General features: G+C 74.0%; 98 protein-coding genes and 1 tRNA gene (2 of these 99 cut by a window edge). 52 read left to right on the forward strand and 47 right to left on the reverse strand.

The genetic code is table 11. The features are described from left to right. The 4 genes from BLQ97_RS05745 to BLQ97_RS05760 all read left to right on the forward strand — a co-directional run. Positions 1-750, forward strand: partial view of a TetR/AcrR family transcriptional regulator C-terminal domain-containing protein gene (locus BLQ97_RS05745; RefSeq protein ID WP_091364198.1) — the 3' portion only. The gene continues 15 nt to the left of window position 1, outside the view; 750 of the gene's 765 nt are visible here — the last part of the coding sequence; its start codon lies beyond the left edge, outside the window; its stop codon occupies positions 748-750. Between the two features lie 123 nt (positions 751-873). After that, positions 874-958 (forward strand) — tRNA-Ser (locus BLQ97_RS05750). A 204-nt stretch (positions 959-1,162) separates the two neighbouring features. After that, on the forward strand, positions 1,163-2,182 hold the full coding sequence (locus tag BLQ97_RS05755) for a hypothetical protein (RefSeq protein ID WP_091364201.1): 1,020 nt from the start codon (positions 1,163-1,165) through the stop codon (positions 2,180-2,182). A gap of 167 nt (positions 2,183-2,349) precedes the next feature. Beyond that, on the forward strand, positions 2,350-4,863 hold the full coding sequence (locus BLQ97_RS05760) for an EAL domain-containing protein (protein ID WP_139173464.1): 2,514 nt from the start codon (positions 2,350-2,352) through the stop codon (positions 4,861-4,863). Positions 4,864-4,876: 13 nt separating this feature from the next. Here BLQ97_RS05760 and BLQ97_RS05765 read toward each other — a convergent pair whose 3' ends face one another. Genes BLQ97_RS05765 through BLQ97_RS05775 form a run of 3 tightly spaced genes read right to left on the reverse strand, consistent with a single transcriptional unit; the run spans position 4,877 to position 7,077 of the window. Next, on the reverse strand, positions 4,877-5,986 hold the full coding sequence (locus BLQ97_RS05765) for an NAD(P)/FAD-dependent oxidoreductase (RefSeq protein WP_091364203.1): 1,110 nt from the start codon (positions 5,984-5,986) through the stop codon (positions 4,877-4,879). A 43-nt stretch (positions 5,987-6,029) separates the two neighbouring features. Further along, positions 6,030-6,611, reverse strand: a complete 582-nt coding sequence (locus BLQ97_RS05770) for an LOG family protein (protein WP_091364204.1) — start codon at positions 6,609-6,611, stop codon at positions 6,030-6,032. Between the two features lie 7 nt (positions 6,612-6,618). Continuing rightward, the gene (locus BLQ97_RS05775; RefSeq protein WP_281181373.1) at positions 6,619-7,077 is read right to left on the reverse strand and encodes a MaoC family dehydratase; all 459 of its coding nucleotides are present in this window, start codon (positions 7,075-7,077) and stop codon (positions 6,619-6,621) included. A gap of 60 nt (positions 7,078-7,137) precedes the next feature. Here BLQ97_RS05775 and BLQ97_RS05780 point away from each other — a divergent pair, with 60 nt between their 5' ends. After that, entirely contained in the window at positions 7,138-7,629 is a 492-nt protein-coding gene (locus BLQ97_RS05780; RefSeq protein WP_245691894.1) for an NUDIX domain-containing protein, read from the forward strand. On the opposite strand, the gene BLQ97_RS05785 is transcribed toward BLQ97_RS05780, so the two are convergent. Next, positions 7,607-8,425, reverse strand: coding sequence for an endonuclease/exonuclease/phosphatase family protein (locus BLQ97_RS05785; RefSeq protein ID WP_245691895.1), 819 nt, complete (start codon positions 8,423-8,425; stop codon positions 7,607-7,609). The genes BLQ97_RS05780 and BLQ97_RS05785 overlap by 23 nt on opposite strands. A gap of 176 nt (positions 8,426-8,601) precedes the next feature. On the opposite strand from BLQ97_RS05785, the gene BLQ97_RS05790 reads away from it, so the two are divergent. From BLQ97_RS05790 to BLQ97_RS05800, 3 genes are all read left to right on the forward strand, one after another. Further along, positions 8,602-9,492: a 1,4-dihydroxy-2-naphthoyl-CoA synthase gene (locus tag BLQ97_RS05790; RefSeq protein ID WP_091364205.1), complete on the forward strand. Its 891-nt coding sequence runs from the start codon at positions 8,602-8,604 to the stop codon at positions 9,490-9,492. An 11-nt stretch (positions 9,493-9,503) separates the two neighbouring features. Then, a complete protein-coding gene (locus BLQ97_RS05795) occupies positions 9,504-9,833 on the forward strand; it encodes a hypothetical protein (protein ID WP_091364206.1) in 330 nt (109 codons plus the stop codon). A gap of 129 nt (positions 9,834-9,962) precedes the next feature. Then, positions 9,963-10,559, forward strand: coding sequence for a TetR-like C-terminal domain-containing protein (locus BLQ97_RS05800; RefSeq protein ID WP_091364208.1), 597 nt, complete (start codon positions 9,963-9,965; stop codon positions 10,557-10,559). 27 nt (positions 10,560-10,586) lie between these two features. On the opposite strand, the gene BLQ97_RS05805 is transcribed toward BLQ97_RS05800, so the two are convergent. Further along, a complete protein-coding gene (locus BLQ97_RS05805; protein WP_175471606.1) occupies positions 10,587-11,273 on the reverse strand; it encodes a TetR/AcrR family transcriptional regulator in 687 nt (228 codons plus the stop codon). 39 nt (positions 11,274-11,312) lie between these two features. Between BLQ97_RS05805 and BLQ97_RS23235 the strand changes: the two genes are divergently transcribed. Further along, a complete protein-coding gene (locus BLQ97_RS23235) occupies positions 11,313-11,480 on the forward strand; it encodes a hypothetical protein (RefSeq protein WP_175471607.1) in 168 nt (55 codons plus the stop codon). Positions 11,481-11,520: 40 nt separating this feature from the next. Continuing rightward, a complete protein-coding gene (locus BLQ97_RS05810; protein ID WP_091364212.1) occupies positions 11,521-12,477 on the forward strand; it encodes a Gfo/Idh/MocA family protein in 957 nt (318 codons plus the stop codon). 9 nt (positions 12,478-12,486) lie between these two features. Here BLQ97_RS05810 and BLQ97_RS05815 read toward each other — a convergent pair whose 3' ends face one another. From BLQ97_RS05815 to BLQ97_RS05835, 5 genes are all read right to left on the reverse strand, one after another. Further along, a complete protein-coding gene (locus BLQ97_RS05815) occupies positions 12,487-13,674 on the reverse strand; it encodes a glycosyltransferase (RefSeq protein WP_091364214.1) in 1,188 nt (395 codons plus the stop codon). Then, entirely contained in the window at positions 13,671-14,627 is a 957-nt protein-coding gene (locus tag BLQ97_RS05820; protein ID WP_091364216.1) for a glucosyl-3-phosphoglycerate synthase, read from the reverse strand. Before BLQ97_RS05820 ends, BLQ97_RS05815 begins: the two co-directional genes overlap by 4 nt. Before the next feature lie 191 nt (positions 14,628-14,818). Continuing rightward, positions 14,819-16,972, reverse strand: a complete 2,154-nt coding sequence (locus BLQ97_RS05825) for a phage holin family protein (protein WP_091365703.1) — start codon at positions 16,970-16,972, stop codon at positions 14,819-14,821. Next, on the reverse strand, positions 16,969-17,610 hold the full coding sequence (locus tag BLQ97_RS05830; protein WP_091364218.1) for a DedA family protein: 642 nt from the start codon (positions 17,608-17,610) through the stop codon (positions 16,969-16,971). The genes BLQ97_RS05825 and BLQ97_RS05830 overlap by 4 nt, the downstream gene beginning before the upstream one ends. Then, positions 17,607-18,419 carry an MBL fold metallo-hydrolase gene (locus tag BLQ97_RS05835; protein WP_245691896.1) on the reverse strand — a complete coding sequence of 271 codons (813 nt, stop codon included), beginning with the start codon at positions 18,417-18,419 and terminating at the stop codon, positions 17,607-17,609. The genes BLQ97_RS05830 and BLQ97_RS05835 overlap by 4 nt, the downstream gene beginning before the upstream one ends. A gap of 112 nt (positions 18,420-18,531) precedes the next feature. Between BLQ97_RS05835 and BLQ97_RS05840 the strand changes: the two genes are divergently transcribed. The 7 genes from BLQ97_RS05840 (at position 18,532) to BLQ97_RS23240 (ending at position 25,044) form a co-directional block, all read left to right on the forward strand. Next, positions 18,532-18,786, forward strand: coding sequence for a hypothetical protein (locus BLQ97_RS05840; protein WP_139173466.1), 255 nt, complete (start codon positions 18,532-18,534; stop codon positions 18,784-18,786). 14 nt (positions 18,787-18,800) lie between these two features. After that, the gene (locus BLQ97_RS05845) at positions 18,801-19,193 is read left to right on the forward strand and encodes an MmcQ/YjbR family DNA-binding protein (RefSeq protein WP_091364223.1); all 393 of its coding nucleotides are present in this window, start codon (positions 18,801-18,803) and stop codon (positions 19,191-19,193) included. Positions 19,194-19,307: 114 nt separating this feature from the next. After that, a complete protein-coding gene (locus BLQ97_RS24480; RefSeq protein WP_091364224.1) occupies positions 19,308-19,868 on the forward strand; it encodes a dehydrogenase in 561 nt (186 codons plus the stop codon). A 12-nt stretch (positions 19,869-19,880) separates the two neighbouring features. Beyond that, entirely contained in the window at positions 19,881-22,598 is a 2,718-nt protein-coding gene (fdh, locus tag BLQ97_RS05855; protein ID WP_091364226.1) for a formate dehydrogenase, read from the forward strand. Between the two features lie 22 nt (positions 22,599-22,620). Then, positions 22,621-23,685 carry a 4Fe-4S dicluster domain-containing protein gene (locus tag BLQ97_RS05860; protein ID WP_091364227.1) on the forward strand — a complete coding sequence of 355 codons (1,065 nt, stop codon included), beginning with the start codon at positions 22,621-22,623 and terminating at the stop codon, positions 23,683-23,685. Beyond that, positions 23,682-24,734, forward strand: a complete 1,053-nt coding sequence (gene nrfD, locus BLQ97_RS05865) for an NrfD/PsrC family molybdoenzyme membrane anchor subunit (RefSeq protein WP_091364229.1) — start codon at positions 23,682-23,684, stop codon at positions 24,732-24,734. Before BLQ97_RS05860 ends, nrfD begins: the two co-directional genes overlap by 4 nt. A 133-nt stretch (positions 24,735-24,867) precedes the next feature. Then, positions 24,868-25,044, forward strand: a complete 177-nt coding sequence (locus tag BLQ97_RS23240) for a hypothetical protein (protein WP_175471608.1) — start codon at positions 24,868-24,870, stop codon at positions 25,042-25,044. Here BLQ97_RS23240 and BLQ97_RS05870 read toward each other — a convergent pair. Next, on the reverse strand, positions 25,026-25,520 hold the full coding sequence (locus BLQ97_RS05870) for a diguanylate cyclase (RefSeq protein WP_091364230.1): 495 nt from the start codon (positions 25,518-25,520) through the stop codon (positions 25,026-25,028). The two genes, BLQ97_RS23240 and BLQ97_RS05870, sit on opposite strands and share 19 nt — an antisense overlap. Positions 25,521-25,687: 167 nt before the next feature. On the opposite strand from BLQ97_RS05870, the gene BLQ97_RS05875 reads away from it, so the two are divergent. Further along, positions 25,688-25,930, forward strand: coding sequence for a hypothetical protein (locus BLQ97_RS05875; RefSeq protein ID WP_139173468.1), 243 nt, complete (start codon positions 25,688-25,690; stop codon positions 25,928-25,930). Here BLQ97_RS05875 and BLQ97_RS05880 read toward each other — a convergent pair. Beyond that, positions 25,896-27,089, reverse strand: a complete 1,194-nt coding sequence (locus BLQ97_RS05880) for a glycoside hydrolase family 3 N-terminal domain-containing protein (protein ID WP_091364235.1) — start codon at positions 27,087-27,089, stop codon at positions 25,896-25,898. The genes BLQ97_RS05875 and BLQ97_RS05880 overlap by 35 nt on opposite strands. Positions 27,090-27,178: 89 nt before the next feature. Between BLQ97_RS05880 and BLQ97_RS05885 the strand changes: the two genes are divergently transcribed. The 3 genes from BLQ97_RS05885 to BLQ97_RS05895 all read left to right on the forward strand — a co-directional run bounded on the left by BLQ97_RS05885 (position 27,179) and on the right by BLQ97_RS05895 (position 29,651). Next, positions 27,179-27,838 (forward strand): TVP38/TMEM64 family protein, encoded by a 660-nt coding sequence (locus BLQ97_RS05885; RefSeq protein ID WP_245691897.1) that lies wholly within the window; start codon positions 27,179-27,181, stop codon positions 27,836-27,838. A gap of 98 nt (positions 27,839-27,936) precedes the next feature. Continuing rightward, on the forward strand, positions 27,937-28,809 hold the full coding sequence (locus BLQ97_RS05890; protein ID WP_091364239.1) for a hypothetical protein: 873 nt from the start codon (positions 27,937-27,939) through the stop codon (positions 28,807-28,809). A 566-nt stretch (positions 28,810-29,375) separates the two neighbouring features. After that, entirely contained in the window at positions 29,376-29,651 is a 276-nt protein-coding gene (locus BLQ97_RS05895; RefSeq protein WP_091364241.1) for a hypothetical protein, read from the forward strand. 22 nt (positions 29,652-29,673) lie between these two features. Here BLQ97_RS05895 and cysN read toward each other — a convergent pair whose 3' ends face one another. The 4 genes from cysN to BLQ97_RS05915 all read right to left on the reverse strand — a co-directional run bounded on the left by cysN (position 29,674) and on the right by BLQ97_RS05915 (position 34,418). Further along, entirely contained in the window at positions 29,674-31,572 is a 1,899-nt protein-coding gene (cysN, locus tag BLQ97_RS05900) for a sulfate adenylyltransferase subunit CysN (protein ID WP_091364243.1), read from the reverse strand. Continuing rightward, positions 31,572-32,498 carry a sulfate adenylyltransferase subunit CysD gene (cysD, locus tag BLQ97_RS05905; RefSeq protein WP_175471609.1) on the reverse strand — a complete coding sequence of 309 codons (927 nt, stop codon included), beginning with the start codon at positions 32,496-32,498 and terminating at the stop codon, positions 31,572-31,574. The genes cysN and cysD overlap by 1 nt, the downstream gene beginning before the upstream one ends. Continuing rightward, positions 32,495-33,283, reverse strand: a complete 789-nt coding sequence (locus BLQ97_RS05910) for a 3'(2'),5'-bisphosphate nucleotidase CysQ (protein WP_091364245.1) — start codon at positions 33,281-33,283, stop codon at positions 32,495-32,497. The genes cysD and BLQ97_RS05910 overlap by 4 nt, the downstream gene beginning before the upstream one ends. A 148-nt stretch (positions 33,284-33,431) precedes the next feature. After that, positions 33,432-34,418 (reverse strand): sulfite exporter TauE/SafE family protein, encoded by a 987-nt coding sequence (locus tag BLQ97_RS05915; protein ID WP_091365705.1) that lies wholly within the window; start codon positions 34,416-34,418, stop codon positions 33,432-33,434. 214 nt (positions 34,419-34,632) lie between these two features. On the opposite strand from BLQ97_RS05915, the gene BLQ97_RS05920 reads away from it, so the two are divergent. The 3 genes from BLQ97_RS05920 to BLQ97_RS05930 all read left to right on the forward strand — a co-directional run bounded on the left by BLQ97_RS05920 (position 34,633) and on the right by BLQ97_RS05930 (position 37,843). Then, entirely contained in the window at positions 34,633-35,292 is a 660-nt protein-coding gene (locus BLQ97_RS05920) for a response regulator transcription factor (RefSeq protein ID WP_175471610.1), read from the forward strand. Positions 35,293-35,458: 166 nt separating this feature from the next. Then, positions 35,459-36,025: a LuxR C-terminal-related transcriptional regulator gene (locus BLQ97_RS05925; protein WP_091364247.1), complete on the forward strand. Its 567-nt coding sequence runs from the start codon at positions 35,459-35,461 to the stop codon at positions 36,023-36,025. A 366-nt stretch (positions 36,026-36,391) separates the two neighbouring features. Further along, complete coding sequence (locus tag BLQ97_RS05930; RefSeq protein WP_175471611.1) at positions 36,392-37,843, forward strand: sugar transferase; 1,452 nt, start codon at positions 36,392-36,394, stop codon at positions 37,841-37,843. 63 nt (positions 37,844-37,906) lie between these two features. Here BLQ97_RS05930 and BLQ97_RS05935 read toward each other — a convergent pair whose 3' ends face one another. Together BLQ97_RS05935 and BLQ97_RS05940 are read right to left on the reverse strand one after the other, a co-directional pair. After that, positions 37,907-39,544, reverse strand: coding sequence for a fibronectin type III domain-containing protein (locus BLQ97_RS05935; RefSeq protein WP_139173472.1), 1,638 nt, complete (start codon positions 39,542-39,544; stop codon positions 37,907-37,909). Further along, on the reverse strand, positions 39,541-40,893 hold the full coding sequence (locus tag BLQ97_RS05940; protein WP_139173474.1) for a YveK family protein: 1,353 nt from the start codon (positions 40,891-40,893) through the stop codon (positions 39,541-39,543). The genes BLQ97_RS05935 and BLQ97_RS05940 overlap by 4 nt, the downstream gene beginning before the upstream one ends. On the opposite strand from BLQ97_RS05940, the gene BLQ97_RS05945 reads away from it, so the two are divergent. Further along, a complete protein-coding gene (locus BLQ97_RS05945; protein ID WP_139173476.1) occupies positions 40,877-41,950 on the forward strand; it encodes a glycosyltransferase family 4 protein in 1,074 nt (357 codons plus the stop codon). The genes BLQ97_RS05940 and BLQ97_RS05945 overlap by 17 nt on opposite strands. After that, on the forward strand, positions 41,947-42,720 hold the full coding sequence (locus BLQ97_RS05950; RefSeq protein WP_091364255.1) for a polysaccharide deacetylase family protein: 774 nt from the start codon (positions 41,947-41,949) through the stop codon (positions 42,718-42,720). The genes BLQ97_RS05945 and BLQ97_RS05950 overlap by 4 nt, the downstream gene beginning before the upstream one ends. Positions 42,721-42,724: 4 nt before the next feature. Here BLQ97_RS05950 and BLQ97_RS05955 read toward each other — a convergent pair whose 3' ends face one another. After that, positions 42,725-43,684, reverse strand: coding sequence for a sulfotransferase (locus BLQ97_RS05955; RefSeq protein WP_091364257.1), 960 nt, complete (start codon positions 43,682-43,684; stop codon positions 42,725-42,727). A 71-nt stretch (positions 43,685-43,755) separates the two neighbouring features. Here BLQ97_RS05955 and BLQ97_RS05960 point away from each other — a divergent pair, with 71 nt between their 5' ends. From BLQ97_RS05960 to BLQ97_RS05970, 3 genes are all read left to right on the forward strand, one after another. Further along, the gene (locus BLQ97_RS05960; RefSeq protein WP_091364258.1) at positions 43,756-45,150 is read left to right on the forward strand and encodes an O-antigen ligase family protein; all 1,395 of its coding nucleotides are present in this window, start codon (positions 43,756-43,758) and stop codon (positions 45,148-45,150) included. Positions 45,151-45,155: 5 nt separating this feature from the next. Then, on the forward strand, positions 45,156-46,310 hold the full coding sequence (locus BLQ97_RS23585) for a methyltransferase domain-containing protein (protein WP_217637075.1): 1,155 nt from the start codon (positions 45,156-45,158) through the stop codon (positions 46,308-46,310). 67 nt (positions 46,311-46,377) lie between these two features. After that, entirely contained in the window at positions 46,378-47,388 is a 1,011-nt protein-coding gene (locus BLQ97_RS05970; protein WP_091364260.1) for a hypothetical protein, read from the forward strand. Positions 47,389-47,404: 16 nt separating this feature from the next. Here BLQ97_RS05970 and BLQ97_RS05975 read toward each other — a convergent pair whose 3' ends face one another. The 3 genes from BLQ97_RS05975 to BLQ97_RS05985 form a co-directional block, all read right to left on the reverse strand. Beyond that, positions 47,405-48,604, reverse strand: coding sequence for a GumC domain-containing protein (locus BLQ97_RS05975; RefSeq protein WP_139173478.1), 1,200 nt, complete (start codon positions 48,602-48,604; stop codon positions 47,405-47,407). Between the two features lie 103 nt (positions 48,605-48,707). Then, positions 48,708-49,808: a hypothetical protein gene (locus tag BLQ97_RS05980; protein ID WP_091364262.1), complete on the reverse strand. Its 1,101-nt coding sequence runs from the start codon at positions 49,806-49,808 to the stop codon at positions 48,708-48,710. Between the two features lie 218 nt (positions 49,809-50,026). Beyond that, on the reverse strand, positions 50,027-51,643 hold the full coding sequence (locus BLQ97_RS05985; protein WP_091364263.1) for an oligosaccharide flippase family protein: 1,617 nt from the start codon (positions 51,641-51,643) through the stop codon (positions 50,027-50,029). A 492-nt stretch (positions 51,644-52,135) separates the two neighbouring features. Here BLQ97_RS05985 and BLQ97_RS05990 point away from each other — a divergent pair, with 492 nt between their 5' ends. The 4 genes from BLQ97_RS05990 to BLQ97_RS06005 all read left to right on the forward strand — a co-directional run bounded on the left by BLQ97_RS05990 (position 52,136) and on the right by BLQ97_RS06005 (position 56,053). Beyond that, on the forward strand, positions 52,136-52,849 hold the full coding sequence (locus BLQ97_RS05990) for a nucleoside/nucleotide kinase family protein (RefSeq protein ID WP_091364265.1): 714 nt from the start codon (positions 52,136-52,138) through the stop codon (positions 52,847-52,849). Then, positions 52,846-53,820 (forward strand): NAD(P)-dependent oxidoreductase, encoded by a 975-nt coding sequence (locus tag BLQ97_RS05995; RefSeq protein ID WP_091364266.1) that lies wholly within the window; start codon positions 52,846-52,848, stop codon positions 53,818-53,820. The genes BLQ97_RS05990 and BLQ97_RS05995 overlap by 4 nt, the downstream gene beginning before the upstream one ends. 99 nt (positions 53,821-53,919) lie before the next feature. Further along, a complete protein-coding gene (locus tag BLQ97_RS06000) occupies positions 53,920-54,780 on the forward strand; it encodes an isocitrate lyase/phosphoenolpyruvate mutase family protein (protein ID WP_281181374.1) in 861 nt (286 codons plus the stop codon). A gap of 280 nt (positions 54,781-55,060) precedes the next feature. Continuing rightward, entirely contained in the window at positions 55,061-56,053 is a 993-nt protein-coding gene (locus BLQ97_RS06005) for a carboxylate--amine ligase (RefSeq protein WP_175471614.1), read from the forward strand. Between the two features lie 31 nt (positions 56,054-56,084). On the opposite strand, the gene BLQ97_RS06010 is transcribed toward BLQ97_RS06005, so the two are convergent. Then, positions 56,085-56,966, reverse strand: coding sequence for a sulfotransferase family protein (locus tag BLQ97_RS06010; RefSeq protein WP_091364270.1), 882 nt, complete (start codon positions 56,964-56,966; stop codon positions 56,085-56,087). A 282-nt stretch (positions 56,967-57,248) separates the two neighbouring features. Here BLQ97_RS06010 and BLQ97_RS06015 point away from each other — a divergent pair, with 282 nt between their 5' ends. Further along, entirely contained in the window at positions 57,249-58,025 is a 777-nt protein-coding gene (locus tag BLQ97_RS06015) for a hypothetical protein (protein ID WP_091364272.1), read from the forward strand. Positions 58,026-58,035: 10 nt separating this feature from the next. Here BLQ97_RS06015 and BLQ97_RS06020 read toward each other — a convergent pair whose 3' ends face one another. Beyond that, positions 58,036-59,007, reverse strand: coding sequence for a glycosyltransferase (locus BLQ97_RS06020; protein ID WP_175471615.1), 972 nt, complete (start codon positions 59,005-59,007; stop codon positions 58,036-58,038). Between the two features lie 1,716 nt (positions 59,008-60,723). Between BLQ97_RS06020 and BLQ97_RS06030 the strand changes: the two genes are divergently transcribed. The 6 genes from BLQ97_RS06030 to galE all read left to right on the forward strand — a co-directional run bounded on the left by BLQ97_RS06030 (position 60,724) and on the right by galE (position 68,607). Then, a complete protein-coding gene (locus tag BLQ97_RS06030; protein WP_175471616.1) occupies positions 60,724-62,895 on the forward strand; it encodes a glycosyltransferase family 2 protein in 2,172 nt (723 codons plus the stop codon). Between the two features lie 68 nt (positions 62,896-62,963). Then, on the forward strand, positions 62,964-63,704 hold the full coding sequence (locus BLQ97_RS06035) for an ABC transporter permease (protein ID WP_175471617.1): 741 nt from the start codon (positions 62,964-62,966) through the stop codon (positions 63,702-63,704). A gap of 110 nt (positions 63,705-63,814) precedes the next feature. Continuing rightward, on the forward strand, positions 63,815-64,888 hold the full coding sequence (locus tag BLQ97_RS23245; RefSeq protein ID WP_175471618.1) for an ABC transporter ATP-binding protein: 1,074 nt from the start codon (positions 63,815-63,817) through the stop codon (positions 64,886-64,888). 62 nt (positions 64,889-64,950) lie between these two features. Beyond that, positions 64,951-66,156 (forward strand): glycosyltransferase family 2 protein, encoded by a 1,206-nt coding sequence (locus BLQ97_RS06045; protein WP_217637076.1) that lies wholly within the window; start codon positions 64,951-64,953, stop codon positions 66,154-66,156. Positions 66,157-66,172: 16 nt separating this feature from the next. Further along, a complete protein-coding gene (locus tag BLQ97_RS06050) occupies positions 66,173-67,126 on the forward strand; it encodes a glycosyltransferase family 2 protein (protein WP_175471619.1) in 954 nt (317 codons plus the stop codon). 419 nt (positions 67,127-67,545) lie between these two features. Beyond that, entirely contained in the window at positions 67,546-68,607 is a 1,062-nt protein-coding gene (galE, locus tag BLQ97_RS06055) for a UDP-glucose 4-epimerase GalE (RefSeq protein WP_091364284.1), read from the forward strand. 138 nt (positions 68,608-68,745) lie between these two features. Here the strand turns inward: galE and BLQ97_RS06060 are convergent, their stop codons facing one another. The 3 genes from BLQ97_RS06060 to BLQ97_RS06070 form a co-directional block, all read right to left on the reverse strand. Next, a complete protein-coding gene (locus BLQ97_RS06060) occupies positions 68,746-69,819 on the reverse strand; it encodes a glycosyltransferase family protein (RefSeq protein ID WP_139173482.1) in 1,074 nt (357 codons plus the stop codon). Between the two features lie 177 nt (positions 69,820-69,996). Next, positions 69,997-71,589, reverse strand: coding sequence for a glycosyl hydrolase family 28-related protein (locus BLQ97_RS06065; RefSeq protein WP_091364289.1), 1,593 nt, complete (start codon positions 71,587-71,589; stop codon positions 69,997-69,999). 55 nt (positions 71,590-71,644) lie between these two features. Next, positions 71,645-73,234, reverse strand: coding sequence for a tyrosine-protein kinase domain-containing protein (locus BLQ97_RS06070; RefSeq protein ID WP_175471620.1), 1,590 nt, complete (start codon positions 73,232-73,234; stop codon positions 71,645-71,647). A 170-nt stretch (positions 73,235-73,404) separates the two neighbouring features. Here BLQ97_RS06070 and BLQ97_RS06075 point away from each other — a divergent pair, with 170 nt between their 5' ends. After that, the gene (locus BLQ97_RS06075) at positions 73,405-74,679 is read left to right on the forward strand and encodes an O-antigen ligase family protein (RefSeq protein WP_091364293.1); all 1,275 of its coding nucleotides are present in this window, start codon (positions 73,405-73,407) and stop codon (positions 74,677-74,679) included. Here BLQ97_RS06075 and BLQ97_RS06080 read toward each other — a convergent pair. Both BLQ97_RS06080 and BLQ97_RS06085 read right to left on the reverse strand, forming a co-directional pair. Continuing rightward, positions 74,665-75,429: a WecB/TagA/CpsF family glycosyltransferase gene (locus tag BLQ97_RS06080; protein ID WP_091364295.1), complete on the reverse strand. Its 765-nt coding sequence runs from the start codon at positions 75,427-75,429 to the stop codon at positions 74,665-74,667. The genes BLQ97_RS06075 and BLQ97_RS06080 overlap by 15 nt on opposite strands. Then, a complete protein-coding gene (locus BLQ97_RS06085) occupies positions 75,426-77,756 on the reverse strand; it encodes a hypothetical protein (protein WP_139173484.1) in 2,331 nt (776 codons plus the stop codon). Before BLQ97_RS06085 ends, BLQ97_RS06080 begins: the two co-directional genes overlap by 4 nt. A gap of 587 nt (positions 77,757-78,343) precedes the next feature. Between BLQ97_RS06085 and BLQ97_RS06090 the strand changes: the two genes are divergently transcribed. Next, positions 78,344-78,940 carry an arsenate reductase/protein-tyrosine-phosphatase family protein gene (locus BLQ97_RS06090; RefSeq protein ID WP_217637077.1) on the forward strand — a complete coding sequence of 199 codons (597 nt, stop codon included), beginning with the start codon at positions 78,344-78,346 and terminating at the stop codon, positions 78,938-78,940. A gap of 105 nt (positions 78,941-79,045) precedes the next feature. Here the strand turns inward: BLQ97_RS06090 and BLQ97_RS06095 are convergent, their stop codons facing one another. Next, the gene (locus tag BLQ97_RS06095) at positions 79,046-80,428 is read right to left on the reverse strand and encodes a sugar transferase (RefSeq protein ID WP_245691898.1); all 1,383 of its coding nucleotides are present in this window, start codon (positions 80,426-80,428) and stop codon (positions 79,046-79,048) included. A gap of 447 nt (positions 80,429-80,875) precedes the next feature. Here BLQ97_RS06095 and BLQ97_RS06100 point away from each other — a divergent pair, with 447 nt between their 5' ends. Next, on the forward strand, positions 80,876-82,387 hold the full coding sequence (locus tag BLQ97_RS06100) for a sugar transferase (protein ID WP_245691900.1): 1,512 nt from the start codon (positions 80,876-80,878) through the stop codon (positions 82,385-82,387). A 38-nt stretch (positions 82,388-82,425) separates the two neighbouring features. Here BLQ97_RS06100 and BLQ97_RS24160 read toward each other — a convergent pair whose 3' ends face one another. Together BLQ97_RS24160 and BLQ97_RS06105 are read right to left on the reverse strand one after the other, a co-directional pair. Continuing rightward, positions 82,426-82,557 (reverse strand): hypothetical protein, encoded by a 132-nt coding sequence (locus BLQ97_RS24160; protein WP_281181375.1) that lies wholly within the window; start codon positions 82,555-82,557, stop codon positions 82,426-82,428. A 163-nt stretch (positions 82,558-82,720) separates the two neighbouring features. Continuing rightward, positions 82,721-83,797, reverse strand: a complete 1,077-nt coding sequence (locus tag BLQ97_RS06105) for an LCP family protein (RefSeq protein WP_091364305.1) — start codon at positions 83,795-83,797, stop codon at positions 82,721-82,723. 165 nt (positions 83,798-83,962) lie between these two features. Here BLQ97_RS06105 and BLQ97_RS06110 point away from each other — a divergent pair, with 165 nt between their 5' ends. The 7 genes from BLQ97_RS06110 to BLQ97_RS06140 all read left to right on the forward strand — a co-directional run bounded on the left by BLQ97_RS06110 (position 83,963) and on the right by BLQ97_RS06140 (position 92,599). Continuing rightward, positions 83,963-84,853 carry a hypothetical protein gene (locus tag BLQ97_RS06110; protein WP_139173486.1) on the forward strand — a complete coding sequence of 297 codons (891 nt, stop codon included), beginning with the start codon at positions 83,963-83,965 and terminating at the stop codon, positions 84,851-84,853. Positions 84,854-84,942: 89 nt separating this feature from the next. Continuing rightward, on the forward strand, positions 84,943-86,262 hold the full coding sequence (locus BLQ97_RS06115; protein WP_091365710.1) for a UDP-glucose dehydrogenase family protein: 1,320 nt from the start codon (positions 84,943-84,945) through the stop codon (positions 86,260-86,262). 580 nt (positions 86,263-86,842) lie between these two features. Further along, positions 86,843-88,129 (forward strand): hypothetical protein, encoded by a 1,287-nt coding sequence (locus BLQ97_RS06120; protein WP_091364307.1) that lies wholly within the window; start codon positions 86,843-86,845, stop codon positions 88,127-88,129. A gap of 202 nt (positions 88,130-88,331) precedes the next feature. Beyond that, positions 88,332-89,225: a glycosyltransferase family 2 protein gene (locus BLQ97_RS06125; protein ID WP_091364309.1), complete on the forward strand. Its 894-nt coding sequence runs from the start codon at positions 88,332-88,334 to the stop codon at positions 89,223-89,225. 215 nt (positions 89,226-89,440) lie between these two features. Continuing rightward, entirely contained in the window at positions 89,441-89,662 is a 222-nt protein-coding gene (locus tag BLQ97_RS06130; RefSeq protein WP_091364311.1) for a hypothetical protein, read from the forward strand. A 340-nt stretch (positions 89,663-90,002) separates the two neighbouring features. Further along, positions 90,003-91,178, forward strand: a complete 1,176-nt coding sequence (locus tag BLQ97_RS06135; protein ID WP_091364313.1) for a glycoside hydrolase family 16 protein — start codon at positions 90,003-90,005, stop codon at positions 91,176-91,178. Positions 91,179-91,327: 149 nt separating this feature from the next. After that, positions 91,328-92,599, forward strand: coding sequence for a glycosyltransferase (locus tag BLQ97_RS06140; RefSeq protein ID WP_245691902.1), 1,272 nt, complete (start codon positions 91,328-91,330; stop codon positions 92,597-92,599). Here BLQ97_RS06140 and BLQ97_RS06145 read toward each other — a convergent pair. Next, a complete protein-coding gene (locus tag BLQ97_RS06145; protein ID WP_175471621.1) occupies positions 92,551-93,138 on the reverse strand; it encodes a metal-dependent hydrolase in 588 nt (195 codons plus the stop codon). The two genes, BLQ97_RS06140 and BLQ97_RS06145, sit on opposite strands and share 49 nt — an antisense overlap. A gap of 373 nt (positions 93,139-93,511) precedes the next feature. Here BLQ97_RS06145 and BLQ97_RS06150 point away from each other — a divergent pair, with 373 nt between their 5' ends. After that, the gene (locus BLQ97_RS06150) at positions 93,512-94,288 is read left to right on the forward strand and encodes a glycoside hydrolase family 16 protein (protein ID WP_091364320.1); all 777 of its coding nucleotides are present in this window, start codon (positions 93,512-93,514) and stop codon (positions 94,286-94,288) included. Positions 94,289-94,345: 57 nt separating this feature from the next. Here BLQ97_RS06150 and BLQ97_RS06155 read toward each other — a convergent pair whose 3' ends face one another. The 11 genes from BLQ97_RS06155 to BLQ97_RS06205 all read right to left on the reverse strand — a co-directional run bounded on the left by BLQ97_RS06155 (position 94,346) and on the right by BLQ97_RS06205 (position 109,458). Continuing rightward, positions 94,346-96,541, reverse strand: coding sequence for a hypothetical protein (locus BLQ97_RS06155; RefSeq protein ID WP_091364322.1), 2,196 nt, complete (start codon positions 96,539-96,541; stop codon positions 94,346-94,348). Positions 96,542-96,793: 252 nt separating this feature from the next. Further along, positions 96,794-98,440 carry an oligosaccharide flippase family protein gene (locus BLQ97_RS06160; RefSeq protein ID WP_091364324.1) on the reverse strand — a complete coding sequence of 549 codons (1,647 nt, stop codon included), beginning with the start codon at positions 98,438-98,440 and terminating at the stop codon, positions 96,794-96,796. Between the two features lie 45 nt (positions 98,441-98,485). Beyond that, on the reverse strand, positions 98,486-99,634 hold the full coding sequence (locus tag BLQ97_RS06165) for a glycosyltransferase (RefSeq protein WP_091364326.1): 1,149 nt from the start codon (positions 99,632-99,634) through the stop codon (positions 98,486-98,488). A 13-nt stretch (positions 99,635-99,647) separates the two neighbouring features. Beyond that, a complete protein-coding gene (locus tag BLQ97_RS06170) occupies positions 99,648-100,670 on the reverse strand; it encodes an aminoglycoside phosphotransferase family protein (protein ID WP_091364328.1) in 1,023 nt (340 codons plus the stop codon). After that, positions 100,667-101,281 (reverse strand): hypothetical protein, encoded by a 615-nt coding sequence (locus BLQ97_RS06175; protein WP_091364330.1) that lies wholly within the window; start codon positions 101,279-101,281, stop codon positions 100,667-100,669. Before BLQ97_RS06175 ends, BLQ97_RS06170 begins: the two co-directional genes overlap by 4 nt. Further along, complete coding sequence (locus BLQ97_RS06180) at positions 101,278-102,633, reverse strand: nucleoside/nucleotide kinase family protein (protein ID WP_091364332.1); 1,356 nt, start codon at positions 102,631-102,633, stop codon at positions 101,278-101,280. Before BLQ97_RS06180 ends, BLQ97_RS06175 begins: the two co-directional genes overlap by 4 nt. 116 nt (positions 102,634-102,749) lie before the next feature. Next, entirely contained in the window at positions 102,750-103,352 is a 603-nt protein-coding gene (locus BLQ97_RS24165) for an acyltransferase (protein ID WP_281181376.1), read from the reverse strand. Between the two features lie 71 nt (positions 103,353-103,423). Next, entirely contained in the window at positions 103,424-104,347 is a 924-nt protein-coding gene (locus BLQ97_RS06190) for a glycosyltransferase family 2 protein (protein ID WP_245691904.1), read from the reverse strand. A gap of 425 nt (positions 104,348-104,772) precedes the next feature. Then, positions 104,773-105,732 (reverse strand): alpha/beta hydrolase family protein, encoded by a 960-nt coding sequence (locus tag BLQ97_RS06195; protein ID WP_091364335.1) that lies wholly within the window; start codon positions 105,730-105,732, stop codon positions 104,773-104,775. Between the two features lie 44 nt (positions 105,733-105,776). Then, positions 105,777-108,428 (reverse strand): alpha/beta fold hydrolase, encoded by a 2,652-nt coding sequence (locus BLQ97_RS06200; protein WP_091364337.1) that lies wholly within the window; start codon positions 108,426-108,428, stop codon positions 105,777-105,779. A gap of 67 nt (positions 108,429-108,495) precedes the next feature. After that, entirely contained in the window at positions 108,496-109,458 is a 963-nt protein-coding gene (locus BLQ97_RS06205) for a glycosyltransferase family 2 protein (RefSeq protein WP_245691906.1), read from the reverse strand. A 603-nt stretch (positions 109,459-110,061) separates the two neighbouring features. Here BLQ97_RS06205 and BLQ97_RS23590 point away from each other — a divergent pair. Next, positions 110,062-112,248 carry a PKD domain-containing protein gene (locus tag BLQ97_RS23590; RefSeq protein ID WP_217637078.1) on the forward strand — a complete coding sequence of 729 codons (2,187 nt, stop codon included), beginning with the start codon at positions 110,062-110,064 and terminating at the stop codon, positions 112,246-112,248. Positions 112,249-112,389: 141 nt separating this feature from the next. Here BLQ97_RS23590 and BLQ97_RS06215 read toward each other — a convergent pair whose 3' ends face one another. The 3 genes from BLQ97_RS06215 to BLQ97_RS06225 all read right to left on the reverse strand — a co-directional run. Further along, positions 112,390-113,442 (reverse strand): PHP domain-containing protein, encoded by a 1,053-nt coding sequence (locus BLQ97_RS06215; protein WP_091365713.1) that lies wholly within the window; start codon positions 113,440-113,442, stop codon positions 112,390-112,392. After that, a complete protein-coding gene (locus BLQ97_RS06220) occupies positions 113,439-113,984 on the reverse strand; it encodes a DoxX family protein (RefSeq protein WP_175471622.1) in 546 nt (181 codons plus the stop codon). Before BLQ97_RS06220 ends, BLQ97_RS06215 begins: the two co-directional genes overlap by 4 nt. Before the next feature lie 127 nt (positions 113,985-114,111). Continuing rightward, positions 114,112-115,343: the 3' portion of a bifunctional phosphatase PAP2/diacylglycerol kinase family protein gene (locus BLQ97_RS06225; RefSeq protein ID WP_091364340.1), read on the reverse strand. 211 nt of this gene lie beyond the right edge of the window; 1,232 of the gene's 1,443 nt are visible here — the last part of the coding sequence; its start codon lies off the right edge, out of view; the stop codon is at positions 114,112-114,114.

Raw genomic sequence — 115,343 nt, forward strand, 5'->3', positions numbered from 1 at the left:
CAGGACCCGGACACGCCGGAGGCGCGCGGTGGGGCGGCCGCCACCATCCCGACCGCACCGCCGGGCGCGGGGCGCCGTCCGCTCGACCGGCGGCAGGTGCTCGGAGCGGCGATCTCCTTCATCGACGAGCACGGCATCGACGCGCTCACCATGCGCCGGCTCGGCGGCCACCTCGGCGTCGAGGGGATGGCGCTCTACCGCCACGTGCGCAGCCGCGAGGGCCTGCTCGACGGCGTCGTGGAGACCGTGGTCGACGAGCTCTACGGCGACCCGGACGTGTTCCTCGAGCCCCGGCACGGCTGGCAGGACTACCTGCAGCGGCTCGCGCACGGGGTCCGGCGGATCGCGCTGGCCCACCCGGCGGTGTTCCCGCTGGTGGCCACCCGCCCGCCGGCGGCACCCTGGGTGCGGCCGCCGCTGCGCAGCCTGCGCTGGGTCGAGTCGTTCCTCGACGCGCTGACCGGCAGCGGCTTCTCCGACGAGGCCGCCGTCGCCGCCTACCGGGCCTACACCGGCTTCCTCCTCGGGCACCTGCTGCTCGAGGTCTCCGCCCGAGGCGTGCCGATCAGCTCGCACGACGAGGAGTCCGACGCCGCGCCCCCGCCGCCCGGGGCGCTCGACGGCTACCCGCACGTCCGCCGGCTGGAGCCGCTGCTGTCGGAGGACGAGTCGGCGGCGGAGTTCGAGGAGGCCCTCGAGGAGCTGCTCGAACGGCTGGAGCGGATCCTCCGCGAGTCCCGCCGCGGCTGACTCCCGGCGGACGACGCCCGGTGTCGACCTGCTGCGGTCCCCGGCGGGCGGAGACCGCAGCAGGTCGACACCGCGCCCGTGGCCGCGGCCCGGGCGCGGCGCCGGGATAGCCTCGACCGGCCAGGAGGGCTCGCCTAGTGGCCGATGGCGGCGGTCTTGAAAACCGCTACGGGGCAACCCGTCGTGGGTTCGAATCCCACGCCCTCCGCTCGTGCTCAGCAGTCCCGCCCGACTCGTGGGTCGGCGGCAGGCTCGTGCCCGCGACGACGGTGCTGTCGCCGCACGTCGAGATCCGGTATCACTCGGCCGGGTGGGCGCCTCCGAGTAGGGCTGGGTCCGGCGGGGACAGGTGACATCGCCGCCAGATCCGCCGCACCGCCTCGGACACGTGTCGAGCACAAGGACATCGGCGATGAAGGCACTGACCACACGGTTGCGCAGGATGGTCGGCAACTACGCCTTGGTGATCATCATCGTGGGCGTCGGTGCCACGGTCGTTCTCATGACGAGCGGAGCGAATGGTCTGTGGGAGAAGCTCCTCAAGTCGTTCGTCACGATCCTGGTGTTCGTCGTCGCATCCACCTTGGTGGGAGTGGTGAGAGGGCTTGCCAAGTACCGGATCGCCAAGGCGACCAAGCCTCACGAGAAGGTGGTCGAGCCACTCGTCACATCCGATCGCGAGTACTGCCTGGTTCTCCGATCCTTCGGGGAGGACGGGCAGATCGTCCTCCCCCGCGAGTCCAGGAGAGGGCGAGTTGGACTCGCGTACGGACTGACGCCCAACCTGACCATGGAGCAGGTGGTCGCCACTGCCGTCAGTGAGTCCCTGAGAATGCCGACGTACGCGATCGTCGACCAGTCGGTCACCCTCGCACCACCGGGTCTCACCTTCGTCCGCGTGGCCGACGATCAGTGGAAGGCTGTCGTCTCCAGGTTGATACGACGAGCGCACACGGTCGTCCTGCTCCTGGGTCGGGACAAGGAGATCGGCGCCGGTTTCGCCTGGGAGATCGAGCACCTCGTCCAGAGCGGCATCAGTTCCAGGGTGGTGCTGACACTGCCTCCACCCGATCAAGACGAGTACTCCCATCAACGCGCACTCCACCAGGCCGCGGTTCTGCTGGCACTCCTCACGTCGACGGGAGACCTGTCGGGGCTCGAACGATTCCGCGTCCTGGAGTACGAGATGCAACTCCCGCCCACGACCCTGGTCGTCGCGACCACGGAGACGAGTGCGATACGCCTCTGGCACCTCAAGGACAGCGCCACGACGCCGCGGGCGGGACTGTGGAACCGGGTGAAGGCCTATCGAGGGCCGGTCCATGTCACGAACTTGCAGTACAAGGGTGCGATGTCGGAGGCCCTGGCCGAGACCGAGAAGCAGCTGAGAGGCAACAGCTTCTCCGCTCGCTACCCCCTCGGATCGAGGTGATGCCGGCATCCGTCGTGTCGGCGTCCAGTTGCGTGGGGTCCGTCGCCCGCGGCGCGTCCCGGGCGGCTCGCGGGCTGCCGCGCCGGTCGCAGCGGCTGACCGCGACGGCCGGGCCCCGCTGCCCTACCGTGTCGTCCTCCCGAGCAGCGGAGTCGACAGGGGGGCTCATGGACGACGGCGTCCCGGGGGCCGCCGGCCACGCGGACACCGTGGCCGCGCTCGAGCGCAGCCGGCGCTGGCTGGCCGAGGCGCAGCGGCTGGCGGCCATGGGCAGCTGGGAGTGGGACGTCGTCTCCGACGTGGTGACCTTCTCCGACGAGCTGTTCCGCGTCTACCGGCTCGACCCGGCGACGGTGACGCCGACCTTCGAGACCTGCCTGGCGCTGGTCCACCCCGAGGACCGCGACCGTGCCCGGGAGGCGATCGGCGCCGCGCTGGCCATCGGCGGGGTCTTCGACTTCGACCACCGCGTCGTCGCCGGCGACGGCGCGGTCATCCGGGTGCGGGCGCGCGGCTCGGTGACCCGCGACGCCGAGGGCGCGCCGCTGCTGCTGGTCGGCACCGCGCAGGACGTCACCGAGCGGGTGGCCATCGAGGCGCGCCTGCAGGAGAGCGAGCACCGGCTGCTGGAGGCGCAGCGGGTGGCCCGGCTGGGCCGGTGGGACTGGGACGTCCGGACCGACACCCTCACCTGGTCCGACGAGATGTTCCGCATCTTCGGCACCCCGCCCGCCGGCCTGGTGCCCACCGTCGACGGCTACCTCGCGCGCATCCACCCCGACGACCGCGGCCAGGTGCTGCAGATGCTGGCCGACGTCCGCGCCGGCCGGGAGGAGTACGCCCTCGAGCACCGGGTGCTGCGGGCCGACGGGGAGGTGGGCTGGGTGAGCTGCCGGGCCGCCGTCGTCCGGGACGACGACGGCGTCGAGGTGCGCATCCACGGCACCGCCACCGACGTCACCGAGCGCAAGACCGCGGAGCTGTCCGTGGCCCGCGCCGCCGAGGAGCTCGCCGAGCAGGCCGCGCAGCTGCGCCGGCTGGCCTTCACCGACCCGTTGACCGGGCTGGCCAACCGGGCGCTGTTCCACGAGCGGCTCCGCTCGGCGCTGGCCGCCCGTCACGAGGGCGGGGTCAGCGTGCTGCTGCTCGACCTCGACGACTTCAAGGACGTCAACGACGTCCTCGGCCACCACGTCGGCGACCAGCTGCTCGTCGAGGTCGCCGGCCGGCTGTCGCGGTGCACCCGCCCGGGGGACACCGTCGCGCGCCTCGGCGGCGACGAGTTCGCCGTCGTCCTGCGCGACGGCGACCACGGCGAGCGGGTGGCCGAGCGGGTCACCGCGGTGCTCGACGCGCCGGTGCGGCTCGGTGACCGGCAGTTGGTGCCGACGGCGAGCATCGGGCTGGCCCGCGTCGGCCGCGACGAGCAGGTGGCCGCCGACGTGCTGCTGCAGCGGGCCGACATCGCGATGTACGCGGCCAAGCGGGGCGGCAAGGGCCGGCACGAGGTGTTCGACCGCCACATGTCGGTGGCCGTGCTGGCCCGGGCCGACGTCGAGGACGGGCTGCGCGCGGTGATCGAGCGCGACGGGCTCGTCGTCCACGTGCAGCCGATGGTCGACCTGCGCCGACGGGAGACGCTGCGCGTGGAGGCCCTCGTGCGCTGGCCGCGGGCCTCGGGCCTGGCGCACCCCGCCGACTTCCTGCCCGTCGCCGAGCGCAGCGGCCTGGTGCGCGCCCTCGGCCAGCAGGTGCTGCGCACCGCCTGCCGGGAGCTGGGCGGCTGGCTGGCCGCCGACCCGCGCCGGTCGGTGGCGGTCAACGTCTCCCCGGTGCAGCTGCGCGAGCCCGACGTCGCCGCCGCCGTCCTGGCGATCCTCGCCGACACCGGCACCCGCCCCGCCCAGCTGGTCCTCGAGGTCACCGAGTCGGTGTTTCTCGAGGCGGGGCCGCGGGTGGTCGCCCAGCTCGACGAGCTGCGGGCGGCGGGCGTCCGCGTGGCGATCGACGACTTCGGCACCGGCTACTCCTCGCTCGGCCGCCTGCAGGACCTGCCGGTGGACAGCGTCAAGATCGACCGGGCGTTCGTGCAGCAGGTGGTCCGCGGCGACGAGTCGCTGCCGATCCTCACCTCGATGGTCGTCATGGCGCACAACCTGGGCCTCGACGTGACCGCCGAGGGCGTGGAGACGCCGGTGCAGGCGGCCCGGCTGCTCCAGCTGGGCTGCGACCACCTGCAGGGCCACCACCTGGCGCGGCCGGTGCCGCCGGCCGAGCTGTCGGCGGCGGTGGCAGCCGCCGACGACGCCGTCCGGGCCGCGGCGCGCGGGGCCGGCCGGCCGTGCCGGCCCACCGTGCTGCTGGTCCCCGCGGGTGGCCGGGTCGACCCGGCGGTGCCCGGCGCGCTGCTGCGGGCCGGCCTCGAGCCGGTGGAGTCGGGGGCGGCGGAGGGTGTGCTGCTGGTGGCCGACGACGGCGGGGCGGCCCTCGGCCGGGTCGCGGAGCTGCGGGCCTCCCCGTGGCTGCGCGACGCCGTGCTCGTGGTCGTCTGCGCGTCGGCCGACCGCCCCACCCGCGCCCGGCTGCTCACCGCGGGCGCCGACGACTGCCTGGTCGACCCCGGTTGCCCGGTCGAGCTGGCCGCGCGGGTGCGCGCCGCCCTCCGCACCGCCGCCCGCTGACCCCGCGGCTCCGTCAGCGGAGCCGGCGGGCGGTGGCCAGCAGGGTGCGCGCGGTGAGCCGGCCGTCGGCCAGGCCGAGGGCGACGACGTCGTCGAACACCCGCCGGTCGGCCGCGGCGGCGCGGAAGGCGGCGTCCATCGCCACCGGCCAGCGGCTGATCCACGACGCCGCTGACGCCGACCGGTGGTGGGCGCCCAGCCGCCGCCGCAGCGCCCGCCGGTGCACCCTGCCCGCGCCGGCCCCGGCCGCCGCGGCCCGGCCGGCCAGCGCGCCGGAGAGGACGGCGTAGAAGATGCCCTCGCCGGTCATCGGGTTGACCAGCGACGCGGCGTCACCGGCCAGGAGCACCCGGCCGTCGGGCTGCCGCGGGCGGCCGGTCGACAGCGGCAGCCGGTGCGCGCGCAGCCCCTCGGGCCGCACCCCCGGCAGCAGGCGCTGGAGGCCCTCGACCAGCGCGGCCCGGGTGGCGCCGCCGGACACCAGCTCCCCGTAGCCCACGTTGGCCCGCCCGTCCCCGAGCGGGAACGACCACGCGTAGGCCGGCCAGCGCTGCTCGGTGGTGACCAGCACCTGCGTGCCGGCCTGCCCCGGCAGCTCCGGCGCGTAGCCGCGCAGCGCCACGGCCATCCGGTCGTCCCGGTTGCGGGGCAGGCCCACGGCCCGGCGGACGACGGACTCCGCGCCGTCCGCGCCCACGAGCACCCCCGCGGTGAGCACGCCGTCGACGTCCACCCCGTCGGGGCCGGGGGTGACCGTGCGGACGGTGTGCCGGCGCAGCTCCGCCCCGCGGTCGACGGCGACGGCTAGCAGGCGGGCGTCGAACACCGCGCGCGGGACCACCGACGAGGGCCGCCGGGTGTCCCGCTGCACGGCGGCCCCGCCGGGGGAGCGCAGCGACAGCCGCGGCACCGGGGGGTGGCCGGCGGTGAGGGCTGCGACGTCGACACCCAGACCGGTCAGCACGTCGAGCGCCTCCGGCGCGATCCCGTCGCCGCAGACCTTGTCGCGCGGGAAGTCGGCGCGGTCGAGCACGAGGACGGAGGCGCCGGTGCCGAGCGCGGACAGCGCCGCGGCCGCCCCCGCCGGGCCGCCGCCGACGACCACGACGTCCCAGCGCTGCACGCCCGCGACGCTAGGCAGCCGGGGCGCCGGCGGCCAGCCGGGGTCAGGCGCGCGGCGGCGGCCCGCCGTCGGCCCACTTGCGCGGCGGGTGCTCGTAGCCGTCGACGAACGCCAGCAGCTCGCCGGCGTCGCGGACCACGCCGAGCGCGTCCAGCCGGCGCCGCTCGAGGTAGCCGTCGTCGGCCATCCGGCCCAGCTGGGCCAGCAGCGGCTGCCAGAACCCGTCGACGTCGAGCAGCGCCACGGGCTTGGCGTGCAGGCCCAGCATCCCCCAGGTCCAGGCCTCGAAGAGCTCCTCGAGGGTGCCGGCGGCGCCGGGGAGGGCGACGAAGGCGTCGGCGAGCTCGGTCATGCGGGCCTTGCGCTCGTGCATGGAGGGGACGACCTCCAGCCGGGGCAGCCCGGGGTGGGCCAGCTCGTCGTCGACCAGGTGCTGCGGGATCACCCCGACCACCTCGCCGCCGGCGGCCAGCGCGGCGTCGGCGACGGTGCCCATCAGCCCGACGTGCCCGCCGCCGTAGACGACCCCCACGCCGGCCTGCGCCAGCCCGGTGCCCAGGGCGGCGACGGCCTGCCGGTGCGACTCGGGCCCGGGCCGGCTGCCGGTGAAGACGGCGATCCGCACGGGCCGCTCAGCTGCCGTAGTAGCGGTAGACCGGCTCGGCGACGCAGGCGGGCTTGTCGCTGCCCTCCCGCTCGACCACCGCGGCGAAGGTCAGCTGCAGCCCGCCGGCGAACTCGGTGACCTCCGTGAGCGTGGCGGTCAGCCGCACCCGCGAGCCGACCGGCACCGGCGAGGGGAAGCGCACCTTGCCGAGGCCGTAGTTGACGCCCATCGCGGTGTCGGTGACCACGAGGACCTGCGCGAACAGCGGCACGAGCAGGGACAGCGTGAGGTAGCCGTGGGCGACGGGGCCGCCGAAGGGGCTCTCGGCCCTCGCGCGCTCGACGTCGACGTGGATCCACTGCTGGTCACCGGTGGCGTCGGCGAACGTGTCCACCCGCTCCTGGGTGACCTCGAACCAGTCGCTGGTGCCCAGCTCCCGGCCGAGGAGACCGGAGACCTCGGCCATCGTCGTCGTGGTGGTCACGGATCCTCCTGCTCCTCGGCTGCTGCCGCGGGATCCTGCCAGTGCGGTTCACTGGAGGGCGTGGCGACTCCCGGCCTGACCCCCACCGACGGCTGGACCACCTGCGCGCTGGGACACCGGCACTGGGGGCGGGCCGGCGCCGCCGGGCTGCTCGTCCACCGCGACGGCGACGCCGGTCCCGAGCTGCTGCTGCAGCACCGCGCGCTCTGGTCGCACCACGGCGGCACCTGGGGGACGCCGGGCGGCGCGCTGCACCTGGGGGAGTCCCCCGAGCAGGGCGCGCTGCGCGAGGTCGAGGAGGAGCTGGGGCTCGGCGCCGCCGACCTGGTGCTCGGCGCCCGCTCCGTCGACGACCACGGCGGCTGGGCCTACACCACCGTGCTGGCGCGCCCGGCCGGCCCGCTCGACCCCGCCGGCCTGCGGCTGGACGGCGAGAGCACCGGCGTGGCGTGGGTGCCGGTCGCCACGCTGCACCAGGTGACGCTGCACCCCGGCCTGGCCGCGTCGATGGACCGGCTGCGCCCCCTGCTCAGCGAGCCGCCGGCGGCCTGACCGTCACCGTCAGCGCCCGGTGGTCGCCCACCCGCAGGTGGTGCGCGGCCGGGTCCGACCCGGCGAGACCGTCGCCGAGGGCGAGCAGGTGGTCGAGCTGCGTGCGCGGCGCCGCCGCCGGGAAGCTCGTCTCGCTCACCAGCCGGGTGGCGCCGGCCAGCCGCGCGGGCAGGCCGCCGGGCAGGTTGAGGTCACCGGCGAGCACCACCGGGCCGGGCAGGGACGCCGCCCAGCGCCGCAGCCGGCGCAGCTGCCCGATCGACGTCGGTGGGGCGAAGGACAGGTGGGTGCCCACCACGGTGAGCCCGTCCAGGCAGGCGGCGACGGCGACCCGCGGCTCGTCGGGGATCCACCACAGCCGCGCCCGGCCGGTGGCGGGGTCGGGGGCCCGCAGCGGCAGCCGCGCCCGCCCGGCGCCCAGCCCGAGGACCTCCCAGCGGCGCACCGGCCGCCGGCTGACCAGCGCGATGCCGTAGGCGGGCACGGGCACCGCGGTGTCCGGGCCGCGCAGGTCCGGCTCGGCGGCGGCCCAGGTGCGGCGGAACGGGCTCGGGGTGCCGGTCAGCGTCGCGGCGGCCCGCCAGTCCGCGGCGCCGAGGGCGTGCGCGACGACGGCGGCCTGGTCGGTCCCGCCCGAGCGCGGCTGGCCGGCGTCGACCTCCTGGACGGCGAGCACGTCGACGTCGAGGTCGCCGACCGCGGCGGCCAGCGCGGGTGCCGCCAGCACCCGGCCGTCGGGACCCCGGCCGGAGGCGAGGTTCAGGGTGCCCACGCGCAGGGCGGCGCCGTCGGGCACCCGCGGGACGCTACCGGCGGGCCGCGCGCCCCGCCGTCCGTCGTCCTACCGCACCGCAGCGCGTCCCACCCGACGTCCCACGGTCCGGTCGGACGCGCGATGATCAGGTTCCCTGATCATCGCGGGCGCTCCGCCCGGGTCGGGCCGGGATGCCGGAGCGCGGCTAGGTTGCTGGCATGAGCGCCCGCGCCGACGTCTCGGAGATCTTCGACAGCGGGGCGTGGGCGCCGGTCGAGGGGTTCGACTTCGGTGACGTCACCTACCACCGCGCCGTCGACGCCGGCGTCGTCCGGATCGCCTTCGACCGGCCCGAGGTGCGCAACGCCTTCCGGCCGCAGACCGTCGACGAGCTGATCGCCGCGCTCGAGCACGCCCGGCTGAGCACCGACGTCGGCTGCGTGCTGCTCACCGGCAACGGCCCGAGCCCGCGGGACGGCGGCTGGGCCTTCTGCTCCGGCGGCGACCAGCGGGTGCGCGGGCGGCACGGCTACGAGCACGAGGTCGGGCGCACCAGCGGGCGGCTGCACGTGCTCGAGGCGCAGCGGCTGATCCGGTTCATGCCGAAGGTGGTCGTCTGCGTCGTCCCCGGCTGGGCGGCCGGCGGCGGGCACAGCCTGCACGTGGTCGCCGACCTCACCCTGGCCAGCGCCGAGCACGCGCGGTTCAAGCAGACCGACGCCGACGTCGGCAGCTTCGACGGCGGGTTCGGGTCGGCCTACCTCGCCCGGCAGGTCGGGCAGAAGTTCGCCCGCGAGGTCTTCTTCCTCGGCGAGGAGTACTCCGCCGAGGACGCGCACCGCATGGGCATGGTCAACCGCGTCGTCCCGCACGCCGAGCTGGAGAGCACGGCGCTGGACTGGGGACGCCGGATCGTGTCCAAGAGCCCCACCGCGCAGCGGATGCTGAAGTACGCGTTCAACCTCCTCGACGACGGCCTCGTCGGCCAGCAGCTGTTCGCCGGGGAGACCACCCGGCTGGCCTACGCGGCCGAGGAGGCCGTCGAGGGGCGGGACGCGTTCCTGGAGAAGCGGGACCCGGACTTCTCCCGGTTCCCCTGGCACGTCTGAGAGGTGCTGCGGTGATCGTCGAGGTGGTGGGGGGCGCCGACGAGCGTCCCGAGGTGCGGGTCGTCGACACCGACGACCTCACGTCGTTGCACCTGGCCCTGGGCGAGGTGACCGACGAGGAGGCCGACGAGGCGCTGCGCGCGGGCGGGCTGGGCCGGGTCGAGGGGGACACCGGTCACCTCGACACCGCGGCGCTGCGCGCCGCCGCGGAGCCTGCCGACGCCCCGGGCGACTGGGGGCAGCGCTGGGACGCGATGGTCGAGCACGCCCGCGGCAGGGGCTGGGTGTCCGAGGACGGGGCCACCCTGCAGGTGCACGTCGAGAGCGCCGCCGGGGCGTGAACGGGTGGTTGCCCCGGACCGTTCGGGTGAGGCGGCGGTGACTCAGGGGGTTCCGGTCGTTGTGGTCACTCCAATGACGAGTCAGTATGTGGGTGTGCGCAATCAGATGACGCGCGAACGGATCAGTCCGTGAGCGGAACTCCCGGGCGGCCGCTGAGCGCCGAGCTGTCCGAGCAACTGGTCGGCGTCGCCGTCGACATCCTGGCCGACGAGGGCTGGAGCAGGCTCAACAGCGACCGGGTCGCTGCGCGGGCCCGCGCGGGCAAGGCCGGCATCTACCGGCGCTGGCCGTCGATGTCGGCCCTCGCCCGCTCGGCCGTCGGCCGCTTCACGCTGGTGGAGGTCCCCGAGGACGGCGGCTCGGCGCGCGGTGACCTCGTCGAGCTGGTGTCGTCCTGGCGGCGGCCGCTGTCCCGCGAGGAGCGGGCCGTGGCCAGCCTCGTGGGCGCCGCCCGGCACGACGAGGACCTCCGCGCCGGGCTCGACGCGGCGCTGGTCCGCCCGCTCACCCAGGTCGTCGAGGTCCTGGGCGCGCGCTGGGACGAGCGCGGCGAGGAGGTGCCGGCCGAGCGGCTGGCCCTGCTGCGCTCGGTCCTCGAGGCGTTCTGGTGGCAGCGGCTGACCGCTGCCGGCGACGGCGCGATGGTGGCCGAGCACGTCGAGCAGGTGGTCGACGACGTGCTGCTGCCGATCGTGCTGCCCGCCGCGGAGCCCGCGCGCCGCTGACCGGTCGCGCGCCCGTGGGGACGGGCGTCAGGAAGCGCGCAGCGCGCCCGTGCGGGCCGCCTCGGCCACGTGCGCGGTCACGTCGGTCTCGTAGCGGCGCAGCAGCCGCTCGGCCAGCTCCCGCGTCGCGGCCGCGTGCGCCGGCACGTCCTCCGGTGCCGGGAGGGGGTGGCGCGGCTCGGTCACCAGCACCCGGGTGGTCGCCAGCCAGGTGGCCGCGACCAGGCCGGCGGTCGCCCGTGGGTCCGCCGGGGCGGGCTGCTCGGCGTCGGGACCGGTCCAGGCCGCCAGCAGGGCGGCGCGCAGCCGCCCCTCGGCCTCGAAGTGCAGCTCCCGCTCGGCGGCCTGCAGCGCCGGGGAGCCGGCCAGGGTGGTGACCATCCGCCGGCCCTCGACGGTGCCCAGCGACGTCACGTAGTCGGCCACGGCGGTGACCAGGTGCTGGCGGAGCGCGGTCAGCGCGGGCATGCCGGGCCGGCGCTCCCGGACGGCGACCGAGGGCGCGTCCACCCACGGCGTCCGGTCGGACCAGTAGAGCTCGTCCTTGGTGGCGAAGTGGTTGAACACCGTCTGCACGGCGACGTCGGCCGCGGCGGCGACGTCGGCGATGGTCACGGTGTCGAACCCCCGCTCGGCGAAGAGCCGCTGGGCCGTCTCACGGACGTGCGCGCGGGTGAGCGCCTTCTTCTGCGCGCGACGGGACTGCTCACTCACGGTAGAAACGCTAACAACTCTCTGTGCTCGATCGTACGGGTGCGGGACGAGATCGACCGGTCGGGTGGGGTCCCGGTCCTCGGCTCCGGCGCCGTCCCCGGGCCCGGCCGGTACCGGCGGGCCGCCGACGGCGTCGTCGCGGGGCACCCGTCGATGGTGCCGCACGCCGCCCGCGTGCGGGCTGCCCGGCCCGGCTCCGGGGGTTGAACGGCGGTTGCCCGGCGCCCGGGCTGGGCAGCTGTCCGCCATGAGCCTGCGGGTGGGTCTGGTCGGGGCCGGCGGTGTGGGTGCCCGCCACGGGCACACGCTGCGCCGTCTGGACGGCGTCGAGCTGGTGGGCGTCACCGACGCCGTCCCAGCCGCGGCCGCGGCGCTGGCCGGCGAGCTCGGCGTCCCGGCGGTCGACGACGTCGGGCGACTGCTCGGGTCGGGGCTGGACGCCGTCTGGCTGTGCGTGCCGCCGTTCGCCCACGGGGAGCTCGAGCTCGCGGTGGTGCGCGCCGGCCTGCCGCTGTTCGTGGAGAAGCCGCTGGGCGCGGGGCTGGCCGTGGCCGAGGAGGTCGCCGCTGCCGTCACCGCGGCCGGGGTGCCGACGGCGACCGGCTACCACTGGCGCCACCTCGACACCGTCGCCCGGGCCCGGGCGGTGTGCGCGGCCGCCCCGCCGCGGGTGGTGGCGGCGACCTGGCTGGACAGGGTCCCCCCGCCGGCGTGGTGGGCGGATGCCGGGCGCTCGGGCGGGCAGGTGGTCGAGCAGGCCACGCACGTGCTCGACCTCGCCCGCTGGCTCGCCGGGGAGGTGGCCGAGGTGCAGGCGGTCGTCGCGCCGTCGTCGGCGTCCGGGCGGTCCGTCGACGACGCGACCGCGGCGCTGCTGCGCTTCGAGTCCGGTGCGGTCGGCACGCTGACCGCGGCGTGCGTGCAGCCGGTGAAGACGCGGGCCGGCATCGAGCTGTCCTGCGCCGGCGCCGCGGTGGAGCTGACCGAGACCTCGCTGGTGGTGACCACGCCCGACGGCAGCCAGCGCGTGGAGCCCGCGGTGGACGCGCGCACCGCCGTCGACCGGGCCTTCGTCGACCTGCTGGTGACCGGGACGAGGGCCGAGGGGCTGGTCGACCACGCCGAGGCGCTGCGCACCCACCGGCTCGCCGTCGCCGTCGCCGAGTCGGCCCGCACCGGCGCCCCCGTCCGGGTGGGTCGGTAGCGCCCCGGGTCAGCGGGCGGGGATGCGGGACCGCGGCGAGCCCGACCCGCGCAGCGTGCGCACCCGGGCGCGGTGCAGCACCTCGGCGTAGACCCGCTCGTAGGCGTCGGCCATGACCGCCGGGGCGAACCGGCGCCGGGCGTCCTCGGCGCAGGCCCGCGGGTCGATCTCCCCGAGCCGGGTGAGCGCGGCGGCCAGTCCCGGCTCGTCGTCGCGGAGGAAGCCGGTGCGGCCGTCGTCGACCAGCGCGGGCAGGCAGCCGCGCGGGGTGCCGACCACCGGCGTCCCGGCGGCGAGGGCCTCGCAGACCGCCGTCCCGCCCGGCTCCTCCCAGCGGATCGGGGTCAGCAGCGCCCGCGCCCGGCGCAGCAGGTCCGCCTTCGCCGCGCCGCTCACGCTGCCCACCCAGCGGGCGTCCGCACCGTCGAGCAGGGGGTCGACGGCCTCGAGGAACCAGGCGACGTCGGGGTGGGCGAGCGCCGGGTGCCCCGGGGTGGCGAGGGCGGCGTCGAGGGCGGCGCGGTCGGGCAGCGGGCCCACCGGCCCGGCCAGCACGACCGGGACCCCGGCCGCGCGGGCCGCCCGCACCGCGGTGTCGGTGCCCTTGAGCGCGCAGACCCGGGCGAGCACGAGGACGGCGTCGTCCCGCTCCCCGTGCGGCAGCGGCGGCGGGCCGTCGACGGCGACCGCCAGGGGGATCGCCGCCAGGGTCTGCCGGCGCAGCCGCTCCGGGCCGCGGGCGACCTGGCTGTCGGACACCCCGGCGAAGAACACCCGCCCGCGGCCGTCGAAGCGCTCGTAGAAGGCGGCGTTGCGGCGCAGGTCCCAGTGCAGGGTCTGCAGGACCGGGGGCGCGGCCCGGCCCAGCGCGCCGAGGATCGCCGGGCCGACCACCTCGAGGTGGGTGTGCACCAGGTCGAACCCGCCCGCGGTGGCCGCCTCGGCGACCGCCAGCGCGTGCGCGTGCGCGACCCCCACCACCTGGGCGTAGGGCGCGCCGAGGACGTCGAAGCGGCCGGCCGGGAAGGCGCTGACCAGCCCGTCGGTGGGCAGCGGGGAGTCCCCCGACGCGGCCAGGACGACGGTGTGCCCTCGGGCGCGCAGCTCGGCGGTCAGCGTGGCGACGACGTTCTCCAGGCCGCCGTAGCCCTCGGGCGGGACCGGCAGCCACGGGCCGGCGTCCATCAGCACCCTCACGGCCGGCTCCCGCCGGTCTCGGCGCGCACCGCGCTCATCGGTGGCCGTTCGGTGACCCCGACGTTCCAGCTCACCGCCTCCACTCCGTCGGCGGTGCGGAGGAACTGCAGCAGGTCGGCGGCCGGGGCGCCGGCGTGCGGGCGGCGGGACAGCGCGGTCTGCAGGATCTGCCCGGCCATCCGGCCGAGGGCGGCGTCGGACTGGTGGCCGTGCCGGCGGGTGCCGAGGTCGACCTGGGCCAGCGCGTCGACGCCGGCCAGGGCCGCGAGGTCGACCAGCAGGCCGAACTCGACGCCGTACCCGGAGACGAACGGCACCTGCTCCAGCAGCTCGCGCCGCCCGGCGTACTCGCCCGACAGCGGCTGGACGAACCCGGCGAGCTCCGGCCAGAACGCGTTGAGCAACGGCCGGGCGACCAGCTCGGTGACCCGCCCGCCGCCGGAGGGGACGATGCCCTCGGTGGTGCTCAGCGGGCGGTCGTAGAGGGCCTTGACGTAGCCGATGCCCGGGTCGGTGAGCAGCGGGCCGAGCAGCCCGACGACGAACTGGGGGTCGAAGCCGACCAGGTCGGCGTCCACGAAGACGACCAGGTCACCGCTGGTGGCCGCCAGCCCCTTCCACAGGGCCTCGCCCTTGCCCGGGACCCGGCCGTGCGCGGCCAGCACGGTGGTCGTGTCCACGACGCGCGCCCCGGCCGCGGCGGCCACCGCGGCGGTGCGGTCGGCCGACCCGCTGTCGACGACGACCACCTCGTCGACCAGCGCCACGCGCCGCACCAGCTCCTCGCGGACCGCGGTGACGATCGCCCCGACGGTGGGCTCCTCGTCGAGCGCCGGGAGCACGACGCTGACCGTGGCGCCCTGCGCCCGTCTGGCCTCGGCCAGCTCGGCGGCGCCCCAGGTGGCGGCGGAGAAGGTGCGCCGGCGCAGCCAGCGGCGGACGTCAGGGCGCACAGGCTGCTCCCCTGGTCGGGTGCCGGTCCTTCTCCCGGCACGGGACCCCCCGTCGCGCCACTATGCCGTACCCGGCGCCGTCCGCCACGGGGTGAGCGCTGTCCGGGGGGCAGCACGGTCGTGCTCTGCCCACGCGGGCGGGGCAGAGCACGACCGTGCCCGGGAGGGGATCCGCCGCGGGTCCCCCGGGCTCACACCCGGCTGCGCTCCCGCAGGGCGGTCGCGCTGTCGGGGCCGACGGCGGCGTCCGCGCCGTCGGGCTCGGGGTGGCCGAGCTCGGTCAGCCAGCCGCGCAGCACCCGGTGCAGCTGCTCGGCGCCCACGACCTCGCCCGGCGCGGTGAGCACCCGCGGGTGGGCGAGGAACCCGTGCTGCTGCGGGCCGCCGAGCCCGCCGTGCGAGCCCACGTGCGGCTCGAACGGGCTGGCCTCGTCGGTGTCGGGGTCGTAGCGGCTGTTGACCACCACGTCGGGGCAGTGCGGGAAGGCCGACACCCGGGCCACCAGCGCCGGCGCGTGCTCGCCGTAGGGCCCCAGTGGGTCCTCCCCGAGCACCTCGCCGGTGGCCAGCCGGTGCAGCCCGTCGCGGCCGAGCACCACCGGGCCGTGCTGCTCGGAGTGCACGAGCAGGAAACCGACGCCGGGGTGGTCGACCAGCGCCGGCAGCAGCTCGGGCCAGTGGTGCTCGACCTCCTCCAGCGGGACCCGGCCGGGCAGGTCGGGGAAGGAGACGCCGGCCGTGTGCCCGGAGACGACGACCACCACCCCGGGCGCCACCCGCGCCACGCGCCCCGGCGCGCCGGACGGCGTGCGGTGCCGGTGCTCGGCGGCCCCGGCGGTCTCCACCCGCTCGCGCAGCCGGCGGGCGACCACCCCCGGCCCGGACGCCGCCTCGGCGAGGGCGGAGGCGACCTGCCAGCCCTCGGCGGGGCGGCGGCTGTCCCGGGGCTCGGCGCCGCGCAGGTCCGCGGGTGGGGCGCCGCCGCTGTGCCGCCCCACGAAGGCCTCGATGGTCTCGCCGAAGCGCTGGGCGAACGCCTCGCCCTGGGTCTGGCCGTGGTCGGAGAGCAGCACCAGGTGGTAGGGCCGCGGCGCCAGCGCGCCGGCCCGCGCCAGCCGGCCGATCTGCTGGTCGATGCTGCGCAGCACCTCGAGGGTGTCGAAGCGCTCGACGCCGGAGTGGTGGGCGACCTCGTCGTAGCCGAGGAAGTCGGCGTAGACCACCGGCCGCCCGGCGAGCATGTCCTCGAGGATCGCGGCGACGACGACGTCGCGGGCGATGACCGTCGTCCCCGGCCGGGCCAGCGGGTAGAGCCCGCCCCGGCTGACCCGCGGCCGGACGTCGGCGCGCCGCTGCCGGGCCGCGGCGACCAGCTCGCGGTAGACGTCGGCCAGCGAGGTGCCCAGCGTGCGGACGGCGTTGACCGGGTTGGCGAAGTAGGCGTAGTAGCCCGCACCCACCCGGTCCCGGCGCCGACCGGCCCGCCGCGTGGTCACCAGCGGCAGCGAGCTCATCGTCAGGCTCACGTGCGGGGCGTCGCCGCTGAACAGGTTGCCGCGGCTGGCCCCGCCGCCGGCGAGCAGTCCCCGGCCGTCGGAGTGCCGGCGCTCGACCTCGGCGGCGTCGGCCGGGTGCGACACCTGCACGACGTGGTCGCGGTCCTTCTCGTAGTACCGGAACCCCACGACGTCGTGGTTGGAGCCGTGCAGGATGCCGCACACCGCGGCGCCGGTCTGCGAGCTCCAGTCGGTGTGCCAGGAGGTGAGCGCGTGGCTGCCCGAGCGCAGCCAGGCGGCCAGCGTGGGCATCGACCCGTCGCGGACGGCGCGGCGGGCGACGTCGGCACCCAGCCCGTCGATCTGCAGGAACAGCACCCCGGGCGGGCAGGGCGCCAGGGCCGCGGCGCTGCCGGCGCGGCGGCGGGCGCGGCGGAAGAAGAGCTCGTCCTCGTCGACGGCCAGCGCGCTGCTCACCACCGCGCCGACCGCGGCCATGGCGACCACGACCAGCACGCCGGTGCGCAGGTCGGCCACCACCACGCCGGGGACGGCGAAGGAGACGGCGAGGACCACCGCCCCCAGCAGCAGGAAGCTGCCCAGGCCCAGGGTGAACAGCGCCACCGGCAGGGCCACCCGCATCACCAGCGGCCAGACCACGGCGGAGAGCAGGCCGAGCAGCAGCGCGACCAGCGGCGGCTGCCACCAGCCGCCCGCGGCGAAGCCGTCGAGCCAGCGGTCGAGGACGACGAGGGCCAGCGTGCTCAGCAGCCAGGTGAGCAGCACGCGGGCCGTCGTCCGCCCCCGGCCGAGCACCCGGCCGCCGGCGGCTCCGGCGGGGCTGCTCACGCGGGGCCGCACGGGGTCGGGGCGGACTCGTCGTCCGGCTCGGGGGCCGGGTGCCGCCGGCGGCGCGCGCCGACCAGGTTGAGCACCCCGCCGGCGAGCAGCACGAGCACGGTGGCCACCAGCGTGGCCACCAGGGGGTTGTCGAACACACCGCCGCTGACGACGCCGAGCAGGGCGTAGGCCACCGCCCACAGCGTCGCGGCCAGCAGCGACGCCGGCAGCAGCCGCCGCCACGGGTAGGCCAGCGCCCCGGCGGCGAGCAGCACCGGGATGCGCCCGGCGGGCAGCAGCCGGCCGACGACGACGATCAGCCAGCCGTGCGCCCGGAACTGCGCGCGCACCTCCTCGATCCGGTCGGCGTGCTGGCCGCGGGACACCCAGCGCACGGCGGCGGGCCCGCCGAACCGGCAGACGGCGAAGGTGACGACGTCACCGATCCACGCGCCCAGCGTGGACAGCAGCAGGACCAGCGCGAGGTCGAGTCGGCCGGTGCTGGTGGCCAGGGCCGCGGCCGCGCCGACCACCGCCCCGGTGGGCACCACCGGCACGATCGAGCCGAGCAGCACACCGCCGAGCACCACGGGGTAGCCCAGCGAGGAGCCGTCGGTCCAGCCCGAGGCCAGGGTCGCGGTGCTCACGCCGCACCCTCGGAGGCGGTGGGCAGCACGACCGGGTCGCCGGGCGCGGTCAGGGCCACCGCGGTGGGCAGGCCCCGGGCGGCGACCGCGGCGGCGAAGGCCAGCGGCGGCTCGGTCAGCAGCCGCCGGTAGCGCCGGGCCAGGCCGGGCAGCGTCGTCCCGCCGGGGACGGCGAGCGTGCCCCAGTGCACCGGCACGGCCACCCGCGGGCGCACCCGCGCCACCGCCTCCGCCGCGCGCCGCGGGTCGAGGTGCCCGGGTCCCAGCGTCGGGCCCCAGCCCCACACCGGGACCAGCGCGACGTCCACCCCACGGCCGCCGATGCGGGTCATGCCGTCGAAGAGGTCGGTGTCGCCGCAGGCGTAGACGGTGCTTCCGGCGCCCTCCACCAGGTGCCCGACGGCGGCGGTGTCGGGCCCGTGGGTCAGCCGCGGGCCCCAGCGGTGGCCGCTGTGCCGGGCCGGGACGGCGGTGACCCGCAGCCCCCGGTGGGTCAGCGACTCGCCCGCCGCCAGCTCGTCGACCCACGGGAAGCCGCGCGAGCTCAGCCACCGCCCCGCCCCGCGGGGCACCACCACCCGCACGTGGCGGCCCAGCAGCCGCAGCGACGGCAGGTGCAGGTGGTCGGCGTGCAGGTGGCTGACCAGCACCAGGTCGACGCCGGCCCACGCGGCGTCCGGCAGCGGGGCGGCCACCCGGCGCAGCGGGCCGACCCGCGGGGTGAGCACCGGGTCGGTGAGCACCGTGCTGCCGGCCAGCTCGACGCGGACGGTCGAGTGACCGAGCCAGTGCAGCTCCGGGTTCGCCACCCGGCCAGTATCGACCCGGGGACCGACGACCCGGCGTGCCGTCGCGCGACCGGGTGGCCGGCGTCCCCGTCCCGGGGTGCGGGGCGCACCGGCTGGTCCCACCATCGCTGCCATGACCTCAGCGGGAGCAGACCCGGGGTCGTCGGGGACCGACCTGGCGGCGCAGCTGCGGCGCATGGCGCTGCACCTGGAGACCGCCGCCGTGCTGGAGCTCCGGGCCGCACGCGCGGAGCCGCGGCAGGGCGCGGTGCTGCGGCGCCGCGCCGAGCAGCGCCGCCAGGAGGCCGCGCGGCTGCGCGAGCGGCTGGCCGCCTGCGGCGCCGCGCTGCCGCCGCGCGCCCGTCGCCCCACGGCCCCGTCGGCCTGAACCCCTTGCCGGCCGTGGCCACCTGGGCGGACGTGCGGCGCCTGGCCCTCGCCCTGCCCGCCACGACCGAGGGCACCTCCTACGGCTCGCCGGCGTGGAAGGTGCGCGACCGGGCCTTCGTCTGGGAGCGCCCGCTGCGCCGCGCGGACCTCGAGCACCTGGGGGACGCCGCCCCGGCCGGTCCCGTGCTGGCCGCCGCGGTGGCCGACGAGGGCGTCAAGCACGCCCTGGTCGCCGACGACCCCGCCGTCTACCTGACGACGCCGCACTTCGACGGGTACGCCGCCGTCCTCGTCCGGCTCGACGCGGTCGACGTCGACGAGCTCGCCGAGCTGGTCACCGAGGCCTGGCTGGCCCGCGCGCCGCGACGCCTCGCCCAGCAGCACCTCGCCGACCGCGGCTGCTGAAGGACCCTCCTGAGCACTCCCGCGGGAGTGCACGGAGCATCCGGACGACGTCGTCCGGCACCGCCCGGTCCCGTCCGCGCGCCGGATCGCGCGCGGAGTGGCAGAGTCCACAGCGTGAAGACCTGGCTCGACGCCTGGCCGGTGTTCCGGCAGCTGACCGGCCCCGACCCCCTCGGCCGCGGCGCCGCCGCGCGCAGCAAGGACACGGAGAACGTGGTGAGCCGCACGGCCACCGCCGACCGCGTCGTGCAGAGCGTCTGCCCCTACTGCGCGGTGGGGTGCGGGCAGCGGATCTTCGTCGAGGACGAGCGGATCGTCCAGATCGAGGGCGACCCCGACTCGCCGATCAGCCGCGGCCGGCTCTGCCCCAAGGGCAGCGCGAGCAAGTCCCTGGTGACCAGCCCGACGCGGGTGACCAAGGTCCGCTACCGCCGGCCGTACGGCACCGAGTGGGAGGACCTCGACCTCGACACGGCGATGGAGATGATCGCCGACCGCGTCCTGGAGGCCCGGCGCAAGGGCTGGCAGGACGAGAACGACGGCAAGCGCGTGAACCGCACCGTGGGGTTGGCGAGCCTCGGAGGGGCGACCCTCGACAACGAGGAGAACTACCTCATGAAGAAGCTCTACAGCGCCCTGGGCGCGATCCAGATCGAGAACCAGGCGCGCATATAGCACTCCGCCACGGTGCCCGGTCTGGGTGCCTCGTTCGGTCGTGGCGGCGCCACGAACTCCCAGGAAGACCTCGCGAACTCCGACTGCATCGTCATCGAGGGTTCCAACATGGCCGAGTGCCACCCGGTGGGTTTCCAGTGGGTGGCGGAGGCCAAGGCGCGCGGCGCGAAGGTCGTCCACGTCGACCCGCGGTTCACCCGGACCAGCGCGATCGCCGACCTGCACCTGCCGCTGCGCATCGGCACCGACATCGCCTTCCTCGGCGGGCTGATCAACTTCGTCCTCGAGAACGACCTGTACTTCAAGGAGTACGTGGTCGCCTACACCAACGCCGCGGCGCTGGTGAGCGAGGACTTCGTCGACGCCGAGGACCTCGGCGGCCTGTTCTCCGGCTTCGACCCCGAGCACAACACCTACGACGAGTCCAGCTGGCAGTACGAGTTCGAGGAGCCGCCACACTCGGGCTCCGACGACCCGGCCGGCGCCGCCGCGCAGGACGAGCTCGAGGACCACCCGGAGATCCGCAAGACCGACAAGGCGCAGGCGGCCGGCAGCGGCGGCCCGCCGATCGCGGCCAAGCCGAAGCGCGACGAGACGCTGCAGCACCCGCGGACGGTCTTCCAGATCCTGAAGCGGCACTTCGCCCGCTACACCCCGGAGACGGTCGCCGAGGTCTGCGGCGTCGAGCCGGCGGCGTTCCTGCAGGTGGCCCGCTGGGTCACCGAGAACAGCGGCCGGGACCGGACGACGGCGTGGGTGTACTCGGTGGGCTGGACGCAGCACAGCGTCGGCGCGCAGTACATCCGCACCTGCTCGATCCTGCAGACGCTGCTGGGCAACATCGGCCGTCCCGGCGGCGGGATCCTGGCGCTGCGCGGGCACGCCAGCATCCAGGGCTCGACCGACGTCCCCACGCTGTACAACCTGCTGCCCGGCTACCTGCCGATGCCGCACGCGATGCAGCACGGGTCGCTCGACGAGTACTGCGCCGACGCGGCCGGCAAGGCCGGCTTCTGGGGCAACAAGCGGGCCTACGCGGTCAGCCTGCTCAAGGCCTGGTGGGGCGACGCCGCGACGCCGGAGAACGACTTCTGCTTCGACCACCTGCCCAGGATCGACGGGGACCACAGCTCCTACCGCACGATCAAGGACATGATCGAGGGGAAGGTCTCCGGCTACTTCCTGGTCGGTGAGAACCCGACGGTCGGGCACCCCAACGGCCGGATGAACCGCTTCGGGCTGGCCAACCTCGACTGGCTCGTCGTCCGCGACCTGCAGCTGATCGAGTCGGCGACCTTCTGGCAGGAGTCCCCGGAGATCGAGACCGGGGAGCTCGCGCCCGAGACGATCGCCACCGAGGTCTTCTTCCTGCCGGCGGCGTCGCACGCGGAGAAGGAGGGCACCTTCACCCAGACCCAGCGGCTGCTGCAGTGGCGGCACAAGGCCGTCGAGCCGCCGGGCGACGCGAAGAGCGACCTGTGGTTCTACTTCCACCTCGGCCGCATCCTGCGCGAGCGGCTGAAGGACTCGACCGACCCGCGCGACCGGCCGCTGCTCGACCTCACCTGGGACTACCCGACGCACGGCCCCGACGCCGAGCCCAGCGCCGAGGACGTGCTGCGGGAGATCAACGGCGTCGGCCCCGACGGGCGCGCCGTGTCCGGGTACCTGGAGCTCAAGGACGACGGGTCGACGTCGTGCGGCTGCTGGATCTACTCCGGCGTCTACGCCGACGAGGTCAACCAGTCCGCGCGCCGCAAGCCCGGCCGTGAGCAGGGCCAGGTCGCCTCCGAGTGGGGCTGGGCCTGGCCGTACAACCGGCGCGTCCTCTACAACCGCGCCTCGGCCGACCCCGAGGGCAGGCCGTGGAGCGAGCGCAAGAAGTACGTGTGGTGGGACGAGGAGGCCGGCCGCTGGACCGGCGTCGACAACCCGGACTTCGAGGCGACCAAGCGGCCGGACTACGTGCCGCCGGAGGGGGCCCGGGCGCAGGACGCGATCGGCGGCGCCGACCCCTTCATCATGCAGGGGGACGGGAAGGCCTGGCTGTACGCGCCCGCGGGCGTCGTCGACGGGCCGCTGCCGACGCACTACGAGCCGGCGGAGTCCGTCGTCGAGAACGCGCTGTACAAGCAGCAGGCGAACCCGACGATCGAGCACATCGAGGGCCCGTGGAACCGGGAGAACCCCTCGCTGAGCCCGGTCTTCCCGTTCCAGGTGACCACCTACCGGCTCACCGAGCACCACACGGCCGGCGGGATGAGCCGCACGCTGCCCTACCTCTCGGAGCTCCAGCCGGAGTTCTTCGTGGAGGTCAGCCCGGAGCTCGCCGCGCTGCGGGGACTGGTCAACGGGGAGTACGCCACCCTGGTCAGCACGCGGACGGCGATCGAGGCCAAGGTGCTGGTCACCGAGCGGGTGCGGCCGATCCGGCTGCGCACCGGCCAGGTCGTGCACCAGATCGGGATGCCCTACCACTGGTCCTACAGCGGCATCTCCACCGGAGACTCGGCCAACGACCTGCTCGGGATCGTGCTCGACCCGAACACGCACATCCAGGAGGACAAGGTCAGCACCGCCGACATCGTCCCGGGACGGCGCCCGCGCGGTCCCGCGCTGATCGACTTCGTGGAGGGCTACCGGCGCCGCGCCGGGGTGGAGTCCGGCCGGGTGGGCGTCAACGGGCGCGACCCGGTGGCCGCCGAGGCCGGCGAGGGGTCGCAGCTGTGAGCGCAGCAGGGAGGAGGCCGGCATGACCACGATCAGCTCGGCGAGCGCGGCCTTCACCGGCAACGACCCCGAGAACCGGCTGTTCGGGCCGGTGCCGGACGTGACCGGCCAGTCCGGCTACGACGGCGACCACCCGGCGCGGGTGGGCTTCTTCACCGACACCTCGGTGTGCATCGGCTGCAAGGCCTGCGAGGTGGCGTGCAAGGAGTGGAACACCCTGCCGATGGACGACGCGAACGGCGTGCGCGACGTCATCGGGCTGTCCGGGATGTCCTACGACAACACCGGCCAGCTCGGGGCCAACTCGTGGCGGCACGTGGCGTTCATCGAGCAGGCGCGCACCGTCGACCTGCCGATGCCGACGTTCGGGCGCCCGGGGGACGACCGGCACGACGGCGGCCCGTCGGTCCCCGAGGGTGAGAACGACGAGAGCCTGGCGCGGGCGCAGCAGTCGAGCGTGCTCAACGCCGAGGCGCTGAGCGAGTTCGACCCGCAGACCGGCCAGACCGGCACCGACAAGCAGATCCGGTGGCTGATGAGCTCCGACGTCTGCAAGCACTGCACGCACGCCGGCTGCCTGGACGTCTGCCCCACCGGCGCGCTGTTCCGCACCGAGTTCGGCACCGTCGTCGTGCAGGGCGACATCTGCAACGGCTGTGGCTACTGCGTGCCCTCGTGTCCCTACGGCGTCATCGACCAGCGCAAGGACGACGGCCGGGTCTTCAAGTGCACGATGTGCTACGACCGGCTCACCGACGGGCTGCAGCCGGCCTGCGCCACCGCGTGCCCGACCCAGTCGATCCAGTTCGGCAACCTCGACGAGCTGCAGGCCCGCGCCGACGCGCGGCTGGCCACGCTGAAGTCGCAGGGCGTGGAGACGGCGCGGCTCTACGGCCGGGACGAGGACGACGGCGTCGGCGGCGCGGGGGCGTTCTTCCTGCTGCTCGACGAGCCGGAGGTCTACGGCCTGCCGCCGGACCCGGTGGTCACCACCCGCGACCTGCCCTCGATGTGGCGGGCGGCGGCGGCCGGCGCCGCGATGATCGCCGGTGTCGTGATCTCGTCGTTCGTGGGGCGGCGGCCGTGACGGAGGGGCTGACCGCGCCGGGCGCGGGGTGGCGGCGGGCCGACGGCCCGGCGGCGGAGGCCCGCGGCAAGCGGCGGCGCAAGGGCGGGCGGCGCGGCGGTGGCGGCGAGGTCGCCATGGTCGACGACGCCACCTTCACCTCCTACTACGGCCGCCCGATCATCAAGCCGCCGGTGTGGAAGTCGCCCGACGTCCCGCTGTACCTGTTCCTCGGCGGGATGGCGGGGTCGTCGTCGATCCTGGCGGCGGTCGCCGACGTCACCGGCCGGCCCACGCTGACCCGGGTGGGTCGCTACACCGCCGGCGGCGGGGCGCTGGCCTCGGTCGTGTTCCTCATCCACGACCTCGGCCGGCCCGAGCGGTTCCTGCACATGCTGCGGGTGTTCAAGCCGACGTCGCCGCTGTCGGTGGGCTCCTACATCCTCGCGCCGTTCAGCGGGGCGGCCGCGGCGACCGCGGCCGTGGAGCTGCTCGGCTGGTTCCCGCGGCTCAAGCGCCTCGGCGGCGTGGGGTCGGCGCTGTTCGGCGGCCCGCTGGCCACCTACACCGGCGTGCTGCTGGCCAACACCGCGGTGCCCTCGTGGCACGCCGCGCACGACCAACTGCCGTACGTCTTCGGCGGCTCGGCGATGGCGGCCGGCGGCGGCGTCACCATGCTCTTCACCCCGGTGGCCGAGGCGGCGCCGTCGCGGCGGACGGCGGTGGCCGGCGCGGCGATCGAGCTCGCGGTGATGCACCGGGTGGAGCACGACCACGGGATCGTGAGCGAGCCCTACCTCGAGGGCCGTCCCGGGACGCTGCTGCGCGCGGCGAAGGCGTGCACGGCCGCCGGCGCGGCCCTGACCGTCGTCGCCGGCCGGCGTCGTGCCGGTGCCGTGGTGGCCGGGCTGCTCCTGGCGGCCGGGTCGCTGCTGACCCGCTTCGGCGTCTTCGAGGCCGGCCTGGTGTCGGCCCGGGACCCGAAGTACACCGTCGTCCCGCAGCGCGAGCGGCTCGCCGCCCGGGAGGCCGCCGCGCTCGACGGGCACGCCCCCACCATCACCCGCTAGCCCGACCGGCCCGCCTCCCGGGCCGGATCCACGTCCGCATCGTCCCGGTGTGTCTGGTGCACGTTCCGATCACGTTCCGTAGCCTGGTGGTGGCAAGGTGCCGCCACGGGGGCCGGGAACGGCTGGGGGAAGCGTGCCGTGGTGGGGATGGGTGCTGGTCGCCTGGCCGGTGGTCGCACTCGTGGTGGCGGTGGTCCTCGGTCGGCTGATCCGGATGGCCGACCGCCGCGACCTGAAGGGTGACCGGCCCGACGAGGACCCGCCGTCCGAGGAGGGCACCGGCGGGGGAGGTCAGCGGACGCCGCGGTAGCGGACGACGCTCCCGGCGCCGGACGAGCGGGCGGTGGTCAGGCACAGCGTGGCGCGGCGCAGCACCTCGCGCGCGGGCAGTCCCTCCTCGAGGACCGCGATGCCCACGCCGGCGCCGAGTCCCGGGTGGCCGAGCGCACCCACTCCGGCGGCGAGCCGGAGGGCCACCGCATCGGCGTCGGCCGGGTCGCCCCCGACGAGGACGGCGAACTCCGCCGGGCCGGAGCGGCCGATCCAGTCGTCCCCCCGCAGCGAGGCGGCCACCAGGCGGGTGGTCGCGTCGAGCGCCGGGGCCGGCGTCGGCCAGGTGTCGTCGCGGCGCAGGAGGCCGAGCACGAGCAGGGCGGCCGGACGCCGCCGGGCGGCGGGGAGGCGGGCGGCGAGCTCGGCAAGGACGTCGCCAGGGCCGGGCAGCAGTGCGGTGCAGCCGTCGGTGGCAGTCAGGTCGAGGGCGACAGTGTCGTGCGCAATGGTCATGCCGGGCTGATCGGCTCCGCCGCACGGGCCCGCGAGCCGGGACTGGGCCGCCCCACCCCGAGGGGGGAGCCCGGTCCGTCGTCCTCGGACGGTCAGGGGGAGGGCGGCGGGGCCGGGAGACGTCCCCTCCGTGGGCACCGGGCACCCACCCGGCTACTGTGCTGCCGGTGCTCCGCTGGGTGTGCGTCGCCGTGGCGGGCGTGGTGCTGTCCGGGTCCGCGCTCCTCCTGGTGGCCGGGCACCACACCTACGACGGCCCCGTCCTCCTGCAGGTGTCGGCGACGCACGGCCTGCACGTGGGGGACCTGTTCGTCGTCGCCGGGTGGGCCGTGGCGATGACCGTGTTGGGGCTCCTGGCCCGGCCGCGCCGGCCGGTCAGCCGAGCAGGCCGGCGCGGGCCTTGGCGGTGAGCGCGGTGCGCACCGCGTCGTCGACGGTGGCGGAGAACGCCGGGTCGGCCTCGGCGCGGGCGAGGACGGCGTCGAGCATCTCGGCGTAGACGTCGGCGTCCACGGTGAGCACCAGCGTGCCGCCGGCCTCGAGGAAGCGGGTAGCCCGCTCGCCGGGCGGGATGCCCTGGACGGCGACCGCGGCGCCCACGTCGTCGGTCATCACCGGGCCGTCGAAGCCGAGCTGCCCGCGGAGCACGTCGGTGACGACCACCCGGCTGAACGTCGCCGGCGCCGACGGGTCGATCGCCGGGTAGGTGGCCGACGAGAGCATCACGAACGGCTCGGCGGGGGAGTCGGCCAGCTCGCCGAAGGCGGCCACCTGCTCGCTGTCGGCGGTGGTGACCGGGTCGGCGACCCCGGCGGCCTCGTCGGTGTTCTGGTCGACCAGGCCCAGGCCGGGGAAGTGCTTGAGCGTGGAGGTGACGCCGTGGTCGGCCAGCCCGTCGACCACGGTGCGGACGTCGGCCACGACGTCGGCGGCGGTGCTGCCGTACTGGCGGCCGAACGCACCGATCGGGTCGTTGTCGGCCTCGGTGCCCGCCGGGACGACGTCGGCCACCGGCGCGAGGTCGAGGGTGACGCCGGCCGCGGCCAGCGAGGCACCGAGGCCGTCGGCCAGCGCGGCGAGCTGGTCGGGCGGCAGCTGGCCCTGCTCGGCGGCCGACGGCAGGCGCTCGAACCCGGGGCCGCGCAGCGCCTGCACCTGACCGCCCTCCTGGTCGGCGGCCACCCACGGGCCCGGGCCGGTCGCCGTCTCCGCCCAGCGGCCGGTCACCTCGGCGAGGTCCGCGGCGGGGGCCTGCGACCGGCCGGCGAGGAAGACGCCGCCGACGCCGTCCTCGACCAGCGCGTCGCCGGCGTCGAGGCCGGTCAGCGGGACGCCGACGACGAACAGCTGCGCCACCTGCGCGCGGCGGTCGAGGTCGGCGAGCGCCGCGTCGACCTGTGCGTCGAGCGCGTCCTCCGGCGCCGGGCTCGGTGTGGGCGAGGTCGTCGCAGTGCTGGTGGCGGAGGTGCTCGACGCGGTCGACGGCGAGTCGCTGCCCGAGCAGGCGGTGAGGAGGCAGATCAGCGCGCAGAGGGCCGGCAGGGACCGGGCGGGCGCGGGCGGGCGCATGGAGCTCCTCGGACGGCGGACGGGGGACCGGTCCCAGTCTGACCGGTCGCCCCGTCGCGGTCGGGGACCCCTGGGGCACCATCGGGCGGGTGGCGAGGGCGGGGGTGCGGGCAGCGGTCCTCGTCGCCCTCCTCGCCGCGGCGGTCGGAGTGGTCCTCGTCGTCGACCTGCCCGACGCGGACACGGTGCGCGCCTGGCTGGCCGGGACCGGGCCCGTCGGTCTGCTGGTCGTCACCCTCGGTGTCGCGGCAGCGCTGGTCGCCCCCGTGCCGAGGACGGCGGTGTCGCTGCTGCTCGGCGCCGTCCTCGGCTTCTGGACCGGGCTGGTCGTCGCCGTCGTCGGCGGCACGCTGGGCGGGCTGGCCGCCTTCGGCCTGAGCCGGGCGCTGGGCCGGGACGCGGTCACCCGGCTGGCGGGCCGGCGGCTGGCGGCGGTGGACCGGGCGCTCGCCGGCCGGAGCCTCGGCGCGGTCGTCCTGGCGCGGCTGTCACCGCTGTCGTACACGCTGGTCAGCTACGCCGCCGGGGTGACCGGGGTGCGGCTGCGTCCCTACGCGGTGGGCACGGCGCTGGGCATCGTGCCCGGCTCGGCGCTGCACGTCGCGGCGGGCGCGTCGGCGGGCCGGCTGCTGGGGTGGGTGACCTCGCCCGGCGGGCTGCTCGTGGAGGGGGCGGTGCTGCTGCTCGCCGTCGCCGGGGGCGTGGCGTGGTGGCGCCGGGGCCGGTCGCGGTCCGCGCCGGGCCCCTGAGGTCACCCCGATCACGGCGGCGGGCGGTTACCCTCCTCCGGCCGAGACGCACCGCGCGAGCGGGAGCGGTCCCGGCCACCGTGGACGGGGAGGTCAGGGTGTCGCAGGAGGACCTCGCGCGCCGGTTCGCCGGGGACGTGGACGAGACCAGGCGGGTGTGGTCGCCGTCCGGTGAGCCGGTGCTGCCGCCGCCGCCCGGTGGCTGGCCGGTGCCGCCGCCGCGCGCGGCCGCCACCACCATCCGGCCGGTGCCGCCGCAGCAGTCGCCGTCCCCGCTCTGGGACGCGCCGCCGGCCGCCCCGGGACCGGTGTCCGGTCCGGCGCCGCTGTCCCCGGCACCCGCCCGCCGCGGGTCGGGGCGCACCGTGCTGGTCACCGCCCTGGTCGCCGCGCTGGCGGTCGGCGGCGGCGTGGCGACGTGGTTCGCCCTCGGCGACGGCTCGGACGGGACGACGCCGGCGGGCCCGACGACCGCCGCCGCCGACGCCACCACCGGCAAGGACCTGGACGACGCGACGTCCCCGGCGCCGGCGCCGGCCGCGCCCACGGCGTCCCCCGAGGAGCAGGCGCTGGCCGACCTGCAGGCCCTGCGCGACGAGTCGCTGGCCCGGGTCGTCCTCGACGGCCGTTGGGTGGCGCAGGTGGCCAGCAAGGACGTCGGGATCACCGACCCCCTGCAGACGGCCGCCAACGGCACCCACCAGTTCTTCGCCGCCGACATCCTGCAGGAGAGCCGGGCCGCGCTGTCGGTCGTGGAGGACCCCTCGGACCTCTACGTGCTGTGGAGCACCGACTTCGGCCGGGCCTCGACCGCCCCCGACGGCGACCCGTACTGGGTGACCCTCGTCGACGGCGACTTCGCGAGCGAGGGCGCCGTCGACGCGTGGTGCGCCGGCGCCTACCCGCAGCTGTCCGCCGAGCAGCTCGCCAACACCTGCGTCGGTCGGACCCTCACCCCGCCGCACGAGTGAGTGGAGCGCCGACCGAGTCACCGGACTGGTCGGTGCAGCTCGGGCGCATCGGTGAGGTCGTCCGGATGTTGCCGTGCCACGGGGCCCGACCCGGTCGACCATCGGGGCGCAGCCACCCGACAGCCACGACCTCGAACAGGCTGGCCCCCGCCCGTCTTCATCAGTCCGAGGGGGAAGGTGAGCACCTGACGGCAGCACGCCCCGTCCTACGGCGAGCGGCTGCCGTTCCGGACGAGCAGCAGTCGACACATCGTCGTCGACGGTCCTGCGATCGCCGGCGAAGCGAGGACCGCACGGGTTGGTCGACAGGCGAGGTGCCTCCTCGGGGCGAGGTCCTGCGGGAGCCGTGCCAGGCCCCATGATGGCTAGGCTGCCGTCGTGTCCTGGCTGATCACCGGCGGGGCCGGTCACACGGGACCCTCCGTCGCCGTGGCGTGCAGCGTCGGCGGGCGCGGGGTGCTGGGCTCGGGCGCCCTCACCCCGAGGCCGACCGAGGGGGTCTGCGGCGCGCCGCTCGTGGCCGGCGTCCACGCTGGACCAGCGGGATCCCCCGTCTGCGACCGCTAGTGGCCCTGCACCGGTACCGGGAGATCCGGTCGGCTCGCTTTCCGCTGGGGCCGCCGGACCGCTGCGACACGACGATCATCGAGGCATTCGACGACGCGTGGCTGCTCATCGAGCACGCACCCGGCGGCGCAGAACTCGTGGGGATCGCCGAGGACTACGACGCCGCCCGAGCCTGGTTGGTCGAGGAGCTGCAGGAACCCGAGGACCCCCAGGAACTCAAGGACCCCCAGGAACTCGAGGACCCCCAGGAACTCGAGGACCCCCAGGAGCCCTGATCCCGCGTTCCGGCTCAGCGCGTCAGGGGAGCACCCCCATCTGCCGCAACGCGTCGACTACCCGCTGCGCCGACTGCTCCGGCGTCGAGGTCGTGGTGTCGAGTCGGAGTTCCGGGTCCTCAGGTGGCTCGTACGGAGAGTCGACCCCGGTGAAGTTCACCAGTTCGCCGCGCCGGGCCTTGCCATACAGCCCCTTGACGTCCCGCTGCTCGGCGATGGCCAGCGGCGTGTCCACGAACACCTCGCAGAACTCACCCTCGTCCACCAGCGTGCGAGCCATCAGGCGTTCGGCCCGGAAGGGGGAGATGAAGGACACCAGCACGACGAGTCCCGCGTCGACCATCAGCTTGGCGACCTCGGCGACGCGGCGGATGTTCTCCACGCGGTCCGCCTCGGTGAAGCCGAGGTCCCGGTTCAACCCGTGCCGCACGTTGTCGCCGTCGAGCAGCGTGGTGTGCACCCCGAGCGCGTGCAACCTCTTGTCGACCATGTCGGCGATCGCCGACTTCCCGGCGCCGGACAGCCCGGTGAACCAGACGACGCAGGGCCGGTGACCCTTGAGTGCGGCGTGCGCCTCCTTGTCCACCGTCAGTGCCTGCCAGTGGATGTTCTGGGACCGCCGCAGCGCGAAGTGCAACATGCCTGCGCCGACCGTCGCGTTCGTCAGCCGGTCGATGAGCACGAAGCCACCCATGTCCCGGTTGTCGGCGTACGGGTCGAAGGCGACCGGCCGGTCCAGGCTGAGGTTGCACACCCCGATCTCGTTAAGTGCCAGCGTCGTGGCGGATGCGTGTTCGAGCGTGTTGACGTCCACGCGGTACTTGGGCCGGCTCACCGAGGCGGCCACGGTCCCAGTGCCGAGCTTGAGCAGGTAGGGGCGGCCCGGCAGCATCTCGTGCTCGGCCATCCAGACGACGTGTCCCTCGAACTGGTCGGCGGCGCCGGCGGGCGACGCGGCGGCGCACAGCACGTCGCCGCGGCTGACGTCGATCTCGTCGGTCAGGGTGATCGTCACCGACTGCTCGGCCACCGCCTCGTCCAGGTCGCCGTCCATCGTGACGATGCGCGAGACGGTGCTCTGCTGCCCTGACGGGACGACCCGAACGCGGTCGCCGACCCGGACACGGCCACCGACGATGAGACCCGAGAACCCCCGGAAGTCGTGGCTCGGCCGGTTCACCCACTGCACGGGCAGCCGGAAGGGGCCGTCCTGCGCCGGCGCGGCCACCTGGACCGTCTCGAGGTACCCGATCAGCGTGGGGCCGTGGTACCAGGGTGTGTGTGGACTGGGCTCGGTGATGTTGTCGCCACGCAGGGCCGACACCGGGATGCAGACGACGTCGGTGAGCCCGATCTGCTCGGCGAACGCCCGGTACTCGGTCTCGATCGTGTCGAAGACCTCGTGCGAGTAGTCGACGAGGTCCAGCTTGTTGACGGCGACGACGACCTTGCGGATGCCCAACAACGAGACCAGGTAGCTGTGCCGACGCGTCTGGGTGAGGACGCCACGGCGGGCGTCGATCAAGATGACCGCCACCTCGGCCGTCGACGCCCCGGTGACCATGTTGCGGGTGTACTGCTCGTGACCAGGGGTGTCCGCGACGATGAACTTCCGCTTCTCAGTGGCGAAGAACCGGTACGCGACGTCGATGGTGATGCCCTGCTCGCGCTCGGCGGCCAGGCCGTCGACCAGCAGCGCGAAGTCCAGCTCGCCCCCCTGCGTGCCGACCTTCCTCGAGTCCTCCTCGAGCGCGGCCAGGTGGTCCTCGAACACGAGGTGTGACTCGTACAGCAGCCGCCCGATCAGCGTCGACTTGCCGTCGTCCACGCTGCCGCAGGTGATGAACCGCAGCATGGTCTTGTGCTGGTGGGCCTCGAGATAGCCCTCGACGTCCTCGGCGATCAGGTCGGAGGCGGCCATCAGAAGTAGCCCTCCTGCTTCTTCTTCTCCATCGACCCCGTGGAGTCGTGGTCGATGACCCGGCCCTGCCGTTCCGACGTCGTGGTCAGCAGCATCTCCCGGATGACGGCCGGCAGCGTGTCCGCCGTGCTCTCCACCGCGCCGCTGAGCGGGTAACAGCCCAGGGTCCGGAACCGGACGCTCCTCAACTCCGGCTCCTCGCCGGGGAACAGCGGCATCCGCTCGTCGTCGACCATGATCAGCGTGCCATCGCGCTCGACCACAGGGCGCGGGGCCCCGAAGTACAGCGGGACGATCGGGATCTCCTCGAGGTAGACGTACTGCCAGACGTCGAGCTCGGTCCAGTTCGACAGCGGGAACACCCGGATGTTCTCGCCCTGGCTGTGCCGGACGTTGTAGGTCCGCCACAGCTCCGGACGTTGCTGCTTGGGGTCCCAGCGGTGCTGGGCCGACCGTACGGAGAAGATCCGTTCCTTGGCCCGGGACTTCTCCTCGTCCCGCCGGGCACCGCCGAACGCCAGGTCGAAGCCCCACTTGTCGAGAGCCTGTTTGAGCCCCTGCGTCTTCCACATGTCCGTGTGGACCGCCGAGCCGTGGGTGAACGGGTTGATCCCCAGCTCGAGGCACTCGGGGTTCTGGTGCACCAGGAGTTCGAGCCCGAGCTCGACTGCGGTCTTGTCCCGGAACTCGTACATCTGCCGGAACTTCCACGTCGTGTCCACGTGCAGCAGCGGGAAGGGTGGGGGCGAGGGGTGGAAGGCCTTTCGCGCCAGGTGCAGCATCACCGAGCTGTCCTTGCCGACGGAGTAGAGCATGACCGGGCGCTCGCTCTCCGCGACTGCCTCCCGCATGACGTGGATGCTCTCGGCCTCCAGACGCTGCAGGTGCGTGAGCGTCCGGTGGGGCAGTGTCGCCTGCGTGCTCAACGGTGTGCTCCTGCCTGTGCGATGACCGACATCAGGTGTGGTGCCAGCTCCGGCCGGCAGACCACGAGGTCCGGGAGGTGCGGGTCCGGCTGGTTGTAGCGAAGGGGTGAGCCGTCCAGACGGGAGGTGTGCAGTCCCGCCGCACGGGCGACGGCCACGGGGGCCGCCGAGTCCCACTCGTACTGCCCGCCGCCGTGCACGTAGAAGTCGACCTCGCCGCGGACCACCGCCGCCACCTTGAACCCGGCCGATCCCATGGCGACCAGTTCAGCGTCCATCGCCGCGGCCACGGCGGTGGCGATGGACGGCGGTCGGGTACGGCTGACCGCCATGCGCAGGGGTGCGGCCGGATCCCGGTCCGGGACCACCGGCGACGTGGCCGACGTGAGGACGACGTCGAGCCCCGGGAGCGCCACCGCGCCGGTGACGAGGTCGGCGTCTGCCCACAGGGCCACGTGCACGGCCCAGTCCGATCGGTCCTCCGAGAACTCCCTGGTGCCGTCCAGCGGATCGATGATCCACACCCGTCGTGCACCGATGCGTGCGCCGTCATCAGGCGCTTCCTCCGACAGCACGGCGTCCGACGGGCGAGCTGCCGCCAGGCCGCCCGCGAGCAGGGTCTGCGCCTCGGCGTCACCGCGCGTCCTGACCTCTTCCGGCGGGGAGCCTTGCAGCGCGCGGCGCAGGTCCCGCAGTCGCTGTCCGACCGTCCGGGCCAGGACAGCAGCGAGCTCGGCGTCGGACAACCCCTCGGTCAGTGGCGTGGTGGACGGGTCGTCTCGCATCGACGTCCTCACTGCTCCCGGTTCCGGAGGGGCCTGCGCCGGGCGGAGGGTGGTGGGACGAGCCCGGTGTGCCGCGACATGGTGCACGCCCGACCTGGTCCGGGGAACCGTTCCGTCCACGAGCGTCGGCAGGAGCATCCGTCCGGCCTCACTCGACCGGCGCGATCGGTGTCACGTGGCCGGCGCGTCCGGCGCGGCCGGGGGCGGCCCGGCGACGCTGCTGCCAGACCAGCGGGGCCAGACCGTGTCGGGAGCGCACCCAGGCCCATCCCCCGGCGCCCGCGACGAGGGCGGCGACGACGATCCCGAGCACCGTGCTCGTCGACGCGCCGAGCAGCTTGGCTCCTGACGCCAGGAGCACGATCGCGAGCGCCCGACGCACCAGCCCACCGGGGGAGTGCGACGAGACCTGCGCGCCGAGCCAGACGCCGGGAATGGCACCCACCAGGACGCTGCCGGTCAGGCCGAGGGTGAAGTCGCCGAACAGGATGTGGCCGACGGAGGCGGACGCGACCAGGGGCACCGCCTGCACGAGGTCGGTGCCGACCAGCTGTCCCGCCTTCATCGACGGGTAGAGCAGCAACAGGGTCACGATCATCAGCGAGCCGGCGCCCACGGAGGTCATCCCGACCACCAACCCACCCCCGGCCCCCACGAGGACGGTGACCAGCCGGCGCACGGGGACCCTGGTCAACGACGTCTCCGGCGCCTCGGGGTGGCCGGTGGCTCGGCGTCGTTCGCGTGCCAGCAGCTTGAGGTAGGACTTGGCCACCATCGACAGGGACGCCAGGACGAGGACGACGCCGAGCGCCACGAGCAGGACCTCCTGCAGGTCCTCGCCGGAGCCGAGCAGTCGGAGGAGCAGGACGCCGGCGAAGGCACCGGGGACCGAGCCCACGCACAGCCACGTGACCAGGCCCAGGTGGACGGTGCCGCGGCGCAGGTGCACCAGTCCGCCGATCGGTTTCATGAAGAAGCTGGCGACCACGTCGCTGGAGACGGCGGCCAGGGGGGAGATCCCGAAGAAGAACACCAGGACGGGGGTCATCAACGCGCCGCCGCCCATGCCGGTGAGGCCGACCACCACGCCGACCAGCAGGCCGGCCACGGCGATCGCCGGGTTCCACCAGTCCATGAGCCCCCCTTCGCGCCGGGCGAGCAGGGCTGCGTCCGTCCGGCGCGACTCGGCACTGACGAGGAAGGCGACCATAGGGCCTGTCGCCCCACAAGGGAGGAATTCCGTCTCTTCGGTCGGCTCTCACGCGCGGGGCGCCGGATCGGCTGTTCCTCGGGTCGTACCTGTCCTACGGTCGCCGGGCCGAGCACGACGTGAGGGGTGGGGGGGCGCCGTGCGGATCCTGCTCTGCGACGATCACAGACTCTTCCTGGAGACCCTCGCGGTCACCCTCCAGGCCCGTGGGCACGAGGTCGTCCTCACGACCTCACCGGCCGAGGCCGTGCGGCGGGTGGAGACGGACGACCCCGCCCTCCACGTCCCCGACCTCTACGTCACGGAGCTGCGCTTTCCCGGAGGAGCCGGCCTCGTCGCGCTGGAGGCCCTACGGGCCCGTCACCCGACGTGCCGTGGCGTGGTCCTCTCGGGGACGATCGGTCCGCAGGACGCGGAGGCCGCCGTCGCAGCAGGTGCGGTCGCCGTTCTGTGCAAGGACGATCCTCTCGACGCACTTCTCGACGCGTTCGACCGGATCGCCGCTGGGGTCGAACCGACGCCGCCGGTCGCACGCCCCGTGTCGCTCCCGGTCGCGGTGCACCGAAGAGGTGGTCAGGGCCGCCTGCACCGGCTGCTGGGTGACCTCACGCACCGGGAGCGGCAGGTGCTCCAGTGTCTGATCGACGCGGAGGACACGGTGTCGATAGCCCGCTCGCTCGGCGTAGCGCCCAGCACGGCCCGCACCCACCTGCAGAACGTGTTCCTCAAGCTGGGTGTCCACAACCGTCTCCAGGCGGTCGCACTCGTCGCCGGACCGGAGGGGGACGCGGAGTCATGAGTGCTGCGCGGTCCCGGCGACGGAGGTGAGCACCGCTCACGCCCGTGCCCCAGGGCCCCCACGCGTTCCTCCTCGACCCAGTGCGCCGACCCTCCGCCTGCTCCTGGCCCACGGCCATCGTTCCTTCGTCGAGGCGCTCGCCATCCGACTCGACGCCGAGAAGGGGATGCGGGTCGTCGCGGCGGTGTCGCACCCCCGGGACGTACAGCACGTCGTCCGCGCGCATCCGGTCGACATCGCCGTCCTGGCCGTGGGCGCCGGCCAGCCGGAGTTCCTCGAGGAGGCAGTCGATCTGCTGAACGCGCGAGCCGAGCTCCGGCTCGTCGCGGTGGCCGAGGTCGAGGACCCGGCGCTGCTGGCGCGGGCCGTGCGGATGGGCTTCCGCGGATGGGTGCCGAAGAACGTCGGCGTGGCCGCTCTCATCACCGCACTGCAGGAGGTCCGCCAGGGAGGGACCGTCATCCCGCCCCTGTCCCTGACGGGTCTGTTGGCACACCTGCTGGATGAGGAGCGGCAGCAATGGGAGGCGGCGCGACCCTTGGCCGCCCTCACTCCTCGAGAGCGTCAGGTGCTGACCGCCATGTGTCGGGGTGCCAGCCGACAGCGCATCGCAGCCGATCTGGCCATCTCGCCGAACACCGTGCGCACCCACGTGCAGAGCGTCCTGCGCAAGCTCGACGTCCACTCGTCCCTCGCAGCCGTCACCCTCGCCCGACGCGCCCGGTTCGGCTGAGCACCAGGGGCGTCCACGTCTCCTCCCCCCTTTCCTACGTACGTCGGGTCATCACCATGACGGATCCCCCTCCGCGGGGAGCCGTCTAGCGTCCGACGGACTGGGAGCCCATCCAGTTCAGACACGGGGGATCTCATGCTCCGGACCGGTCTCGTCGTCGTCCGCGCCGCGGATGGCAGTGCCACCGCCCACGGCGCCCGGCGCTGTTGCTGAGCGATGACCCAGCACGGGGGAGGGCTGGCCGGAGGCGAGGAGTCTGCCGTCTCGCCCGCCGGCCACCGGTCGCGGTGGCACTCGCTCGGAGTCGCGGACCGGACCCACCGACTGACCGGTCACCCACGCGCGTCGGTGCTCCCGAACCCTCCGGTGCGGGATGCGCACCAGGTCGGGACGGCGCGCGCCACCCGCGAGTTCCTGCTCCCCGAGAACTACCTGGACGCGGCGCCCTGTGCGGGGACCGCCGGAGGGGTCGAATCACGGTCCGGGCGGTCGATCGCCCGCGTCGTGTGGATCCCGTTCATCGTCGTGTGTGCAGATCTCGCCGCCTTCGCGGCAGCCACGGCGCTGACCTCGGAGCCCAGTCCCAAGCTCGTCGCTCTCCTGACCATCGTGCTGGTCCTCTTCCACGTGGGCGGTCTCTACCGGCCGAGGTTGACGCTGTCGGTCCTGGACGACGCGCCGGCCATCGTCGGACGGGCGCTTGCCGCGGGCGCCGCAGCGATGGTGCTCGGCGGACTCGACGACGGGGTTGCCGGGACCGCGCGACTGGCCACCAGCGCCGCCTTCGGCGCGCTGAGCGTCGTCACGCGGGCGGCCGCCTACTCCGTAATCCGATGCGCACGACGGCGGGGCCGGCTGTACCAGCGCACCTTGCTGCTGGGGGCCGGTACGTTGGCCGGGTACCTCGCGGCCAACCTGGTGGCGCATCCTGAGTACGGGCTGCGTCCCGTCGGCATGCTCGACGACGAGCCGCTGCTCACCGAGGAGGAACGGGCCGTCCCCGTGCTCGGGGGGTACACGGACCTGAACAACGTCCTGCTGGGCGAGCGGGTCGACGTCGTCGTCGTCACCTACGGTTCCCTCCGGGAGCCCCTGATGATCCCCCTCCTGCGTGCTTGCGACCGTCTGTCCTGCGAGATCTTCTTCGTCCCCCGGCTCTACGAGATGCACACCGTCACGAGGGACACCGAGCTGCTCTGGGGTGTGCCGCTCGTGCGGATGCGTCGCGCCGCCTTCCGATCGGGTGCGTGGATGGCGAAGCGCGTGACGGACCTGGTCATCTCCGGACTCGGGCTCTTCCTGCTGCTGCCCCTCCTGGGGTGCTGCGCGGTGGCGAGCCGAGTGGAGACCGGGTGTGTGTTGTTCCGCCAGATCCGGATCGGCATGGACGGGCGGCCGTTCACTCTCCTGAAGTTCTGTTCGCTCCGGCCCGCGGTGGAGTCGGAGGCCGGCACGCAGTGGAACATCGGCGAGGACACGCGCGTGGGACCGTTCGGCCGGTTCATGCGCCGGACCTCGTTGGACGAGCTCCCACAGCTGTTCAACGTGCTGCGCGGTGACATGAGCCTGGTGGGTCCGCGGCCGGAACGGCCTCACTTCGTGGACGAGTTCACCCGCCAGTACCCGTGGTACACGGCGCGCCACCGCGTCCCCGTGGGGTTGACCGGCTGGGCGCAGGTCCACGGCCTGCGCGGCGACACGTCGATCGCCGACCGCGCACGATTCGACAACTTCTACATCGAGAACTGGTCGATGTACGGAGACGTCAAGATCCTCCTCCGTACGGCAGCGCAGGTGCTGCGCGCAGCCGGCCGCTGAGCGGTCCGGATGTCTTTGATGCCCGACTCCTCGGCGGACCCGGGCCGGTGGGTCACTGCGTGCTCAGGACGCGCGCCGCCGAAATGCGTAGACGGCTGCCAGCGGAGCGAGGGCGAGCACTCCCAGCCCGACGTAGAGGGGAGTCCTCGTCGCCGCTCCGGGCAGATCGACGACGACGCGTGCGGCGTCGGAGCGGTTCCCTGCGTCGTCGACGGCCACCACCTCGTACTCCACGGACGCGGCCACGGTGGTTGCCGTCGCCACCCGCGGTCGGTCCTGGAGGGACGTCGCAGTCACCGTGGCGATCGGCTCCCCGTCGCACGACACCTCGTAGTGGTGCACCGGTACCCCTCGGCCGGCCGGCACCCAGCGGTCCCCGTCTGTCGCCGGACTCCAGGAGAGGACGAGGGTGTCGGGGGAGATCGCCCGCCCCTGCAACCGCCCCGGCGGCGTCGGGGGGGTGTGATCGGCCGGATCGACACTCGGCACTGCTGGGCTGATCGGCCGTTCGGCGTGCCGATACGCCTTGTCCCTGGTGTTGCTCGCCAGCACGACGAGGCCGGATCGCTCGTCCGCCGGCTCCTGGGAGACCGTCGGGGCAGCGAGCCCACCCTCGGGGGCGAGCACGAACAGGTCGCCTCGGCCGGGCGCGAACTTCACATCGTCGAGCGGGGCCTGCTTGTCGACGATGCTGCCGTTCACGGCGGCGAACAGGTGCAGCGTCCGCGTCGCTCCGTCGACAGCGAGAACCGGCTCGGCGAGCCCGTCTGCGATCGTGCCTGCCGGTACGACCGACCACTGTCCGTCCGGTGTCCGGAGGAGCACGTCGACCACCGGGGTGTCGGGGGCGGCGTCAGCGTCCGCCCAGGTCGTCACGGCGGCAGCGAGGGAGTCGGCCGGTTGCCCGGGTAACCGCACGAGGCTGAGGTGGCTGTCGGCCGCCGGGGTCGCGGGCACCGGCTCGCGCAGCCAGACACCGGGCGGATCGCCGTCGGAGCGGGACGCGAAGACGAACCGACCCGAGCCGTGATCGGACCACAGGAGGCCCAGGCGGTCGTCATAGGCAACGAGGGCCGCGACCTCCGGGGTCCTGCCGTCACCGGCCTGGGCGAACGCGGGCAGTCGCACCCAACCGGCACCACCGTCGTCGCTGTACGACACCACCACTCCGGTGACGGTGGCGAAGGCGACCCAGAGCCGCCCGGTGGAGTCCTTGGCGATGGTGGGCTGCGGACCGCTGCGGGGCGTGACGGCCCGAGGCGGGTCGCTCCGGTAACCACGGGCGCTCGGGTCGAACGTCAGTCGGACGTAGTCGAGGGCCCCGTCGCTCCGGCGGTAGAGCACGTGGACGCTGTCCCCGTCGGGCAGGACGTCGCCCCCGTCGGCGGCAGCAGTGGTCACGGCGGTCGGAGTCGGGCGCCACGAGTGGTCGGGCATGAGTTCGAACACGCGCAGCGTGCGACCGGTCGGCTCGAGGAGCAGCGCCCACCACGCGTCGGCGGCGAACCACATCTTGTCCTGGTTCCCCGCGCGTGTAGGGGGCGTTGCGAATTCGACGCTGTACGACGTGCCGGTGTAGGTCTGTGGTCGGTCTCCGGCAGCAGTCGCCATCGGCGCCAGCCCGACGGCGAGCGCGGCGGAGGCGAGCAGGGCGGGGAAGGCGGATCTGAGTCGCACCACCCGTCTGGCCGGGGAGGTCATGCTCGCTCTGGCTCCGGCACGTTGCCGACCGAGCGGACGTCGTCCACCTCACGGGAGGGAGGCGCCGTTCCGTGGACCCGGTGGGTGCCGCCCTGGAGGTATCTCGGCCGGACGTCCACGAGCACGACTCCCACGAGCCCGCCGTCGACGTAGTCGGAGGTGAGGCGTCCGAGGCGACCTCGAGAGATCCCACGTCGCGCCACGGCGACGACCGACACGCCCGTCGTCGTGGGGTCGACGGTGTCGAACGGTGACCCCCCGTCGACGAGGACCAGTCCTCCGGGCTCAGCAGTGGCCGGTCCCGCACCGTGCCGTCCGACCGCGTGCCGGTGGACGGCGTCGATCAGGTGCCCGTGCGCCTCCAGGCGCACGGGCCGCAACGACGCGAGGGCTGCTGCGGCCATCACGTAGATCCGACGCCGCACCTCTGCGCCGGAGGTCGGGCTGACGAGCAGGAGCCGGCCGCTCGGCAGAGTGGCGAGCCAGCGCGTCACCGCGGGCATCCCCCGCACCCCGAGCGGTCCCGGGAAGCCGTTGCGCGCCCCGCTCGGGAGGTGCACCGTCCCGAGGAGCGGGACTCCTGCTGTCTCCTCGACGTCCTTGGCGTCGAGGATCGGGCGGCGCACCGCGGCGATCAACGCAACCAGACCGGTGCCCAAGAGCAGGCCGGCTCCGGCCCCGCCGGCCGTCAGGGTCATCGCGGAGACCGTGCTGAGCGGCTCGGTGGGCACGACTGCCGGCGACGGGATGGTGAACTCCGCAACGCCGGGACCTGTCCGGTTGAGCTCGTCGACGTAGGCGGCCGCCGCCAGGTCGGCCAGGCGCGCCGCTGCTGCCGGGTCGGTGTCCCGAGCCTGCACGGCGATGGCGATCGAGTTGGGACCGGTCACCACCGAGACCTTGTCGGGGATGAGCGCCCCGGTCCCACCCGCGACACTGGGGTCCTCGGCGACCGCGGCTGCGACGGAGCCATCGCTGAACACGGCCTCGGCCAGGCTGGGCAGCACCTCGGGGTTCACGGTGAGCTGCCGGGCGACCACCAAGGTCTGGGCCTGGTAGACCGGCGGCGTCTCGCCGAGGACGAGGGGCGCCGCAGCCATGGCTAGCACGCAACCCACGACCACCCAGGCGTAGTGCCGCAGGCCCCACGCCAGGCGGCTGCCCTGTCGTGCTGCACCAGTGCTCAACGCGACGTCCTCGCTCTCCACCGCTGGCCGCAGTGGGCCCGCACCATAGCTGCTACGGCTGGGGAAGGGATGACGGTAAGGTGCGCCCTCCTCCGGCGGCCGCTCGGCCGCATCCGACCACTGCGCGGGAGCTGGCGTGAGCAGGGTGTTGCTGGTCGGCAAGGGGGCACCGGACCGCGGCGGGATCCCGACCTTCCTGGAGACCTTGCTGGGGAGTCGGCTCGCCGAGGAGCACGACGTGCGCTTCCTCAACGTGGCGCACGCGGGTACGCCGGAGGGGGGGCGCATCACGACGGGAAACATGGTGCGCACGGTGCGCGACGCGTTCGCGGTCTGGAGGAGCTCCGGGGGCCAGGACGTCGTTCACGTCCACTCCGCGCTCGCACCGGCAGTGACCGTCATCCGGGCGGCCCTGCTGGCGTTGGCGGCGCGTGTCCGCGGTTGCGCCGTGGTGATCCACGCCCATGGTGGGAACATCCAGACCTGGTTGACGACGCCCTGGCGGCGGGCGCTGCTCCGGGTGGCCGTCCTCCCGGCGCACCGCGTCGTCGCGGTCTGGACCGCGGGGTTCGAAGCCCTGCGCACGGTACTTCCCGAACACCGCGTGGCTCTGATCGACAACGGGGTGCCGCTCGGCGACTTCAGTGGCCCACCGTCGGCTCACCAGCCGCCGCGCGTGCTCTACGTCGGGTTGCTCACCCCGCGGAAGGGCGTGGTGGACCTGCTCACGGCCGCGCGACTGCTGCGCGAACGCGGTGTGGCTCACGAACTGTGGCTCCTCGGCGGGACGCCGGACGAGGGCCCGGCGGCGGAGGCCGAGGTGCGTGCGGTCCTGGACGCTGACGTGCGCGTGCTCGGTACCCGGCCGCCCGAGCAGATGCCTGCCGCCTTCGCCGATGCCGACGTCTTCTGCCTCCCGTCCTGGTGGGAGGCGATGCCCCTGTCGGTTCTCGAGGCGATGGCGGCCGGACTCCCCGTGGTCGCCTCGGACGTCGGCGACATCGGGCGGGCTGTCGCCGACGGGGTGACCGGTTACGTCGTCCCTGCGAAGGACCCGGATCAGCTCGCCGCAGCCCTCGAGAGACTGCTCGTCGATCCGGAACTGAGGCGGCGGATGGGTGCCGCAGGCCGTGAGCGGGTGAAGGCCATGTTCTCGAGCGACGTGACGGCCCGAGAGGTGTCCGCCTTGTACCGACGACTCGTCCGGAGTGCCTCGTGACCATCCTGTGCTACCACTCGGTGCACGCCCGGTGGAAGTCGCCGCTGGCGGTCGAGCCCCATGCGTTCGTGCGACAGGCGGCTTGGTTGCGGAGCAGTCGGCGCGTGTTGGGCCTCGAACAGGCCCTCCACCGACTCGACGCCTCGGGGCGGTTGCCTCGTGGCGCCGCGGCCTTGACGTTCGACGACGGGTTCGCCGCGTTGCACGAGCATGTGCTCCCGGTGCTGACCCGAGAACGACTGCCGGCCACCGTGTTCCTGGTGGCTCAGACCCTGACCCCGGCCGGCCAGGCAGTCGACTGGGTCGACACCCCGGGCTCCGAGCCGATCACGACACTCAACCTGGAGCAGGTCCTGGAGATGCAGGACGCCGGCGTGGACTTTCAGTCACACAGCTGGGCCCACCACGACCTGACCCGGCTCTCGCAGGCCGAGTGTGAGAACGACCTGCGGCGGAGCCGGGAACTGCTGTGCGACCTGCTCGGCCGCCGAGTCACGCTGTTGGCCTATCCACGGGGCCGGCACGACCGGCACGTCCGCACGGCTGCAGCGCGCGCCGGGTACACGCACGCCTTCGCCCTGCCCGAGGGGCCAGAACTCCCTGACCCGTACGCCATCCCCCGAGTCGGGATCTACCGGGGGAACGGGCAGTTGACCGTCCGCGTCAAGACGTCCCGGCCCTACCTGCGGGTGCGGACGTCCAGGCACGTCTCGACTGGGGTCAAGGCGGTCAAGCGGGTCACACGGACGCCCGGGCGTCCCGGGCGCTGAGGACTCACGCTCCGCCGGTGCGTGCTGCGCCGGTCAGCAGGGGATAGCGGTAGTACAGCAGGAAGGGCCAGGCGAGCGCCCGGACCACCAGTTGCCGGCGTCGGGGCATGCGCCGGCGCCACTCGTCGTCGAGCGAGATGCGGACCGGACCGACCCGGAAGCGGTTCGGGTTGCCTTCCACGGTGTGGTGGACACCCAGGACGACGGTCCGGTCGTCGATGAAGGGCGGTGCGGCGTCCTCGTGCAGGAAGGTCAGGACGCGGCCCACGGTCGCCTCCGGTGCGGCCGCGAAGTCCTCGTAACGGAGGAAGAGCCATCGGTCCGGCGGCACGAAGCGACGTAGCGCCTCGGCGCTGAGGCAGTTCTCCGTCCACCTCGCCATGCTCGGCACGAGGCGGCGAGTGGCCATCGTCCGGCCGGCACCGGGAATCGGGACGGTCTTGTTCCGTCGCTGCCAGGAGAACGCGACCGCGCCCGGATCGCGCACGATGTGGAGCACGTAGTGGTCGACCTGGTCGAGGCCGGCCATCACGGCGGCGTCCTGGGCGCGCTTGGAGCTGTCCACGAGCACCCGTGCGCCCGTCACCTCGGCGATCGCGGGGATCAGCCGTGCGGTGATCCCGCGCACCTCGTCGAGCGCCGCCCACCCCGTACGGCCCGTCGCCGCTGTGCGGATGACGCGCAGGCGGCGTCGCCGGGGTGCGAGCGCGTCCTGGGCTGCAGCGATCGCGGTGACTGACTGAGGCGCTCCGCCTCCCGCCTTCACGAGGACGGCAGACCACACGGGGCACTGGTCCGGTGGCAACCCGCAGCCGCAGGAACGCTGCTCGAGCAGTCCGCGCCGCCAGAGCCACCGCAACTCGCCTACGTCGACGACGCCGTCGGCCTCCCCGAGGGCACCGGCGAGGATCGTGGTGCCGCTGCGCCCCGGGCCGACGATGGACAGCACCTTCGTGCGGCTCATCTGGCGCAAGGTACCGGTCCCGGGACTACCCGTGTGTGCGACGATCCCCGGCGTCCGGGAGGAGGGGTCACGTGCTGCTGGCGGCCCTGGCACCGCTCCTGGTCGCCTATGCCGTCGCGTGCTTCCGTGACCCGCTGCGCTGGGCGCTGCCGGCTTACGCCGTCTCCATCCCGTTCAGTTCGCTGTTGTCCTTCGGAGCGGGTCCGTTCTCCTCCGCGTCGTCACTGCTGGGCTTGCTGCTCGGGGTCGCTCTACTGACCCAGTTGATCACCACGCGGCGGAGCAGTCCGCGTCTGTCGCTGGCGATACCGGTGTGGTTGGCGTTCCTCGCGCTGTGTGGACTCTCCGTGTTCTGGAGCATCTCGCCCTCCGTGACCGTCAAGGCCGTCGCCGTCTTCGCCAGCCTCGTGCTCCTGTTCTTCGCGCTCGCTCTGACCCGATTCGATCGGGCGAGCCTGCGGCGCTTCGAGAGCGCTCTCCTGGTCGGCGGCATCCTGGTGGTCTGCTACGGGGCCGCGCAGCTGCTGTTCCTCGGGGGCCTGCCGTCCTTGGACGGCAAGTCCGCGCGGCTGGGCAACGACCTGCTCGACCCCAACAACCAGGCCGCGGCCCTGCTCCTGCCGCTGGCCCTCGCAGCTGGTCGGAGCCTGGCGGGGGAGCGGACCTGGCGATTGCTGCACGGTGCGGCCGCCCTCGTGCTGGTGGGCGGCATCCTGATGACCGGCTCCCGTGGCGGGCTGCTCGCCAGCGTCGTCGTGGTCAGCGCCGTCCTGCTCCTCGGTGCCGGCTCACGGCTGACCAGAGCCACCCTGGGAGCGGCTGCCGGGGTGGTACTTGCAGTCGTCCTCATCCTGCAGCCCGCCGGGATCGGGCAGCGTCAGGTCCAGGACACCCTGGACTCCTCGGGCAGGACCGACATCTGGACAGTGGGCCTGCACGCCTGCCAGGTGTACTGCCTGACCGGTGCTGGCTGGGGTGGGTTCCCCGTCGTGTACCGGGAGCAATTGGTCGCGGTCCCCGAGGCCCGCTTCTCACCGCGGGGCACCATGTACCAGCCCCACAACATCTTCCTCCTCGCTCTCGTCGAGGCAGGCGTGCTGGGGCTGGTGCTGGTGGCCCTCGGTCTCGGCGTCGCACTGGTCAGCGCCCTACGCCTACCGAGAGACATGCGCGGCCCTCCGGCGGCGGCGATGTTGGGAACGCTGGTGTCGTCCTTCTTCCTGTCCAACCTGGAGTTCAAGTTCTTCTGGGCGCTGCTGGCCTACATCGCGATCTCGGTGGTGCTCGCCGACGATCAACGCTTGCCACCGGCTCACCCGAGGGTTCTCCGGCGCTTCCCGATCACGGGGTCGACCAGCCGGATGACCACAGCCTCTGGTGAGTCGACGGCCCTGTCCCCGCCACCGCGGGCGGGCCCTGCTGGTCCTCGGAGCCGCGACGGTGAACGACAGGTAGAACGAGGCTGACGTACATGCGGACGGACATCCTGGTGTGCCCGACGTCGAAGCAGCCGTTGCGCGAGGTCCCGCTCGAGGTAGCCGAGCGAGACCTACCGCGGGGGAGCGCCTTCCAGGCGCCTCTCCTCACCGGCTGTCAACCGGTCGGCCGCACCCCGACCGTCTGGTTGAGGGCCGATGGGCGGGGCGCCTACCCCGTCGAGGACGGCTTCCCGGTCCTGCGTGCACCGGAGATGTTGACGCCATCCGATCAGGAACGCGTAGTCGACGTGACGGTCGAGCCTTATTCCGAGGTCTACTCGGAGTTGCTCCACTACAGCGGCATGGGCCGTGCCGACGCGGCCTCGATCGACAGCTCGACCGCCTTGCGCGACATGCGGCGGTTGACGGATTTGGCCGAGTCCGGTCGAGTCGCCTTCCCCGACCCTCCGGGAACGTGGTTGGACGCGAAGTACGAACTCGGTGCGCAGTACGACGCCTTCCGGCACCTGCGGCCCTTGCGGGGGGCCCGGGTGCTCCAGCTGGGCGGCAGTGGCCTGCACGCGGTCCGCTTCCTGCTCGCTGGTGCGGAGGAGGCCTGGCTGGCCAGCCCGATGACCGGAGAACTGCTGTTCGGCACGGCGCTCGCCGCCCGGTGCGGCGTAGCCGACCGGCTGCACTCCGTCGCAGGCCTGGCCGAGGAGTTGCCGTTCGCCGACAACAGCTTCGACGCCATCTACTCACAGGGGTGTGTGCACCACTGGGTGGTTCCGCTCGCCGGGCCGGAGTGTCTGAGGGTGCTGCGATCGGGCGGCCGGTTCGCGGCAGTTGAGCCCTGGCGGGGCCCGCTGTACGGGATCGGCACCAAGCTGCTCGGCAAGCGGGACCGCAACGTGGAGTGCGTCGTCCTCACGGCCGGCCGGGTCGCGGTACCGTTCGGGGGGCTGGACGCGCTGACCGTCGTCCACCACGGCGCACTCACCCGGTACGTGCTGCTGGCCCTGACGAGGGCAGGGCTCAAGTTCGACCGCCGGGTCGTCTGGCGCATCGGCCGCATCGATGACGCGATCAGCAGTGCCATCCCGCACCTGCGCGACACGGGGAGCAGCGTCGCCATCCTGGGGGTTCGCCCCGGCGTGGCCAGGACGGATGCGGCGGGCGACATGACTCACCAGATGTCGATCTCGTGACGTCGTGGCCATGACGCCGGAACCCCCCGGTAGAGGGTGCACCCGCCGCAGGCAGGGCCGACTCGTCGTGGGCCTGGCCGTCCTCACCTCCGTCGCCCTGGCGATCACGCTCCTCGTGGTGAACCGCGAGAAGGCGGCCGGGCCCAGCGCGGACCGCGCCGGCGTGGGCGCGCGCCCGTTCATCGCCTATGGGGAGGACTCCTTCTTCCGCACGCCGTTGCCTGACGACGTACCCGTGGATCCGCAGAGCAGCCAGGGCATCGCCTTCATCAAGCGCGAGGACGAGAGTGACCACCCGGTCATCCGTGGAGTCGAGGGCGACGAGTGGGGGATGCCCTTCGCCATCGGCACCTGTGAGGACCCCGTCTGGCGGTTCACCGGCGACGTGCCGCAACAGGTGGCCTGGTTGGGGACCGACGGGTTCCACGCGCCGAGCTGGCTGGGTGACGCCTTGACCCTCACCAGCGACTCCCCGCTGGTGGTGATCGACCGGTGCGGGTCACCCTCGATGCCCGAGGGCATGTCCGTGTGGGGGTTCGCGGCGATGCCCGGCCCCCGGCACACGATCGAGGTGGCGGACGCCGGGGCCTTCCGGCACGACTCCAACGGGCTGGACGCGCGCAACCCGTTGTCCGACTCCGACCTCAACTTCAACAGCCGTGGAGCGATACCCGACGGGATGTTGATCCGAGATGACCTCCTCGCCTGGGCAATGGCCCACGACGGGGACCTCGGACACGTGCTTCACGTCTTCTGGCTGGAGACCGACACCTCGGCCGGCTTCGTGCACCCCATGGTGGGCGACGAGAACCGCAAACGAGGCTGGGGCCCGGAGGGCATCCGACTCCGGATCAAGCCCGATGTCGACCTGGCCGCACGGAACTGTGATCCCGCCGGACTGGTGGTGGCGCGGACTCTGCAGCGCTACGGCGGTTACCTGGGCGACAACGCCGGAGGCCCGACCGCCATCAAGGGTCAGCAGGGCAGCGCTCTCCTCACCCGTGACGCCCTCTCGTGCGTGACCTGGGACGACTTCGCGTTCGTGCAACGTGGATGGGACGGGTCGACGACTGGTTGACGGCCGCCGAGCGCCCTCACGACTGGTCGGGTGTACCGGCGTTCGGCATGCCGGGGAGACCCGGAGCCGCGGCGAGTGGGTCTCTCCGCAGGCCCCGTGCGCCACGTCCGTACGTGGCCAACAACAGTCGGGCTTCCGCGCTGCCGCCGAGGTGCTCGGACACAGCGGTGTGCAGGGCAGTGCTACCGATACCCACCGGCACGACGAGGACGGTGACGGTGGTGTCCGGTGGCGGGATGAGGTCGGACGTCTCCGTACCGTCGACCAGGGTGACCGTCGGTCCGTGCCTGGGCTGGTGGCCGTTGGACGGATCGAGTGGGCCATCGGTCACCGGAGGCCGCCCAACGGCGCCCGCCGGCTCCGTCGCGGGCACCAGGCGGGTGTCGCGGACACGTGCCAACAGGCTGCCCAGGGCCGAGCCGACCTGCTGCCGGACTCGTTCCTCGTACGGCCGGCTGACCAGGACGGCGGTCGGCGTGGACAGCCTGAGCAGGCGCCGGCAGACCGGCACGAGGCCGGCGACGTCCTCGGGTCGAGGCTGTTCGTCGCCCCGCGTACGGGGGACGGTCACCAGGCCCAGGGCCGGCACACCGGTCGCCTCCTCGGCGCTCGCCGCGTCGAGTACGGGCCTGCGGGCGATGAGCAGCAGGCACACGGCGGCCAGACCCAGCACCAGCCCGCTGCCGACCCCGAGTGGTGCGGCGAATATGGTGCCGATCCCCTTGTCCTCGGCTGCTGGCGCCTCCGCCGGGCTCTGCAGCGCGAACGAGCCGACGCCCACCCCGGCGGCGTTCAGGGCCTCGATGAAGGTGTCGGCAGCCGCGTTGGCGATGGCTGCCGCCGTCTCGGGGTCGGGGTCGTGCCCGACGACACCGAAGACGATGGAGTTCTGCTCGGCGATCAAGGACACCCGGTTGGGGACGATCGCGGCGAAGTCGCCCGTGTCCCCGAACGTCGCCGAGATCGTCCGGGCGACTTCCCCGTTGTCGAAGACGGCCTGACCGTATCGGGGGAGGGCATCCAGATCCATGTCGAGTTGCCTCGCGATGACGACGGCCTCGGCGTCGGCTGGCAGGGTGTGCTGGACATCCAGGAGCGGCGCCAGCACCCCGCCGAACAACAGGCAGGCGGCGAAGAGGACGCGGTAGCGGCGTAGCCCCCACCGGAGCACGGTGACGGCGTCGGGACCGGCCGGCCTCATCGGTGGTCTCTCCATGACCTCATGGCACCGCCCCGTGGTCGTCGTCCGGTCGGAGCAGCCAAGCACGTCGAGACGGTCGACACCACGGATCCAGCCGCCGCTCGAGGCGGGCCGTACCTCAGGACATCCGCTCCAGGACGGACTCGACCGGAGCCACCAGTGATTCCAGGCGAAGGGGGTGGGGGTGCCGCAGCGCGTGTGCCTCGCGACCGGCCAGGATCTGCTCCAGGAGGCGGCACTCCAGCGCCGGGGCGTCCTCCACCCCCGGTGCCCGCCGCTCGGGGAACAGGAAGCGGAACTGTCGGTAGAGCGTGAGGAACAGGGCACGCTCGTCCTCGAGGGAGGCGCGCATGCGGGCAGCCACCCACGCGCCGGGTACCGGTTCGACGCTGACTTCCTCTCGATCGTGACTCTCGACCAGCACCACGTGGTCGAGCCGGCCGTGCAGCGCGACGGCGAGGTCACCGAACACCTGCGCCGGCGGGATGCGGACGTTGGCCTGCCGCGCCAGCACCGGAGCGGCGCGGCGGAGGACGGAGGCGGGCAGTCCGTGCAGCAGCCCGGCCAGGTGTGTCGCTGACGACGCCACCGCGGGGAGGGCGCGGAGGCGGGCGCGGGTACCGCGAGGGAGCCCGGCACGCAAGGCCGGCAGCTGTTCGAGCTGCCACTGCCAGACCCGGATCGGCTCCGGGATGCCGTGCATCCGTCCGTCCGCGGTGAGGTAGACCCACTCGTCGCCGACGTACCGCGCGCCCCGCGCCGCGAAGGCGAGCAGTGTCTCGGTCTTACCGCCCTTGGCCCAGCCGGTGGCGAGGACGCCGACCCCCCGGTAGGTGAAGGCGGAGGCGTGGAGGGGGAGCACCCCCTTGCTCAGGGCGGTCAGGTTGATGATGGCGAGCAGGTGCGGCACGTGGCCGGTGCGTCGTTCGCACACGATGTCGCAGCGCTGGCCGACCGTCTCCACAGGGAGCAGCGTCCGGGCGCGGATCCCGTCCCTGCCGCGGAGGAGGTAGAGGTCGTCGCCCGCGGCTGCGCAGTCCGGCCCGGCATGCACCATCCGTCGTGGCTCCGGCAGCTCGTCGACGAATCGCACGGTGATGTCCGGATCTCCCGTCAGCGGTGCGATCAGAGGCCCGATCTGCCGGACGAGGGTCTCGACGTCCCGGTCCTGCCCGTCGAGCACCCGGATCCTCACGAAGCCGTGCAGGTCGAAGTCCACGTCCCCCCGGAGTGCAGCCGGTCCGGTCCCTGTCTGCATCGACGTGCTCACCGTGCCGCCCGGGGTGCCAGCCGCTGCGACGGGCGGGACCGGGCCTCGACGCGCCAGCCGACGTACAGCGCGTGGAACGCCGTAGGCACGACGAGCCGCGCCCGGTCAGCGCTCCGGGCGGGCGCAGGGGCCCCCATCGGTGTCATGGGATCACCTCTCGCTCGGGGTCATCGGATGAGCCACCGCGCCAGCGGCACCCTGCGAAGTGCTGGGAAGGTGTCGGCCAGCTCGATCGCGTTGCGGCTGACGAGGAGGACGACGATCCAGGCGACAGCCCCGCCGGCCAACCCCACGGCCAGGCCCGGCTGGACCGTGGCCTGGAGGATCCAGAGCGCCGACGCGGCCGCCAGGATCACCAGGTAGCAGGGCAGCAGCCGACGGTCGACGAAGCCGGTGTCGAGGGAGCGTCGGAGTGCCCACTGGTTGAGCAGGTTCTGGACGACCAGTGCGCTCAGGTTGGCCACCGCGACGCCGACGGCGCCGTAGCTCGGCACGAGGGCCAGGTTGAGGGCCACGTTGAGCACCGTGACGCCGAGGTTGACGCCCACGAGGTAGCGGATGCACCCGGTCACCTGCAACGTGTAGGCGTTGAACCCGAGGACGACGCTGAAGTAGTAGCCGACCGAGAGGAGCGCGAGGACGAGCCCTGAGTCGACGTAGCGTTGGCCGAACAGGAGCACGGTGAGGTCGGGAGCGAGCGGTCCGGTGAGCACGAACACCGGGAACGTGAGCACCGCCACGAAGCCTGCGGTGTGCCAGTAGGACTGACGTAGGCCGTTGAGATCCGTCCGGGTGAAGAGGCGTGCCGCGAGCGGCAGGAAGAGCGGCGCGAAGGCTTGCTGTACGGCGTTGTTCAGCCGTGAGGGGTTGAAGACCGCCCGGTAGCTCGCCACTTCGGCTGCGGAGTGGTGGAGGCCCAGGATGAGGACCCCGCCGACCGTCAGGGACAGCAGGAAGAGTTCGCCGGTGAGCAGAGGGAACGAGAAGGAGAAGACGGCGCGGTAGGGCAGGACGACGTGGCGCGGCCGCAGCAGCCGGAGCAGGTCGCGCTCCCTGAGCACGCGGACGAACACCAGCGCGGACACGACCAGCCCGACGACGCCCGCTGCGACGTACCCGATGGCCAGGAAGGTCACCGACGAGCCGGTGAGGGCCAGGCAGACGACGACGACGAGTCGCAGACCCGGTGTGAAGAGGTACTTGCGGACGAAGATGGCGCCCGGTCTGCTGAACGCTGCGAAGAGGGAGACGAACACCTGATCCAGCGCGTCAAGCGGTCCGAGGAAGACCAGGATGAGAGCCACCCGGACCGTGGCCGGGTCCTGGACCGCTGACTGGACCAGGATGTCCGACAACAGGAACAGCACAGTCAGTGACACGGCGCTGGTGATCAGGATGGTGGCCACCGCGAGGACCATGCTGCCGAACATGCGGTCGTAGTCGCGTTCCTCGTCGTACTTCGCGAGGAAGCGGCTCAGGAGCCGGCCTTGACCGAGGGACAGCAGTGTCTGACCGGCAGCGGCGAGCGCGAGCGCGTAGGCGAAGCCGCCGTACTCGGTCTTCGTCAGGGCGCGCACGATCACGATCTGGGTGGCCGTGGTCAGGAGCACGGTCAGCACGCGGCCTGACACCAGGAGGGTGGAGCCGCGGACCTGGGACCTGCGCAGGTCCGCGGTGCTGGCTGGGTCCCGGGCCTCGGCCGTCGTGGCGGTCGCGGGAGAGGACGGCCTGTCCGAGGAACCGGGCGGTCGGCCGGACGCAGCCGCGCCCCGTCCTGCGCTCATCCCCGTTGCCCCCTAGGACAGCATCCCCAGCCCGATCGCGCCGAAGGATCGGGACGTTAGCGGGTCGTGAGGCCGTGGAGGTGGGCGTTCCTCGTCGCCGCTGTGATCCGGGACCACGGTGCGGGCTGTCCGGTGGCGCGGGGACAGGCGGCCGGCGGGTGTACCGCCGCGAGGTCCGAGCCCATGGACGAGGTCGATCTGAGCATCTAGTGTCCCGCGACACCGACGGGCCGGCGGGTCGACCAGTCGTGACTCAGCCGTCGTCGAGTGCGGCGGCGCGGCTGGTCGCCCTGAGAGCCCGTGGACCGGAGCAGGGAGGCGCCGGGCCGTCCTGACCCGCAGGAACCTGTGGACCGCGGGTCCGGTACGGGCGCCCGTTGTCCTTCGACGATCGTGGGGGAGAGCCGGACCGATGCAACTCACGGGGGGCGCGGCCGGAGGAGCAGGTGGAGCTGATCCGGTGGTCACGGGCATCGTGCGGATGGTCGTCGAGTGCTCCTCCGCTACGCCCGGGCAGCGCCAGTGATCAGCGTGGCGCTCATTGGTCCGGATGGGGCCGGCAAGAGCACCATCAGCGAGCAACTCGGACGCCAGCCGATGCCCGCGCCGGTAAAGCGGATCTACATGGGGGTCAACCTCGAGGCCAGCGGCCTCATGCTGCCCACGACCCGACTGGCGCTGGCCGTGAAGAAGGCGCGGGGTAGGCGGTCGGACATGGTGGCTCCCGGCGTGACGTCACCGCGAGCGACCCGCAACCCCGCGCGGCGTGCGGTCAGGGGAGGGGCGCAGGTCCTCCGTCTGGTGCTCTGGCTGGCCGAGGAGTGGTTCCGCCAGCTCGTGGCGGAGTACCACCGGCGACGGGGGGCGATCGTGGTGTTCGACCGGCACTTCTACGCCGACTACTACCCGTTCGACCCAGCGGCGGACCGCCGCCGGTCACTCACCGCCCGCGTCCACGGCCACCTGTTGCAGAAGGCCTACCCGAAGCCCGACCTGGTGATCTGCCTCGATGCACCCGGCTCCGTCCTGTTCGACCGCAAGCACGAGGCATCGGCGGAGTGGCTCGAGAAGCGACGGGAGCAGTACCTCCAGCTCGCCGACGTCATACCCCGGTTCGTGGTGATCGACGTCGATCGCCCGTTGGCAGCCGTCACCCGTGACGTGGCGGCCGCCATCACCGACTTCTTCGAGGAGAGGCGCGCGTGAAGATCCTCCTTGCCAGCTCGATCGACCCGACGGCCATCGAGGCGCTCGAGGCGGACCACGACGTGGTGCGGGCCTTCAACGCGCCCGAGGAGCAACTCGTACGGCTGGTACCGGACCGTGAGGCGGTGGTGTTCCGGAGCGGGGTCAGGATCACGGCAGCGGTCCTCGACGCCGCCCCCAACCTGGCCCTGCTGGTCCGTGCCGGCTCCGGGCTCGACAACGTGGACATCGCAGCCGCCGGCGAGCGGGGGGTCCGGGTGGTGCGGGTGCCCGGTTCGTCGGCGCAGCCGGTGGCCGAGCTGACCTTCGCACTACTGCTCAGCCTGGTGCGGAAGGTGTCGCTCGCCGACCGCCTGCTCCGGGACGGTCACTGGCCCAAGTCGCAGCTGGGAGGACCGCTGCTGGCAGGGAAGACGCTCGGCATCGTCGGGGCGGGGCGCATCGGCAGCCGCGTGGGCGAGATGGGCGCGGCCTGGGGCATGCGCGCCATCGGCTGCGTCGACAACGACGCCTCGGCCGCGGCGAGCGCCCTCGCGGCCCGGGGGATCGCCCTTACCGACTTCGACACGGTGGTCACCGAGGCGGACTTCCTCTGTCTGCACCTCCCGCTCGACGAGCGCACCCACCACATCATCGACGCCCACGTGCTCTCGCGCATGAAGCAGGGCTCGTTCCTGGTCAACGTGGCCCGCGGCGGGGTGGTGGACGAGTCGGCGCTCTATCCCGAGCTCACCGAGGGCGGCAAGCTGCTCGGGGCGGCCCTGGACGTGCACGAGCACGAGGGGGAGGGCGTCGTCTCACCGTTCGCAGCCCTGCCCAACGTCGTCCTCACCCCGCACATCGGGGCGATGGCCTGGGACTCCCAGCGACTCATCGGCGAGCGGGTCGTCGAACTGCTCGGCGCGCACGAGCGGGGCTGCCTGGACGAGTCGTTGACCGCCGAGGAGCTGGTGCCCGGTTCGGGGTCGTGACACCTGTCGAGCTCGGACCGGCGACCGCCGTGAACGGGAAGCACGAAGGGGAAGAGGGACGGTATGGCAGTCAATCGGGCTGAGCGGAAACGCGCCGCGATGCGGGCCGGCTTGGCGGCGGAGGGACCGTACGTGGCGGTGGGCGCCCACGACGCCATGAGCTCGCAGCTCATCGAGGCCTACGGCTTCGACGCCGTGTGGGTCAGCGGCTTCGGCATCGCCACCATGACGCACGCGCTCCCCGACCTGAACCTGACGACGATGACGGAGACGTTGGCGGCGTCCGTCCGCATCGACGGCGCGACCGATCTCCCCGTGCTGGCCGACTGCGACAACGGGTTCGGCGGCCTGACCAACGTGGTCCGCACGGTGGTGGAGTTCGAGCGCGCCGGCATCGCCGGCGTCTGCATCGAGGACAACCTGTTCCCCAAGCGGAACAGCCTCTACACCGGTGAGTCCAAGCGGGAGCTCATCCCCACAGAGGAGCAGGCGCGCCGTATCCGTGCCGGTAAGAACGCCCAGGAGACCGACTCGTTCGTCCTGGTGGCCCGGGTCGAGGCGCTCATCGCCGGACACGGGGTCGAGGCGGCGTGCGAACGCGCCGACGCCTACGTCGAGGCGGGGGCGGACGCCATCCTCATCCACTCGAAGGACAAGTCGCTGCAGGAGATCGAGGGCTTCCTCGCCGGCTGGGACGGCCTCGGCAGGACACCGCTGGTGGCGGTGCCGACGCTGTTCCCGGACTACACCGACCACGAGCTCTACCAGAAGGGCTTCCAGATGGTCATCCTCGCGAACCACCCGATGCGAGCGGCAGTCCAGGCGATGGAACAGACGTTGGACGTGCTCCGGTCGGAGCGCAAGGCGGCGGCTGTCGACCCGCACATCGCATCGGTGGACCACGTGTTCGAGCTGGTCAAGACGAAGGAGACGATCGCGCTCGAGGAGACCGGAGGTTGACGGCACGGTCGACGGCGCACTGCGGACCACCCCGGTGAGCCGGCCGCCTGCCGTCGTCATAGGGCTGGACACCATCACCGGCCTGCAGACGGCCCGTACGCTCTCCTCGCGCGGTGTGCCTGTCGTCGGGCTGAGCAACGACCTCCGTCACTACGCCTGCAGGACCCGGGCCTGTGTTCGGGTCCTGCAGGCGGACCTGCTCGGTGCACCGCTCGTCGACGCCCTGGTCGAGCTCGGACCAGAGCTCGACGGACCAGCGGCGCTGTTCCCCTGCACCGACGTGTCCGTCCTGCTGGTCTCCCGTCATCGCGACCGGCTGGCTCCCTGGTACCGCATCGCGCTGCCGGACCACGACGTGGTCGAGCTGCTCATGGACAAGAGCACCTTCCTCCGTCATGCCCAGGCCACCGGTCTACCCATCCCGGGTACAGCCTTCCTCGACGACCGGGGCGACGCCGAGGAGGCGGCTCGGACGCTGACCTTCCCGGTGGTCGTCAAGCCACCGATCAAGTCACCGACCTGGCAGGGCCACACCAACCTGAAGGCCTTCCAGGTGCAGGACGCCTCGGAGCTCCTCGAGGTCTACGACCGCGTGTCGGCGTGGTCGGACTGCCTCATCGCGCAGGAGTGGGTCGCCGGCGGCGTCGACTCCCTGTACTCGTGCAACGCCTACTTCGACCGGTCCTCCCGGCCGCTCGTGACCTTCGTCGCCCGCAAGATCAGGCAGTGGCCGCCGCTCACCGGCACCAGCAGCCTGGGGGAGGAGTGCCGCAACGACGAGGTCCTCGACGGCACCGTGGCGCTGTTCCGGAGCGTCGGGTACGTAGGTCTCGGCTACGTGGAGATGAAGCGGGACGCGCGCACCGGCCGGCACCTCGTCATCGAGCCGAACGTCGGCCGGCCCACCGGGCGCTCTGCCATCGCCGAGGGCGGTGGGGTCGAGCTCCTCCTCACGGCCTACTGCGACATGGTCGGTTTCCCGCTGCCGGAGGCGCGGCAGCAGCGCTACGTCGGTGCGAAGTGGATCGACGACCGTCGGGACGTGCAGTCGGCGCTCTACTGGGTCCGCCGCGGTGAGCTCACGCCGCTGCAGTGGTGGCGTTCGGTGCGCGGTCCCAAGTCCCACGCGGTGGCCTCCCGCTCCGATCCCCTGCCGCTCGTCCACGACCTGCTGCAGTCGACGGGCAGAGCCGTTCGGTTGATCGCCGCACGCTCCGGCCGGCTGCTCAGGCAACGGTGGCCGGTCCGTCGCCCGGCGCCGCACGGTCCGTGACCGAGCGGCCGGCTCGTGGCCTCCGCCGAGCTCAGGCCGCCCGGTGGGTGCCCAGCCAGTCCGGGCGGCCGGCGATCCCCGCCGCGTCCAGCATGGTGACGAGCCGTTGGTTGTGCGGGGCGTAGAAGTCGGTGAGCCGTTCCCGAGTGGGGGCGTCCATGCGGACTTCGGCGGCATCACCGTTGACGCGGTAGTAGGCGCTGCGCAGGGAGCGCTTGAGGCCGGGGTGCTGAGCGAAGAAGCGTTCGCTGCGCCGGTTGACGAAGAGCGCGCCCATCTGCAGTCGCTTGTTCTTGTACTGCACGGTCTTGTTCTCGATCGCGTAGGAGAAGCCGGCGCACACCGTCCGGTCGATCCCCAACCAGTCGCACAGGTCCTCGACCACGTCCCGCGGGGCAGACACGACGTACTCGAAGTACTCGACGCGAAGCCGCTCACCCAGCACCTCGAGCCACGGTTCGAGCCACGTGTCGTAGCAGCCGCCACCCAGACCCCAGAAGGGCTGGTTCTCCCGCCGTCCGTCGGTGCCCTCTCGGTGGAGGTGCACGCAGCGGTCGACGTACTCCGGAAAGGTCATCTCCTTGGGTATGCGTGCCGTGCTCCGCACGAACCGGTACCAGGACCAGCACCGCTGGACGGGGTCCCGGAAGCTGACGATCGCGCGGGCGTCCGGCAGCAGGCGGTCGACCGCCTCGGCCACCGTTCGACCGCCCGCGTAGTAACCCGGCGTCGCCTCCATCCGATAACGCTCGCCGCTGTGGTGGCTGAAGTGTCGGCTGTAGGTCTCGAGTGGCGGGAGTGGCTCCCCGTACCGCAGTGCGGAGAAGTACCGCAGCTCCTTCAGATCGGCGGGGCACACGTCGGGGTGCTGGGCCAGATAGCGGAACAGGGACGTCGTCGCAGCCTTCGCCACCCCGATGATCAGGAGGTTCGGGAGGTGTGGTGCGGCTGCTGGCGAAGTCACGGCCATGCTCCCTGTGCTCGGACCCTGTGCTGGTCTGGTGGTCGGCGGGGTGATCCTGCGCGAAGCGGAGCGGGAAGAGCAATCCGGAGGTCCCGGTTCGAACCGGGATCCGTGCGGGCCCTGGAGTCCTCATCGTCGGGCTCCCTCCGCTCACGCACCGTGAGGTGGTGAGCCCGCGATCTCGCCGCGGCGCCGCCTGATCCGACTCCAATCGTCGGGGCGGGACGAGGGGTGCCGATCGGCGACCGACACCACCAGAATGGCGCTGTGCTCGCGACGCTCCTCCGCAGTGCCGACCGCGCGCGTCATCACGCCCGGCGGCCGGTGGCGCGCGCCCCCTATCTGTGGGACCTCGCCATGCTGGTGCGGCCGGAGAAGCGGGAGACGCTGGCCCGCCGGGGAACGGCGATCGTGATCGAGGGGTTCCTGCGCTCGGGCAACACGTTCAGCGTGGCGGCGTTCCGGGTCGCCAACGGTCACGATCTGCACGTGGGGCGGCACCTGCACGGTGCACCGCACGTGCTCCGCGCAGTTCGCCTGGGACTGCCCACGGTCGTCCTCGTCCGTGAGCCGGGGGATGCGGTCCTGTCCTACCTGATCCGCCGGGACTCGCTCACCCCGCACGACGCCGTGCTGGAGTACCTCGACTTCTACCGGACGGCCTGGCCGGCTCGGGAGGGCTTCGTCGTCGGTCCGTTCGACCGGGTCACCGGGGACTTCGGCGGCGTCATCGACGAGGTGAACGCGCGGTTCGGGACGTCGTTCATGCGTTTCGAGCACACGCCGGAGAACGAGGCGAACGCCTTCCGGCTCGTGGAGGACATGAACCGGCTCGAGTCCGGGGGCGAGGTCGTCGAGACCCACGTGGGACGGCCCTCGGGAGCCCGCGCCCGGCGCAAGGAGGAGTTGCGTGAACTCCTGAGCCGGCCACGGACCGCTGCTCGGCTCCGGGAGGCGGAGGCCCTCTTCCAGCGGTACACGGACCTGGCCGCTCAGCGGGCCCGCTGACCGGCGGACCTCACCGCCGACGGCGGGCCAGGTCACCCACTCCCTGCCAGAAGCCGAGCCCCCAGCCGACCTGCATGGCGACCACCGCTGCTGGGATGACCCGGCGGTCAGCACCGGGTTGGGCGTGCCGCGCGATCACGGCGCCGAGGGCTGACACGGCGAGGACGTAGGCCAGGGCGGCGGCCCCGCCGAGACGAGGGTGACGGAGCGAGACGGCCGCCGAGCCACCCAGCCACAGCACCAGGAGGGGTGGCGCCACGTGTCTCGGGTGCAGGCTCTCCGGGTGCCTCCGGGCTACCAGCGGCTTACCGCGCCCGTACCGTCGGTACTGGCGGAACAGGTCCCGGAGGCTCTCCCGTGTGTTCCACGCGATCTCCAGGTCCGGGTCGAGCAGCAGCTCGCCTCGGCGGCGGATGCGCTGGTCGAACTCGAAGTCCTCGTTGTTGGGGACGTCCTCGTCCCAGCCGCCGAGCTCACGCACGGCTGCTGTGAGGTATGCCCCGAAGGGGATGTGGTCCACCACCGCCTCGGCGGTGGCGTAGTGGTAGCTGGATCCTCCGACGGCGAGCGGCGAGTTCAGCACGGTCGCGATCGCCCGGCCGGCGGGCGTGCGGGCCACCGCCGTCTTGCGGCCTCCGACGCCGGCCCAGCGCCCCTCCTCCAACCGGGCCACGGCGCGAGCGAGGTATCCCTGCGGTATCACCGAGTGGGCGTCGACTCGTACCAGCCACGTCCCGCGAGCCGCCCCGAGGGCGGCGTTCAGACTCGCCGGGATCGAGGGTGTGGGATGCCGCAGGACGGTCATCCGTGGGTCACGCGCTGCCCGGTCGAGCAACTTCTCGGTGGTGCCGTCGGTGGACCCGTTGTCCACGACCACGACCTCGAACGTGACCCCCTCCTGCACGAGCACCGAGTCGAGGCACGTGTCGATGGTGGACACCTCGTTGCGCGCGGGTACCACGACCGTCACCTGCGGCGACACGTCAGGGCCCGGGACATCCCACCCGGCTCTCCTCTCGGGCATCCCACCCCCCCTCTCCTCGGCTTCCTCAGCCGGTGTGGCGCGCGGGGCCGGCCGCTGCCCTGGCCGTGGGTCCCGGGACCTTATCGAACCAACAGGACGTTGCCGGTGCCTCCGCGCGCGGTACTGGACCGGGAGGACTGCCTCGACCGGAGATCGATGGGTCGCCGCCCCAGGCCGGTCCGGCCGTGGCTGCACGGCGACGGCGACGGCGAGGGCGCTGGGACTCGATCGTCAGGGCGGTGCGGACGGTGGTGGGAGAGCAGCCCAGGTGAGGTCCCGGTCCCCCGTGATCCGGTGACTCCCGAGGGTCGAGCGGTGGATCGGGCACGTGCGAATCGAATCCGGTCAAGGGCGCCGACAGTCAATGAGCGGCGCAGAGTAGTGGCGTGTAGGTGCTCGGTGACGGCCCTTGCCAATGGTGAACCGGAGTCACACGATGTGCTCTCGCGCGGTCGACCAACACGTTCAACTACCTGAGGGCAGGGGTGGACAGGGTGCTCGTCACGGGAGGGGTCGGTTTTCCGGAGACTCATGTCCGTAGGCGTTCACTCGCAGGGAGTTGCCAGGTCAGCGCCGAGGGGCATTCGGTGCCCAGTACGGCGCACGAGGTCTACGACCCGACACGAAGCGGACATTTCCACGTCATGGGGAGTGGCGGGATCGAGGACGCAGACGACGCAGCTGCGGTGAATCCGGTCCCTCATTCCGCGAGCCCTCACTTCCCACATGGCCACGAACGGTCGTCTGTCGGGATGTCTGGGGTCGCCGGCGCCGGGTGGCCGCGCTCCCCCGAGCACGTGCACGAGGGCCGCACGCTCCCCCTCAGGATCGAGCGGAGTGACGTGCGGTGGCCCGCTGTGCGCTCGAGGCCCGGAGGCTGCTCGGCGTGTGCCGATTCAGCGGTCCCCCGAGGGTTCCGCTCTGGGAGGGCCGCGTGCCACGTCGAGGTCCTGACATCCCACCGCCAGGCCCTGGACGGGGAGCCGTTGCTCGTGGCTGGTGACGGCAGCCGGACGCCGTGCGGCTCTCCCGTCCACGACCTCGTCGAGGACGGCCTCCGGCTCACTCCCTCCGGACACACGGCTCCGATCGACACCGGTGACCCGGCCGAGGTCGGCGTCCTGGACCTCGTACGGGCGGTCGACGGCGGCCGCGAGCAGGTGGCGGTCCATGCCCCCTGAGGCACGAACCGGCGGTCCCATCGACCTCCCGGTCGAGGACGTCGGCGCGTCACCCGTCACTCCTGGCCCCTCACCGACCCAGGACGGCGCGCTCTCGCCTCAGCCGGCAGACCAGCGACGTCGGAGCGCCCGTCGGATGCTCAGACCCGACGGACGGACGCACTACCGCGCTCTGGCCGTCGCGGACGTGGACCTCGACAGGGGAACTGCCTCACCCCGCCCGCCGGTCATCGGTCCGGAGCACCAACCGGAGGGCGTCCACGCACTCGTGTGGCTGCACGGCCATCCCATCGGAGAACTGACCCTCCCCGGGGATCCGCAGACGCTCCTGCCCGGCCTGCCCGGTGTGGCTGCTCGGGAGCTGGCCACTGCCGTGGACGCGCACCTCCTGCGTGATGCGCTCGCCACGTGCGGGGGGCTGGAACGCGCCCGCTCCCGCGGACTCCACTCCATCCCCCACCCGAGAGAGACCCTGGACACCTCGCAGATCACCGTGGCCGTCTGTACCCGCGACCGGCCGGAGGACCTGCGTCGCTGCCTCGCTGCCATCCAGCTCCTCGAGCCGGCACCCGCAGCCGTCCTGGTCGTCGACAACGGGTCCGCCGACGACCGGACCCGCCGGGTGGTCGAGGCGTTCGGTCTCTCGTGCGTCCGCGAGCCGCGGCTGGGCCTGGACTGGGCGCGCAACCGTGCCCTCCTCGAGGCCAGGACCGGGATCGTCGCCTTCACCGACGACGACGTCCTCGTGCACCCCCGGTGGATCGCGGGCATCGCGAGGGCCTTCACCGAGGAGCCCGGGGCCGTGGGGGTCACCGGTCTCGTCGCGCCGGCGGAGCTGGCGACACCGGCTCAGGTGCTGTTCGAGGCGTACGGGGGCTTCGGCCGTGGCTACGCACGGCAGTGGATGTCGGTCGCGGTCGAGACGGGTGAGGTGGCGGCGCGGGTCCACCCGGGCACCGGCGGTGCGGGTACCGGGGCGAACATGGCGGTCCGTCGCGAGGAGACGCTGGCGCTCGGGGGGTTCGATCCTGCGCTCGACGTCGGTACGCCGACCGGCGGCGGGGGGGATCTGGAGATGTACTTCCGCGTGCTGGCCGCCGGCCACCTGCTCGTGTACGAACCCTCGGCTGCGGTCTACCACGTGCACCGGCGCACCGAGTCCCAGCTCCTGCGGCAGATGAGGGGGCACGGCACCGGGACCTACAGCATCTTCGCGGGGGCGGCACTCCGGTACGGCAAGGTGCAGGCCGGTGAGTTCCTGGCGTTCGCTCTGTGGTGGGCGCTGCACCGGCACCTCAGAGCCCACGTCGGGCAACTGCTCCGCCGCCGACCGCTGCCCTGGGCGCTCGACCGTGCCGAGACCCGCGGCATGTGCGCCGCGGTGCTCGGCCGCTACTACACCCGCGCCCGGAGGCAGGCCGTCCAGCAGCAGGGCGAGAACCCGGACGAGCCGCGAGCTCCTGCTCTCGTCCGGCCCCGGGCCCGCAGGACTCGAGACCACACGCCCGACCCGGTCGTCACCGTCGACCTCGCCCGTGACGGCGGTGAGAGCGCCCTCCGACAGGGGTCTCCGGTCGGTGACAGCCGGGCTCGCCGCGTCCGCCTCGTCGTCGAGCGGAACGGGGTCGCGCAGGCGCACCTCGTGGTCAGGACCGGTGGATCCCCCCTGACGCCGTCGCGGCTGCGGTGGAGTCTGGTCCAACGCCTTGGACCGGCCGTCCTCGAACCCGGGGCGGTGTGGCAGGAGCCTCCGGGACCACGGGCCCGTCGTGGCTCGGGCAGCGACGCGGTCGCCCCTCACGTGCAGATCGTCGTCGTGTCCGACGGCGCGGAGGTGCACGGACGACCGGCGCTGGACGCGGTGTCGGCACAATCTGATCTCATCGGTGCGAGCGTCACGTACGGTGACTCCCCGGGTGCCGCCCGACCGGGCGAGCACGGCCGGGTCCGGCGTCACACCATGGCGGGTGACGGTGGTGCACAGCCGGCGGAGGAGGTGCTGGTCCTCCTGCGCAGCGACCTCCTCGTCGCTCCCGGGTGGTTGCAGGAACTGCTCGTTCCGCTCGCGGACCCGGGTGTCGCAGTGGTCACCGGCCGTGTGCTCCCCGCTGGGCAGAGCGGCACCTACGCCCAGTGGCGGGACTACCAGGACGTGCTCGACCGCGGGCCCCACCGGGCGGTGTTCGACGGCGACTGGCTGCGCTCGTCCCGGGGTCCTGCTCGGCTGTGGGAGATCGGCACGTTGGCGAACGCCGCCGTCCGGTGTTCGGCGTTGTCCCGACTCCCGTCCGTCGCCGGTCCGGCTGCCCTGACGGGAGCCGTCGTCAGCGAGGACTTCTTCTACCGGGTCCTGCACGCCGGCGGGCGCATCGCGTACGCGCCTGCCGCCGTCGCCCGCCGCGTCGCCGCCCCTGCGGACCGGACCTCGGTGCGTGCGGAGGTCGCGTCAGCGGCGACCGCGCACGTGGCCTCACTGCTCAACGTCGTCGTGGAGCACCGGGATCTTCGGGGGCTGGTGCGACTCGGTGTCGTGCTGCCCCGTCAGCGCCTGCGCAGGATCTGGCACGTCCTCCGGGGCAGGGACGACATCCCGGCTGACCTCGTCGTCGCGGACCTGGCCGGTCTGGTGCGCGGACTCGCGTGGTGGAGATGGCGGGCGGGATGACGGGCGGACCGCTCGCCTGGGCGCTGAGGACCGGAGGGGTCCCGGTCCCCCGGTCGCGTGCCGTGCAGGTGACGCTCCACCTGACCGCGCGCGAGTTCCGCATCCGCTACCAGGCCGCCTTCTTCGGGTGGCTCTGGGCACTGGCGCCCGCCGTGGCGCGCTTCCTCGTCCTCGGGCTGGTCTTCTCGGCGCTCGTCGCGGGTGGTGGTCCCGACTACCTGGCGGAACTCGCCGTCGGCGTCCTCGCCTGGAACTGGTTCTCCGCGGGAGTGTCGGCCTCGGGGAGGAGCGCGGTCGACCGTCGCGACCTGCTGGGCCACCCGACTCTCCCGCGGGAGGTGGTCCCGGCGGTGAGCGTGCTGACGGACGCCTTCGACTACTTCGCAGCTCTCCCGGTCCTGCTCCTGGTCGTCTGGCTGGACACCGGCACGCTGCCCGTCACCTCCGTCCTGCTGCCCACCCTGCTGGTCCTCCAGGGTCTGCTCATCCTCGGTCTGGGCATGGCCGCGTCCGTGGCCGACGTGTACTGGCGGGATGCCCGCCTCGCCGTCGACCTCGTCCTCTCCCTCGGCTTCTTCGTGACCCCCGTCTTCTACACGGCACAGGCGCTCGCCGACGAGGGGCTGGCTGCACTGGCGTCCTGGAACCCGATGGCCGGCCTGATCAGCGCTCAGCGGCAGCTCCTCGTCGAGGGAGTCGTACCGCCGGTGACGGACCTCCTGCCCCTCACGGCGGTGTGCGTGGTCGTGTTCCTCTCCGGCTGGATCGTCTACCGCCGTCACGCACCGACCTTCCTGGACCAGCTGTGACCGAGCCGGTCCTGGTCCTCGACCGGGTGGGGAAGCGCTTCCGGCGTGGCCGAGCCCGCTCACTGCGTGAGCGCTTCACCCGCCCCACCGCCGCACCCCGCTGGGTCCAGGTGCTCGACGACGTGAGCCTGAGTGTCCGGCCGGGCCAGGTGGTCGGAGTCGTGGGGCGCAACGGCGGCGGCAAGTCGACCTTGCTGCGCATCGCCAGTGGGCTCACCACACCCACCAGCGGCACGGTCCGCAGGCGCGCGGCGGTCTCCGGCCTGCTCACCCTCAATGCCTCTGCGAGCGGCGAGCTGTCCGGGGCGGACAACGCCGTCACGGCGGCTGTCCTCGCCGGCCTGAGCCCCGCCGAGGCCCGGCGGCGGCTGCCCGACATCCGGGACTTCGCCGAACTGAACGACGCAACGCTCCACGAGCCGTTGCGGACCTACAGCGACGGGATGAAGCTCCGCCTCGCCTTCGCCGCGGTGGCCGTCACCCGGCCGGACCTGCTCCTGATCGACGAGGTCATCGCAGTCGGGGACCTGTCCTTCCAGGAGAAGTGCCTGACCCACGTCGAGGGCCTGCGCGACCGTGGCTCCGCGGTCCTCGTCGTGTCGCACGTCATGAGCCAGTTGCGGCGGTTGGCCACGGACGCCGTGTGGCTGCGCTCCGGCCGCGTCCACGCGCGCGGGACCGCGGCCGAGGTGATGGACGCCTACGAACGGTCCATGGACGAGCGCGCAGGACCTCCCGTCCCCCTCGCGTCCGGTGGCTACCGGAAGGGGACGGGTCAGGTCCTCATCACGTCGATCACCTGCACGGGCACCCAGGACACAGGACCCGGGACCACCGCCCTGGGAGGCGGGCTGTCCGTGGCAGTCGAGTACCGGCGTCAGGTGCCGGCGGACTCGGCTCACTTCGGGGTCTCCCTGCGGCGGGCGGGCACGGACACCGCTCTCCTGGACCTGACGACGGACGGGAGTGGCGCCGGCGCTGTCCCGCTCCACGATGACGGTCGGGTGGTCCTGACGGTGGACCGGCTGGACCTCGAGCCCGGCACCTACTGGGTCGACGCGGGGATCTACGCCACCGACTGGGAGGTGCCCTTCGACTACTGCTGGGACGCGACCCAGGTCCGCGTCCTGGGGGTCCCGTCCCACGGGCCGGTACAACCGCCGCACCGGTGGGCCGTCGGGTGAACGGTGCCGTCGGACCACGCCGAGCGAGGTCACCCCGGGAGCCGTCGTCGGAGGAGACTACGGTGACGACGGGGGAGCCCGAGACGCCTCAATCGCGAGACGCCACGGAACCCTATGCGCGGGTCCTCCACATCGACGTGGACACCCCGGACTGGTCCCTGGTGGCGAGCCGGCGTCGCTCGAGGACGTTCTTCGTCCTCTGGCGCGCGGAATGCGCGGTGGGGCACGTCTGGGTCGACGAACGCGACGACCCGACACCGGCCGTGCAGCGGGCCCTGGTCACGGCGCCTCGGGCCCCCGCCGTCGCAGGTCCCGTCACGCCGCCGAGCACGGTCAGCGTCGTCATCTGCACCCGTGACCGGCCGGGTGCGCTGGTGCGCTGTCTGGCGAGCTTCGGTAACCAGAGCCGCCGTCCCGACGAGGTCATCGTGGTGGACAACGCATCGCGCGCCGCAGCGGAGACACAGGCCGCGACGCTGGCCGCAGGTGCCACCTACATCCGGGAAGACAGACCCGGACTCGACATCGCCCGCAACACGGGCATGCTGGCGGCGAGATCACAGGTCGTCGCATACACGGACGACGACACGGAGTTGCACCCCCGATGGCTCGAGTGCCTCGTCGGCGCGTTCTCGGAGGACCACGTCGTCGCCGTGACGGGTCTGGTCCTCCCCGCGGAGCTCGACACGGAACCACAGTGGCTCTTCGAGCGGGACTGGGGGTTCGGCAAGGGGTACCTCACCCGAGACTTCGACGAGGTGTTCTACGAGGACACCCGGACGAGGGGCTGCCCCGCGTGGGAGGTGGGCGCAGGCGCGAACATGGCGTTCCGTGCGTCTGTCGTCGACAGGGTCGGGCTCTTCGACGAGCGGCTCGACGTCGGGGCGGCCGGGTGCTCCGGCGACTCGGAGTACTGGTACAGGATCCTCGCGGACGGCGGCACCTGCCGGTACGAGCCGTCGGCGATCGTCTACCACCACCACCGACGGGATCTCGAGGGGCTGGCCCGTCAGCTGCGGTACTACATGCGCGGCCACGCGGCCGCCCTCCTGGTGCAGTACGAGCGGACCGGCGATCGGGGCAACCTCCGGCGCCTGGTCCTGAGCCTCCCCGCCTGGTACCTGCGCCTGGTCGCCCATCGCATCTGCGGGCGCACGGACGCACCCACGACCGCCCTGCTCCCGCAGGTCCTCGGACTCCTCTCCGGCGTCGCCTTCTACCTGCGTCGTTCACCCCTCGTCCCCCGGGTTCTCCGACATGGCGGGTAGCGGACCGGCGCCGGGGGTGACGGTCGTCATCCCGACCAGGGATCGGCGGCGGCTCCTGATGCGGACCCTCACGTCGGTGCTGGCACAGGTCGACGTCCCGCTCCACGTACTCGTCGTCGACGACGGCAGCACCGACGGGACCGCGGATGCGGTCGACGCGCTGCACTCACCCGCGGTGAGCCTGGTACGCCACGAGCAGAGCCTCGGGGTCTCCCGGGCCCGGAACTCGGGCCTCGCGGATGCAGACACGCCCTTCGTGGCCTTCACTGACGACGACGACCTCTGGGCTCCCACGAAGCTGCGGGACCAGTTGGCCGGCCTGGACTCGTTCCCCGCGGCCCGCTGGTCCTGCACGGACGCCGTGCACATCGACGGACGCCTCCACGTGATCACCTATGCCGAGGCTCCACCGTCCGGTGACGTGGCTGCCGTCATGACGCGTCGCATGGCCGTGCCCGGTGGCGGATCAGGGGTCCTGGTGCGGACGTCACTCGCCCGCTGCGTCGGGGGGTTCGACCCGGACTTCTCGATCCTCGCGGACTGGGACTTCTACCTCCGGCTGGCACTGTGCTCACCGGTGGCTGCGGTACACGCCCCTCTCGTCGGTTACTACGTGCACGCCGACAGCATGTACCACGATCCGCTCGGCCTGGCCGACGAACTCGACCGGCTCCGCCAGAAGTACTCGCACCCGGTCCCCCTGTGCTCCGGTTCCCGGATCAGGAGGGTGCAGTTCTCGCCGGACCTGCCACGGTGGTACGTGCGGTCGGCTGCCATGGCGTACGCGCAGGGCGACGTGAGAGCAGCACTGAGGATCTTGAGGGACGGCGCTCGGAGCGCTGGCGGGTGGTCGATCGCCGGACGACTGCTCGGGCGCATCGTGCGGAGGGCCGGTCGTCGTCTGGGGACTGCGCCCGACGAAGGTGCGCCCGCCCGGTGGGTGCCCTTCGAGAAGTGGCCCCACGTCTGACCGGTCGGGTGACGGGCGACGCTGGCGTGCTCGTGGGCGTCGGCGGTGGTGTCCGTGGCGCTGCGCCTGACCGGCGGAGCGCGGCGTCGCGGGACTCGACCGCGAGGGTGTCCGGCTCACCTCCTCGCCCGAGCTGCAGAAGCCGCGTCCCCACGGGCGAGCCGACGCCTGACGATCATCAGCCGACGGTCACGCGGACTGCTCCGTGGTCTCCGCCGGCTCCGGGACCGGCGACGACGTCCGCGGTCCACCTCCCGGCAGATGGGTCCCTGTCACCGCCACGCGGACCGAGTCGGCTGCTGTGCCGACAGCCGCGGGAGGTCCTCGGCCACCTCGAGGTGCACAGCTCCGCTCCGGTCTCATCACGCCCACGCCGGCGGCAGGGAGCCGATGGGGTGGACGGCTCTAGGGTGCGGCGCATGTCGTGGCTGGTCACCGGAGGCGCCGGGTACATCGGGGGACACGTCGTCGCTGCGATGAGGGAGGGTGGGGAGTCGGTCGTCGTGCTGGACGACCTCTCCAGCGGGGACCCCGGACGGGTGCCCGACGGCGTGCCCCTGGTCACCGGGGACCTGCTGGATGCCGTGCTCCTCCGGCGGACGATCCGTGATCACGAGGTCGGCGGCGTGGTGCACATCGCGGCCAAGAAGCAGGTCGAGGAGTCGGTGCGGCGACCGCTGTTCTACTACCGGCAGAACGTCGAGGGTCTCCGCGTGCTGCTCGACGAGGTGTCCGAGGCCGGTGTGAGCTCCTTCGTCTTCTCGTCCAGCGCAGCCGTCTACGGGGCCCCGGACGTCGACGTCGTCGACGAGGACACGGACTGTCGGCCGGTGAACCCGTACGGGCGGACCAAGCTGGTCGGTGAACACATGATCGAGGAGGTCGGAGCCGTCACCGGCCTGCGGTACGTCAACCTGCGCTACTTCAACGTCGCGGGGGCCGCCGAGCCGACCCTGGCCGACCGAGGGGTGTCGAACCTCGTCCCGATGGTGTTCCGGCAACTGGCCGCGCGGAGGCCACCGCGGATCTTCGGGAACGACTACGACACCCCGGACGGCACCTGCGTGCGTGACTTCATCCACGTGGCGGACGTCGCGTCTGCCCACGTGGCCGCTGCAGACGCCCTCGCCGGGGGACGGGTCCGCGGGCTCACCGCCAACATCGGTCGGGGGGAGGGCGTCTCGGTGCAGGACATGGTCTCCACCATCAGAACCGTCACGGGAACCGCTGCGGAGGCATGGTCGAACCCGGTCGTGGAGCCGCGGCGGCCGGGTGATCCGGCGCGCGTGGTGGCGTCGGCGGACCGGATCCGGGACGTGCTCGGCTGGCGGGCCCGCTGGGACGTCGAGGCCATGGTGCGGTCCGCGTGGGAGGGGTGGGCCGCGAGCTCAGGGGCCGGCGACCTCCGCCAGGTGCCGGTGGAGGCGCCCGCCGGTCCGGCGGCGAAACCGGTCCGAGCCGACGGGCGCGGCGGGGACTGAGCGACGGGCGACTGAGCGGGTTCGTCACACGAGGCCGCACTGCCGCCAGAGCATCGGCGGCGGTCCGCTGGTGTCGCCCTCAGTCGGCGAGGTCTCCACCCTGCTCAGGCCGAGCCGGCCCGGAGCTGTCCGGGAGGATCAGGCGCACCGGCCGGTGATGGCCCTCAGGCGGGTGGACCACGAGTGTTCGTCGTACGGCAGCGGGTCCACCTCGTCCGGCGACGACACCAGCACCCGCAGCGTCGCCACAGCGAGCGCGTCGTCCTCCGGGAGTCTCACGACCCGGTCCGCCAGCTGCTCGGAGACCGGGATGCCGCGGACCGCGACCCGGAAGCCGGCAAGTGCGTTGAGGAGCTTCGCGGGCGTGATGGAACCGACCCTCGGACCGCGGTACGCGAGCAGGGCGACCCGCCAGTGCGAGATGCGCCGGGGCAGGTCCTCGATCGAGACCGCAGGCAGGAGGGTGACGCCGGCATCCGCCAACTGGCGACCCACCGCTGGGTCCTCGACCGGACCCACCGTCTCGACCCGGAGCCCTGCTCGGGCGGCCGCGCACAGCAGATCCACGTCCACCTCCCGGTGGAGCGCCCCGAACCACCCGATGACCTCCTCCCGCTGTGCGAGCGGTGTCCAGTCGTGCGCGAGGAACGGGTCGTCCACAGCGGGCGGGACGACCGCCACGGGACGGCCGAGACGCCTGCTCAGGCCGTCGGCCACGACCGGGTTGTCACTGACGACGCGCCAGTGAGCGGGCATCGCTCCTTCGGCTGACAGGACGGCCTTCGGCGGGTGGAAGGAGCGTGGTGCCTCCGCCCAGGAGACGACGGCGTCATACACGACTCGGGCTCCCCGCTCGGCCAGGCGGCGGGCGACCTCGAGGTAGGCGGTGCTGGGTACGTAGACCACCACGTCCACGGGTCGTCCACCGGACCGCGCGAGGATCCGCTCAGCCAGCACCCGTGCCCAGGCGCGCGGGAACAGCACGGCCAACGGGGACGGCGCCACGAGTCGGACGCCGCGCGGCACCGAGGACGGGACGGCGTGCTGGCGCTGCCCCCGCAGCCGTGACAGCGGAGTGAGGACCAGTTGACGCAGGCGCCGAGGCTGGCTCTCCACGAAGACCACGTCGGCACTGGTGGCGGCAGCCGCGGCGAGGCTGTGGTGGCGCTGCCACAGGTAGCCCCAACGGACGCTGGACAGGAACACGGTCACCGGTCGGGGCGTGTGCCCGATCTCCCGTGCGTCGTCCGACCTGTCCGAGGCGTCATCGCTGTCCGGTACCGATGTCATGTGGCTGAGTATTTCGATTGATGACTGCAACTTCGTCCCCCTCCGTGGGGGGTGTCGCGTCCTTCCGGCATTCCCGGAGTCGGAGTCCGGGCGCCCGCCTCAGGTGTGGGAGATGAGCAGCCCGACGCTGCCATAGCTGTCGGCCGCCTCGGCACGGAAGGTGACGGCCAGGTTCCCGGACGAGGTGCCGATCTCGTGCGAGCAGGTGAACTCGGGAGCGGTGGAGAACCCGCGCGGCTGCTCCTCGCGGATGACGATGACGGTCCAGTCGTCCGTCTCGTTGACGCGGCTCGCGATGGCGATGTCCGCGCTGTACGTCGCTCGCACGGTGCCGTCGTCCCGCCCTGCCGCAGCGATGACCACGTGGACCGGTACCACCGTGTGGTCGTCCATCCGAGGCAACGGGATCTCGAGTCGCTGCGCTGCGTCACCGGACCACTCGACCCAGTCGGCCAGCGCCAGGGGCCGGTCGCCGTAGGTGAGAGTGCGTCGGTTCGCGGAGTCGCCGACCTGACCGGACGTCCGCAGTCCGCCGGCCGAGGCGACGACGGTGCCCGCTCCCGGCCCACCGCTGCGGAGGACGACTCCTCCGTGGTCTCCCGTCGTCGTCAGGAGGCCCAGCGCCACGTGGATGTCCGGGGACGCGTTGTGGACCGCGGTCATGGGGACCGCGTGGTCCTGGACGACCGTCAGGTTGCTGATGCTGGCACCGGCGGATGCCACGTCCGAGGCGAGTGACGCGAACTCGATGGCGTGACCGCCCGAGGTCGATCCCCGGATGATCAGCCTCTCCATGCTCAGCGACTGCTGCATGCTGACGAGGCGGATCGCGGCCTGCGAGTAGTCCTCGACGTGGATCCCGCTCAGGTCGGTGTCGTAGGCGTGGTGGATCTCCACGGCAGGTCCGGCGATCCGGCCGTACACGTGGACGTCGCCGATCTTCCACCCGCCGGCCGAGCCGACGGCCAACGCGCCGGCTGCGTCGACGGCGCACTCGAGGAAGCAGTGGTGGAGGTAGCCGTCGGTCAGTTTCCCGTTCCCCGGTTCACCGAGGTACATCCCCACGCCGTGGCACAGGCGCACGTCGACCTCGGTGATGCGGTTCTCGACCAGCGACGGCCCGGGGAACGGCGTCCCGTTCTCGTCGGCTGAGGTCAGCTGCACCCCGTGTCCTCCGCACGAGTAGACCGTCAGGCGCTCCAGGCGGGAGTAGTAGTCGCGGAGCACGATCCCGTGGGACTCCTCGTGCCCCTCCTCGCCCCGGAGCGTGAGGTCGTGCAGATACACGTCACCACCGGGGCCCCCGCCGTCGTGGAACCAGTTGCTGCTGGCCATGACCGGTCGTCCCGGGGTCACCTGCTGGACGACGGTGTTGACCCTCGATCCGCCGACGTCGATCCCGCTGGGGAGTCGGAGGGCCTCCGACACCAGGAAGACCCCGGCCGGGAAGAGGACCCGGCGGCCGTCCCGGGCAGCCGTGTCGATCGCCGCCTGACACGCGGCGGTGTCGTCCACCTGCCCGTCGCCGACTGCGCCGTGGTCGCGCGGGTCGACGTGAGTCCGCGACGGACCTGGCGGTCGCGGCACGTCGTCCGCCGACACCGCGTGCCCGGTCAGCAGTCCGCCGCCCACCGCAGAACCGCCGAGGGCCAGTGCCCGCCGTCGAGACAGCCGGCGGTCCTCGCTCGTCATGTCTCGTCTCGTCCGCTGTGTGCAACGGTGACCGACAGGAGGGGCGGCCGTCTGCTCACGGTCGGTCTGCCGTCTCCTCGTCCTCGGCTGCGCGTGAGGTCGACTGCGGCCGTTCAGCCGACGCGACCGGGCGTCCGTCCCCCGTGCCCGCTGTCGCTGTCCTCCCGTCATCCGCCGATGGAGGACCGTCGACTCCGCTGGCGGCGACAGCGGTCTCGGGAGCGGAACCGTCCGCTGCAGCCGCGCGTCTGCCGGCCCGTGAGCCGGAACGGTGCGCGGAGCGTGGACGGTCCGGCGGGTCGTCGCTGTAGCCGTACGCGTACGCGCCGGTCGTCCGGGCACGAGGCGGGACCATCGTCAGCACGGCGCCCAGCACGCTCGCCCCGACACGGTCGAGGACCTCCCGGCTGGACTCCAGGGCCTCCCGTGGTGTCTTGCCGAAGCGCGCACAGATGACGACCCCGTCGACCCGCGACGCGAGACCCACGGCGTCGGCCACGGGGAGGAGGGGAGGTCCGTCCACCAGGACCACGTCGCTGCGCGTGCGGAGCTGGGCGAGCACCTGGCTCATCGCCTCAGACGACAGCAGTTCACCGGGGTTGGGTGCCTTGGGGCCGGACGCGAGGACCTGGAGACGACCGTCGCCGTGCGGCTGGAGCACGTCGTCGAGGTCCGCGGTCCCGCTGAGGATGTTGGTGAGGCCGACACCGGTGACCCTGCCGAGGTAGCGCGCCGCTCGGGGACGGCGGAGGTCGGCCTCGACCAGCGTCACGGACAACCCGGTCTCACTCAGCGCCAGAGCGAGGTTCACCGTGAGCGTGCTCTTGCCCTCCCCGGCCAGGGGGCTCGAGACGAGGATCACGCGAGGAGGCTGGTCGACGCGCAGGAACTGGAGGTTGGCGCGCACCTGGCGGAAGCCCTCGGCCACACGGCTGGTGTCGTAGGGGCGCATCACGTGCGCCTCGGCGAGCTGGGCGTCCGTCACGATGTCCCCGATGACGGGGGCGCCCACGGCCGTGGCGGTCGCGTCGTCGTCCTTCACGGCTGTGTCGCGCCGGCCGCGGAGAACGGCCGCGCCCATCCCGGCCAGCAGACCCAGCGCAGCGCCGAGGGGGACGTCGCGCGCGGTACGCGGTGAGCTGGGCTCCGTCGGCAGCTCCGGGCTGGCCACGACCGCGATCCGGACGGGGGAGGTGGTGGCGTCCTCGGGGGTCTCCAGCCGTGTGACGAGCTCACCGAACTCATCCGCCACCGAGGAGGTGATGGCGAGGGCTCGCTCCGGCTCCGGATCGGTCACCGTGACGTCCAGCAGTACCGTCTCGGGCACGACCGTGGCCTCGATCTGGGACTGGAGTTCATCCGGTGTCGTCGCGAGGTCCAGACGGTCGATCACGGTGGCCATGAGGTCCCGGCTCTCGAGCAGCTGGGCGTAGGAGGCCACCCGTTCCTGGGAGAACTGGCTCCCCTGGACGGCGGTGGCCAGGTCGTCCGTGCCGACCGTGGACACGAACAGCCGGGTGTTGGTCTCGTAGAGCGGGGTCGACGCCATGACGACCGCTGTCGCCAGGCCTGCACCCAGGAGAGCGCCCAAGACGGCCAGCCACCATCCGGCCCGCAGCGCGCGGATGTACTCGGCGTAGGGCATGCGGTTCTTGTCTCCCTCCAGCAGGACGGACGAGGTCCCACGATCGCAGTCGTCAGCCAACACCGCACGGGAGGCGGCCGCCTCGCCCGAACGGGGGAAGTCGCCGAGTGCGCGCCCGACACCGTCGTCAGGGACACGCGCAGGCGGAGCCGGCCTCCTACCCTCCATCTGTGCCACAGGCTCCTGCCGGTCGAGCGGACACTGCGCCGCAGGCCCTGAGCGCGGGTTTCGTCCGCGCCTACGCCGCCATGTGGGTCCTCGGGTTGGGCTTCCTGTGGTGGCCTCTCCTGCTGCTGCGGACCCTCGGCGTGCGCCGGCGTTCCCGCCCACCGCAGTTCCTACCGGCGGCGATCGTCCTCTGTCTCGCGCTGTCCCTGCTGGTGGCGGTCCTGCGCGGGGCGGAGTTCGGCCGTGTCCTGGGAGCCGGCTACAACATCGTCGTCTGGGTGAGCCTCCTGGCGCTCACCACCGTGACCATCGACTGGCGGTCGCTGTCGAGGGGGATCGCCCAGCTGGCGGGTCTGCAGAGCATCGCCGTCCTCGTCGCCCTGGCGACGCACCCTCTCCTGAGCGAACTGCGTCTGCCCGCGGCGTACGTCCTGCCGGGGGCCATCGCCTCCGACCCTGCGTTCGAGAGCTTCACCACCGTCCGCCTCGTGCGGGTGGACTACTTCGGTGAGACGGTGCTGCGTGCGGCCGGCTTCTTCGGGAACTCGACGTGGGCCGGCGCCCTGGCGGCGCTCGGGATCCTGGTGACACCTGCGCTCCTGCGCGGCGCTTCCCGGCGGGCCGTCCTCGGCTACGGCGCCCTGCTGGCACTGGACGCGGTCACCCTCTACCTGTCCTACTCGCGGAACACCTGGCTCGGTCTGGCCGCCGCCGCGGTGGCGGCAGGCGTGCTCGTCCTGTGGCGGCGCCAGCAGTGGTACCTGCTCACCGCCCTGGCTGCCACCACGGTGGGTGCCGCCGTGTACGTCATCAGCACCGTGGACTTCACCGAGCTGTTCGCGAACGTGAACAGCGTCCGTGAGGGGTCGCTGGACGCGCGGACGGCCATCTACTCGTTGACCTGGCAGGCCGTCGTGGACTCGCCCTTCCCGCTGCTCGGCAGCGGTGTGAAGGAGCGCGTTCCCGGCCTGGTGGCGAGTCTGGGCACCCACGGCACCTACCTGGGGCTGCTCTACCGCGGTGGTTGGTTGGCCGTCGTCCTCCTCGTCCTCTGGCTGGGCCTGCTCGCCCTGCGCGCGTGGCGGGCAGGGACGCCGCTCGCCCTCGGTGGGGTCGTCTTCGCGACCGTCTGGTTCGTCGCGGAGGACCTCGACGCGGGCCACCTCGCGCCCCTGGGCCTCGTCGTCGCGCTCGCGGTCCTCGGAGGGGGGACCGGCTCACGCTCGTCGGTGTCGAGGGACTCTCCCAGGTCCGTCGTGGAACTACCGACGCCCTGAGGTCGCGACCCGGCTGGCACGGCGCACAGCGATCACAGCGGCCAGACGGGCAGTCGTCAGTGCTCCACGTGCGTACCGGCCGAGCAGTCGGCGTGGGTGTTGCCTGAGCCGCCACACCCACTCCAGGCCTCGTCCCCGGAGAGCGGCCGGCGCACGCTGCTCGTGCCCCACGACGAAGCCGAACCAACCTCCGCAGGTCAGGTAGACGGCCGGCGGGAGGGCCTCGCGCAACGCGCTCAGGAAGAGCATCTCCCTGGGTGAGCCGAGCCCGACGATCACCACGTCCGGTCGCGTCGTGTGCAACCGGGCGACCAGGGCGTCCGTGTCCACGTCGTACCCGCTGACCGCGCCGACGACGTCGAGCCCGTGATCACCAGCCAGGCGTTGTCCCGCGGCTTCGGCCAACCCCGGAGGTCCGCCGATGAGGAAGACGCGACGCCGTCCCGCGTCGGCGTGCGCCTGCAGGACCCTGGGGCCGAGGTCGGTCGTCGGTGCCCGTTCGACGGAACGCGCACCGCTGAGCCGGGCCAGGAGCACGATGGCTGCCCCGTCGGCATAGGTGAGGTCGCCGGACCGGTAGGCGTCGACCACCCGCGGGTCCGTCACCGCGTTGAGTCCGCCCACGTGCAACGCGAAGGCCAGGACCGGTGCAGTGGCGGCCTCGGACAGGGCGACGACCACGTCGTCCTCGGTCGCGTCGACCACGGGCACACCGGCCACGTCGACGGTGGGCAGTCGGGTGCTCGTCATCCGGTCCCCCCGGTGATCTGGAGCAGGCGTCCCTCCCAGGAGACCTCCTCTGCGGGCAGGTGGGGCAGGACCCCCGGGTCCTCGACCAGGTCGCTGAGGGCGGCCACCGCTGCAGCGTCGTCAGCTGGGAGCGCGGTCACGAACCCCGCCAGCGACGCGGGGACGGCGATGCCGCGGACGGCCACGCGGAACCCGACGAGGGCGTTCACGAGCTTGGCCGGGGTGATGGTCCCCGCGCGTGCGCCCCGATACGCGAGCACGGCCACGCGCCAGTGGTCGATGCGCCGCGGCAACTCGTCGACGGGGACCGAGGGGAGGCACTCGACCCCGGCCGCCGTCAGGCGTTGACGCGCAGCGGGCGTCTCGATCGGCCCGATCGTCTGCACGCGCACGCCGGCTCGGCTCAACGCGCACAGCAGGTCGATGTCGGTCTCTTCACGGACCGCTCCGAACCACCCGGCCACGTGGTCCCGGGCCATCAGGTCCGGCCAGGAGTGCGCGAGGAAGGCGGTGTCGGCTGCGGGGAGCACCACGGGCACCGGGCGGTGCAGCACGCCCTCGAGCTCGCTGGCCAGCGCCGGGTTGTCGCTGACGACCCGCCACTCGGTCGGTAGGGCGATCTCCGCCTCCCGCGCGCGGCGGGGTGGGTGCCAGTGCGCCGGCGCGCGCGACCAGTCGACGACCGCGTCATAGGTGACGCGCGCACCGTGCCGGGCGAGTTCGTGCGCGAGACGGAGGTAGGCCGGCGTCGGCGCGTACAGGACGACGTCCAGGGACGCTCCCCGTCCTGCCTCACGCACCACCCGACGTGCCTGTGCCCGAGCCCATGCACCCGCGGAGAACAGGGACAGCGGCGTCGGCCGCACCAACCGCACGGCCGGTGGGGGAGGGGTCGGTGCGGGTCCGAGCTCACCTCCGCGGCGGCGCAGGAGGTGGCCGACGATCTGCGCGAGGCTCCTGGGCTGGCTCTCCACGAACACCACGGAGCCGCGGTCGGCGGCCGCGACCGCGATGCTCTGGTGACGTTGCCAGAGATAGTCCCACCTCACGGTCGCGAGCAGGACGAGGACGGCGCGGTGTCCCGGTCCGCCGGTCGGGGCCGAGTGGTGGTCGTGCCCGCCCGTCGCGGACGGGCGGTGGTTGCGACGCCGGACGAACCACGCCAGCGCGGCGTACGCGACCGGCGTCACGGCCGCGATCAGGACGTAGGACCGCGTCGTCACGGCGACCACCAGGGTCACCACCATCGTCGCCACCGTGGCCACGAAGGCGGCCACGCCGACGTACCGGGTCAGGCCGAGGTGGGTCGCGCGGGCCTGCGTCTGCAGGAACCAGGCCTGGGGGACGGCGCTGAGCGCTGCGATGGCAGCGACCGGCCAGAGCGCCTGCGGCTGGTAGGAGGAGGGCAGCAGCACCAGCAGAGCCGGTCCGGCGACCAGCGCCCCGGCCGTCGCCAGTGCCGTGACGCTGAGCATCTGGTCCCGGCGCGCGGTCGGCTCGTCGCGCATGAGCCCGGGGAGCCAGTGGTTGGTCAGTGCGGTGCCGGCCAGAGCGGCCAGGTTCCCGACCGCGTACGAAGCCTGATAAGGAGCGAGGGCGGCCGTGCCGAGGGTGGCTCCGATGACCAGCCGGTCGCCCATGGCGAGTGCCACCGCAGCGGCACCGGAGACGGCGAGAGGCAGCGACAGGGTCACGCGCTGCCGATGAAGTGACGCGGCGGTCCTGCGGAACCAGTCGCGAGGTGCCCAGCGGAGACTGACGGACACCGCCACGGCCACGCCGACCGTCCAGGTGAGCAGGTACGCCGTGAGCGAGCCGGTCCACAGCGCCGCCGCAGCGGCCAAGGAGACGGACAGGGGGCCGATGGCCACCGTGAGGGCCGCCCACACGGCGGCGAGACCCCGGGTGGCCACCAGGGTGAGGACGATCGAGGCAACGGCGTTCAGTGTCCCGAGCAGGCAGACGAAGACGGCGATCCTGCTCCCGGACGCTGCGGCGACCACGGTGCTGACCAGTCCCAGGCCGAGCACCGGAAGGACCGAGCCACGCTCGAGGTGACGACGAGGCCCGTCCGCGGCCCAACTCGCGACCAGGCCGGGGAGCCCCAGGGCGATCACGGTGGTGGCGATCTGCTGACTTGCTGCGACCAGGGCGATGTTGCCGTAGTCGCTCCGGCTCAGGGCGCGGGTCAGGACCGGGATGAGGGCCGCACTGATCAGCGCCTGCACCCCAATGGCGACGAGGTACAACGCCTGCTTGCCCACGAGCCGCGTCGCCAGCTGCCGGCGACGTGAGGTCAGGTCGGGCCCTCGACCTGCAACGGCCACCCGCCGACCTCCGCGATCCACCTCCGAAGCCCCCGCTGTCGGAGTCACCTGCCCGGACGATAGATCGTCCGGGCCCCGCGCGCCCACGAGGCCCAGCCCGCCCCCCTCCGTCGAGGAGGTCGGGTCGGACCACTCGACGGGGAGGGGAGCTGGCTCACCGGGGCACGCGCCGGTGTCTGACCAGCGGCCCGCAGGTCCGGCACGTGGACCCGGAGCTGGTGGCGGGGGACGGCGGTCGCCTGGGCGCCTCGTGACCAGGCCGTCCCGTCCTATCCTCTGTCCTGGTGGCCGGGGGTCCTCGGCACGTCGTCACACGAGCCGCACGGGGGTCCGGCCATGACGGTGGTCGAGGGTCGCGACGTCCGGAGCCGTGGCGCGGGACCCGTCGCCAGTGCTGGGTGGGTGCGGTCCACCGGCCGGACCGAGGGTGCGGGCGACTGGGTCCCCCCCGCCGGCCCCGTCCATCGCGCCGTGCTCGGGACGGCCCTCCGGAGGACCACCGCTGCCGTCCTCCGTGAGGCCGGACCCCACTGACGTCGCAGGAGCGTCCGTTGCGCCGGGACAGGTCCTCCCCGTCACGTCTCACCGTGCTCCTCGTCTGCACGGGCAACATCTGCCGCTCCGCACTCGCCGAGCGACTCGGTCGCGCCTACCTCGACGAGGCGCTCGGCGCGCACGCGGACGAGGTCGTGCTGGTCAGCGCTGGTGTGCGTGCGGTGGTCGGTTCGGCCATGCACCCCCACAGCGCGCTGGTGCTCCGCGGCCTCGGTGGGGATCCGGAGGGGTTCCGGGCCCGACAGATCCGCGCGGCGACGACCATCGACGCCGATCTCGTCCTCACGATGACCCGGGAGCACCGCCGCGAGGTCCTGGCGCTGGCTCCGCGCACGCTGTCGCGCACCTTCACGCTCCGGGAGGCTGCGGACCTCGTCCGCTCGGTCGCCGCCGATCCGCCCGGTGCCGTGCTGGCAGACCGGGCCCGCACCCTGGTGCGCGAGCTCCACGACGCACGTCCTCGCCGACAGAGCAGCCCTGACGACGACATCCGCGACCCGATCGGCCTCCCGCTGGACGTGCACCAGGAGATCGGTGAGGTCATCGCCGCGGCACTCATCCCGCTGCTCGAGCGGATCGCAGGGCTGGCCGGACCCCGGACGTCCGCGGACGCCCCTGACGTGGCGTGAGGTCGGCAGCTCCACGTGGAGCACCGCCCCATCGACGCAGCGCCGGGACACGAGCCGGCGCCCCAGGATCGGCGGAGGGCGCGGCCGGCTCCGGCGGCTGAGCCCTCAGTAGGCGCCGGCGCCGCGCAGGACCGCCCCCGCGGTCTTCGCCAGGATCATCAGGTCGAGCGCCAGCGACCAGTTCTCCACGTAGCGGACGTCGATGCGCACCGAGTCGTCCCAGGAGAGGTCGGAGCGGCCGCTGACCTGCCACAGGCCGGTCAGCCCCGGCTTGACCAGGAACCGGCGGTGCATGTCGACCCCGTACTGCTCGACCTCCTTGGCCAGCGGCGGACGCGGGCCGACCAGGGACATGTCGCCCCGCAGCACGTTGATCAACTGCGGGAGCTCGTCGATCGAGTAGCGGCGCAGCACGCGTCCGACGCGAGTGACCCGTGGGTCGGACCTCATCTTGAACAGCACGCCGTTGCCCTGGTTCTGGGCCGCCAGCTGCTCGACCAGGCGCGGCGCGTCCTGCACCATGCTGCGGAACTTCAGCATGGTGAAGGTCGTCCCGCACCTGCCGACCCGCTCCTGCCGGAAGAGCACGGGACCCGGGCTGTCCAGGCGTACGGCCACGGCGACCGCCAGCAGCGCCGGCGCCAGGAGGAGCAGCCCGAGGGCGGCCACCGAGCGGTCCACGAGGTCCTTCGTGACCCGGCGGACGCCGGTCAGCTCGGGACGCTCCACGTGCAGCAGCGGCAGGCCGGCGACCGGTCGGATGTGCACCCGGGGTCCCACCACGTCGGTGACCGCAGGGGCCAGGAGCAGCTCGGCCTCGGTGTCCTCCAGCTGCCACCCCAGTCGCCGGAGGACCCCACCGTGGATCTCCGGCCCGGGCAGCACGGCGACCGTGTCGACCTCGAACCGCTGGACGACGTCAGCGACGTCGGAGACGCCGCCGAGGACGGGCAGGCCGTTGAACGCGTCGGCGCCGCTGGACTGCTCGGAGGCCGGCAGGCAGCACCCGATCACCCGGTACCCCTGGTGGGGAGACCGTTGCAGCTGCTCGTCGAGGGCGGCGATCGGTTCGCGCGAGCCGACGAGGAGCGTCGTCTGCAGGTTCTGTCCCTGCTGGCGTTCCCGGCGCAGCCAGTGCCGGTGCGCCACCCGCCCCAGCAGCGTGAGGATCGTGGCCAGGGGCAGCGTCACGACGACGAGGCCGCGGGCCACCTCGAGCTGGAGGCCCCAGGACACCGTCGCGACGACGGCGAGCACCGCGACGGCCGCGTCCAGCACGCGGCGGTACTCCTCGACGCCGATCCAGAGGAACCGCTCCTCGTAGGTGCGGGCCAGGACCATCGCCGGCGTCCACACGACCGGGACGAGCAGCGCCTCCCACAGGAGCGGCCGCGGGTCGTCCGCCGCGAGCACCTCGAACCACAGCACGTATCCGACGAGTCCGGCGAGGGTGGCGAGGACGGCGTCCAGGACCGCTGTCCGCCACACGTACCGACGGCGCCACGCCCGCCGTGCCGCGGTTCCCTCGCCCCGGATGCCGGGGGCGAACAACTCCCAGCCGTCCCGGGGGGAGGGCGGGGAGGCGGACCGTCTCGAGCCGTGGACGCTGGTTGCGGACATGGCCTCACTCCCCGTTGACCCCCGTGGCCGGCGGGCGTCCAGCCAGCTGGACGCCCGCGCCGTGTCATTGCGCCACGGCGGTCACCACTTGACAAACTCGGGGAGTTCCCATCACGCCAGGTCAGGGTGCCGTCACGGAGGCGGTACCGAGCGGTGCGCCTGGCTCTGCAGAGGACCGCCCGGCGCGGCGCGCGGAGTGATCCTGGTCCCATTGCGCGCCATACGGCGGCGCACAATCGATATGCTGCCGGCGTCGTGGTGACGCGCTCGCGGGCCCGACAGTCCATGCACGCCAGCGCTGTACGGGGGTCAGCCGTGTCCTTGCTCGCTGTCCGCGACCAAGCGGTCCAGCACCCGACCAGGTCGGTCGACGCCGGCTGGTCCCGCTTCGCCGGTCGACTGCGCGGCGACGGGACCGTCGCCCGACGTGCGTGGCGCCGCACGTACGTGCGCCGCGCGCTCGTGCTGGACGCCGCCTCCGCCGTACTGGCCGCGGCTGTCGGCTACCTCGTCCGCTTCGGCCCCAACGGCAGCGAGGTCACCTACGCCTCCATCGGTTTCGCCCTGGCCCTGCCCATGGCCTGGGTCCTCGCGATGCTCGTCGGCCGCGCCTACGAGGAGCGCTTCCTCTGGGTCGGTCCCGAGGAGTTCCGCCGTGTCTTCGACGCCGCGGTCCTCCTCCTCGCCGCGGTGGCCACGGTGTCCTGGGGACTGTCGATCGACGTCGCCCGGGGCTTCGTCGTCGTCGCCCTGCCCCTCGCCACGGTCCTGACGCTCATCGTCCGCGTGGTGCACCGCCAGTGGCTGCGCCTGCAGCGCGGCCGCGGCAGGCACCTGCAGACGACCCTCCTGGTCGGGCACCGCAGCGGCGTTGCGGCCCTCGACGAGCAGATCGACCGCGAGGCCCACCACGGGCTGAAGGTCGTCGGTTGCTGCCTCCCCACCGGGTCCGCGCGGGGGGCCGACGCCTTCAACGGACTCCCCGTGCTCGGAGGGCTCGACCAGGTGGCCGCGGTGGTGCGTGAATACCAGGTCGACACCGTCGCCGTCCTGCCCTGCCCCGAGCTGGACGGGGCGGCGCTGCGCCGGCTGGGCTGGGACCTCGAGGACACACCGGCCGAGCTGCTGCTGGCGCCCGCCGTCACCGAGATCGTCGGCCCGCGGGTGCGCATCCGGCCGGTCAGCGGCCTGCCGCTGCTGCACGTGGAGCGCCCCGAGCTCCGGGGCGTGCGCCGGCTGACCAAGGAGGCGTTCGACCGCACCAGCGCCGCCCTCGGCCTCCTGCTGCTCCTCCCGCTCCTGCTGGCCGTGGCGGTCGCCGTCAGCGTGACGAGTCGCGGTCCGGTGTTCTTCCGCCAGGAGCGGGTAGGTCGGGACGGCGTGCCGTTCCGGATGGTGAAATTCCGCAGCATGGTGGTCGACGCGGACCGCATGGTGGACGCGCTGGCCGCCGGGACCGACGGGAACGGCGTGCTCTTCAAGAAGAAGGTCGACCCGCGGGTCACCCGCGTCGGGCGCGTGCTGCGCCGCTACTCGATCGACGAGCTCCCGCAGCTGATCAACGTGCTGCGGGGCGACATGTCCCTCGTCGGCCCGCGCCCGCCGCTGGCCAAGGAGGTCGAGCAGTACGGGGTCGACATGCACCGCCGGTTCCTGGTCAAGCCGGGGCTGACCGGCCTGTGGCAGGTCAGCGGCCGCTCCGACCTCTCCTGGGACGACTCGGTGCGCATCGACGTCCGCTACGTGGAGAACTGGTCCCTGGCCTTCGACGCCATGATCCTGTGGAAGACCGTGGGCGCCGTCCTCCGGGGCTCCGGCGCCTACTGAGCAGGAGCGGCGGCCTGGCGGGATCCCGCCCGGACCCCTCAGGCGACGACGTGGCGCAGCGCGGTGCGGGCCGGCCCGACGCCGCACAGCGCGGCCACCAGCAGGACCGGCCCGTGCTCGGCGACGAGGACGGTGAGGGCCAGCCAGGTCGAGCCCAGGAGGAAAGCCACGACCGGATCCTGGGGGTCCGCACCGGGCCGGGGTGCGCACGCACGAGGTGTTCGGGGCGCGTGTGAGCCGACGTGGTTGCGGTGGCGAGCGGGACGGTCCGGGGGCACCACGGGCAGCGCCGGCCCCTCCCGTCACCCGGGTGACGGGAGCGACGGCGGTGGGTCAGCGGGGCACGTCGGGCAGCGCCTGGGCGGCGAACTCGTCCGCGTTCTGCGACAGGGTGTCGTTCTGCAGGTAGGCCCACATCCGCTGGCCGCCCACCCGGTCGAGGTAGACGACGCTCGCCGGGCCCTCCATGCCGGTGCCCAGCACCGGCGCGGTGAAGGAGTCGACCGCGTCGGGCCGCAGGTCCCGCATCGAGTAGGCCAGCCCCAGCAGGTCGGTGTCGGCGAGCGAGTCGTCGACGGCGACCGAGCTGGTCACCGCCAGCAGCGCGGCGTCGAGGCGGCCCGGGTCGGTGAAGGTGTCGGTGGTCAGCAGCTGGCTGAACACCGCCTCGATGAACTGTTGCTGCCGGCGCACCCGGTCGAAGTCGCCGCCGGGCAGCCCGTAGCGCTGCCCCAGGTACCAGCGCGCCTGGTCACCGTCGAGGTGGTTGACCCCCGCCGGGAAGGTGTACGGCCCGTTGCTGGTGGTCTCGGCGACGACGACGTCCACCCCGCCCAGGTCGTCGGTGACCTGGATGATCCCCTCGAAGTCGATCGCGACGTAGTGGTCGATGCGCACCTGGGTCAGCTGCTCGACCGTCTGGACGAGCAGCGCGGGCCCGCCGTAGGCGTAGGCAGCGTTGATCTTGGTCGTCCCGTGGCCGGGGACGTCGACCCAGGAGTCGCGGGGGATCGACACCAGCTGGGCGTGCTGCCGGTCGGCGGAGAGCCGGGCGATCATGATGGCGTCCGACCGGCCGCCCTCGGCGATGCCGGCGTCGGCGGTGGCCCGGGTGTCGGTGCCCACGAGGAGGAAGGTGACCGGCTCGTCGCCGGCCTCGGTGGCCGGCGTCGCCGGCGCGGGGCGGGCCTGCTCGTCGAGGCCGGCGAAGACGTCGGCCACCCGGTCGATGTTGCCCGCGTAGCGGTCGGTCAGGTACCACAGCCCCCCGCCGGCCAGCACCACCAGCACGGTGACCAGGACGCCGAGGGCGACCAGGAAGCGGCGCAGTCCGCTCCTGCGCCGCGGCGGCTGCGTCGTGTCCGGCTCGTCGACGACCAGCGTCGACCCGTCGACCCGCTCGTTCTCCATCTGGACCCCCGTGACTGTCGGGCACCGACGCTACGGCGCGTGGGCGCCGGCCGGACCGGGGAGCCACTCCTCGGGGTGAGGCCGGCGGCGGGCGGTGTCGGGACCCGTCCGTCCCACGTGCCCCGCCCGACCCTCCTGAGGGGGCGGTCGCTCAGGTCCGGCCCGGTGGGTGCCGATGACGTCACCGTGTGGACCTGGATCGTCGGTGGGCTCGTGGTGTGGGCGCTCGTCGCCGCCGTGCTGGGCGTGGTGATCGGCCGGAGCATCCGGCTGGCCGACGTCCGGTCGCCGGGCACCCCGGTGGACCGGCCCCTCCCGGCCGCGGCCTCCGACGGCGTCGTCACCCGGCGGGCCGGTGCCCGACGGCGCATCCCCCTCTCGCCCGTGGGCGTCGGCCTGGCCGCCACCGCCGTGGCGCTCGAGACCGCCGGCTTCGTGCTGCGGCTGACCGACGCCGACGGTCCGCTGTCCCGGGTGCTGTCGATGGACGCGCCGTCGTCCCTGCCGCGCCTGTACGTCGCCGGCCTGTTCGCGGCTGCCGCGCTGGCCGCCGTCGCCGCCGCGGGGCGCACGCCCGCGCGTCGCGGCTGGTGGCTGGCGGTCGGGCTGGTCGCCGCCGGCATCGCCGTCGTCAAGGCCGGTGGCACGGTCCACGAGGACGCCGTGCACGCCCTGACCGAGCGGCTGGGTGCCGCGGGCGCCGTGACCGTCGGCGTCGCGCTCCTCGCCGTCGTCCTCCTCGTCCTCGCCGTCCTCACCCGGGCCGAGCGGCGCGACCGGCGCCGGGTCCTGGGCGCGCTGGCGGCCTACGGCGTCGCCTCCGTGGGCCTCTCGGCCGTGTCGGCGGTCGCCGGCAGCTGGGCGGTCACGGCCACCTACCTCGAGGAGTCCGGTGAGGCGCTGGCCGGCGTCGCCTTCCTCGTCGCCGTCCTCGTCGGCGTCGCGCCCCGGCTCGTCCTGCCCGCCGACGTGGTGCTGCGCCGCCGTGCCGACGCCGAGACCCTGGACGCCACGGCGGTCCGGCTCCCCGGGCAGCGCGGGGCCACCGGCCGCTGACGGCCTCCTGAGGGGAGGTCCCACCCAGCGCGGCCGCCACCGGGGTGGTGCACTTCGACGACGACGTGTCCCGAGGTGGGGAGGCGAGGATGCGGATCTCGGTGATCGGCTGCGGCTACCTGGGCGCCGTGCACGCGGCCTCCATGGCCGAGCTGGGGCACGAGGTGGTCGGCATCGACGTCGACCGGCGCAAGGTCACCGCGCTGTGTCAGGGGCGGGCGCCGTTCTACGAGCCGGACTTCCCCGAGCTGCTGCGCCACTCGCTCGGCTCGGGCCGTCTCTCCTTCAGCACCGAGATCGACGACGCCGCCGACGCGGACGTGCACTTCCTCTGCGTGGGCACCCCGCAGAAGCACGGGGAGTACGCCGCCGACCTGCGCTTCGTCCAGGCCGCCGCCGAGTCGTTGCTGGCCGTGCTCCGCCCGGGTCAGCTGGTCGTCGGCAAGTCCACCGTGCCGGTGGGCACCGCCGCCGAGCTCGCCGCCGTGTTCGCCGAGAAGGTGCCCGGGGCGCTGCTGGCGTGGAACCCGGAGTTCCTCCGCGAGGGCTTCGCCGTCCACGACACCCTCGAGCCCGACCGGCTGGTGTACGGCCTGCCCGCCGGGGACGACGGCGCGACCGCCGAGCGCCTCCTCGACGACGTCTACGCCCCCATCGTGGCCCGCGGCACCCCGAAGGTGACCACCGACTTCGCCACCGCCGAGATGGTCAAGACCGCCGCCAACTCCTTCCTGGCCACCAAGATCTCCTTCATCAACGCGATGGCCGAGCTGTGCGAGGCCACCGGCGCCGACGTCAAGCAGCTCGCCGACGCCATCGGCTACGACGACCGCATCGGGCGGAAGTTCCTCAACGCCGGCCTCGGCTTCGGCGGCGGCTGCCTGCCCAAGGACATCCGCGCCTTCATGGCCCGCGCCGGCGAGCTCGGGGCCGATCAGGCGCTGACCTTCCTGCGCGAGGTCGACAACATCAACATGCGCCGCCGCATCCGGATGGTGGAGCTGGCCCGCGAGGTCCTCGACGGATCGCTGCTCGGCAAGCACGTCGCCGTCCTCGGCGCGGCGTTCAAGCCCGACTCCGACGACATCCGCGACTCCCCGGCGCTCAACGTCGCCGCCCAGCTGCAGCTCCAAGGCGCGGTGGTGCGGGTGACCGACCCCGCAGCGGTGGACAACGCCCGCCGGCTGTGGCCGCAGCTGGACTACGCGCCCACGCCGGAGGAGGCCGCCGCCGGCGCGGATGCGGTGCTGGTGCTCACCGAGTGGAAGCAGTACCGCGAGCTCGACCCCGAGGGTTTCGGACGAGTGGTGCGGCAGAAGCGGGTGCTCGACGGGCGCAACGCCCTCGACCGGGAGGCCTGGACCGCCGCCGGCTGGACCTACCGGGCCCTCGGCCGCCGGACCGACTGACAACCCGGTCTCCACCACGGGACGGACGGTTCCGTCCCACCAGGCATGGCGCGCGCCGCGCCGTGCCCTTACCATCCGGGGCACGAGGGGACGCCCACCCAGCGCGGTGGACGTGGGAAAGGCTGTGCGGTGCACGCTCCGGGCGAGGACCAGCTACCCAGTCGGCGCGCCCTCCACCCTCACGACCCCCTTCCTGCTGACCGGCCGCGCCTGCGGGCGGTCGAGGACCCGCTCCCGCCGACCGGCCCGCCGTGCACCTGCGGCCACGGGAAGACGGCCCACGAGCACTACCGGCGGGGCCGGGAGTGTGCCCTCTGCCGCTGCTCCTCCTACCGTCGTCGCAGGTGGTTCCGCCGCAACCGCGCATGAGCCAGCGCTCCGGGACAGCCGGGACGACTGCCCACGGACGACGCGGCGACTACGGAGCGTGAGACACGCCAGGGGTGCACCCAAATGGGACCCCTCGACCAGTTGAACGACGGACCAACACCACGCCAAGGTCGTCACCGGGTGTACCCGGCTCCTGGCCGGGTGCCCCGCCGCGGTGCGACCGGCGCGCCGAGGTGGCGAGGAGGGCAACGTGCTGGTCGACGAGGACTGCGGAGGAGCGCTCGGCTCCGTCGCGGTGCCCGTCCCCGGCCGCGGCCCGCTCCGCCGGACCCTCGGCCGCGGTCTCGCGCTCCTCGTCCTCCTCGCCGGTGCCTGGCTCCTCCTCGCGCTCGTGGGCGGTACCGCCCGCGCCGACGACGCCGTGCCGGCCGCCGACGACGCCTCCGCGGGCTGGGGAGACGACGGCAGCACCGGGCACGCGACGTCCGAGCCGGTCGAGGAGCCGGCCGGGACGTGGCCGGTGGCCGCCGAGGACCCCGTGCCGGTGGAGCCGGTCACGACGTGGGAGCCTGCGGACCCGGTCGAGCCGACGCCCGTCCCGGACGCCCCGGCTCCGGACGCCCCGGTGACGGAGCCCGAGCCCCCGATCGCCGCCGAGCCCCCGGTCGCCGCCGAGCCCCCGGTCGCCGCCGAGCCCTCGGTCGGCACCGACGCCGGCACCCCGGACGCCGGTACCCCGGGGACGACGGACCCGGCTCCCGCCGCCCCGGCCACCCCGACGGAGCCGGTCACCACCGAGCCCGTCCCGACCGAGCCAGGCACCACCGACCCGACCACCACCGAGCCTGCCCCGACGGACCCGGCCGTCCCGACGGACCCCGCCGCGACCGACCCCGCCACCACCGACCCCGCCACCACCGACCCCGCCACGGGGGCCGCGACGGCCGGCAGTGTGGGCGCCGGGGCCCCGGCGACCACTGACGAGGCCACCGGCGACGCCGCGCCCACCGCCGGGCCGGACGTGCTCGCGATCCAGGCCGACGCCCCGCTCGCCGCGGCGGAGGCCGGCCCGGCCGACCCCGCCGGGACGCCGACCTGTGACGGCAGCGAGGACCCCGCGGCGCCGGCCCCGGCGGAGACGGCCGCACCGTCCCGCGGCGGTCACGACGACACCACGACGTCCGTCCGGCGCGAGCCCCCTGCGGGTCCCGCCCCGGACGGTGGCATCGAGGTCGCCGCCGCGCCCGCCTCCGTCGCCCCCTCGACGGCTCCTGCCGGCGCTCCCGCACCCGCTCCTCCGCTCCCGCCGCCGCTCCCGCCGGCACCGCCGGCGGTGCCGGCGGGCTCCTGCGTCACGGGGGCCGGCGGCAGCTACGCCGGCACCGGCGGGGGGCAGAACGGTGGGTCCGCGACGGACCTCGCCGTCCTCGGCCGGGGTCTCCCGGCCCCACCCCTGGCCGCTCCCGGCCTCCTGCACGGCTCTGCCGTCGACCCGGTCACCCACCGCGCCGACGAGCCTGGTTCGTCTCCGGACTGAGACGCACGGGTGGGTCCCACGGCCCACCCCTGCCCCGTGGTCGTGCTCCGGCACCCCGCCCGGCACCACACCTCGGCCCGCCCCCCAGCGCCACCCCGGCGCTCCCGCGCCACCGTCCCGTGGACCCGTCCCGGTCCCGGCGGCGCGGACGAGGCAGCGGCCGCAGTCCCCGAGACCGCGCACCAGCACCGAGAGCTGAGACATGACCGACACGCAGAGCCACACGCCCGTCCGCATCCCGGCCCAGCCGGGCCCGCAGGCCCGCATCCACCACGTCCCCGTCCGCACCGCGGCGCCGCGCGTGAGCGTCGTCATCCCCACGTACAACGAGGCCCGGAACCTGCCGCACGTCTTCGCCCAGCTCCCCGCGGGCCTGCACGAGGTGGTCGTCGTCGACGGCCACAGCGTCGACGGGACCGTGGAGGTGGCCCAGGCGCTGCGGCCCGACGTCCGGATCGTCCGGCAGAACCGCCGCGGCAAGGGCAACGCCATGGCCTGCGGCTTCGCGGCCGTGACGGGCGACGTCGTGGTCATGCTCGACGCCGACGGCTCGGCCGACGGGCAGGAGATCGAGCGCTTCGTCGCCGCGCTGTCGGCCGGCGCCGACTTCGCCAAGGGCACCCGCTTCGCGGGCGACGGCGGCAGCAGCGACATCACCGCCGTCCGTGCGTGGGGCAACCGGTGGCTCAACCGGATCGCCAACGTGCTGTTCGGCACCCGCTACACCGACCTCTGCTACGGCTACAACGCGTTCTGGACGCACTGTCTGCCGGCGCTCGAGCTCGACCCCGGCACGCAGACCGACGACGCGACGCTGTGGGGCGACGGCTTCGAGATCGAGACGATCATCAACACCCGCATGGCGAAGGCGGGCATGAAGATCACCGAGGTGCCCAGCTACGAGCACCCGCGGCTGCACGGCACGAGCAACCTCAACACCTGGCGGGACGGGCTCCGCGTCCTCCGGGCGCTGGTGGTGGAGCGGTGCAACGGCCGGGGGCGCGCCGTGCTCGCCGAGGTCGGCCACCTGACGCCGCGACGGGAGGACGGCGCCGTGGTGGAGGGCGCCGCCCGGGGCTCCAGCCGGACGGCGTGACCGCCCGCGGCCGCGCGGCCGGCGTCCCGCCACCACGGGGGCGGCGGGCAGTCGGCGGACCGCGGCCGCGGAGCGGTGGGGCCGGTGGGGTGTCCGGTGTGAGTGGTCCCGCTGGAGGGTGACACCTACAGCGTGTCACTGTCCAGTAGCAGAGCGGAGGCCTAGGTTGATCCCGTCGGACGCGCCCCCCGGGGCCGAACCCCCAGGAGGTCGCCATGCAGCCGGTCCGTACCGCCCCGCCCGTCGAGAGCCCCGCCCCGCGGCGGTCCGCCGTGCGCCTGGCCGCCGCGGCAGCCGCTCCTGTCGCCGCCGCGTGCGACTGCGGGCACGGCAAGCAGGCCCACCAGCACTACCGCCGGGGGAGCGACTGCGCCTTCTGCGGCTGCGCGCGCTACCACCGTCCGCTGCTGCGCCGCCTGATCTCGCTCGCCCGCTGAGCCACGCGCCACCGCGCGACCTGCGAGGGCGGGCCGGCCCGGTGCCCGGAGCGGGCGCCGACCGGTGACCGGCGGGTCCCCGGGTGCGGCCGGTGCCGGTGGGGCGCGTGTGACGACCGTGGCGAACGAGGTGGACGAGCACCTCGGGACGGACGGGTCCGCCCCGTCCCCCTCCGCGGCGGCCGCCGAGCGGTCGGGTCGCCCCTGACCAGGCCCGGAACGACGCGGATCTCGGCCAGGTAACGGCCGGGTGCTCAAGATCTGCCCGAAGTCAAGCGTGAGATTCATCAAGCTTGTGCGGACCGTGTTCGGGCAATGACAGACAGCTACTGTCAACGACATGCAGCACCGCGCGCCGCGTCGCCCCCGGTTCTTCGTCACGACCTCGGTCATGGCCCTGCTCGTCGGCAGCGGCGGCGTGGTGGGCGGTCTGCTCGCCGAGAGCGCCCCGGTGTCCCAGGAGGCCGCCGTGAGCAGCCCCGACCTCGCCGAGGCCGCCCGGACGCGGTGGCAGGACGCGCAGCGCGCCTCCCGCGAGGCCGCCTCCCGTTGGCCCGGGGGCGGTCGGCCGTCGACGCCGACGACCACGCCGGCACCCACCGCTGCCGTGCCGCCGACGACCGCGGCACCGGTCCCCACCGCCCCTGCGACGCAGACCCCGACCGCGAGCGCCACCCCCGTCCCGACGACGTCGGACCCCGCGCCGGCCGCCACGCCCTCCAGCCCCGCGACCGGCGGGACCGCCCCCACCACGCAGGCCGGCAGCGGCACCACCGGCGGGACCACGAGCGGCAGCACGGGCAGCAGCACGGCCGTCAGCCCCGCGGTCAGCGCCGCCGGCTTCGACTCCGTCGAGGAGTTCGCCACGCCGGTCCCGGCCGGTACCTGGCCGTCCGACGGCCGGGCGCCCACGGCCTACCCGAAGTACGTCTCCTACCGTGACGGGACCTCGAACACCTACTACCCGTCGCAGGTGCTCAGCGTCCACGACGGCGTCCTGGACTGGAACGTGCGCAACAGCATGGGCGCCGCCGTCCTGCCCTTCGGGTACCAGGGGTTCACCTACGGGACGTACACGGTGCGCATGCGGACCGACAACTTCCCCGACTACCACATCGCCTTCCTGCTCTGGCCGAACACCGACAAGTGGACCCACGAGCTCGACGGCCCCGAGTCGGACACCGACAAGACCAACCCCTACTCGGCGGTCCTGCAGTCGACCGACCCGGTCCGCTTCCTGCCGTCGGACCCCAAGCCCACGACGCCCATCTCCTGGAACGCGCCGGAGTTCCACAACTACACGTGGCAGTGGGGCCCGGACTTCGTGGCCTTCTACCAGGACGGCGTGCAGATCTCCCGGGTGACGAGCAACGTGCCCAACCAGGGCATGCACCCGGTGATGCAGGTCGAGTTCGAGAAGGCGGGCGTCAAGCCGGCCGCGTCCATCTCCGGCCACGTCCTCGTCGACCGCGTCATGTACGACCCGAGCTACACGATCGCGGTCCCCACCGTCTGAGGTCGCGGGCTCACCCCTTCGGGCGGGGAGCCGCCGCTCCCGCCCGCCCCGCGCGGTACCGTCCCGGGGCCCGGCCGCCGGAGTCGGGGCAGGGGACGAGAGGGTGGACGGTGACTCCTCAGCAGGCGCCGGGGACCGGGGGGAGCGCCGTGCCCGCCCTGTGGTGCGGCGAGCTCGAGCTGGCCGGCGAACCGGCGGTCACCGGCATCCGCGCCTACGCCGGCCAGCGCCGGGCGCGGGTCCTGCTGCGGCTGCACGGCGACCCGCTCGGCTACCTGGAGGTGCCGGTCACCGGTGCCGGCCCGGACGCCGCAGAGGTGGCCCGCACCGGCGCCGAGCGCCACGTCGGGGCGATCGCCGCCCACCTGGCCGCCGAGGGCGTGGACTGGACCGTCGGGGACCCGGTGCCCGCCCCGGCGAGCGGGTGCCCCGGCCGGTTCGCCTCCGACACCGAGGTCACCGTCGTCGTCTGCACCCGGGACCGGGGGGAGGCGCTGGCGGAGTGCCTCGAGCGGCTGGCGGCCCTGACCCACCCGCACCTGGAGCTGCTGGTCGTCGACAACGCCCCTTCCGACGACAGCACCCGCCGGGTGGTCGAGTCCTTCGCCGCCCGGGACCCCCGCTTCCGGCACGTGCTGGAACCGCGGCCCGGGCTGTCCCGGGCCCGCAACCGCGGCCTCGCCGAGGCCCGGGGCGCGGTCATCGCCTACACCGACGACGACGTGGCCGTGGACCCCGGCTGGGTCCAGGGCCTGCTGCGGGGCTTCGCGCGCCGGGCCGACGTGGGCTGCGTGACCGGCCTGGTGGCCACGGCCGGCATCGACACCGGCGAGGAGGCCTACTTCGACGCCCGCGCGGCCTCCTGGTCGACCCGCTGCGAGCCGGAGATCTACGACCTGGCCGGCGACGCGCGCGACGACGCCCTCTACCCCTACTCGGCCGGGATCTTCGGCACGGGCGCGAACTTCGCCTTCGACACCGCGATGCTCCGGGAGCTCGGCGGCTTCGACGAGGCGCTCGGCGCGGGTGCGCCGACCCGCGGCGGTGAGGACCTCGACGTGTTCGTCCGGGTGCTCCGGGCCGGCCGCGCGCTGGCCTACGAGCCGGCCGCCGTCGTCTGGCACCACCACCGCGCCGACCCCGCCGCCCTGCTGCGCCAGCTGTACGGCTACGGCACCGGGCTGACCGCCTACCTCACCAAGTGCCTGCTGCAGCGCGACGTCCGCCGGGACGTCATCCGCCGGGTCCCGCGGGGGCTCGCGCGGGTGGTCCGGATCCGGCAGGCCACCGACGAGCGGCTGGGGGAGGGGGCGCGGGCGCCGCAGGGCGCGCTCGCCAGCGAGCTGCGCGGCTACCTCGCCGGCCCGGCGCTCTACCTCCGGGCCCGCCGGGAGGTCGGGCGCAGCCGCGCCGGCGCGTAGCCGTCGTCCCGGCGGGGCCCCCGCCAGGCCCGCAGGGCGACCACGCCGACGGCGGCGACCAGCACGCCCGCGTAGACCGGGTACGGCAGGTGCGCCGACGTCGGCAGCAGCGGCCAGAGCAGGGGCACGCCGGGTCCGGAGGCCAGGTCCCGGACGACGTGCAGGACCACCCCGAGGGCCAGCCCCGCCAGCCGGGTGCGCTGCGCCCGCCAGACCCCCGCCGCCACGAGCAGGACCAGCACCGTGGTCACCGAGTGGCTGACCGGGCGGCCGCCGTCGGCGGTGACCTCGGCCCCCAGGTAGAGCGGCACGTGGTCGAGGTCGATGAGCACCGCCCCGGCGAGGGCCCAGAGCACGAGCCGGCGGGACCGCACCCCGGCCGCGGCCAGCAGCAGCCCGGCGGTCAGCAGGTGGGCCGGCTCGTCGAGCAGCGCCTCGGCCGGCACCGACCAGTGGCGCAGGGCGAGCAGCCGGTCGATCCCGAGGACGGCGACGAGTGCCGCGACGGCGCCGAGGACCACACGGGCACGGGCCGCCACCCCGCCGTCCTGACCGGCGCCACCCGGCAGCGGGCGCCCGTCGATCCCTGCCACGGTCCTGCACAACGCGCGGGCTCCGCCCGGTGTCCCCCGCGACGCCGTGGCCCCGGTCACGTGGGCGGACCGTTACCACGATCGTTGCGCTCCGTAGCCGAGCCCGGCTCGGACACGCCGTCCTCCGGTACCCTGGAGCCCGCAAGGTGACGGACAGCTACCTGAGGAGCCCCCCATTTCCGGAGCAGGCCCGGTCCTGGACCCGCACGAGACCGGTGCCGGCGGGACGCCCCCCGCCGGTGACCCCGGGGGCCGGGCGGCCCGTCGTGCACGGGCGCTGCTCGCCGGCGTCCGCCCCCGCACCTGGGTCGTCGCCGGGATGGTGCTCGTCCTGCTGGTGGGGGGTCTCGTGTGGACGTCGTGGGACCGGCACGACAGCACGATGCCCGTCGGCGACCTGGACGGCTGGCGGCAGACCTTCACCGAGGACTTCCAGGAGGACGTGCCGCTGGGGTCGTTCCCCGGCGCCCCCTACGAGGAGAAGTGGACCGGGTACCAGGGCTTCACCGACACCTCGGGCGAGGGCCGGTACGAGACCGCGCACGTCGTCTCCGTGCAGGACGGCATCCTGGACATGTACCTGCGCACGGAGGACGGCACGCCCCTGGTGGCCGCGCCGGTCCCGCTGGTCAGCGGTTCGTGGGGCGGCCAGCTCTACGGCCGGTTCGAGGTCCGCTTCCGGGCGGACCCGGTGACCGGCTACAAGACCGCCTGGCTGCTGTGGCCGGACTCCGACGAGTGGGCCGACGGCGAGGTCGACTTCCCGGAGGGGCCGCTCGACGGCGAGTTCTACGCCGCCAACCTCTGCGTGGGCGAGCCGGGCACCTTCTGCTACCGCAGCGAGGACCTCGCGACCTTCACCTCGTGGCACACCGCGGCCATCGAGTGGACGCCGGCGGGGGTGACCTTCTACCTCGACGGGGAGGAGGTCGGGCACTCCGACGAGAGCCCGTCCAAGCCCATGCACTGGGTGCTGCAGACCGAGACCGACCACGGCGAGCCCCCGGCCTCGTCGTCCGGGCACGTCGAGATCGACTGGGTCACCATCTACGAGATGACCCCCGACCACCCGGACGCCGAGCAGACCGCGTCCTGACCGGCGCCCCGGGCCGGCCTCCCCGCGCCACCGGTCGGGGCGGCGCGGGGGCGTCGATCAGGTGGGCGGGATCCCCGGGCCGACGTACTGCAGGACCCAGGTGCCGCGCTCCTGCCGCACCACCTGCCAGTCCGGGTCCGACCGCAGCGTGGCCAGCAGGTCCTCGTAGCTGCCCTGCGGGTAGGTCCGGTAGTAGTCGTCGTAGACCTGCATGCTCTCGGTGAAGACGACGTACACCGGTGCCCCGTCGGCCCGGCTGAAGACGACGTCCTGCAGGGCGTCGACGCTCAGCGGCAGCGACTCGGTGACCGGCTCGCCCGCGTAGAACGCCGCCTCCCGCAGGGCCTGGTCCAGCGCCACGTCCGCGTCGCTGCCCGTGGTGCCGCTGTCCGGGTCGCCCCCCGCCGTGGACAGCGTGGGGTCGCTCCACCCGCGGCCGGGCCAGTTGCCGTCGACGGCGATGACGAGGGACTCGTCCGGCTGCGCCTCCAGGAACCGGGCGGCGCGGATCTCCTCCGGGCGGATGCTGTTGACGTACCAGGGGCCGAAGGTGGCCTGCGCGACGGCGACGCCGGCGACGACGGTCCACGCGGTGGCCGCGAGCGGGGCGAGCACCCGCACCCCGCGCCCCTCGCCCGCGAGGGCGGTCGCCAGCGCCGGCCCCAGGACGGCGACGCAGCCGACGGTCGAGTACAGCGTCACGCGGAGGATGGCCTCGCCGCCGTAGTTCTGCGCGGCGAGCAGCGCGAACGGCGAGAAGGTGACCGCGGCCTGCACCACGACGTCCCGGCGCCGCCACGCCTCGCGCCAGCCCTGGCGCCGGAGGCGGACGAGCAGGACACCCAGCGTGGACAGCCACAGCAGCACCGCGGTGCCGCGGGCGAACAGGCCCGCCGTGTCACGGCCCAGCGCCGGGACGGGCGCGACGTTGCCGGCCGCGTTGGAGACGATGTCGAAGCCGCTGAAGATGCCGTAGGACGCGACGGCGTCGTACCGCGACGCCAGGTAGCCCAGGGCGACCACGGCCATGGCGGCGGGCAGCCACCACGGGGCCCGGCGGATCACGGCCAGCACCACGGTCAGGCCCAGCAGCCAGAACGGGGTCAGCTGGTGCGTCGGGACGACGACCACGTAGAGCGCGAGGGCGAGCACCGCGCTGGTGCGGCTGTCCGGGGACCGGACCAGCAGGACGAGGAAGCCCGCGGCGAGGCAGATGGCCACGGCCTGGGGGGAGAAGTAGTCCTGCCCCACCCAGTTGAAGAGGACGACCAGCGCGGCCGCCGCCGCGGCGCCGACCGGGCGGGCGCCGTAGGCACGGGCCAGCGCGGCCGCGGCGACGGCGAGCAGCACGTGCACCATCGCCGGGAACCAGCGCGCCGTGTCGAGCGTGGCGACCCCGCTGGCGTCGCCGAAGAAGGCGGCAGCGGTGAACATGCTCGGCCAGTTCATGTAGATGTTCGTGCCGCCGAGCACGTGCTGGCTGTCCTGCAGGACCGTGACGATGCCGATGTGCTTGTAGGTCCACGTCGCGTTGGGCACGGCGGAGGCCGCCGCCGCGGTGACCCGCAGGACCAGCGCCAGGGCCACCGCCGAGCCGGCGACGACCGCCGTCCGCCCGAGGCGCAGGCCGGCGACCAGGACCGCGAGCGCGACGACGAGCGCGGCCGTGAGCTGCCAGGGGCCCGACACCAGCAGGCCGAGGACCGACGGGTCGGAGGTGCGGATGCGCGGCAGCGCGATCGCCCACAGCACGACGGACAGCAGCAGGCCGGCGCCGAGCGCCAGCGTCGACGACCGGGGCCGGGGCAGGGGGAGGGGCGCCAGCCCGCTCCTCCGCAGCGCCAGGGCGGCGACCACCAGGGAGGCCGCCGCGACGACGGCGAAGCCGAGGCGGGGGATCCACACCCCCGTCCAGCCGCCCAGGGTCGACAGCGCCAGCAGGACGGCGAGCCCCAGGAGCGGTGCCACGGCGGCCCGCGTCATCGCGGGGAGGCGGAGCCCGGCCGTGATCGCCGTGCCGGGCGCGGTGAGCCAGAACAGCAGCAGGACCAGGCCGCGGACGGTGGTGCCCAGCCCGCCGTCGTCCGCGGGGAAGCCGGCGAGGACGACGAGCGCCAGGACGGAGGTGACGACCGCGAGCAGGGCCGCCCAGGAGTCCCGCCCCCGACGCGGGCGGCGGGTGGCCGGACGGACGTCCCGCGGTGCCGTCGCGACCTCCGCCGGGCCCCCCGACGGTAGTATGAGCTCCGACACCCGCTGTGCCTCCCGCCGATTCGTGTGGATGACGCCCGGCCTCGACGCCGTGGCTGGGACCGCGGTGCGCGGGTCCTCGGCGCGCCTGCAGTGCGGCGCGCGCTTCCCATGGTGCCGTCCCCGCAGCGCACCGGGCCAGTGCCCACCCCCGTCGGGTGAGGCCACTCACCCGGTCGGAGCGCTCCTGGTCACGGGCCGGTCACGTGCCGTGTCGCAGCGCCGTCCCGCGCGGACGGGGCGGCCGCCTCCCGCTCAGGCTGCGACGGGACCGCGTCGCCGGACGATGGCCAGCAGCTCCCGCAGCACCGACGGGAAGGCCACGGCGAGCGTGCCGGCGGCCGCGGCCGCCCCGCCCACCACCACGACGGCCAGCAGCAGCGGCGTGGGCAGGGGCAGCAGCGACAGCGCGACCCCCACGGCGGCCACCGCCGCCCCCACCACCAGGGACGGGAGGACCGAGCGGGCCAGCACCCACCACCGCAGCTGCAGCATGCGTGCGGCGACGACCTGGACCACCACCGCGAACAGCAGGGAGGTGGCGAACTGGGCCCAGGCCACACCCACGATCCCCCACTGCAGGGCGGCGAGGGCGAGGGCGGGGACCAGCACGGCCAGCCGGGCCAGCGACACCACCAGCGACAGTCCGGGCCGGCCGAGGGCCTTGTAGACCTCGTTGGAGCCGCCGGACAGCGACCGGCAGGCGCAGTACAGCGCCAGGGCGACGAGCGGGGCCACCGACGCCCCCCACTGGGGACCGAACAGCAGCGGCACGAGCAGCGGCGCGGTGACGGCCAGGCCCACCCCGGTCGTCACGCCGTACAGGGCGTAGACGCGCAGGCTGAAGAGGTAGCCGTTCTGCAGCCGGCCGAGGTCGCCGCGCATCTTCGTGTACAGCGGGAAGACGACCACCGAGAGCACGAAGAAGACGTTGAGGATCACCATCTCGGGCAGCCGGAAGGCCAGCGTGTAGTAGCCCAGGGCGGTGGCGCCGAGGATGCGGCCGACGACGAGGTAGTCGACGTCGAAGACGAGCTTGGCCAGCAGCGTGCTGCCGGCCACCGGGGCGCCGTAGCCCAGGACGCTGCGGACGTCGGCCCGCCCGGCGCGCCAGAACGCCACGTCCGGCCGCTGCGGCGTGAGCAGCCACGCGGCGACGACGTAGGACACCGCGCCGGCCACCGTGCCCCCGACGATCGCGTAGGCGCCCGCGCCGGCGAAGGCCAGCACGACCGACACCACGCCGGTGACGACGGTGCGCACCATCGCCGCGGCGACCACCCGGCGGAACGCCAGCTCCCGGCGCATGAGCGCGTCGGGCAGCGCGGCCAGCGAGTTGCAGAACAGCGACAGCGACAGCAGCCGCACCAGCGGCTCGACCTCGGGGTGGCCGAAGAAGCCGGCGATCAGCGGCGCCGCCAGCTGCACCAGGCCGAGCAGCAGCAGGCCCGCGACCAGCGAGCACAGCAGCGCCGCCCGCTCGGCGGCCCTCGTGCGCTCGAGGTAGATGAGGGCCTGCGCGACCCCGGCGTCGGCGATCGCCTCCGCGTAGACCAGCAGGACCAGCGCGAGGGAGACCAGGCCGAACTCGGCGGGGGTCAGCAGGCGCGCGAGCAGCACCGTGGTGAGCAGCGTGACCAGCTTGCCGGCCACCTGGGCGCCGCCGAGCCACGCGGCCCCGCTGGCGCCGGCGCGGGTCAGGTCCTGGCCCTCCGGCGGTCGCTGCGCGGGCGGCTCGCTCGCCGTCGCGACGTCGTCCGGGCCGGCGGTCACCGGGGACCGCCCGGGGGCGACGGGCGGGCCGTCGTCGGTCGCGCCGCCGTCGGACGGGGTGCCGTCGGGCCGGCTGTCGTCGGTGGCCTCCGCGCTGCGGGCAGGCTCGACCGGACTGTGGCGACCCATGTCAGCGAGGGTACGTTCCGGGCCCGCACGGGCCCGTCGCGTCGGTCACCGGTCCACCTGGGAGAGGGACGCGCGGCACTCCTCGAGGTACTCCTCGGCCACCGTGCGCCAGGTGCGCACCGGCTCGGCCGGGGTCGCCGGACCGGGCCCGGCGGCCTGCCCGGTCAGCGCCTCCCGCACCAGCCGGACCAGCTCGCCCTCCGACCCCGCGACGCGCAGCAGCGGGTGCGGCGGCTGCTCGCGGGCACCGGCCGCGGTGGCCACGACCGGGAGCCCGGCGGCCAGCGCCTCGGTGACGGAGTTCCGGATGCCCAGGCCGTGCCGGTCGGGGAAGACGGCGACGTCGGACTCCGCGAAGACGTCGGCCATCGAGGGGACGTTGGGCCGGACCTCGACGCGGTCCTCGGCCAGCGCGAGCACCGCGGGGGTCGGCTGCCGGCCGGCCAGCAGGAACCGGGTGCCCGGGGCCTGCTCCCACACCTGCGGCGCGACCTCGCGCACGAGCACGGTCGCGCTCTCGATGTTGGGCTCGTAGTGCAGGCTGCCCACGAAGCAGACCGTGGGCGGCCCCGGCACGCGCACCCGCGGCCCGGCCGGGGTCTCGGTGCCGTTGGGGACGGCCCGCACCGGGCGCCCGAGCAGCGCGGACCAGCGCTCGGCGTCCCGCTGCCCGACGGTGAGCAGCCGCACCCGCTGCGGCAGGGCCCGCTCCGCGACGAGCGCCTGGCGCGCCTTGCGCGCGCGGAAGCGGCGCCGCAGGCCGGTGGCCAGCTCCACCTCCATGCCCAGGCGCATCGACCACGGGTCGACCGCCTGCAGCACCACGGGGCCGCGCACCGCGTGGACCAGCGGGGTGACGTGCGGACCGTGCACCAGCGTCACGTCGGCGTCCGCGGACAGCCGGGCGACCGCCGCCCGGGCCTCGGGCGTGCACACCGCCTCGGCGCCGGGGTGGGCGCGCGAGACCAGCGAGCGGAGGAGCGCGAGCCGCGGGTCGCGGGGGCGCAGCAGCTGCACGTCGGCGCAGCGGGCCGCGACCTCCGGCGGCACCGGCACGTCGCCGGTGTAGGTCAGCAGCGTGACCTCGACGTCGTCGGGGAGCGCACCGAGCACCCCGTAGGGGATCAGCGAGCTGCCGTCGCCCCGCTCCGGGTCCCGGTTGGGCACGCCCTCGGTGACGTAGACCAGCCTCACGTCCCGGTCCCCCTCACAGCTGCTCCACCCGGTCGAGCGCGTGCCGCCACAGCGCCACGTCGCGGTCCGCGGCGACGGCCGCGCGCGCCTGCTCCGGCGTGGGCCGTCCGGCGTCCTCCGACGACGACGCGCCGGCCGGGACCAGGCGCTCGGCCAGCGTCGCCGAGGACCGGGCCCAGGCCAGGACCACCACCTGCGGCAGCAGCGCCGGGTCGATCCCCCGCGCGCGGAGGTGGTCGGCCAGCAGCGGCCGGGCCCAGGCGGCCGGGCCGGTGAACGTGGCGTCGAACGCCTCCCGCTGCCCGTCGCGCGTCCACGCGCCGCGCCGCGCCTCGCCCAGGTGGCCGAGGAGGAAGACCAGGTCGTGCCCCGGGACGCCGTGCTCGTCGGCCCGCTCCCAGTCGATCACCTGCAGCGAGCCGTCGGCGGCCAGGAAGAGGTTGGGGTGGCTGAGGTCGGCGTGCTCGAGGACGGCCGGCACCGCGACGTCCCGGAGGGGGGCCAGGACGGCGTGCGTGCGCTCAACGAGTCCGGCCAGGTCGCCGCCGTCGTCGCCGACCAGCTCGACCAGGGACCGCAGCGGCCGCTGCACCGCGCGCTCGTACCAGCCCGCGTTCGCGTCCGCGGGCCGGGTGACCGGGAGGGCGGAGACGAACGCCACGCCGGCGGCCACCGCGGCCTCCGGGTCCTGGCGCACGCGGGCGGGGTCCAGCTCGGCCCCCCGGACGACGGTCTCCACGAGCACGGCGCGGTCCTCGTGCTCCACGAGCCCGACCAGCTGCGGCGCGCCCACGCCGGTGCCGGCGAGCAGGCCGAGCACGTGGGCCTCGCGCCGGGTGCCGCTGTCGTCGCCGGCGCGGCGGGGGACCTTGACCACCAGCTCGGGGCGGCCGCGCGCGCCGGACACCATGCCGACCACGTGCCGCGAGGTGGTGAACCGGGGCGTGAGCACGGAGGTGCGCATGCCGCGCACCCGCCGCTCGTCCAGGCCGAGCGCGGCGCGGTGCTGCCGCAGCAGCTCCTCGACGAAGGTCACGGGACCTCCGGCCGTCGTCCGACGGTGCTGCCCTCGGGAACCCCGGCCGGGAAGACGCCGAGCGCCACCGCGGCCCGCCCGGCCAGGGACAGGGCCCGGCCGAAGCGCACGGCGCCGTGGCGGGACAGCGCGTCGCGGACGAGCGCCGGCGCGTCCAGGGGCACCATGCGCGAGCAGGTGCGCAGGTCGGGCGCGTGCCAGTGGGCGACGACGTCGGTGAGCCCGGCGGCGCGGAACGCGCGCGGCCAGCCGAGCAGGGTGCGCGGCCCGGCGGCGTGCAGGTCGCGGCGGACCTCGGCGTACACCCAGCCTCCGGGGCGCACGGCGGCGGCCGCGGCGGCGAGGTCTGCGGCGGTCGGCTGCACCAGCACCACGACGTCGGGCGCGGCGTCGGCGACCGGCCGCCAGTCGGGACCGGGCCGGACGACGTCGACCTGCAGCAGCCGCAGCGCCGCGAGCAGGTCGTCGTCGGGCGTGCCGCCGCAGGCCACCACGCGCAGGCGGGTCGACGGCAGCAGGAACCGCCAGTCCAGGCGCCGCCACAGGTGCAGCGGCAGGTCGGGGGCCGCCGGGTCCGCGGGGGCCCCCGGGTCGACGTGCGGTCCGGTCATCGGCGCCGTCGTCCGCCGGAGCGGGCGGGACCACCGGGAGGCGGCGCGGCCAGGGCCTCGACCCGCTCCCACACGACGGCCAGCGCCCGCCGCCGGACCTCGTCCGCGGGTGCGCCGGCGTCGAGCACGACCATGCCCGGCAGCCGGTCGCGCAGCGCGAGGTAGGCCTGGCGGCGCTCCTCGAGCACCTCGGGGGAGTGCTCGCCCTTGCGCCGGAACATCAGCTCGCCGGGGGCGTCGAGCAGGAGCAGCACGTCCGGGGAGGGCCCGAGCCGGAGCATGGCGGCGTTGGCCACGCGGTCACCGAGGCTCGACCCCGGCGCGGCGAGCAGCGCGTCGTAGACGAACCGGTCGACGACCACGAGCCGTCCGCGGGCCCGGTGCCAGCGCGCCTCGCCCACGCTGCGGACCACCCGCAGCAGCAGCCGGCCGAGCCGGCCGCCGGGGACCCGGCGCACGTAGGGGTCCCAGCGCGTCTCCTGCCACATGCCCATGTACACGTACCGCGTCGGCAGCGGCACCTGGGCGGTGAGCGCGTCGGACAGGGTGGTCTTGCCGGCGCCGTCGGGGCCCAGGACGGCCACCAGGGAGCCGGGCAGCCGGTCGGCCCGGCGGGGAGCGGGCAGCCGGCGGGCCGCGCGGCTGCCCAGCGTCCGGGCCGGCAGCCGCAGCCCCAGCTCCCGGGCCCAGCCGGCGCGGAGCTCCCCGCCCAGCCGCACGGCCTCCTCGACCCGGCCCGCGCCGACGGCCGCCAGCAACCGGTCCGCACTCCCGGGACCGCCGTGGCGGTCGACGAGCGCGGCGGCGGGGCCGTCGGTGCCGGCGACCCGAGCGGCCGCGGCGGCGGGCTCGACCCGCGACGGCGCGATGGTGCCCTTGTCGAGCAGCTGGTGCAGGAGGTAGAGCCACGCCTCGTCCTGCGGGGCGAGCCGCTGCAGGCCCCCCTGCAGGTGCCGGCGGGCGAGGGCGCCCGCGGCCAGGTCGGTGCGGAGCTCCTGGTAGGTGCCGAAGGCGACCTCGGTGACCACGTCGAGCTTGAGCCAGAGGTCCTCGGCGGAGTCGTAGCGGTGGTAGAAGCGGTGGCTGCCGTGCCCGGCCGCCGGGAGGCGGGTCAGGCCGGCCGCGCGGAGCCCGGCGTCCAGGACCGGCAGCGCGGCCGGGTCGACGAGGACGTCGACGTCGCCGGACGGGCGGCGCAGCTCGTCGGCCCCGCGCACCAGCGCCCACGCCGCACCGGTGCGGTCGAGGGCGTCGAAGGCGGCCCGGATGGTCGGGTGCACCTCCGGGGCGTCGCCGGTCCCGCCGGGTGACCCCGGCGCTCCGACCGCCTCGGCGCGGGCCTGGCCGGCCATCCCGTCCCCCTGTCTGTCGCTGGCCCCGCCGTCGGCGGGTGCCGGTCGTCGGTCCGACGTCGGGGGCGCGGCGTGCGCCCCCGTCCTGCCCCGCCCTCGTCCCGGGCGGGCCGGGGTCACAGCCCCCAGCTCACGTCCTTGCGCTTGACGACGGCGGGGACGCCGGCGACCAGCGTCCCCGGCGGGACGTCGCGGGTCACCACGGAGTGCGCCGCGACCACGGCGCCCCGGCCGATGGTGACGCCCTTCATGATGGTGGCGCCGAAGCCGATCCAGACGTCGTCCTCGACGACGATCGGCGCGGACTGCGGCTTGCCGTCCATGTCGTGGTTGTCGCTGTCGCGGAAGGTGACGCGGTCACCGATGATCACGTTGTCGCCGATGGTGATCGACCGGTAGCAGGAGAGCCGGATGTCGACGTTGGAGCCGCTGCCGTGGCCGATCCGCAGGACCGCTCCCGACGCCACCCCCACGCGGAGCCCGCTCATGAACGAGCCCCGGCCGGCCACGTGCACCTGCGCGCCGTCGCGCACCACGAAGTGCCCCGGGTAGAGCGGCGCCCCGCCCGCCCACTGCCGGCCCAGCGTGAACTTCTCCCCGATGGAGAGCTCCGCGCTGCGGGCCACGCGGAAGGTCACCTTGCGGTACACGACCAGCTTGCTGCCGTGCCGCAGGGACGGCAGGGGGTTGATCCGGAGCAGTTCACGAGCGGCGGACACGACGTCTGACCTTAGGGGAGGAGGAGCCCGGTGCCGTCCCCCGTCGGGGTGGACGGCACCGGGCGGGGCCCTCAGGCCGAGCGGGCCTCGATGGCCGGGCGCTCCGCGGCCAGCAGGGCCTCGGCGGTCTCCGGCGTGGCCACCGGCGCCGACGCGGCGAGGGTGCGGTCGCCGCGGCGGACGTGCCGGCTGCCCCCACGGTTGACCCGCTCGATGGCGAGCGCGCGCAGGACCCGCAGGCCGTCCCGCCACGTGTTCAGGTTGCTCTCGCCGTGGATGCGCTCGAACTCGAAGCTCGGCACCTCGACGATCCGCAGCTTCGCCTTGGCGACGCGGGTGTTGATGATCGTCTCGATCTCGAACCCGTCGCCCCAGCGCTTGCGGTCCTCGTCGTGGTCGCCCGCCTTGAGGTCCAGGACCGTCAGGCAGTGCTCCCAGAAGGCGTTGTAGCCGTAGCACAGGTCGGTGTAGCGGGTGCCGAACAGCACGTTGGCCGAGCGGTTGAGCCACCGGTTGCCCCAGGCGCGCATGCGGGTGATGTCCGCGCTGCCGCCGCCGTTGGCGAAGCGGGTGCCCTTGGCGTAGTCCGCGCCGTCGACCAGGGCCTGCACGAACCGCGGGATCTCGCGGGGGTCGGCCGAGCCGTCGGCGTCCAGCATGACCACGATGTCACCGGTCACCGCCGCGAAGCCGCACGCCATGGCGTTGCCCTTGCCCCGGCGGTTCTGCCGCACGATGCGCACGTCGGGGCGCAGCGAGCGGGCGACGGCGATGGTGTCGTCCACGCTGCGGCCGTCCACGACGATGACCTCGTACACGTCCTCGGGCAGCAGCGAGAAGACGTGCGGGAGGTTGCGGGCCTCGTTGTAGGTGGGGATGACGACGCTCACCCGAGGGAGCGCGCCGGCCGGCCTCTCGAGCGGGGACGCGTCGGAGGTGTCGCGGTGCATGAGGGTCCTCTCCTTGCGGAAGGGCCCGGTTTCGCCACTGCTCACTGCCGGACTCTGGCGACCAGGGTTCGTCCGGCAGGTCATCGCTGCCCTGTCTGTGCTTCGGTGGTCGATCCCGTGGTCCGGTGTCCCGAGGCCCTCCTTGGCCTCACGACGCCACTCCGGAGCGCTCGACTGCTGCGCCGCCTGGGCCCCCACGGGTGACCTTCGAGTGAAACGACTCGGTCCATGTGTCTACAACAGAGGTCATCTGCTGTCCATCGGACCGCGCGCCGCCACCCGTCCGGGGACGACGGCCGGTTCCCGACCGCGACCGGGAGCGGGCGGACCGGCGAGGGCCTCCGCGCGGCCGTCCCAGGCGTGTCACTGCCCGAGCGTCAGGGCACGTTGACCCTGCGCCACGACGAGGGGGCGGGACGACGTCCGGGCGGGGGCGCGGTGGGGCGCGCTCCGCGAGCCTGTGTCTCTCCTCACCCGTCGAGCTGGTCGTCGGTCAGGCCGTCCCGCCGGGGGTCGTCGAGCACCTCCTGCAGCGCCCGGGCGGCGTCCGCGTCGCCGGACAGGGTCGAGCGCAGGAAGTCCGTCGTGGTGGCGAGCACCGTGGCGAAGCTGGGGTCCTCCGGCTTGCCGTAGGGCGAGCTGTGGGTGGCCTCGCGCAGCCCCAGGAAGGCCTTCGGGGCCGGGGCCGCCTCGAACGCGGCGCGCCCGTCCGCCACCGGGATCGTGTCGTCAGCGGTGCCGTGCTCGAACAGGGTCGGCACGCCGGGCTGGGCGAAGGACGCCCCGAAGCCGGTCAGCGTCCCGGCCAGCACCACCGCCGCGGTGATCCGCTCGTCGGCGCAGCAGGTGTTGAGCAGGCCGATGGTGGTCACCGCGCCGCCGGAGTGCCCGGCGGCGGCGACCGCCGAGGGGTCCAGCCGTCCCTCGAGGACGTCACCGGCCGTGGTGTCGAGGGCCAGCACCTGGGTGAGCACGAAGGAGACGTCGGCGGGCTGGTTGAGCACGTCGGTGTAGACGGGGTCCACGTCGGCGTTGGTCAGCGGGAAGGTGGGCGCGGCGACGACGAACCCGGCCGAGGCCCACCCCGAGAGCAGGTCGTCGTACGCGGCGGGTCCCGACGTGATGCCGTGGCTGAAGACCACGACGGGGTAGGGGCCCTCGCCGTCGGTGGGGTACCAGACCGTGGTCGGCAGGTCCCGGCCCGCCACCTCGTCGCCGGGCTCGCCCGGCGTCGGGTCGGTGGCGCGGCTGGTGTCGGTCAGCTCGAGGGTCCGCGTGTCGACCGGGTGGGTGTCGACGGCCGCGGCCGTGGTCGAGGTGCCCGCCGGCGGGGACGCCGACGGCTCGGACGTGCCGCAGCCGACGGTCGTGCCGACGAGGAGCCCGGCGAGGACGGGGGGCAGGAGGCGTCGGAGCCGCGGTCGGGACACCGCCCGAGCATCCCCCACGGACGACGGGTGGCCGCCGAGGGGAGTCAGCGGTCGTCGTCCTCGGCGATCCCCCGCGCGATCTCCTCGACGTGCGGCGAGCGCAGCAGCGAGTTGTGGTCGCCGTTGAGGGTGACCACGTCGATCGGGCCGGGCAGCAGCGCCCGCCACGCCTGCGGGTCGTCGGGGTTGAGGTGGCTCACGTAGACGCGGACCCGCCCGGACCACGGCTGCGGCCGGTGCATGAGCGAGGTGCGCACGCCCAGCTCGCGCAGCCCCTCCATCCGCGTCGCCGAGGGGCGGACGAGGGGACCGAGGAGGGCGACCACGCGTCGGCGCCACAGCTCGCGCGGTGGTGGGGTCGCGTCGTCGGCACCGCCGACGGGCGGGTCGGACAGCGCGAACAGCACCTCCGACCGCTTGCCGTCGGTCGAGGGCAGGCCGGCGCGCCGGGCGAGGCTGGGCGGGGCGAAGGTGTCGATCAGGGTCACCGCCCGGACGTCCTCGCCCGCCGCCGTGAGCAGCCGCGCCACCTGCAGGGCGACCAGGCCGCCCATCGAGTGGCCCACCAGCCGGTAGGGACCCGACGGCTGCAGCTCGCGGACCCGTCGCAGGTGCCGGCGGGCGGCCATGCGCACGGTGAGGTCGGGCAGCGCCCACTCCTCGAGCCCGTGCGGCTGGAAGGCGAAGACCGGCTGGTCGGGCCCGAGGGCGTCGGCCAGGGGGAGGAACGCCTGGCCGCCGGCGCCCGCCCCCGCGAAGCAGAGGACCGGCGGCCGCTCCCCGGTCGCGCGCAGCGCCACCAGGCTGCCGTGCCGCCCGCGGCGGCGGCCCGGGGCCGGCGCGGCGTCGGGCCCGGACCCCGCGCCGTGCGCGGCGAGCACGGCGGCCAGCTCCCGGACGGTGGGCGCCTCGGCCACGTCGGAGGTCGACAGCACGACGCCGTACTGCTCGGCCATCCGGGTGAGCAGCTCCTCCACGGTGAGGGAGTCGCCCCCGAGGGAGGTCAGGCTCACGTCCCGGCCGACGTCGCGGCGGCCGAGCACGGTGGCGAACAGCTCGGCGACCCGCCGCTCCCACTCGCCCTGCGGCGGCTCGTCGGACGGGGGAGCGGGACGCGGCAGGGCGCCGCGGTCGACCTTGCCCCGCTCGGTGCGCGGCAGCTCGCCGAGCAGCCGGATCTCCGCGGGCACCATCCAGCTCGGCAGGGCCGCCACCAGTCCCCGGCGCAGCTGCGCCGGGGAGGGCGTGCGGCCGGCCCCGTCCGGGACGGCGTACCCGACGAGGCGGGCGTCGGAGCCGGTGGGGACCGCGAGGACGGCGGCGTCGGCCACGCCCGACTGCCCCCGCAGCGCCGCCTCCACCTCGGCCGGCTCGACCAGGTACCCGCCGACCTTCACGGCGTCGTCGGCCCGGCCCAGCACGTGCAGCACGCCGGCCTCGTCGAAGCGCGCCCGGTCGCCCATGCGGAACGACTGGCGCCCGTCGTCGGTGGCCCGGAACACGTCGCCGCCGCCGTCGAGGTAGCTGGAGAGGAAGGGGGCGGTCACCCGGAGCCCGCCCACCTCGCCGGGGGGCAGCACGCGGCCCTCGCCGTCGACGACCTCGACGTCCTTGGTCTCCACGGGACGGCCGGCGGGGACCGCGCCGTCGGGGAGGGGGTCCTCCGGGCCGAGCGGCAGGAAGGTGATCTGGCAGGTCTCGGACGAGCCCAGCCCGTTGACGACGGTCACCGGCCCCAGCCGCTCCCGGGCGGTGCGGACGTCGCGGGCCTGCAGGGCCTCGCCCGCGCACGCCACCAGCCGCAGGTCGTCCAGCGGCTCGCCGTCGGGGGTGGCGCCGGCGACCGCGCGCAGCAGCGAGGGCGTCAGCGAGGTGACCTGCACGCCCTCGCGGCGCAGCCAGTCGGGCACCCCGCGGATGCCGGCCGCCCGCGGGTCGAGGACGTGCAGGCTCCCGCCGGCCAGGAGGGTGCCGAACACGCAGTGCTCGCCGAGGGAGAACGACGGCGGCAGCAGCTGCGCGACGCGGGTGCCCGGGCCGATGCCCAGGTGGCGCGCGGTCAGGGCGGCCTCGGCCAGCACCAGCCCGTGCGAGTGCACGACGCCCTTGGGACGGCCGGTCGACCCGGAGGTGAACACGATCGTGGCCGGACTGGTCAGCGCGGGCCGGGGACCGTCCGGCTCCGGCGTCCCGGCGGGGAACTCCCCGCCGGGGGCTACCACCTCGTGGAGGTCCGCGACGACGGGCGCGTCGCGCAGCCCGGCGACGCGGTCCCGCAGCGCCGGCTCGGCCAGGCAGAGCGCCGCCCCGGCCATCTCCTGGATCTGCTGGAGGCGGCCGACGGGCAGCTGCGAGTCCAGGACGACGAGCGGGCGGCCGGAGAGCACCACGCCGACCATGGCCACCACGAGGGCGGCGGAGGGGGTGCCCAGGACGGCGACCGGCGCGGTCTCGGCGACGGTCTCCGGGGTGAGGGTGCGCAGGCGGCGCGCGCAGGCGGCGGCGCGGTCGGCCAGCTCCGCGTAGGTCAGCGAGAGGTCCGGGGAGGTCACCGCCAGGGACGCCGGCCGGGCCGCGACCACCGCACCGAGCGCCGCGGCCACCGAGCCGGCCCCGGCGGCCGCCGCGGGACCGTCGGCCGTCCCGGGATCGGTGTCGGTCATGGCAGCACCCTCGAGCTCGGTCGGTTCGGACATCGGAGCAACGCTAGGTCCCCGCTGATCCGGCCGCGACGCCTCCCTCCGGACGCGGTGCTCGCCGGGGTCACCCGGAGCGTCGTGCGCGCACCCGGGCCCAGGCGTAGCTGGTGGCGGTGAGCAGCGCGCCCTCGACGATGGCCCACGCCCGCGCCGCACCGGCGCGGTCGCCGCGGGCCGCCTGCCGCAGGCCGCGGACGATCCCGGACGGCAGCGTCTGCCGGACGTAGACCCGCTCGCTGGACAGCGCCTGGTCGGTCCCGGCCAGGCGGCTGACCAGCGCCTTCGAGCGCCCCTCGGCCCGGCAGCGGCGCCGGAAGTAGCGCCGCGTCACCCGGTCGGCGGGCACGTGGTGGTGGCACCGGGCGTCCGGCTCCACCAGGACGCGGCTGCCCGGCCGCGCCCGGCGTGCCCGGATGGCGAACTCGGTCTCCTCGCAGCCGGCCGCGTCCTTGCCCAGCCGGCCGATGTCGCTGTCGAAACCACCCGCGTCGGTGAACACGTCGCGCCGGAAGGCCATGTTCGCGCCGATCGGGTTGCGGACCTCGGCGCGCGTCCGGGGCAGGCCCTGGTAGCTGCAGCCCACGACCCACAGGAACTCGTCGGGGAACCACGCCGGCCGCGGCGCGCGCCAGTCCGGCAGCACGCCGCCGCCGACGCCGATGACGTCGTCCCCGGTGAAGGCGGCCAGCAGGCGCTCGGCCCACTCCGGCTCCGCCGCGGCGTCGTCGTCGAGGAAGGCGACCACGTCGCCCTCGGCGACCGCGACGCCGGTGTTGCGCGCGCCGGAGAGCCCGCGCGGGCCGGTGTTGGGCACGCACGTGACGTCGGGGAAGGCGGCCCGCGCGCGCTCGAGCAGCTCGTCGTTGTGGTCGGCCACGACGACGACCTGCGCGGGCGCGACCGTCTGCCGCCGGAGGCTGGCCACGGCCTGCTCGATGTCGCTCCAGCGTTCGAGCGTGTAGGCGCAGAGCACGACGCTCAGGCGCAGGTCGTCGGCCCGCAACGGGCCCTCGGGTCCGTCGGGCACCCCGGGAGCATAGGACCGACGGGTGCGGGAGCCGGTCCGGTCGCCGGACGGCCCCACCCGGAGGGGGCACCTCCGGGTCGTCCACTGTTTTCCCCGTGGCCTTTCCCCGGACCCCCCTCGTCCGGGCAGAATGGAGCCGTGCAGAGGGAGGCCCCGGCGGTGTTGCTCGAGCTCGGCCAGGTGCTGGGCGCCGCACGGTGCCGGTGCGGTGACGGCCGGGTGTGGCACGAACACCACCGCCGTGGCAGCGACTGCTCCTTCCCCGGGTGTCCGTGTGCGCGCTACCGGAGGGCATCGGTCATCCCGACACGGTGATTCCGGGCGAGGCTCACCCTGCGTCATCGGCCAATTGCAGGAATAGCATCTGCGTCGGTGGAGAAACACCGTCAGTGAGCGGCCGATGATGCTCAGTCATCGAATGCCCTACTGTGACGGACAATGAAGATCATCACCCTTTGCGGGCATGGTGATCTCCGTTAGCTTCCCTCTCCGGTGTGTTGCGGACGTCCGCAACGCCGCTGCCGGCCGCTGCTGCGGTCGGCGCGGATCCGTCACGGGGAGAGGCAGTAGATGAGCAGGCTACGGAGAGCGGTTCACGTCCTGGTGGCGAGCGCGCTCGTCGCTCTGGGCGTGGTCGCCGGGGGCGGCGTCGCGGCCGCGGCGCCCGGGGACATCGGTTACGTGGGGCCGTCGTTCGCGGGGGCGGTCAACCCGCCCACCGCGGACAAGCCGCAGAGCAAGCTCTGGCACACGGACGGCTCCTGGTTCGCCGTCATGTTCGACTCGGTCTCGAAGACCTGGCACGTCTTCCGGCTGGACCGTCCCACCCAGACGTGGGTGGACACCGGCGTCGTGGTGGACACCCGCGCCAACACCTCGACCGACGCCCTGTGGGACGGCTCGCGCCTCTACACCGCCTCGCACGTGGTCACCGTGTCCGGTGACAGCGGCAGCAAGCCGTCGGTGGGCAACAGCCCGGCCCGGCTCAACCGGTACAGCTACAACGCGGCGACGAAGTCCTTCACCCTCGACGCGGGCTTCCCGGCCACGATCACCACCCAGTCGTCCGAGTCGATGACCATCGACAAGGACTCGACCGGGAAGATCTGGGCGACCTGGACCCAGGTGAGCGGCAACTCCACCTCCGGCTACACCAGCGCCGTCTACGTCAACTCGACGACCACGTCCGACAGCGCGTGGGGCACCCCCTTCGTGCTGCCGGTGGCCGGGGCCAACCCGGCGCCCGACGACATCTCCGCGGTGGTCAGCTACCGCGGGTCCATCGGCGTGCTCTGGAGCAACCAGCGCGACGCCACCGTCTACTGGGCGATGCACCGGGACGGCGACGCCGTCGGCACCTGGCGCGGCGCGCCGGCCATCCGCGGCAACAAGGCCGCCGACGACCACCTGAACGTCAAGGCCCTGCAGTCGGATGCGGCCGGGCGGGTGTTCGCCGTCCTGAAGACCGGCGCCGACACGATCAGCGGTGCCCCGTCCACCTCGGCGCAGATCCTCGTCGCCTCCTTCAAGCCGGCGACCGGGGCCTGGACGTCGGCGACGTTCGGGACGCTGGCCGACTGCCACACCCGCCCGCAGCTGGTCCTCGACGAGCAGAACCAGCGGGTGCGCGTCGTGGCGACGGCGCCGACGGCCTCGGGCTGCGCCTTCTCCGGCGCCGCGGGGACCATCTACGAGAAGTCCGCGCCGATGGACACCCTCGCCTTCACGTCCGGCCGGGGGACGCCGGTCATCCGCGACGCGGCGTCGGCGAACATGAACAACCCGACGGTGACCAAGCAGGCGGTCAACGGCTCCACCGGCTTCGTCGTCCTGGCCAGCAACACCTCGACCGGCCGGTACTGGCACGCCGACATCCCGCTCGGGACGCCGGCGCCGGCTCCCGCGCCGACGGCGAACTTCACCTCGGCCGCGTCGACCAGCAACTCGCTGGCCTGGCAGTTCACCGACACCTCGACCGGGGCCCCGACGTCGTGGGCGTGGGACTTCGGCGACGGCGGGACCGCCACGGTGCAGAACCCGGCGCACACCTACGCCGCCGCGGGCACCTACACCGTGCGGCTCACGGCGACCAACGCCGGCGGGTCGAACACCGTCACGAAGTCGATCACCGTGACGGCGCCGGCGCCGAACCCCACCCCGACGGGTGCGGTCACGGCCGGTGCCTCCACCACGGCGAGCAACGCCACCGGCTCCGCGTCGGTCACCGTGCCGGTGCCGGCGGGTGTGGTGCCCGGTGACGTCCTCATCGCGCAGTTCACCACCAACAACGCGCCCACCGTCGCCGCGGCGCCGGCCGGCTGGTCCACCATCGCCCCGCGGACGGCCATCGGCTCCGGCGCGGCGCTGTTCGCCTACTACCACGTGGTCACCGGCGCGGAGCCGGCGTCCTACACGTGGACGCTGTCGGCGGCACAGAAGTGGAACGCCGGGATGACCGACTTCCACGGGGTGAACACGGCCACGCCGTTCGACACGGCCGCCACGACCGCGGTGGACACGTCCTACGCCCGGGCGTCCCTGGCCGTCCCGGGGGTCACCACGGTCACCCCGGGCGCCATGCTCGTCGGCGGGGTGGGTGAGGACTCGTCCTCGATCGCCGTGACCCCGCCGGGCGGGGCCACCGAGGCCTTCGAGAGCGCTGGTGCCCAGGTCACCGAGCTGGCCTACCGGGCGCTGCCGACGGCCGGGGCCACCGGGACGCAGACCTGGACCTTCGCGGCGAACGCCGCGTCGGCCGGCTGGCTGCGGGCGCTGCGACCGGCGAGCTGACCGGTCGGGGAGGCGGCGCCGTCCGCCTCCTCGGCCAGCCCTCCACCCGCGATCCCGCGTGTCCTCCCCGGCACGCGGGATCGCGGCGTTCCGGGACCCGTGCCGGCCGAGGTAGTGGGTCCCGGCGCGACCACCGGCGGGTCAGCCGGTGGTCCACTCCAGGAGCTCGTCGGCGGTCCAGGTGTTGACCACCCGCTCGGGGTCGACGCCGGTCTCGACGGCCCGCTCGCAGCCGTTGGCCTGCCAGTCGAGCTGACCGGGGGCGTGCGCGTCGGTGTCGACGGCGAACGAGCAGCCGAGCTCCACGGCGAGGGCGAGCAGCCGCAGCGGCGGGTCCAGCCGCTCGGGCCGGGAGTTGATCTCCACCGCGGTGCCGTGCTGCGCGCAGGCGGTGAACACCGCCTCGGCGTCGAAGGCGCTCTCCGGCCGGGGCCGCTGGCGCCGCCCCTCGCGCTGCTCGCGCGGGATCAGCAGCCGGCCGGTGCAGTGCCCGAGGACGTCGGTGTGCGGGTTGGCGACGGCGGCGAGCATCCGCTCGGTCATCGCCGCGGACTCCGCGCGCAGGTCGGAGTGCACGCTGGCCACCACGACGTCGAGGCGGCCGAGCAGCTCGTCGGTCTGGTCGAGGCTGCCGTCGAGGTGGATGTCGCACTCGATGCCGGTGAGGATCCGGAAGGGGCGCAGCTCCTCGTTGAGCTCGGCGACCACGTCGAGCTGGCGCTCGAGCCGCTCGGCGCTCAGCCCGTTGGCGACCGTCAGCCGCGGGGAGTGGTCGGTGAGGGCGATGTACTCGTGGCCCAGCCCGATCGCCGCCTCGGCCATCTCGCGGATCGGGCTGCCGCCGTCGGACCAGTCGGAGTGGGTGTGCAGGTCGCCGCGCAGGGTGGCGCGGAACTCGGCGACGTCGTCGGCGAGCGGCACGAGCTCGGCGTGCGTCTCCTCGAGCCGGGCCAGGTACTCGGGCACCTCGCCGGCGTGCGCCTGGACGATCGCCGCGCCCGTCTTGGGGCCGATGCCGCGCAGGTCGGTGAGCGTGCGCGTGCGGATCCGCCGGTCGAGCTCCTCGGGCCCGATCGTGTCGACGACGGCGGCCGCGGTGCGGAACGCGGCGACCCGGTGGGTGGGCTCGCGGGCGCGCTCCAGGAGGAAGGCGATCCTCCGGAGCGCGGCCGCGGGCGGGAGCGGGGTGGTCAGCTGGCCTTCCGGAGCTGCTTCTGGGCCTGCTTCTCGGCCTTGGCGGCGCGCTTCTGCGCCTGCGCGACGCTCTTCTCCGTGGCCGTGGAGGCGCGCCGGGCGGCACGGCGGGCGCGGTAGCCCACCGACGGCCGGCCCTCGGTGTCGACGGCGGCGATGAGCAGCCCCCCGAGCAGGCCGGCGTTCTTGAGGAAGTTCGACAGCTGCCCGAAGCGCTCCTCCGGGTCCTCGTGCTCCCAGAACCGGTGGCCGGCGAGCGTCGTCGGCACGATGCTGCCGGCCAGCGCCAGCGCGGACAGCCGCGGCAGCTTGCCCAGGGCGAACAGCGAGCCGGCGCCCACCTTGATGCCGGCGTCGATCTTCACCCACTGCTCGACGTCGCGCGGCACCTGCACCGGCAGCTGCTGGTCGGCGGCCCGGGTGATCTGGTCGACGACCGGCTGCGCGCCCGGCACCCGGGTCTGCGGGTTGCGCAGGGTGTCGATGCCGCCGTAGACGAACGACGCTGCGAGCAGGGGCCGGGCGATCCGGCGGACCAACATGGAGGACCTCTTTCCCTCGGGGACGTGCGCTGCGGTGTCCTGGTGCCCGCCGAACGGCGCGGGACACCCTGGTCGCGACCGTAGTGATCCACGCGTCACCCCGCCCGTCCAGGGCGCGCGGCAGGCGTCAGTCGGTGCGGCTGCAGTACACGGTGAGCGACGGCCGCTTGCGGAAGAGGAAGGACGAGGTCGCGGGTGCGGTCTCCCCGTCGTAGGCCAGCGGCTCGGGCCCCGACCACAGCTGCACCCGCACCTCCGGCGCGGCCGCGGTGGCGTAGCCGGAGCTGCGGTCGCTCACGCCCAGCAGCGCCCCGAGCACCGCCCGGGTGCGGCTGAACGGGACGTCGGCGCGCAGGTACTGGACGTCGAGCAGCCCGTCCTCCAGCCGCGGCCGCCACGCCGGTGCCAGTCCGCGTGGGGTGTAGCGGCAGTTGCCGACGAACAGGACCCACACCTCGACCGGCCGGCCGTCGACGACCATCGACACCGGCGCCCCGCCGCGCAGCACCTGCGCGGCGGACACGGCGGTGGCCAGCCAGCGGCCGAGCCGGCCCTCGAGGGCGTCGCGCCGGCGGACCATCTCGGGGTAGACGCCGATGCTCGCGGTGTTGAGGAAGGGCACCCCGTTGACCTCGGCGACGTCCACGCAGACCGCCCGGCCCTCCTCGACCGCCGCGGCGGCCTCCTGCGGCGTCTCGACGCCGAGGTCGCGGGCGAAGTGGTTGAGCGTGCCGGCCGGGACGACGACGAGCGGCAGGCCGTGCTCGAGGGCCACCGCAGCCGCGGCGGCCATGCTGCCGTCCCCGCCGGCGACCCCGAGCGCCCGGACGCCGCCCGCGCGGGCCGCGTCGGCCAGCAGCTCGCCCACCCCGCGCTCCGGCGAGGCGGTCAGCACCTCGGCGGCCGGCAGCAGCTCCCGCACCTCCGCCGCCGGGTCGTACCCGTCGGGGCCCGAGCGGGGGTTGACCGCCACGACGAGGCCCGCGCCGCCGGGCAGCGCCGGCGCCGCCGACGCCGGGCGCACCCGTGCCGGCTCGGTCGGCCGCACCGGCCACCAGCGCCGCCCGGCCAGGGCCACCCCGGTGCCGATGGCCAGCCCCGAGACGACGTCGCCGGGGTAGTGCACGCCCACGTGCACCCGCGAGTAGCCGACCGCCAGGGCCAGGGGAGCCAGCGCCGCCCCGGCCAGGGGGCTCTCCAGGGCCACGCCGGTGGCGAAGGCGCCCGCCGAGGACGAGTGCCCGCTGGGGAAGGAGAAGGTGTGGTGCGCCCGCGGCAGCCGGCGGTGGCTGGCCAGGTTGGCGAGGTCGGGCCGCACCCGCCCGACGAGCCGCTTGAGGACGGCGTTGACCACGGTGC

Source organism: Geodermatophilus telluris (genome assembly GCF_900102745.1).
Classification (GTDB): Bacteria; Actinomycetota; Actinomycetes; order Mycobacteriales; family Geodermatophilaceae; genus Geodermatophilus; species Geodermatophilus telluris.

Coding starts and splice junctions, on each gene's coding strand:
- BLQ97_RS05755 (WP_091364201.1), top strand. CDS start 1,163: ATGAAGGCACTGACCACACGGTTGCGCAGGATGGTCGGCAACTACGCC.
- BLQ97_RS05760 (WP_139173464.1), top strand. CDS start 2,350: ATGGACGACGGCGTCCCGGGGGCCGCCGGCCACGCGGACACCGTGGCC.
- BLQ97_RS05790 (WP_091364205.1), top strand. CDS start 8,602: ATGAGCGCCCGCGCCGACGTCTCGGAGATCTTCGACAGCGGGGCGTGG.
- BLQ97_RS05810 (WP_091364212.1), top strand. CDS start 11,521: ATGAGCCTGCGGGTGGGTCTGGTCGGGGCCGGCGGTGTGGGTGCCCGC.
- BLQ97_RS05840 (WP_139173466.1), top strand. CDS start 18,532: ATGACCTCAGCGGGAGCAGACCCGGGGTCGTCGGGGACCGACCTGGCG.
- BLQ97_RS05860 (WP_091364227.1), top strand. CDS start 22,621: ATGACCACGATCAGCTCGGCGAGCGCGGCCTTCACCGGCAACGACCCC.
- BLQ97_RS05870 (WP_091364230.1), bottom strand. CDS start 25,520: ATGACCATTGCGCACGACACTGTCGCCCTCGACCTGACTGCCACCGAC.
- BLQ97_RS05880 (WP_091364235.1), bottom strand. CDS start 27,089: ATGCGCCCGCCCGCGCCCGCCCGGTCCCTGCCGGCCCTCTGCGCGCTG.
- cysN (WP_091364243.1), bottom strand. CDS start 31,572: ATGGCCGCCTCCGACCTGATCGCCGAGGACGTCGAGGGCTATCTCGAG.
- BLQ97_RS05910 (WP_091364245.1), bottom strand. CDS start 33,283: ATGCGAGACGACCCGTCCACCACGCCACTGACCGAGGGGTTGTCCGAC.
- BLQ97_RS05915 (WP_091365705.1), bottom strand. CDS start 34,418: ATGGACTGGTGGAACCCGGCGATCGCCGTGGCCGGCCTGCTGGTCGGC.
- BLQ97_RS05925 (WP_091364247.1), top strand. CDS start 35,459: ATGCGGGTCGTCGCGGCGGTGTCGCACCCCCGGGACGTACAGCACGTC.
- BLQ97_RS05935 (WP_139173472.1), bottom strand. CDS start 39,544: ATGACCTCCCCGGCCAGACGGGTGGTGCGACTCAGATCCGCCTTCCCC.
- BLQ97_RS05955 (WP_091364257.1), bottom strand. CDS start 43,684: ATGAGCCGCACGAAGGTGCTGTCCATCGTCGGCCCGGGGCGCAGCGGC.
- BLQ97_RS23585 (WP_217637075.1), top strand. CDS start 45,156: ATGCGGACGGACATCCTGGTGTGCCCGACGTCGAAGCAGCCGTTGCGC.
- BLQ97_RS05975 (WP_139173478.1), bottom strand. CDS start 48,604: ATGGAGAGACCACCGATGAGGCCGGCCGGTCCCGACGCCGTCACCGTG.
- BLQ97_RS05985 (WP_091364263.1), bottom strand. CDS start 51,643: ATGAGCGCAGGACGGGGCGCGGCTGCGTCCGGCCGACCGCCCGGTTCC.
- BLQ97_RS06000 (WP_281181374.1), top strand. CDS start 53,920: ATGCGGGCCGGCTTGGCGGCGGAGGGACCGTACGTGGCGGTGGGCGCC.
- galE (WP_091364284.1), top strand. CDS start 67,546: ATGTCGTGGCTGGTCACCGGAGGCGCCGGGTACATCGGGGGACACGTC.
- BLQ97_RS06065 (WP_091364289.1), bottom strand. CDS start 71,589: ATGACGAGCGAGGACCGCCGGCTGTCTCGACGGCGGGCACTGGCCCTC.
- BLQ97_RS06070 (WP_175471620.1), bottom strand. CDS start 73,234: ATGCCCTACGCCGAGTACATCCGCGCGCTGCGGGCCGGATGGTGGCTG.
- BLQ97_RS06080 (WP_091364295.1), bottom strand. CDS start 75,429: ATGACGAGCACCCGACTGCCCACCGTCGACGTGGCCGGTGTGCCCGTG.
- BLQ97_RS06105 (WP_091364305.1), bottom strand. CDS start 83,797: ATGGAGAACGAGCGGGTCGACGGGTCGACGCTGGTCGTCGACGAGCCG.
- BLQ97_RS06115 (WP_091365710.1), top strand. CDS start 84,943: ATGCGGATCTCGGTGATCGGCTGCGGCTACCTGGGCGCCGTGCACGCG.
- BLQ97_RS06125 (WP_091364309.1), top strand. CDS start 88,332: ATGACCGACACGCAGAGCCACACGCCCGTCCGCATCCCGGCCCAGCCG.
- BLQ97_RS06130 (WP_091364311.1), top strand. CDS start 89,441: ATGCAGCCGGTCCGTACCGCCCCGCCCGTCGAGAGCCCCGCCCCGCGG.
- BLQ97_RS06135 (WP_091364313.1), top strand. CDS start 90,003: ATGCAGCACCGCGCGCCGCGTCGCCCCCGGTTCTTCGTCACGACCTCG.
- BLQ97_RS06150 (WP_091364320.1), top strand. CDS start 93,512: ATGGTGCTCGTCCTGCTGGTGGGGGGTCTCGTGTGGACGTCGTGGGAC.
- BLQ97_RS06160 (WP_091364324.1), bottom strand. CDS start 98,440: ATGGGTCGCCACAGTCCGGTCGAGCCTGCCCGCAGCGCGGAGGCCACC.
- BLQ97_RS06175 (WP_091364330.1), bottom strand. CDS start 101,281: ATGACCGGACCGCACGTCGACCCGGGGGCCCCCGCGGACCCGGCGGCC.
- BLQ97_RS06180 (WP_091364332.1), bottom strand. CDS start 102,633: ATGGCCGGCCAGGCCCGCGCCGAGGCGGTCGGAGCGCCGGGGTCACCC.
- BLQ97_RS06200 (WP_091364337.1), bottom strand. CDS start 108,428: ATGTCCGAACCGACCGAGCTCGAGGGTGCTGCCATGACCGACACCGAT.
- BLQ97_RS06220 (WP_175471622.1), bottom strand. CDS start 113,984: ATGTTGGTCCGCCGGATCGCCCGGCCCCTGCTCGCAGCGTCGTTCGTC.